This is a genomic window from Nocardia paucivorans NBRC 100373 (assembly GCF_000308675.1).
Lineage (GTDB): Bacteria > Actinomycetota > Actinomycetes > Mycobacteriales > Mycobacteriaceae > Nocardia > Nocardia paucivorans.
In genome coordinates, this window is sequence record NZ_BAGE01000041.1 from 402,932 (window position 1) to 518,274 (window position 115,343).

Annotated in this window: 109 protein-coding genes and 1 pseudogene (2 of these 110 running past the window's edge); 42 read left to right on the top strand and 68 right to left on the bottom strand. The window is 67.3% G+C overall.

The window, feature by feature from the left end:
- Window positions 1-1,153: the 3' portion of a ribonuclease D gene (locus ON32_RS13375; RefSeq protein WP_083874440.1), read on the top strand. The gene continues 173 nt to the left of window position 1, outside the view; only the last 1,153 of its 1,326 coding nucleotides appear in the window; the start codon falls outside the window, past its left edge; the stop codon is at window positions 1,151-1,153.
- Window positions 1,154-1,193: 40 nt separating this feature from the next.
- Here ON32_RS13375 and dxs read toward each other — a convergent pair whose 3' ends face one another.
- A complete protein-coding gene (gene dxs, locus ON32_RS13380) occupies window positions 1,194-3,092 on the bottom strand; it encodes a 1-deoxy-D-xylulose-5-phosphate synthase (protein ID WP_040791129.1) in 1,899 nt (632 codons plus the stop codon).
- A gap of 336 nt (window positions 3,093-3,428) precedes the next feature.
- Here dxs and ON32_RS13385 point away from each other — a divergent pair, with 336 nt between their 5' ends.
- Entirely contained in the window at window positions 3,429-4,115 is a 687-nt protein-coding gene (locus ON32_RS13385) for an SIMPL domain-containing protein (RefSeq protein WP_040791130.1), read from the top strand.
- A gap of 20 nt (window positions 4,116-4,135) precedes the next feature.
- Here ON32_RS13385 and ON32_RS13390 read toward each other — a convergent pair whose 3' ends face one another.
- Together ON32_RS13390 and ON32_RS13395 are read right to left on the bottom strand one after the other, a co-directional pair.
- Window positions 4,136-5,578 carry a class I SAM-dependent RNA methyltransferase gene (locus ON32_RS13390; protein WP_040791131.1) on the bottom strand — a complete coding sequence of 481 codons (1,443 nt, stop codon included), beginning with the start codon at window positions 5,576-5,578 and terminating at the stop codon, window positions 4,136-4,138.
- A gap of 25 nt (window positions 5,579-5,603) precedes the next feature.
- Window positions 5,604-7,601: an APC family permease gene (locus ON32_RS13395; protein ID WP_040791132.1), complete on the bottom strand. Its 1,998-nt coding sequence runs from the start codon at window positions 7,599-7,601 to the stop codon at window positions 5,604-5,606.
- A gap of 170 nt (window positions 7,602-7,771) precedes the next feature.
- Here ON32_RS13395 and ON32_RS13400 point away from each other — a divergent pair, with 170 nt between their 5' ends.
- Both ON32_RS13400 and ON32_RS13405 read left to right on the top strand, forming a co-directional pair.
- Window positions 7,772-8,437, top strand: coding sequence for a potassium channel family protein (locus ON32_RS13400; protein ID WP_040791322.1), 666 nt, complete (start codon window positions 7,772-7,774; stop codon window positions 8,435-8,437).
- Window positions 8,438-8,439: 2 nt separating this feature from the next.
- Window positions 8,440-9,114 (top strand): potassium channel family protein, encoded by a 675-nt coding sequence (locus tag ON32_RS13405; RefSeq protein WP_040791133.1) that lies wholly within the window; start codon window positions 8,440-8,442, stop codon window positions 9,112-9,114.
- 32 nt (window positions 9,115-9,146) lie between these two features.
- On the opposite strand, the gene shbA is transcribed toward ON32_RS13405, so the two are convergent.
- The 3 genes from shbA to ON32_RS13420 all read right to left on the bottom strand — a co-directional run bounded on the left by shbA (window position 9,147) and on the right by ON32_RS13420 (window position 11,060).
- Entirely contained in the window at window positions 9,147-9,797 is a 651-nt protein-coding gene (gene shbA / locus ON32_RS13410) for an RNA polymerase sigma factor ShbA (protein ID WP_083874484.1), read from the bottom strand.
- A gap of 120 nt (window positions 9,798-9,917) precedes the next feature.
- Entirely contained in the window at window positions 9,918-10,577 is a 660-nt protein-coding gene (locus ON32_RS13415; RefSeq protein ID WP_245551012.1) for a DUF3159 domain-containing protein, read from the bottom strand.
- A 78-nt stretch (window positions 10,578-10,655) separates the two neighbouring features.
- Window positions 10,656-11,060, bottom strand: a complete 405-nt coding sequence (locus ON32_RS13420; RefSeq protein WP_051133192.1) for an OB-fold nucleic acid binding domain-containing protein — start codon at window positions 11,058-11,060, stop codon at window positions 10,656-10,658.
- Between the two features lie 120 nt (window positions 11,061-11,180).
- Here ON32_RS13420 and ON32_RS13425 point away from each other — a divergent pair, with 120 nt between their 5' ends.
- A complete protein-coding gene (locus tag ON32_RS13425) occupies window positions 11,181-11,903 on the top strand; it encodes an alpha/beta hydrolase (protein ID WP_245551013.1) in 723 nt (240 codons plus the stop codon).
- Window positions 11,904-11,928: 25 nt separating this feature from the next.
- On the opposite strand, the gene ON32_RS13430 is transcribed toward ON32_RS13425, so the two are convergent.
- Both ON32_RS13430 and dut read right to left on the bottom strand, forming a co-directional pair.
- Entirely contained in the window at window positions 11,929-12,915 is a 987-nt protein-coding gene (locus ON32_RS13430) for a DUF3710 domain-containing protein (protein WP_040791135.1), read from the bottom strand.
- 5 nt (window positions 12,916-12,920) lie between these two features.
- Window positions 12,921-13,415: a dUTP diphosphatase gene (gene dut, locus ON32_RS13435; protein WP_040791136.1), complete on the bottom strand. Its 495-nt coding sequence runs from the start codon at window positions 13,413-13,415 to the stop codon at window positions 12,921-12,923.
- Window positions 13,416-13,467: 52 nt separating this feature from the next.
- Here dut and ON32_RS13440 point away from each other — a divergent pair, with 52 nt between their 5' ends.
- Entirely contained in the window at window positions 13,468-13,983 is a 516-nt protein-coding gene (locus ON32_RS13440) for a DUF3093 domain-containing protein (protein ID WP_051133194.1), read from the top strand.
- Between the two features lie 12 nt (window positions 13,984-13,995).
- Here ON32_RS13440 and ON32_RS13445 read toward each other — a convergent pair whose 3' ends face one another.
- Window positions 13,996-14,298, bottom strand: coding sequence for a DUF4193 domain-containing protein (locus ON32_RS13445; protein WP_040791137.1), 303 nt, complete (start codon window positions 14,296-14,298; stop codon window positions 13,996-13,998).
- A gap of 370 nt (window positions 14,299-14,668) precedes the next feature.
- Between ON32_RS13445 and cei the strand changes: the two genes are divergently transcribed.
- Complete coding sequence (cei, locus tag ON32_RS13450; protein ID WP_040791138.1) at window positions 14,669-15,349, top strand: envelope integrity protein Cei; 681 nt, start codon at window positions 14,669-14,671, stop codon at window positions 15,347-15,349.
- 58 nt (window positions 15,350-15,407) lie between these two features.
- On the opposite strand, the gene ON32_RS13455 is transcribed toward cei, so the two are convergent.
- Window positions 15,408-16,307, bottom strand: a complete 900-nt coding sequence (locus ON32_RS13455; RefSeq protein ID WP_083874486.1) for an inositol monophosphatase family protein — start codon at window positions 16,305-16,307, stop codon at window positions 15,408-15,410.
- Between the two features lie 266 nt (window positions 16,308-16,573).
- On the opposite strand from ON32_RS13455, the gene ppgK reads away from it, so the two are divergent.
- Together ppgK and ON32_RS13465 are read left to right on the top strand one after the other, a co-directional pair.
- Window positions 16,574-17,332, top strand: coding sequence for a polyphosphate--glucose phosphotransferase (ppgK, locus tag ON32_RS13460; protein ID WP_040791139.1), 759 nt, complete (start codon window positions 16,574-16,576; stop codon window positions 17,330-17,332).
- Between the two features lie 170 nt (window positions 17,333-17,502).
- The gene (locus ON32_RS13465; RefSeq protein ID WP_040791140.1) at window positions 17,503-18,867 is read left to right on the top strand and encodes an RNA polymerase sigma factor; all 1,365 of its coding nucleotides are present in this window, start codon (window positions 17,503-17,505) and stop codon (window positions 18,865-18,867) included.
- Between the two features lie 78 nt (window positions 18,868-18,945).
- On the opposite strand, the gene eutC is transcribed toward ON32_RS13465, so the two are convergent.
- From eutC to ON32_RS13490, 5 genes are all read right to left on the bottom strand, one after another.
- Window positions 18,946-19,821, bottom strand: coding sequence for an ethanolamine ammonia-lyase subunit EutC (gene eutC / locus ON32_RS13470; protein ID WP_051133195.1), 876 nt, complete (start codon window positions 19,819-19,821; stop codon window positions 18,946-18,948).
- Window positions 19,818-21,239, bottom strand: coding sequence for an ethanolamine ammonia-lyase subunit EutB (locus ON32_RS13475; RefSeq protein ID WP_040791141.1), 1,422 nt, complete (start codon window positions 21,237-21,239; stop codon window positions 19,818-19,820). The genes eutC and ON32_RS13475 overlap by 4 nt, the downstream gene beginning before the upstream one ends.
- Window positions 21,236-22,636 carry an ethanolamine permease gene (gene eat / locus ON32_RS13480; protein WP_040791142.1) on the bottom strand — a complete coding sequence of 467 codons (1,401 nt, stop codon included), beginning with the start codon at window positions 22,634-22,636 and terminating at the stop codon, window positions 21,236-21,238. Before eat ends, ON32_RS13475 begins: the two co-directional genes overlap by 4 nt.
- Window positions 22,637-22,825: 189 nt before the next feature.
- On the bottom strand, window positions 22,826-23,308 hold the full coding sequence (locus ON32_RS13485; protein WP_040791143.1) for a cation:proton antiporter regulatory subunit: 483 nt from the start codon (window positions 23,306-23,308) through the stop codon (window positions 22,826-22,828).
- 149 nt (window positions 23,309-23,457) lie between these two features.
- The gene (locus tag ON32_RS13490; RefSeq protein WP_040791144.1) at window positions 23,458-23,817 is read right to left on the bottom strand and encodes a DUF952 domain-containing protein; all 360 of its coding nucleotides are present in this window, start codon (window positions 23,815-23,817) and stop codon (window positions 23,458-23,460) included.
- Window positions 23,818-24,092: 275 nt separating this feature from the next.
- Here ON32_RS13490 and ON32_RS30065 point away from each other — a divergent pair, with 275 nt between their 5' ends.
- Window positions 24,093-24,287 carry a DUF7455 domain-containing protein gene (locus ON32_RS30065; protein WP_040791145.1) on the top strand — a complete coding sequence of 65 codons (195 nt, stop codon included), beginning with the start codon at window positions 24,093-24,095 and terminating at the stop codon, window positions 24,285-24,287.
- Window positions 24,288-24,400: 113 nt separating this feature from the next.
- Here the strand turns inward: ON32_RS30065 and ON32_RS13500 are convergent, their stop codons facing one another.
- Complete coding sequence (locus tag ON32_RS13500) at window positions 24,401-25,141, bottom strand: TetR/AcrR family transcriptional regulator (RefSeq protein ID WP_083874442.1); 741 nt, start codon at window positions 25,139-25,141, stop codon at window positions 24,401-24,403.
- A 159-nt stretch (window positions 25,142-25,300) separates the two neighbouring features.
- On the opposite strand from ON32_RS13500, the gene ON32_RS13505 reads away from it, so the two are divergent.
- Entirely contained in the window at window positions 25,301-27,043 is a 1,743-nt protein-coding gene (locus tag ON32_RS13505) for a DEAD/DEAH box helicase (protein WP_040791146.1), read from the top strand.
- Window positions 27,040-27,603: an SWIM zinc finger-containing protein gene (locus ON32_RS13510; protein ID WP_040791147.1), complete on the top strand. Its 564-nt coding sequence runs from the start codon at window positions 27,040-27,042 to the stop codon at window positions 27,601-27,603. The genes ON32_RS13505 and ON32_RS13510 overlap by 4 nt, the downstream gene beginning before the upstream one ends.
- A gap of 85 nt (window positions 27,604-27,688) precedes the next feature.
- Here ON32_RS13510 and ON32_RS13515 read toward each other — a convergent pair whose 3' ends face one another.
- Window positions 27,689-29,389, bottom strand: coding sequence for a DEAD/DEAH box helicase (locus tag ON32_RS13515; protein WP_051133196.1), 1,701 nt, complete (start codon window positions 29,387-29,389; stop codon window positions 27,689-27,691).
- 225 nt (window positions 29,390-29,614) lie between these two features.
- Between ON32_RS13515 and ON32_RS13520 the strand changes: the two genes are divergently transcribed.
- Window positions 29,615-30,799, top strand: coding sequence for a YihY/virulence factor BrkB family protein (locus tag ON32_RS13520; protein WP_083874444.1), 1,185 nt, complete (start codon window positions 29,615-29,617; stop codon window positions 30,797-30,799).
- Window positions 30,800-30,825: 26 nt separating this feature from the next.
- Here the strand turns inward: ON32_RS13520 and ON32_RS13525 are convergent, their stop codons facing one another.
- On the bottom strand, window positions 30,826-31,059 hold the full coding sequence (locus ON32_RS13525; protein WP_040791148.1) for a DUF3039 domain-containing protein: 234 nt from the start codon (window positions 31,057-31,059) through the stop codon (window positions 30,826-30,828).
- 79 nt (window positions 31,060-31,138) lie between these two features.
- Here ON32_RS13525 and ON32_RS13530 point away from each other — a divergent pair, with 79 nt between their 5' ends.
- The 3 genes from ON32_RS13530 to ON32_RS13540 all read left to right on the top strand — a co-directional run bounded on the left by ON32_RS13530 (window position 31,139) and on the right by ON32_RS13540 (window position 34,411).
- A complete protein-coding gene (locus ON32_RS13530) occupies window positions 31,139-31,579 on the top strand; it encodes a DUF3099 domain-containing protein (protein WP_083874488.1) in 441 nt (146 codons plus the stop codon).
- A gap of 135 nt (window positions 31,580-31,714) precedes the next feature.
- On the top strand, window positions 31,715-33,232 hold the full coding sequence (locus ON32_RS13535) for a DUF7782 domain-containing protein (protein WP_051133197.1): 1,518 nt from the start codon (window positions 31,715-31,717) through the stop codon (window positions 33,230-33,232).
- Between the two features lie 210 nt (window positions 33,233-33,442).
- Window positions 33,443-34,411: a sigma-70 family RNA polymerase sigma factor gene (locus ON32_RS13540; protein WP_040791149.1), complete on the top strand. Its 969-nt coding sequence runs from the start codon at window positions 33,443-33,445 to the stop codon at window positions 34,409-34,411.
- Between the two features lie 115 nt (window positions 34,412-34,526).
- Here ON32_RS13540 and ON32_RS13545 read toward each other — a convergent pair whose 3' ends face one another.
- Complete coding sequence (locus ON32_RS13545) at window positions 34,527-37,199, bottom strand: bifunctional acetate--CoA ligase family protein/GNAT family N-acetyltransferase (RefSeq protein ID WP_040791150.1); 2,673 nt, start codon at window positions 37,197-37,199, stop codon at window positions 34,527-34,529.
- Window positions 37,192-38,454 (bottom strand): acetoin utilization protein AcuC, encoded by a 1,263-nt coding sequence (locus tag ON32_RS13550; protein WP_051133198.1) that lies wholly within the window; start codon window positions 38,452-38,454, stop codon window positions 37,192-37,194. Before ON32_RS13550 ends, ON32_RS13545 begins: the two co-directional genes overlap by 8 nt.
- A gap of 182 nt (window positions 38,455-38,636) precedes the next feature.
- On the opposite strand from ON32_RS13550, the gene ON32_RS13555 reads away from it, so the two are divergent.
- Both ON32_RS13555 and galE read left to right on the top strand, forming a co-directional pair.
- Window positions 38,637-39,323, top strand: coding sequence for an iron-dependent transcriptional repressor DtxR (locus ON32_RS13555; protein ID WP_040791151.1), 687 nt, complete (start codon window positions 38,637-38,639; stop codon window positions 39,321-39,323).
- A gap of 3 nt (window positions 39,324-39,326) precedes the next feature.
- Window positions 39,327-40,307: a UDP-glucose 4-epimerase GalE gene (gene galE / locus ON32_RS13560; protein WP_040791152.1), complete on the top strand. Its 981-nt coding sequence runs from the start codon at window positions 39,327-39,329 to the stop codon at window positions 40,305-40,307.
- A 32-nt stretch (window positions 40,308-40,339) separates the two neighbouring features.
- On the opposite strand, the gene ON32_RS13565 is transcribed toward galE, so the two are convergent.
- Window positions 40,340-41,566 (bottom strand): DUF4192 domain-containing protein, encoded by a 1,227-nt coding sequence (locus tag ON32_RS13565; protein WP_157224183.1) that lies wholly within the window; start codon window positions 41,564-41,566, stop codon window positions 40,340-40,342.
- A 558-nt stretch (window positions 41,567-42,124) separates the two neighbouring features.
- Here ON32_RS13565 and ON32_RS13575 point away from each other — a divergent pair.
- The 4 genes from ON32_RS13575 (at window position 42,125) to speD (ending at window position 48,180) form a co-directional block, all read left to right on the top strand.
- Window positions 42,125-43,090: a PAC2 family protein gene (locus tag ON32_RS13575; protein ID WP_040791154.1), complete on the top strand. Its 966-nt coding sequence runs from the start codon at window positions 42,125-42,127 to the stop codon at window positions 43,088-43,090.
- A gap of 128 nt (window positions 43,091-43,218) precedes the next feature.
- Complete coding sequence (locus ON32_RS13580; protein ID WP_444543716.1) at window positions 43,219-45,738, top strand: DEAD/DEAH box helicase; 2,520 nt, start codon at window positions 43,219-43,221, stop codon at window positions 45,736-45,738.
- Window positions 45,739-45,836: 98 nt separating this feature from the next.
- Complete coding sequence (locus tag ON32_RS13585; protein ID WP_040791155.1) at window positions 45,837-46,940, top strand: type III PLP-dependent enzyme; 1,104 nt, start codon at window positions 45,837-45,839, stop codon at window positions 46,938-46,940.
- Window positions 46,941-46,959: 19 nt separating this feature from the next.
- Entirely contained in the window at window positions 46,960-48,180 is a 1,221-nt protein-coding gene (gene speD / locus ON32_RS13590) for an adenosylmethionine decarboxylase (RefSeq protein WP_040791336.1), read from the top strand.
- Here speD and ON32_RS13595 read toward each other — a convergent pair.
- Entirely contained in the window at window positions 48,177-49,085 is a 909-nt protein-coding gene (locus ON32_RS13595) for a hydrogen peroxide-inducible genes activator (protein WP_040791156.1), read from the bottom strand. The genes speD and ON32_RS13595 overlap by 4 nt on opposite strands.
- A 127-nt stretch (window positions 49,086-49,212) precedes the next feature.
- Between ON32_RS13595 and ON32_RS13600 the strand changes: the two genes are divergently transcribed.
- Complete coding sequence (locus ON32_RS13600) at window positions 49,213-49,887, top strand: PhzF family phenazine biosynthesis protein (RefSeq protein WP_040791157.1); 675 nt, start codon at window positions 49,213-49,215, stop codon at window positions 49,885-49,887.
- Window positions 49,888-49,925: 38 nt separating this feature from the next.
- On the opposite strand, the gene ON32_RS13605 is transcribed toward ON32_RS13600, so the two are convergent.
- On the bottom strand, window positions 49,926-50,558 hold the full coding sequence (locus tag ON32_RS13605) for a DUF5134 domain-containing protein (protein ID WP_040791158.1): 633 nt from the start codon (window positions 50,556-50,558) through the stop codon (window positions 49,926-49,928).
- Between the two features lie 200 nt (window positions 50,559-50,758).
- On the opposite strand from ON32_RS13605, the gene hrpA reads away from it, so the two are divergent.
- On the top strand, window positions 50,759-54,994 hold the full coding sequence (hrpA, locus tag ON32_RS13610) for an ATP-dependent RNA helicase HrpA (protein WP_040791159.1): 4,236 nt from the start codon (window positions 50,759-50,761) through the stop codon (window positions 54,992-54,994).
- A gap of 57 nt (window positions 54,995-55,051) precedes the next feature.
- On the opposite strand, the gene nrdR is transcribed toward hrpA, so the two are convergent.
- Both nrdR and ON32_RS13620 read right to left on the bottom strand, forming a co-directional pair.
- The gene (gene nrdR / locus ON32_RS13615; protein ID WP_040791337.1) at window positions 55,052-55,519 is read right to left on the bottom strand and encodes a transcriptional regulator NrdR; all 468 of its coding nucleotides are present in this window, start codon (window positions 55,517-55,519) and stop codon (window positions 55,052-55,054) included.
- 243 nt (window positions 55,520-55,762) lie between these two features.
- On the bottom strand, window positions 55,763-56,338 hold the full coding sequence (locus ON32_RS13620; protein WP_040791160.1) for a hypothetical protein: 576 nt from the start codon (window positions 56,336-56,338) through the stop codon (window positions 55,763-55,765).
- A 320-nt stretch (window positions 56,339-56,658) separates the two neighbouring features.
- On the opposite strand from ON32_RS13620, the gene lexA reads away from it, so the two are divergent.
- Window positions 56,659-57,405 carry a transcriptional repressor LexA gene (gene lexA, locus ON32_RS13625; RefSeq protein ID WP_083874450.1) on the top strand — a complete coding sequence of 249 codons (747 nt, stop codon included), beginning with the start codon at window positions 56,659-56,661 and terminating at the stop codon, window positions 57,403-57,405.
- A gap of 14 nt (window positions 57,406-57,419) precedes the next feature.
- Window positions 57,420-58,091, top strand: coding sequence for a hypothetical protein (locus tag ON32_RS13630; protein WP_040791161.1), 672 nt, complete (start codon window positions 57,420-57,422; stop codon window positions 58,089-58,091).
- On the opposite strand, the gene ON32_RS13635 is transcribed toward ON32_RS13630, so the two are convergent.
- Complete coding sequence (locus ON32_RS13635) at window positions 58,066-58,956, bottom strand: helix-turn-helix domain-containing protein (protein WP_051133199.1); 891 nt, start codon at window positions 58,954-58,956, stop codon at window positions 58,066-58,068. The two genes, ON32_RS13630 and ON32_RS13635, sit on opposite strands and share 26 nt — an antisense overlap.
- 142 nt (window positions 58,957-59,098) lie before the next feature.
- On the opposite strand from ON32_RS13635, the gene ON32_RS13640 reads away from it, so the two are divergent.
- The gene (locus ON32_RS13640; protein ID WP_040791162.1) at window positions 59,099-59,890 is read left to right on the top strand and encodes an SDR family oxidoreductase; all 792 of its coding nucleotides are present in this window, start codon (window positions 59,099-59,101) and stop codon (window positions 59,888-59,890) included.
- Between the two features lie 111 nt (window positions 59,891-60,001).
- On the top strand, window positions 60,002-60,424 hold the full coding sequence (locus tag ON32_RS13645) for a hypothetical protein (protein WP_040791163.1): 423 nt from the start codon (window positions 60,002-60,004) through the stop codon (window positions 60,422-60,424).
- 38 nt (window positions 60,425-60,462) lie between these two features.
- On the opposite strand, the gene ON32_RS13650 is transcribed toward ON32_RS13645, so the two are convergent.
- Window positions 60,463-60,702, bottom strand: coding sequence for a hypothetical protein (locus ON32_RS13650; RefSeq protein ID WP_040791164.1), 240 nt, complete (start codon window positions 60,700-60,702; stop codon window positions 60,463-60,465).
- Between the two features lie 774 nt (window positions 60,703-61,476).
- Between ON32_RS13650 and ON32_RS13660 the strand changes: the two genes are divergently transcribed.
- Window positions 61,477-62,790, top strand: a complete 1,314-nt coding sequence (locus tag ON32_RS13660) for a cytochrome P450 (RefSeq protein WP_157224184.1) — start codon at window positions 61,477-61,479, stop codon at window positions 62,788-62,790.
- Here the strand turns inward: ON32_RS13660 and ON32_RS13665 are convergent, their stop codons facing one another.
- The 11 genes from ON32_RS13665 to ON32_RS13725 form a co-directional block, all read right to left on the bottom strand.
- The gene (locus ON32_RS13665) at window positions 62,791-63,645 is read right to left on the bottom strand and encodes an ABC transporter permease (protein WP_174361628.1); all 855 of its coding nucleotides are present in this window, start codon (window positions 63,643-63,645) and stop codon (window positions 62,791-62,793) included.
- Window positions 63,642-64,379, bottom strand: a complete 738-nt coding sequence (locus tag ON32_RS13670; RefSeq protein ID WP_040791167.1) for an ABC transporter ATP-binding protein — start codon at window positions 64,377-64,379, stop codon at window positions 63,642-63,644. Before ON32_RS13670 ends, ON32_RS13665 begins: the two co-directional genes overlap by 4 nt.
- A gap of 15 nt (window positions 64,380-64,394) precedes the next feature.
- The gene (locus ON32_RS13675; RefSeq protein ID WP_085995190.1) at window positions 64,395-64,877 is read right to left on the bottom strand and encodes an MTB12 C-terminal domain-containing protein; all 483 of its coding nucleotides are present in this window, start codon (window positions 64,875-64,877) and stop codon (window positions 64,395-64,397) included.
- Between the two features lie 105 nt (window positions 64,878-64,982).
- Window positions 64,983-65,795, bottom strand: coding sequence for an SAM-dependent methyltransferase (locus ON32_RS13680; protein WP_040791169.1), 813 nt, complete (start codon window positions 65,793-65,795; stop codon window positions 64,983-64,985).
- Window positions 65,796-65,974: 179 nt separating this feature from the next.
- The gene (locus ON32_RS13685) at window positions 65,975-67,069 is read right to left on the bottom strand and encodes a hypothetical protein (RefSeq protein WP_157224185.1); all 1,095 of its coding nucleotides are present in this window, start codon (window positions 67,067-67,069) and stop codon (window positions 65,975-65,977) included.
- Between the two features lie 450 nt (window positions 67,070-67,519).
- The gene (locus ON32_RS13695; RefSeq protein ID WP_040791171.1) at window positions 67,520-68,665 is read right to left on the bottom strand and encodes an acyl-CoA dehydrogenase family protein; all 1,146 of its coding nucleotides are present in this window, start codon (window positions 68,663-68,665) and stop codon (window positions 67,520-67,522) included.
- 169 nt (window positions 68,666-68,834) lie between these two features.
- Window positions 68,835-69,767 carry a lysophospholipid acyltransferase family protein gene (locus ON32_RS13700; RefSeq protein WP_083874453.1) on the bottom strand — a complete coding sequence of 311 codons (933 nt, stop codon included), beginning with the start codon at window positions 69,765-69,767 and terminating at the stop codon, window positions 68,835-68,837.
- Window positions 69,768-69,891: 124 nt separating this feature from the next.
- Window positions 69,892-71,433, bottom strand: a complete 1,542-nt coding sequence (hflX, locus tag ON32_RS13705) for a GTPase HflX (RefSeq protein WP_217998054.1) — start codon at window positions 71,431-71,433, stop codon at window positions 69,892-69,894.
- A 59-nt stretch (window positions 71,434-71,492) separates the two neighbouring features.
- Complete coding sequence (gene dapF / locus ON32_RS13710; RefSeq protein ID WP_040791344.1) at window positions 71,493-72,374, bottom strand: diaminopimelate epimerase; 882 nt, start codon at window positions 72,372-72,374, stop codon at window positions 71,493-71,495.
- A gap of 530 nt (window positions 72,375-72,904) precedes the next feature.
- Window positions 72,905-73,849: a tRNA (adenosine(37)-N6)-dimethylallyltransferase MiaA gene (miaA, locus tag ON32_RS13720; protein ID WP_040791345.1), complete on the bottom strand. Its 945-nt coding sequence runs from the start codon at window positions 73,847-73,849 to the stop codon at window positions 72,905-72,907.
- Complete coding sequence (locus ON32_RS13725; RefSeq protein WP_040791173.1) at window positions 73,846-74,667, bottom strand: class III extradiol ring-cleavage dioxygenase family protein; 822 nt, start codon at window positions 74,665-74,667, stop codon at window positions 73,846-73,848. Before ON32_RS13725 ends, miaA begins: the two co-directional genes overlap by 4 nt.
- 256 nt (window positions 74,668-74,923) lie before the next feature.
- On the opposite strand from ON32_RS13725, the gene ON32_RS13730 reads away from it, so the two are divergent.
- Complete coding sequence (locus tag ON32_RS13730; protein ID WP_040791174.1) at window positions 74,924-76,351, top strand: DUF349 domain-containing protein; 1,428 nt, start codon at window positions 74,924-74,926, stop codon at window positions 76,349-76,351.
- Window positions 76,352-76,361: 10 nt separating this feature from the next.
- On the opposite strand, the gene ON32_RS13735 is transcribed toward ON32_RS13730, so the two are convergent.
- Window positions 76,362-77,135: an Rv2732c family membrane protein gene (locus tag ON32_RS13735; protein ID WP_373284299.1), complete on the bottom strand. Its 774-nt coding sequence runs from the start codon at window positions 77,133-77,135 to the stop codon at window positions 76,362-76,364.
- A complete protein-coding gene (miaB, locus tag ON32_RS13740) occupies window positions 77,132-78,685 on the bottom strand; it encodes a tRNA (N6-isopentenyl adenosine(37)-C2)-methylthiotransferase MiaB (protein ID WP_051133201.1) in 1,554 nt (517 codons plus the stop codon). Before miaB ends, ON32_RS13735 begins: the two co-directional genes overlap by 4 nt.
- Before the next feature lie 310 nt (window positions 78,686-78,995).
- Between miaB and ON32_RS13745 the strand changes: the two genes are divergently transcribed.
- The 4 genes from ON32_RS13745 (at window position 78,996) to ON32_RS13760 (ending at window position 82,283) form a co-directional block, all read left to right on the top strand.
- Window positions 78,996-79,724, top strand: coding sequence for an amino acid ABC transporter ATP-binding protein (locus tag ON32_RS13745; RefSeq protein ID WP_169331619.1), 729 nt, complete (start codon window positions 78,996-78,998; stop codon window positions 79,722-79,724).
- A 48-nt stretch (window positions 79,725-79,772) separates the two neighbouring features.
- Entirely contained in the window at window positions 79,773-80,609 is an 837-nt protein-coding gene (locus tag ON32_RS13750; RefSeq protein WP_040791176.1) for a glutamate ABC transporter substrate-binding protein, read from the top strand.
- Window positions 80,610-80,697: 88 nt separating this feature from the next.
- Window positions 80,698-81,378 carry an amino acid ABC transporter permease gene (locus tag ON32_RS13755; protein WP_040791348.1) on the top strand — a complete coding sequence of 227 codons (681 nt, stop codon included), beginning with the start codon at window positions 80,698-80,700 and terminating at the stop codon, window positions 81,376-81,378.
- Complete coding sequence (locus tag ON32_RS13760) at window positions 81,375-82,283, top strand: amino acid ABC transporter permease (RefSeq protein WP_040791177.1); 909 nt, start codon at window positions 81,375-81,377, stop codon at window positions 82,281-82,283. Before ON32_RS13755 ends, ON32_RS13760 begins: the two co-directional genes overlap by 4 nt.
- A 3-nt stretch (window positions 82,284-82,286) precedes the next feature.
- On the opposite strand, the gene recX is transcribed toward ON32_RS13760, so the two are convergent.
- Both recX and recA read right to left on the bottom strand, forming a co-directional pair.
- Window positions 82,287-82,937 carry a recombination regulator RecX gene (recX, locus tag ON32_RS13765; protein ID WP_245551014.1) on the bottom strand — a complete coding sequence of 217 codons (651 nt, stop codon included), beginning with the start codon at window positions 82,935-82,937 and terminating at the stop codon, window positions 82,287-82,289.
- Window positions 82,938-82,983: 46 nt separating this feature from the next.
- Entirely contained in the window at window positions 82,984-84,021 is a 1,038-nt protein-coding gene (recA, locus tag ON32_RS13770) for a recombinase RecA (RefSeq protein WP_040791178.1), read from the bottom strand.
- A 279-nt stretch (window positions 84,022-84,300) separates the two neighbouring features.
- On the opposite strand from recA, the pseudogene ON32_RS27755 reads away from it, so the two are divergent.
- Window positions 84,301-84,812, top strand: a pseudogene (locus ON32_RS27755) (CGNR zinc finger domain-containing protein).
- Window positions 84,813-84,840: 28 nt separating this feature from the next.
- Here the strand turns inward: ON32_RS27755 and ON32_RS13775 are convergent.
- The 8 genes from ON32_RS13775 to pgsA form a co-directional block, all read right to left on the bottom strand.
- The gene (locus ON32_RS13775; protein ID WP_040791179.1) at window positions 84,841-85,035 is read right to left on the bottom strand and encodes a DUF3046 domain-containing protein; all 195 of its coding nucleotides are present in this window, start codon (window positions 85,033-85,035) and stop codon (window positions 84,841-84,843) included.
- Window positions 85,036-85,125: 90 nt separating this feature from the next.
- A complete protein-coding gene (locus ON32_RS13780) occupies window positions 85,126-86,289 on the bottom strand; it encodes a glycosyltransferase (RefSeq protein ID WP_040791180.1) in 1,164 nt (387 codons plus the stop codon).
- 112 nt (window positions 86,290-86,401) lie between these two features.
- Entirely contained in the window at window positions 86,402-86,578 is a 177-nt protein-coding gene (locus ON32_RS29315) for a hypothetical protein (RefSeq protein WP_040791181.1), read from the bottom strand.
- A gap of 113 nt (window positions 86,579-86,691) precedes the next feature.
- On the bottom strand, window positions 86,692-87,618 hold the full coding sequence (pspM, locus tag ON32_RS13790) for a phage shock envelope stress response protein PspM (RefSeq protein WP_051133202.1): 927 nt from the start codon (window positions 87,616-87,618) through the stop codon (window positions 86,692-86,694).
- Between the two features lie 30 nt (window positions 87,619-87,648).
- Window positions 87,649-88,488, bottom strand: a complete 840-nt coding sequence (locus tag ON32_RS13795) for a PspA/IM30 family protein (protein ID WP_040791182.1) — start codon at window positions 88,486-88,488, stop codon at window positions 87,649-87,651.
- Window positions 88,489-88,721: 233 nt separating this feature from the next.
- Window positions 88,722-89,204 carry a helix-turn-helix domain-containing protein gene (locus ON32_RS13800; RefSeq protein WP_040791350.1) on the bottom strand — a complete coding sequence of 161 codons (483 nt, stop codon included), beginning with the start codon at window positions 89,202-89,204 and terminating at the stop codon, window positions 88,722-88,724.
- A 141-nt stretch (window positions 89,205-89,345) separates the two neighbouring features.
- Complete coding sequence (locus ON32_RS13805) at window positions 89,346-89,876, bottom strand: CinA family protein (RefSeq protein WP_040791351.1); 531 nt, start codon at window positions 89,874-89,876, stop codon at window positions 89,346-89,348.
- Window positions 89,873-90,517 (bottom strand): CDP-diacylglycerol--glycerol-3-phosphate 3-phosphatidyltransferase, encoded by a 645-nt coding sequence (pgsA, locus tag ON32_RS13810; protein WP_040791183.1) that lies wholly within the window; start codon window positions 90,515-90,517, stop codon window positions 89,873-89,875. Before pgsA ends, ON32_RS13805 begins: the two co-directional genes overlap by 4 nt.
- A 113-nt stretch (window positions 90,518-90,630) precedes the next feature.
- Here pgsA and ON32_RS13815 point away from each other — a divergent pair, with 113 nt between their 5' ends.
- Together ON32_RS13815 and ON32_RS13820 are read left to right on the top strand one after the other, a co-directional pair.
- Complete coding sequence (locus tag ON32_RS13815; RefSeq protein ID WP_040791184.1) at window positions 90,631-91,182, top strand: amino-acid N-acetyltransferase; 552 nt, start codon at window positions 90,631-90,633, stop codon at window positions 91,180-91,182.
- 41 nt (window positions 91,183-91,223) lie between these two features.
- Window positions 91,224-91,514 carry a YciI family protein gene (locus ON32_RS13820; RefSeq protein WP_040791185.1) on the top strand — a complete coding sequence of 97 codons (291 nt, stop codon included), beginning with the start codon at window positions 91,224-91,226 and terminating at the stop codon, window positions 91,512-91,514.
- Between the two features lie 39 nt (window positions 91,515-91,553).
- Here the strand turns inward: ON32_RS13820 and ON32_RS13825 are convergent, their stop codons facing one another.
- From ON32_RS13825 to ON32_RS13835, 3 genes are all read right to left on the bottom strand, one after another.
- Window positions 91,554-92,573 (bottom strand): TerC family protein, encoded by a 1,020-nt coding sequence (locus ON32_RS13825; RefSeq protein WP_040791186.1) that lies wholly within the window; start codon window positions 92,571-92,573, stop codon window positions 91,554-91,556.
- 144 nt (window positions 92,574-92,717) lie between these two features.
- Window positions 92,718-95,369, bottom strand: coding sequence for a DNA translocase FtsK (locus tag ON32_RS13830; RefSeq protein ID WP_040791187.1), 2,652 nt, complete (start codon window positions 95,367-95,369; stop codon window positions 92,718-92,720).
- A 153-nt stretch (window positions 95,370-95,522) separates the two neighbouring features.
- Window positions 95,523-96,146 (bottom strand): TIGR03085 family metal-binding protein, encoded by a 624-nt coding sequence (locus ON32_RS13835; protein WP_085995191.1) that lies wholly within the window; start codon window positions 96,144-96,146, stop codon window positions 95,523-95,525.
- Between the two features lie 135 nt (window positions 96,147-96,281).
- Between ON32_RS13835 and ON32_RS13840 the strand changes: the two genes are divergently transcribed.
- Together ON32_RS13840 and ON32_RS13845 are read left to right on the top strand one after the other, a co-directional pair.
- Entirely contained in the window at window positions 96,282-96,680 is a 399-nt protein-coding gene (locus tag ON32_RS13840) for a DUF4189 domain-containing protein (RefSeq protein ID WP_040791188.1), read from the top strand.
- A gap of 63 nt (window positions 96,681-96,743) precedes the next feature.
- Entirely contained in the window at window positions 96,744-97,301 is a 558-nt protein-coding gene (locus tag ON32_RS13845) for a WKL family lipoprotein (RefSeq protein WP_040791189.1), read from the top strand.
- A gap of 131 nt (window positions 97,302-97,432) precedes the next feature.
- Here the strand turns inward: ON32_RS13845 and ON32_RS13850 are convergent, their stop codons facing one another.
- On the bottom strand, window positions 97,433-99,433 hold the full coding sequence (locus ON32_RS13850; RefSeq protein ID WP_040791190.1) for a ribonuclease J: 2,001 nt from the start codon (window positions 99,431-99,433) through the stop codon (window positions 97,433-97,435).
- On the bottom strand, window positions 99,430-100,338 hold the full coding sequence (dapA, locus tag ON32_RS13855; RefSeq protein ID WP_040791191.1) for a 4-hydroxy-tetrahydrodipicolinate synthase: 909 nt from the start codon (window positions 100,336-100,338) through the stop codon (window positions 99,430-99,432). Before dapA ends, ON32_RS13850 begins: the two co-directional genes overlap by 4 nt.
- A gap of 190 nt (window positions 100,339-100,528) precedes the next feature.
- Here dapA and ON32_RS13860 point away from each other — a divergent pair, with 190 nt between their 5' ends.
- A complete protein-coding gene (locus tag ON32_RS13860) occupies window positions 100,529-101,017 on the top strand; it encodes a hypothetical protein (RefSeq protein WP_040791192.1) in 489 nt (162 codons plus the stop codon).
- Window positions 101,018-101,035: 18 nt separating this feature from the next.
- On the opposite strand, the gene ON32_RS13865 is transcribed toward ON32_RS13860, so the two are convergent.
- The 9 genes from ON32_RS13865 to ON32_RS13905 all read right to left on the bottom strand — a co-directional run bounded on the left by ON32_RS13865 (window position 101,036) and on the right by ON32_RS13905 (window position 108,759).
- A complete protein-coding gene (locus ON32_RS13865) occupies window positions 101,036-102,079 on the bottom strand; it encodes a DUF8320 family protein (RefSeq protein WP_040791193.1) in 1,044 nt (347 codons plus the stop codon).
- Window positions 102,072-103,361 carry a sensor histidine kinase gene (locus tag ON32_RS13870; protein ID WP_040791194.1) on the bottom strand — a complete coding sequence of 430 codons (1,290 nt, stop codon included), beginning with the start codon at window positions 103,359-103,361 and terminating at the stop codon, window positions 102,072-102,074. The genes ON32_RS13865 and ON32_RS13870 overlap by 8 nt, the downstream gene beginning before the upstream one ends.
- Window positions 103,358-104,056: a DNA-binding response regulator gene (locus ON32_RS13875; protein ID WP_083874455.1), complete on the bottom strand. Its 699-nt coding sequence runs from the start codon at window positions 104,054-104,056 to the stop codon at window positions 103,358-103,360. The genes ON32_RS13870 and ON32_RS13875 overlap by 4 nt, the downstream gene beginning before the upstream one ends.
- 91 nt (window positions 104,057-104,147) lie before the next feature.
- The gene (locus ON32_RS13880; protein WP_040791354.1) at window positions 104,148-104,600 is read right to left on the bottom strand and encodes a flavodoxin family protein; all 453 of its coding nucleotides are present in this window, start codon (window positions 104,598-104,600) and stop codon (window positions 104,148-104,150) included.
- A gap of 74 nt (window positions 104,601-104,674) precedes the next feature.
- Window positions 104,675-104,974: a DUF4168 domain-containing protein gene (locus ON32_RS13885; RefSeq protein ID WP_040791195.1), complete on the bottom strand. Its 300-nt coding sequence runs from the start codon at window positions 104,972-104,974 to the stop codon at window positions 104,675-104,677.
- Window positions 104,975-105,062: 88 nt separating this feature from the next.
- A complete protein-coding gene (locus ON32_RS13890; protein WP_051133203.1) occupies window positions 105,063-105,560 on the bottom strand; it encodes a hypothetical protein in 498 nt (165 codons plus the stop codon).
- Window positions 105,557-106,309 carry a 4-hydroxy-tetrahydrodipicolinate reductase gene (gene dapB / locus ON32_RS13895; RefSeq protein ID WP_040791356.1) on the bottom strand — a complete coding sequence of 251 codons (753 nt, stop codon included), beginning with the start codon at window positions 106,307-106,309 and terminating at the stop codon, window positions 105,557-105,559. The genes ON32_RS13890 and dapB overlap by 4 nt, the downstream gene beginning before the upstream one ends.
- A gap of 124 nt (window positions 106,310-106,433) precedes the next feature.
- Entirely contained in the window at window positions 106,434-107,534 is a 1,101-nt protein-coding gene (locus ON32_RS13900; protein ID WP_040791357.1) for an alcohol dehydrogenase catalytic domain-containing protein, read from the bottom strand.
- A 37-nt stretch (window positions 107,535-107,571) separates the two neighbouring features.
- Window positions 107,572-108,759 carry an MFS transporter gene (locus ON32_RS13905; protein ID WP_040791358.1) on the bottom strand — a complete coding sequence of 396 codons (1,188 nt, stop codon included), beginning with the start codon at window positions 108,757-108,759 and terminating at the stop codon, window positions 107,572-107,574.
- A gap of 91 nt (window positions 108,760-108,850) precedes the next feature.
- On the opposite strand from ON32_RS13905, the gene ON32_RS13910 reads away from it, so the two are divergent.
- Window positions 108,851-109,207 carry an ArsR/SmtB family transcription factor gene (locus ON32_RS13910; RefSeq protein ID WP_051133235.1) on the top strand — a complete coding sequence of 119 codons (357 nt, stop codon included), beginning with the start codon at window positions 108,851-108,853 and terminating at the stop codon, window positions 109,205-109,207.
- A gap of 123 nt (window positions 109,208-109,330) precedes the next feature.
- Here the strand turns inward: ON32_RS13910 and ON32_RS13915 are convergent, their stop codons facing one another.
- Window positions 109,331-109,870 (bottom strand): PadR family transcriptional regulator, encoded by a 540-nt coding sequence (locus ON32_RS13915; protein WP_040791360.1) that lies wholly within the window; start codon window positions 109,868-109,870, stop codon window positions 109,331-109,333.
- Between the two features lie 77 nt (window positions 109,871-109,947).
- On the opposite strand from ON32_RS13915, the gene ON32_RS13920 reads away from it, so the two are divergent.
- Window positions 109,948-110,937: a hypothetical protein gene (locus ON32_RS13920; protein WP_051133237.1), complete on the top strand. Its 990-nt coding sequence runs from the start codon at window positions 109,948-109,950 to the stop codon at window positions 110,935-110,937.
- On the opposite strand, the gene ON32_RS13925 is transcribed toward ON32_RS13920, so the two are convergent.
- The 3 genes from ON32_RS13925 to rpsO all read right to left on the bottom strand — a co-directional run.
- Complete coding sequence (locus ON32_RS13925; RefSeq protein ID WP_040791362.1) at window positions 110,886-112,193, bottom strand: M16 family metallopeptidase; 1,308 nt, start codon at window positions 112,191-112,193, stop codon at window positions 110,886-110,888. The genes ON32_RS13920 and ON32_RS13925 overlap by 52 nt on opposite strands.
- Window positions 112,194-112,273: 80 nt before the next feature.
- Window positions 112,274-114,565, bottom strand: coding sequence for a polyribonucleotide nucleotidyltransferase (locus ON32_RS13930; RefSeq protein ID WP_040791196.1), 2,292 nt, complete (start codon window positions 114,563-114,565; stop codon window positions 112,274-112,276).
- A gap of 634 nt (window positions 114,566-115,199) precedes the next feature.
- Window positions 115,200-115,343, bottom strand: partial view of a 30S ribosomal protein S15 gene (gene rpsO / locus ON32_RS13935; RefSeq protein ID WP_040791197.1) — the 3' portion only. It continues 126 nt past the right edge of the window; 144 of the gene's 270 nt are visible here — the last part of the coding sequence; its start codon lies off the right edge, out of view — the gene reads right to left on this strand; its stop codon occupies window positions 115,200-115,202.

Genomic DNA, 115,343 nt, shown 5'->3' on the forward strand with positions numbered 1-115,343 from the left:
TCGATTGGCGGCCGGTACCGGCCCCTTGGCGGTGGACGCCGAACGCGCGTCCGGGTTCCGGTATTCGGCGCGGGCGTATTTGATCCAGTTGCGGCGGGCCGGAGCGGGCACGGTGCTGATCGATCCGATTCCGGTCGCCGATGCGTTCGGGCCCTTGGCCGCCGCGATCAACGACCTGGAATGGGTACTACATTCGGCCGACCAGGATCTGCCCGGTCTGGCCGAGCTGGGCCTGCGGCCGGCCCGGCTCTTCGATACCGAGCTCGGCGGCCGACTGGCCGGCTTCGAACGGGTGGGGCTGGCGGCCATGGTGGAACGGCTGCTCGGGCGGGCGCTGCGCAAGGGGCACGGCGCGGCCGACTGGTCCAGCCGCCCGCTGCCGGCGGAATGGCTCAACTATGCCGCGCTGGATGTCGAACTGCTGCTGGAGTTGCGCGACGCGGTCGCCGCGGTACTGGCCGAGCAGGGCAAAACGGTATGGGCCGAACAGGAATTCGAGCATATTCGGCTGGCCGAACCACCGGCTCCGAAACCGGACCGCTGGCGCCGCACCTCCGGCATCCACGCCCTGCGCCGGGCACGACAACTGGCCATCGTCCGGGAACTGTGGATCACCCGGGACACCCTGGCGCGCACTCGCGATGTGGCGCCTTCCCGCGTCCTGCCCGACGCGGCCATCATCGCCGCGGCGAGTGCCGATCCGAAAACCATCACCCAGTTGCGGGCGCTACCGGTATTCGGCGGCCCCCGCCAACGCCGGTACTCCCGGGAATGGCTGGCCGCGGTGGAACGGGCCCGCGCCCTACCGGACGCCGAGCTGCCGCCCATGAGCCAGCCCTATGACGGCCCACCCCCGGTGAATCGCTGGGAACGACGCGACCCGGCTGCCGCGGCCCGACTGGCGCGCGCCCGCGCGGCCATGGCCACCCTCTCGGAGGAGGTGTCGGTGCCGGTGGAGAATCTGCTCGCCCCGGATCTGCTCCGCCGCCTGTGCTGGAACGGGTTGCCCGACTACGACCGCGGTCCGGATTCGCTGCCCGACCTGGTGGCCGGTATCGAGGGCTTCCTGAAGGCCCACGGCGCCCGCCCGTGGCAGCGCGAACTCACAGTCGACCGGCTCGCCGCCGCCCTGATCGGCCAACCTTCCCGATAGCTCTTCGTACCGCGTCCCGGCGCACCGTCCGGACCGGTGGTCAGCGCGCGTCCAGCCAGCCGCTGATCCGGCGAGCGATATCCGGGGCGGTGAGCCCCAGTTCCTGCCGCACCTGCGAGACGCTGCCGTGGTCCAGGAAACGCTGGGGAATACCGAGATCGCGAGTAGGCACGTCGAGCCCGGCCGCACGCAGCCGCGCGGAGATACCGGAACCGATACCGCCGTGCAGACCGCCGTCCTCGAGAGTCACCACCAAACGGTGGTTCTCGGCGAGTTTGACAATGGTGTCGGAAACCGGCAGCACCCAACGCGGGTCGACCACGGTGACGGTGACCCCCTCCGGCTCCAACAGTTCGGCGGCCTGCAGGGCAGCAGGTACCAGCGAGCCGATGGCGACGAGCAGCACATCACCGCGCTGGGCCCGCGCGGAGGTGCCCTCCCGATCCGGCGCCCACAACACATCGACCCCGTCGAGCCGTTCCACGGCCGGGATATCGGTGACCACGCTGCCCTTGGGAAAACGCAATGCCGTGGGGCCGTCGCTCACCGCCAGTGCCTCCGCCAGCTCTTCTCGCAGGGTCGCGGCGTCACGCGGAGCCGCGACCCGCATACCGGGCACGATGCCGAGCAGCGACAGATCCCACATACCGTTGTGGCTGGCGCCGTCCTCACCGGTGATACCGGCCCGATCGAGTACGAGAGTAACCGGCTGTTTCAGCAGTGCCACATCCATCAGCAGCTGGTCGAAGGCGCGGTTGAGGAAGGTCGAATAGACGGCCACCACCGGATGCATCCCGCCGAGCGCGAGTCCGGCCGCCGACGCCACCGCGTGCTGTTCGGCGATACCGACGTCGAAAAGACGGTCCGGGAACCGTTCCCCGAACGCCGCCAGACCGGTGGGCCCGGGCATGGCGGCGGTGATGGCGACGATATCGTCGCGCCGCCGCGCGTGCTCGATCAGCTCCGCGGAGAACACCGAGGTCCAGCTCTCCGATTTGCCCTTGTTCACCGGGCTCCCGGTGAGCGGGTCGATCGGACCGCAGGCGTGCATCTGGTCGGCCTCGTGGTTCACGGCCGGTTCGTACCCATGGCCCTTCTGGGTGACCGCGTGCACCACCACCGGACCGCCGAAATCCTTGGCATGCCGCAACGCGGCCTCCAGGGCCACCACATCGTGGCCGTCCACCGGCCCGATGTACTTGATCCCGAGATCGCTGAACAGCTCCTGCGGGCTCACCGCGTCCTTGATACCGGCCTTCACCGCATGCACCATCGAATACGCCGAATCCCCGACCCGCGGGATGCTCTTGAGCAGGCGTTTGCCGGTGTCGAGCATATGTTCGTAGACGGGCTGGGTACGCAGTGCGGTCAACCGTTCGGCCAATCCGCCGATGGTCGGGGCATAGGAGCGTCCGTTGTCGTTGACCACCACGACCACCGGCCGGTCCCGGGCCGCGGCGATATTGTTGAGCGCCTCCCAGCACATGCCGCCGGTGAGGGCGCCGTCCCCGACCACCGCCACCACATGCCGCCGCCGGCCGCTCAGCGCGAATGCCTTGGCCAACCCGTCGGCGTACGACAGCGACGCGGAGGCGTGCGAGGACTCCACCCAGTCGTGTTCACTCTCCGCGCGGGACGGATAACCGGACAGCCCGCCGCTGCGCCGAAGGGTGTCGAACCCGCCCTTACGGCCGGTGAGGATCTTGTGCACGTACGCCTGATGGCCGGTGTCGAAGATCAGCGGATCGGCGGGAGAGTCGAATACCCGATGCAACGCTATGGTGAGTTCGACCACACCGAGATTGGGACCGAGATGTCCACCGGTGACGGCGACCTTCTGCACGAGAAACTCACGGATCTCGGTCGCGAGCTCCTCGAGTTGCGATACGGTCAGCCGACGCACGTCTTCGGGCGTGTCGACCCGGGAAAGCACTCCCACCTGAACTCGCTCCCTCCGGATAGCGCATCTGATCCGACCAGTCTAGAAGCCACGCTCACCGGCCCGATCTCGACAACGGCCCGTCGCGGCCGGCGATATCGGGCCGCGACATATTCGCCCAGCCTAATGGACGCCCCCGGCCCCGAGCCCGTCCACGGGCTCCGGAGGCCAGTGGAACGCGGATGCCCACCCCACCTTTCCGATCCCCGTACCGGGCCCCGGGACGCCTAGAGTGACCGACAGCACCTGCCCCGGGCCCGAGGGGATACCGAGAGCGAATAGACCGACACCGCAGGCGGGCGCCCCCGCCTGGGCGGCCGACAACGAGGAGACACCGTGAGCGAATACCACCCGGATACAACTGCCGCCCGGGTCGGCACCGTCACCGTCGTCGGGCACGGCCACGCCCGACAGACCCCCGATCTGCTGCGGTTCGTCGTCACGGTGGAGACCCGGGCGAGCAAGGTCGCACTCGCCTACGAGCGGGCCGGGCAGCGCATGGCGGCGGTGCTCGCGGCCCTGCGCTCCGACGGCGTCTCCGATGCCGATATCGGCACCACCGGACTGTCGGTGCGTACGGAGACGGTGTGGTCGCAGGACGGTGGGACGAGAATCACCGGATATGTGGCGAGTTCGGCGCTCACCGTCACCCTGCGCGAGTCGAGCGGGGGCGCCGCCCGACCCGATCCGGCCGCGATCATCGCCCACTGCGTCGAGGCGGGTGGCGACGACGTCCGGCTCGGCGGCCTCACCTTCACCTTCGCCGACGAGGAGGCGCTGTTGGCCCGCGCCCGCGACGCGGCCTGGGACAGCGCCCGGGCCAAGGCCGAGCAGTACGCCCACCGCGCGGGTCGCCGACTCGGTCCCGTCCTGGAGATCACCGAGAACACCGCTTCCGCCCCACCGACCGTGACCCCGGTCGCCCGGACCCTCGCGGCGCCGGCCGGACCGGAAGCGGTTCCGGTGGAGTCCGGGGAGGGAGAGCTGTCCGCCACGATTCGTGTCACCTGGCAACTGGACTGACGTTCACCCGGTCCGCGGCGTCACCGCTCCAGCAGCGCCAGGCATTCCACGTGATGGGTGGCCGGGAAGGCGTCGAAAGCACGCAGCTCGCTCAAGTGATATCCCGCGGCGCGATAGAGGCCCAGATCCCGAGCGAAGGCGGCGGGATCGCATCCGATGTGGACGATGCGATCGGGTCCGACGCCGGTGAGCGGGCCGACAACCGTTTTACCGGCGCCTGCCCGGGGCGGGTCCAGGACGACCACCCGAGGTGCCGGGCCGCCGGCGTGCTCGGCCACCCAACGTTCGACGCGCTGGGCGCGCAGGTCCAGCCAGGGCAGATCGCGCAGTGCCGCGACGCCGTCGGCGACGGCCGAACGCGCCGATTCGACCGCCAGCACCGACCCGGTCGGTCCCGTCCGTTCGGCCAGGCGGGCGGCGAACACACCGGCGCCGCTGTAGAGATCCCAGGCCGTATCCCCGGGGGCGAGATCGGACCACTGGGCCACCACATCCGAATAGCATTGCGCCGCACCGCGATGCGCCTGCCAGAAACCGGTGGCCGAGATCTCCCACCGGCGCCCCGCCACGTATTCGACGGCCCGCCCGCTACCGCCGAGCACCCATTCCTCCCGATGACCATGGGCGGCGGCGCGCCGGGCCGCGGCCCGGCGGCGCTGCGCACCGCGCCGATCGGATTCCGGGTCGTCCGCGAACCGGGGCTCGACACCGGGCCCGGTCGGGCGCTCATCGGCCGTCCGGACCCGGGAAGTATCGGCTCGGGAGCTCGACAGGGCCCGGCCGCCCGGGCGGCGACCGGCGGCCGGGTCGTCCCCACGACGACCGCGTCGGCCCCCTCGGATGTCGATCTCCTGGTGTGGTGGGGCGAGTTCGACGATATGGCGGATGCCGTCGGCGTCCACCGCCACCACCAGATCGGCACCGGGGGTCCACCGCCGCTCGGCGATGCCGTCCAGCGCACCGGGCACCGGTTGCGGGCAGCGTAGATCGGCTATCACCTCGGTGCTGCGATAACGATGTATCCCGGCGCGACCGGCGGCATCCACCGGTAGTCGGATACGTGTGCGCCAGCCGCCGGTCCGGTCGCCGAAGCCGGTGATCGGCTCCACCTCGACCTCTCGGTCGATACCGGCGATCCGGCGCAACTGCTCGGTCACCACCGATGCCTTCAGCGCGCGCTGGGCCGTGGCGGTGGCATGGGAGAAATCACAACAACCGGCGCCACCCGGCCCCGAGACGGGGCAGGTGGCGGGCACCCGGTCGGGGGACGGGTCGAGGATGTCGACGGCGTCGGCGCGGCAGAACGCGCCCCCGGTGTCCTCGGTGACCCGCGCCACTACCCGTTCGCCGGGTAACCCGTGTCGCACGAACACCACTCGGCCCTCGTGTCGAGCGACGCAGAACCCCCCGTGTCCGGGTGATCCGAGTCGCACGGGCAGGAGCCGGCCACGCCAATCGCTCATCGCTCGTATCCGTTCCGGTGCGGTGTCATGCCCCACCCCCGTATCCGCGACGCACAGCGCCGGGCGCGCTGTGTTCGCCTTCGCCGGAGGACCGGGCCCGAAGCGAGGAGCTCAGCTGCCAGGGCACACTGGTCACCATGACCCCGGGCTCGAACAGCAACCTGCCCTTGAGCCGCAGAGCACTCTGGTTGTGCAGCAACTGCTCCCACCAATGGCCGACCACATATTCGGGAATGAAGACGGTCACCACATCGCGTGGGGCGTTCTTGCGCACCCGTTTCACATAGTCCAGTACCGGTTTGGTGATCTCCCGGTATGGTGATTCGACAACTTTCAGCGGCACGGTGATATCGCTGCGTTCCCATTCGCGTACCAGCTTCCTGGTGTCGTCCTCGTCGACATTCACCGTAATCGCCTCGAGCGTATCCGGACGGGTGGCCCGGGCGTAGGCGAGAGCGCGCCGGGTGGGTAGATGCAACCGCGATACCAGCACTATCGAATGGGTACGACTGGGTAGCACCCCGTCCCATTCGTATTCATCCAGTTCTCGGGTCACCGAATCGTAGTGGTGGTGGATCATTTTCATCATCACGAAAATCACCGCCATGGTGAGAATCGCGATCCAGGCACCTGCGAAGAATTTCGTCGCGAGCACTATCACCAATACGGTTCCGGTGGCCAAAAGACCGATCGCGTTGATGATCCGTGACCGCAGCATGCGTATGCGCTGCGCGGGATCGCTCTCGGTGCGCAACAACCGGGACCAGTGCCGCAGCATGCCGGTCTGGCTGAGGGTGAACGAGACGAATACGCCGATGATGTAGAGCTGGATCAGCCGGGTGACCTCGGCGTCGAAGGCCACCACGAACCCCATCGCGGCGGCCGCCAGAAGGAGGATGCCATTGCTGAAGGCGAGCCGATCGCCGCGGGTGTGCAGCTGCCGCGGCAGGAACCGGCTCTGCGCCAGCACCGAACCGAGCACCGGAAAACCGTTGAACGCGGTGTTCGCGGCCAATGCCAGGATCAACACGGTCACCGCGGCCACGAAATAGAAGCCGATCGAGAAATCACTGAACACCGCGTGCGCGATCTGCGCGATCAGGGTTTTCTGCTGATACCCCTCCGGGGCGCCCACCAGTTGGGTGCGCGGATGTTCGGCGATCACGACGTGAATTTCCCGCGCCAGCACGATCATGCCGAGAAACAGCGTGATGGCGATGAGGCCGAGCATCAGCAGGGTGGTCGCGGCATTACGCGATTTGGGTTTGCGGAACGCCGGTACACCATTGCTGATCGCCTCCACGCCGGTGAGCGCCGCACATCCCGAGGAGAACGCCCGCGCCAGCAGGAAGAGCAGGGCCAGACCGGCCAGATGCTCTTCCTCGGCCCGGAGTTCGAATTCCGCGGATTCGGCACGGACCTCGTGATCCAGCACGAAGATCCGGATCAAACCCCAGATCAGCATACCGAACATGCCGATGAGGAACGCATAGGCCAGCAGGGCGAATGTCCGGCCCGATTCTCGGACGCCGCGCAGGTTCACGGCGGTGAGCACCCCGATGGCGAGCACGGCGAACAACGCTTTGTGCTCGGCGACGAAGGGTATCGCCGAGCCGGCGGTGGAGGCCGCCGAGGAAAGGGACACCGCGACGGTCAGCGCGTAGTCCACCAGGAGAGCGCTGCCCACCACCAGTCCGGCGTTCGCGCCGAGATTGGTGGTGACCACCTCGAAGTCACCGCCGCCGGACGGGTAGGCGTGCACATTCTGTCGGTAGCTGGCCACCACGACGGCGAGCACCACGGCCACCATCAGACCGATCCACGGCGAGTAGGAGTATCCGGCCAGACCCGCCACCGACAGGACGAGAAAGATCTGCTCCGGGGCGTACGCGACCGACGACATGGGATCGGAGGCGAAAACCGGCAGCGCGATCCGCTTGGGCAAGAGGGTGTGGCCCAGGGAATCGCTGCGGAATGGCCGTCCCAAGAGCAGGCGCTTGGTGGCGGTCGTCAACTTCGACACTGGAGGGAGCATAGGCGGGATCGGTTTCGTTCGTTCGGCGACATCTCCGGTTTTTGGGTTTGCCCCTATACCACAGGGGGAACGCCGGGGTGGGCGAGTTTGCGAGTACGGTTCGATCCCGGATGGACGAACCGGGCGGTCGCCCGGAGTTCGAAGGAGCGAGGTTCGCGGTGCACGTAGTGATCATGGGGTGCGGGCGGGTGGGGGCGTCGCTGGCCCGCACACTGATCCGACTGGACCACGATGTGGCCGTGATCGACCGGGACGAGGAGGCCTTCCGCCGCCTGGGCGCGAATTTCTCCGGTGCCCGGGTGCTGGGTGTGGGCTTCGACCGGGACGTGTTGATCCGGGCCGGTATCGAACGAGCGGACGCGTTCGCGGCGGTGTCGTCCGGGGACAACTCCAACATCATCTCCGCCCGGGTCGCGCGGGAAATGTTCGGGGTGCAGCGGGTGGTGGCGCGGATCTACGACCCCAAACGCGCTGCGGTCTACGAACGTCTCGGTATCCCCACCATCGCCACCGTGCCCTGGACCACCGACCGTTTCCTGCACACCCTGCTCGGCGACGCGGGCATCACCACCTGGCGCGATCCCACCGGGACCGTCGCGGTCGCCCAACTGGTGCTGCACGAGGAGTGGTATGGGCGCACCGTGCAGGACCTCGAACGCGGCATCGGTGCCCGGGTGGCGTTCATCATCCGATTCGGCCAAGGCGTGCTGCCCGACGCCAAGACCATCGTCCAGGCCGACGACACCGTCTACGTGGCCGCGGCCTCCGGCACGGTCGGTGAAGCGGTGGCATTGGCCGGGAATCCCCCTGCGGACAAGGACTGAACATGAAGGTGGCCATTGCCGGCGCCGGAGCGGTCGGCCGCTCCATCGCCCGGGAACTACTGCGCTCGGGGCACAGCGTGATGTTGCTGGAGCGACGACTCGACCACATCGACACCGGGGCCGCCCCGGAAGCGGTTTGGGTACACGCCGACGCCTGCGAACTGGAGCTGCTCGAGGCCGCGGGCCTCCAGGACTATGAGGTGGTCATCGCGGCGACCGGTGACGACAAGGCCAATCTGGTGCACAGCCTGCTGGCGAAGACCGAATTCGGGGTGCGGCGGGTGGTGGCTCGGGTCAACGATCCGCGCAACGAGTGGCTGTTCGACTCCGCCTGGGGGGTGGATGTCGCCGTGTCCACACCGCGGCTGTTGGCCTCGCTGGTCGAGGAAGCGGTCTCGGTGGGCGATCTGGTCCGGTTGATGACCCTGCGCCAAGGGCAGGCGAATCTGGTGGAGCTCACGCTCCCACCGGACACCATGCTGGCGGGTAAACCGGTACGCAGCCTGCGGTTGCCCCGCGATACCGCGCTGGTGACCATTCTGCGCGGCGGACGGGTGATCGTGCCGCAGCCCGATGATCCGTTCGAGGGCGACGACGAACTGCTGTTCGTGGCCTCGGCCGAGGCCGAGGAGGAGTTGCGGTCGATACTCGCGCCGCACGGCCTCACTACTCCTTGAGCGACGCGGCGGCCGAACGATATGGGACTCCGTCAGGAGATCTCCCGCATCCGGGCGCGCAGTTTGTTCAGGGCCCGGTGTTGCATCACCCGCACCACCCCCGGGGTGGTGCCGATCGCCTCGGCGGTCTGCGCCGCCGTCCAGCCCAGGATGAGCCGCATCACCAGCACTTCGCGGTGCACCGGAGCCAGTGTGCGCAGTAGCTCCGCGGCGGTACTACTGCGTTCGGCGGCCAGGGCCCATTCCTCCGGCCCCGCGGCCGGAGACGGTATATCGGGCACGTTCGCGGTGGGGTACACCCGATTCTGCTGGGAGTGGCGGAAAGCGTCGGCGACCTTGTTGGCCGAGATCCCGTAGACGAAGGCCAGAAATGATTTGCCCTGGTCCCGGTAGCGCGGAATGGCCTGCACGGTGGCCAGCAGAATCTCCTGCACCACATCGTCGACGGTTACCTGCAGATGGGCGGTATTACCCATCCGGGCTCGGCAGTACCGCTGCACCAGCGGATTGATCAGGCGCAGAATCTCCCCGGTCACGGTCATATCGCCCGCAGCGGCCGCATCGATCCGGGATTCCAGTTCGACCGCGATGCGCCGACTCTCCGATCGGGTCGTGTCCTCGTATCCTCGACGGGCACCCGGGGCCGCGAGCTGGTACCGGGCGGGTCGGCGTTCGGTAATCACAGGGCCCTCGTCCTCTCGGCGGATCGTCGTCACCAACGATCGTCCGATGGACACGGGGCGGGTGATAGACACCTCAGGGGTGGGTTCGTCCACACCCTGCCGCGGCAGCAGCGGAGGCGGTCAGGAGATCTCGGCCTTCGTACGCCCGGAACGAACGGGGTGATGGCCCACGCGACGCACCGCCCATACCGTCACCAGCAGCGCGATCGCGGTGAGCGGCCAACCCATGGCGATTCGGGCCACGGCCAACAGACCGGTGTTGTCGGCATCGTAGAGATGGTTCTGCACCAGATAACGCGCACCGAAGACGAGCACCCAGGTCAGGGTCGCGACATCGTAGAGCCGCACCGCGCGCCGCTCGACCCGCCATTCGGTGCCGTGGCCGTTGAGCACACCCCATATCACCCCCACCAGCGGCCACCGCACCAGAATCGAGATCGCGAAGACGGCAGCGTAGACGAGACTGGTGTAGATGCCGAAGAGGAAGAAACCCTTGGCCTCTCCCACCCGCCAGGCGATGAACGCGCAGATACCGACTCCGAAGAAACCGGATATCGCCGGCTGTACCGGTTCCCTACGCACCAATCGCCACACCAGGATCGCGGCGGCCACCCCCAAGGCGGCCCAGAGCGCCACGGTGAGACCGACCAGGGCGTTCACCGGGACGAACACCACCACCGGGAGCGTCGAATAGATCAGGCCGGCGAAACCACCCAGCTGTTCCAGCAGGGTGGGTGCCCCGCCCGGGGCGGTCCCGTCGTCGGCGCCGCGCACAGGCACCGGGACGGAATAGGGTGTGTTAGCGGCCCTGCGGTGGCGGGGGCGGGTAGGGGCGTTCTCATCGGTCGCCGGCATATGTCAGATGTTCCCGCGCAGTTCGTAGTAGGGGTTGTAGATCACCTTGTGGCCGTCCCGGTCGCCCACGCGTCCACGCACCAGAATGCGTCGCCCCGATTCGATACCGGGGATACGTTTGCGACCGATCCACACCAGGGTGATGGCATCGGTGCCGTCGAAGAACTCGGCCTGCACACTCGCGCCGGTGGACCGGGAACAGGCCTCGACGCTGCGCAACCTGCCCAGCATCGTCGCCTCCTCACCCCGTCGGCACTCCGAGGCCCGGCATGCTCCCGAGGCCTCGGCCTTCTCCGCCAGCTCCTCGGCGTCGAGCTGATCGATATCCTCGGTCAGTCGGCGACCGAGCCTGCGAAAATATCCGGAGGCGGTACCGCCGCCCGCTTTTCTTCCTGCCGAGGAAGACATAGCTAGCTCTCCTGTGAGCGATGGCGTGGAGCGCACGTCATCTGGTTTCCTGCCACGGCCCGGCTGTGACCGCACCCGCCACTGTAGATGGGCACGACCCACACCGCTACGCTCACTCCGGTGTTCGATTCCCCACTCCCGGCGGTTCTCGTCGCCCTGCCCGGCAGCGGCTCCGACGCGTATTTCGTCCGACAGTCCTTCGCCGCGGCCTGTATCGCGCGCGGAATCGAATTCATCGCCGTCGAGCCCGATCCGACCGCCGTCGTCGCCGGTTATCGGGCAGCTCTCGACGATGCCGCCTCCCGGGGACCGGTCCTGGTGGCGGGTATTTCCCTGGGCGCCGCGGTGGCCTTGGACTGGGCGCATCGGCGACCCGACGCCGCCGTGGGGGTCGTCGCCGCCCTACCGGCGTGGACGGGAGCGAATACCGCCGACTGTCCCGCCGCGCTCAGCGCCGCGACCACCGCGGCCCAACTGCGCGCCGAGGGGCTGGAACCGGTGCTCGAGCGGATGCGGGTCGGCAGCCCGCCCTGGTTGGCCGAGGCGCTCACCCGGTCGTGGCGCGCGCACGGGCCACTGCTGCCCGACGCGTTGGAGGAGGCGGCGCAGTACAAGTGGCCGGACGCCGGACAACTGGAGACATTGCCCGTTCCCATGGCGGTGATCACCGCCGTCGACGATCCGGTGCACCCGGTCGCGGTGGCCCGGGAATGGGCCCACCGCGCGCCGCGCGCGACCCTGATCGAGATCACGCTCGACGAGCTGGGCGCCGATCCGGCCGTATTGGGCCACACCGGACTGCGAGTTTTCGATCGGCGGGACCGCGAGCCCGGCGGCGCCTGATCGCCGGTGCCTCGCGGCCGCCGGCTCAGCTCCGACGCAGCTGCTGCATCGCCGAGCCCTCGGCACCGCGACGTGGTTGCCGGGGCTGCGGGGGTGTGAGCACCGATCCGGGGGACGCGGTGCGGGCCGCCGCGGCCTGTTGTACCGCGGCCTGCGCCGCCGCGGCCTGTTGCGCCGCCAGTATCTGCTGCTGATGGGCAGCGGCCAACTGGTCGGCGAGCTCCTGTGGCAACACCACCGGTAGCGGTTCGCGGACCGGGAGCGCCTCGGTGCCGCGCCGGACGACGGTTTCGTTCAGGACCGCACGCGCCGCCACGACCAACGGGCTGTCCGCGTCGACGGCGCCGGCCGGCCCGGCGGCCACCAGGCGCAGCATCCACCGCGGACCGTCGACGCCGATGAACCGCAGATCGGCGTCAGCGGTGTTCGCGAACAGTTCCCGACCCCACGGCCCCTTCTCGACGGATACCCGCGCCCCCTCCTTGCGCAGGGATTCCGCCAGGTCGGCGGCCACCGTCCGCCATTGCCCGCCGGATTTCGGCGCGGCATACGCGGCCACGGTGATCCGGCCGTGTTCGGTGGCGAGATGCACCGCCTGCGGGGTGCCCTGGGGGGTCATCTCGACCTGCAACTGGCCGCCCGGCGGCACCGGAATGATCACCGAACCCAGATCCAGGCGCTGATCGACGATCTTCTCGAGGACATCGGCCACATCGTCGTAGTCGTAGGGCCCACGCCGCTGCGGTTCGGTGTCGGGATCGTAGACATCGGCCTCGTCGATATCGATATCGTCGTAGTCGTACAGCGGCTCGTCGGGGTCGCCGTAGTCGCCCTCGGCGTACCCGGTGTCGTCGTACTCCTCGGCGCACTCCCCCGTGTCGTAGTCCTGTCGGTGATAGCCGCCGGTGTCGTACTCGTCGTAGTCCGCCTCGTATTCGGCGTACTCGTCCGCCCCGTACCGGGAGTCGGCCTCGGGTCCGCGTCTACCGCGGGATTTGCGTCGCCCGAACATCCCCGTCATACCTCCTTGCCGCGCGGGCCTGCCGCGCCGCCGCGAGTCAGACTCGCGTGACCTCCGCTGGAGCCGTATCCGCCGGTGCCGCGGTCGGACTCGTCGAGCCGGTCGACCTCCACGAAGTCCACCAACTCCACCCGCTGCACCAGCAGTTGCGCGATACGGTCGCCGCGCCGCAACTCGATCGGCGTGCGCGGATCGTGATTGATCAGGCACACCTTGATCTCACCGCGATACCCCGCATCGATGGTTCCCGGCGTGTTCACCACCGACAGACCGGTCTTGGCCGCCAGACCCGAACGCGGGTGCACCAGTCCGACGGTGCCCACCGGCAGGGCTACGGCGATACCGGTGCCGACCAGCACCCGCTCCCCCGGTTCCAGGATGACGTCTTCGGTGGTGCACAGATCCACACCCGCGTCGCCGTCATGGGCACGCGTCGGCATCGGTATGCCGGGATCCAACCGCAACAGGGGAATGGGTGAAAGTGCGCTCACGTCCGATCAGCCTACGCGCAGCGACCGGGCGTTCGTCGCCTAGTGTTGAGTCGTGTCCGACCAGCCTCGACCCACCGATGCCGAACACCGCACCCAGCCGGAAAAGCCCTACTACAGCGAACGGCTGTGGGTGCCGTGGTGGTGGTGGCCACCGGCCTTCGCGGTCACCGCTCTGCTCGCTGCCGAGATCCATATGGGGGCGCCGGGTCTACGGGCCTGGTTGCCGTATGTCCTGTTGTTCCCGATCCCGGTCTGGGTGCTGTTGTGGTTGAGCCGACACCGGATCGAAGTCGCGCCGGATGCGTCCGGTACGCCGGAATTGCGGGTGGACCGGGCCCATCTGCCGGTTACCTTCGTATCCCGCGCGACCACGGTGGCGCCGACGGCCAAGAGTGCGGCATTGGGTCGCCAGCTCGATCCCGCCGCGTATGTGCAGCATCGGCCGTGGGTCGGCGCCATGGTGCTGCTGGTCCTGGACGACCCGGACGACCCGACGCCGTACTGGTTGATCAGTACGCGTCGACCCGAACGAGTCCTGGCCGCGCTCGGTCTGCCGAGCGCGGAATGATCTGTGGGCCGCTCAGGCCGCACAGTCCATGCAGATCATCTGCCCGCCCTTGTCGCTGGCCAGCCTGCTGCGGTGGTGCACGAGGAAGCAGCTGGAACAGGTGAACTCGTCCGCCTGCTTCGGGATCACTCGAACCGTCAGCACCTCTTCGGACAGGTCCGCGCCGGGGAGCTCGAACGACTCCGCGGTATCGGATTCGTCGATGTCCACGACGGCGGACTGGGCCTCGTTGCGTCGGGCCTTCAGCTCCTCGAGCGAATCCTCCGAGACATCGTCGGTGTCGGTCCGCCGTGGTGCGTCATAGTCGGTTGCCATGTCGTATTCCCCTCGTTCTTACTCCGTATATCCCGGATCGGCCGCGCCGTCGACATCGACTGCGCGTACCACCCCGCCGGTGGTGCACATCACACGAGTACCGGTCGTCTATCAGCACGGATCCACCTTTCCCGTACCCGATAGCGTTCGGTCAACGCACGACATGCCCTGCTTGTTCCCGCGACCGAGCACCGCATTACTCGCCGATGTTTCGATCTGGGCGGCCAGACAATAGCGGACGAAAGGACAAAAAGGGCAACCGAAACTCAGATGTGTCGTAACCGACGGTCAATCGACACCGATATCGACACGCTTCGATACAGCGGGTGTCCATCGCATCGCAATGGACACATTTACGTAGAGTGAGCGAGTGGTTTCACTGATCACCGAAGGCAGTGCGACGGACGAGCAGGGCCGTCCCTTCATCCGCCGACGAATGCGGCCGTGGTTGATCTTGATCGCGGTGCTCGCCCTGGTCTGCGCCCTCGTCTGGATCAAGGCGCTCACCACCGCGGACGACGGTTATGCTCCGATGAGTTGCAATTCACCCAGCCCGGCGACCGATCCGGACGCTCAACCCCAGCCCGAGCTCGGTCAGCGCGTGGGCACAAACCGGCTCCAGGACGTGGAACCCGCACCGTTGGCCGAAACGAAAGTGCGTGTCCTCAACGCCAACAATCAGCGCGGTCAGGCCGCCCATGTCGCGGCCCAGCTCGGCGACCTCGGTTTCGGCAGTGTGCCCGGAGACCCGTACGGCAACGATCCGATATACGCCAACGGCGATCTGGAATGCACCGGTCAGATCCGGTACGGAGTGAACGGCCGGCCGGCCGCCGCAGCCGTTCAGCTGGCCGTTCCGTGCGCGGAACTGATCGAGGACAAGCGCGAGGACACCTCGGTGGATCTCGTGCTCGGGTCCCTGTTCGGCGGTGATGTCCGGCCCAACAACGATGCCGCGGAGGTGCTGCGGTCGTTGAAGAACCCGGTCACCGGCAATAGCCCGGCCATCGATCCCGACCTGCTCGCCGCAGCGCGACACGCGCGCTGCTGACCGCACCGAGCGAAGCGACCGGTCCCGGCGGGCCCCGAAACGCCCGCCGGGACCGGTCTCAGGACTGCGGGATCGGCTCGCTCACCCCCAGACGGTCGAACAGCTCGAGCAGTTCGGCGCCGATCCCCGGCGCCGCGGCCACCACCAACGCCCCGGTCGAACCGGAAGTATCGGCCGCCGGCAGGTGTACTATCGCCCCTGCCTCCGTGGCGATCAATGCCCCCGCCGCCCAGTCCCACGGGTTCAGACCGTGCTCGTAGTGGGCGTCGACCCGGCCCTCGGCGACCATGCACAGATCCAGCGCCGCCGCCCCGATCCGGCGGATATCGCGGATATGCGGCATCAGTTCCGCGACCAGCGCCGCCTGCCGGGTCCGACGTGCGGCGTCATAGCCGAAACCGGTGGCGATCAAGGCCATTCGCACCGATCGCACCGAGGTACAGCGCAGTGGGACGACGGTCCCGTCCGGTTCGATTCGTTGCGCACCCATCCCGAGCGCCGCGCGATAGGTCACGGCCGCGGCGACATCGACGACCGCGCCCGCCACGGACCGTCCCCCACGCAGCGCGGCAACCGATACCGCGTAGGCGGGAATGCCGTAGAGGAAGTTCACCGTCCCGTCGATCGGGTCCACCACCCAGACCACCGTGTCGTCGCCGGCCGCGTCCGGATCCCCGCCGCCTTCCTCGCCGAGGATGTGGTCGTCCGGACGCAGACGGGCCAGTTCGTCGCGGATGAGCTGCTCGGTCTCGGTGTCCACGACGGTCACCGGATCGGTCGGGGTGCTCTTGACGCGGACCGCCCCGTCGGCGGAACCCGACGCGCCGAACACCTCGGGACGGCGGGCCCGCACATGGGCGGCGGCGGTTTCGGCCAAATACACCGCGAGCCGACGGAGTTCGGCCGCGTCGGCGGGGGTGGGGTCCGCGATGGAGGCATGGGCACTGGAGCGGGTCATCGATTCCGACACAGGGCCCATCGCAGCACAGATCCTGCGAGCCGGGCCACAGCCGACGCGCATTAGTCTTGTCGTGCACGACACACAGCGGCCGACCGCTCGCCACTCGAAGGCGGCGTCACGGCAGGTCGATGCAGGGCAGCGAGGCCACGGTTCGGGTACGGCCGTGACGGGGTATTTCTCTCGCGCCCGGCGGCCGTCGTGAAGCCCGGTACGCCGTGTGGATACCAGCCAGATCAGCCTGCACAGGGAACGAGGGAATCGTCATGTCCGGTCGGGGGCACGCATTCGGGATCGACATCGGAGGCAGCGGCGTCAAGGGCGCCGCGGTGGACCTGGCCACCGGCGAACTCTTACACGAACGCATCAAGATCGCCACCCCGCAACCCGCGACCCCCGATGCCGTGGCCGATACGGTGGCGCAGCTGGTGGCCCGGGCGGGGTGGGACGGACCGGTCGGAATCACCCTGCCGTGTGTCGTACTCGACGGAATCGCGCAGACCGCGGCCAATGTGGACCCGGCCTGGGTCGGCACCGATGCCCGCACCCTGTTCTCCAAGGCCCTCGACGGCCGTCGGGTGACCGTGCTCAACGACGCCGACGCCGCAGGGTTGGCCGAAGACCACTACGGCGCGGCCCGAGAGTTCGAGGGTCTGGTGCTGTTGTTGACCTTCGGGACCGGGATCGGTTCGGCGCTGCTGCACAACGGCGCGCTGGTCCCCAACAGCGAACTCGGCCACCTGGAAGTGGGTGGGATGGAGGCCGAGCACCAGGCCGCGGCCTCGATCAAGGATCGTGACGGCCTGTCCTACCCGGAATGGGCGCAACGGGTGAGTACCGTGCTGATCAGCCTGGAAAACCTGTTCTGGCCGGCGGTCTTCGTCGCGGGCGGTGGGATCAGCCGGGAAGCGGATCGGTGGATACCTCTGCTGACCAACCGAACACCGGTTATCCCGGCCGTTCTACGGAACACCGCGGGTATCGTGGGCGCGGCCATGGCCATCGATGCCGGAATCGCACCCTGAAGTTGCACGCCACGCGGACAAGGGCACACTGATTGGATCGTTACAATGGAACTGCCCGGCGGTGAGCCGGAGACCCCCGACCGGCGCAGGGCCGGTGTAACCCGACAGACCGCTCCGCCGGAAACCTACTCTGGCGTGACGCCGCACGAGACCGTCACGAAAGGGCGTACGTGGTAGCCACGAATACCCGTCAGACAGCCGATTCGGCCGACGCCGACACCCCCGAAGTCCCCGCGCGTCCGGCCCGCAAGACCGCCGCCAAGAAGGCCCCGGCCAAGAAGGCCACGGCGAAGAAGGCGACGGCCAAGAAGGCTGCCGCCAAGAAGGCCCCGGCCAAGAAGACCGCGGCCAAGAAGGCGACCACCAAGAAGGCGGCGGGCAGCGAACCCACCGACGAGCCGCTCGACGACGAATCGCTGGATCTCGAGGATCTCGGCGATCTGGAGGTGTCCGAGGACGACCTCACCGCAGAGGGCGATGACCTCGTCGAGGATGTCGCCGAGGAGGAAGCCGACGAGGAACCCAGCGCGGCGGACAAGGCCTCCGGTGATTTCGTCTGGGACGAGGAGGAGTCCGAGGCGCTGCGTCAGGCGCGTAAGGACGCCGAACTCACCGCCTCGGCCGACTCGGTACGCGCCTACCTCAAGCAGATCGGCAAGGTCGCGCTGCTCAATGCCGAGGAGGAGGTCGAACTCGCCAAGCGGATCGAGGCCGGTCTCTACGCGGCGGAGAAGATGCGCGAGTTCGCCGAATCCGGTGAGAAGCTGCCGGTGTCGGTACGCCGCGACTACAACTGGATCATCCGCGACGGCAACCGTGCCAAGAACCACCTCCTCGAGGCGAACCTCCGTCTGGTGGTCTCCCTCGCCAAGCGTTATACCGGCCGCGGAATGGCATTCCTGGATCTCATCCAAGAGGGCAATCTGGGTCTGATCCGCGCTGTGGAGAAGTTCGACTACACCAAGGGCTACAAGTTCTCCACCTACGCCACCTGGTGGATCCGGCAGGCCATCACCCGCGCCATGGCCGACCAGGCCCGCACCATCCGTATTCCGGTGCACATGGTCGAGGTGATCAACAAGCTCGGTCGTATCCAGCGTGAGCTGCTCCAGGATCTGGGCCGCGAGCCCACCCCGGAGGAACTGGCCAAGGAAATGGACATCACGCCGGAGAAGGTCCTCGAGATCCAGCAGTACGCGCGTGAGCCGATCTCCCTCGATCAGACCATCGGCGACGAGGGCGACAGCCAGCTCGGTGATTTCATCGAGGACTCGGAGGCCGTGGTCGCGGTCGACGCGGTGAGCTTCACCCTGCTGCAGGATCAACTGCAATCGGTGTTGGAGACCCTGTCCGAGCGTGAGGCGGGTGTGGTGCGGCTGCGGTTCGGTCTCACCGACGGCCAGCCGCGCACCCTCGACGAGATCGGTCAGGTCTACGGCGTCACCCGCGAACGTATCCGGCAGATCGAGTCCAAGACCATGAGCAAGCTGCGCCACCCCAGCCGCTCGCAGGTGCTCCGCGACTACCTGGACTGACGGTCACCCGACCTGTCGACACCATCTCGGCCCCCGGACACGGTCCGGGGGCCGAGATGTTCGAGACGGCGGTTTCGCCTATATCCGGTTCGATTCGACCGCCCGCCGGACCGCTTCCCGTTCCGTATCACCGGATACGGGCTTCGACCGAGCCTCGGCTTCCAGGGCCGCGTCACGGGAGGTGTCCTTCAGGTCCACTCCGGAACGCCCGAGCCGGCGGGCACCGTCGACCAGGCCCGCCACCACCGCCGCGGCATGCGCATAGCCGAGTCCGTCGGGCGGATGGATATTGGACACGCAGTTGCGTTCGGCGTCGGTACGTCCCGGCCGGGGATGATGGGTGAGATAGATCCCCAGACTGTCGGCGACCGACAGACCCGGACGTTCCCCGATCAATACCAGCGCTGTCGAAACTCCCAGCGCGGCGCCGACATGATCGCCCAGCGCCACCCGCGCCTGGGTGGCGATCACCGGCGGTGCCATGGTGTACCGCGGGCGCAGAACATCTATCAACGCGGCCAGCATCCCCGGCGCGTGCTCGGCCACCGCCCGGGCCGACAGGCCGTCGGCGAGAACGAAACCGATATCCGCACCGATATGCGACAGGCCCGGTATCGCCTCCGACCGCCCGGGTTCGCTCGACCACGCCGATTCGGGTATCCGTCCCAGGTCCGGGCGCCGCAGATATTCGGCGCGGTCCCGCGCCCGACTGCGGACCACGATCGGCACCCCGATCCCCAGCGCGGCGACCCGTTCGGACAGCGCGTCGACCTCCAAGGGAGCGTGTACCGCGTCGCGGGCCGCGGCATGCGCGGCCCGGAACTCCAGCACCCGCGCGGTGGGCAGCGCGTCCCCGGCCCGTCCCAGACCGATCCGGGCCCGGGTGGCGGTCCGCAGTCGAGCCCAGAACTGTTCGGTATCGGTGGTTTCGGGCGGACGCGCATCGCCGCTCATACCGCCCCCGTCAGGGCGCGCAGCGGGGAGCTCACCGGCGGTACCGGCAGTACCCGGCCGGTGGTGTCGAGCATGCCGAGCCGTTCCAACCAGGCCGCGAATTCGGGCGCCGGACGCAGCCCCAACACCCGACGCGCGTACAACGCGTCGTGGAAACTCAGACTCTGGTAGCCGAGCATCACATCGTCGGCTCCCGGCACGGTGATGACGAACGCGCAACCGGCCGCACCGAGCAGCGTCAGCAATGTGTCCATATCGTCCTGGTCGGCCTCGGCGTGATTGGTGTAGCAGACGTCCACCCCCATGGGCAGGCCGAGCAGTTTGCCGCAGAAGTGGTCCTCCAGCCCGGCCCGGATGATCTGTTTGCCGTCGTACAGGTATTCCGGGCCGATGAATCCGACCACCGTATTCACCAGCAGCGGTTCCAGTTCCCGGGCCACCGCGTAGGCACGGGCCTCCAGGGTCTGCTGATCCACCGGTGCGCCGCCGGTGCCCAGGTGGGCGTGCGCCGACAGCGCCGACCCCTGCCCGGTCTCCAGGTACATCACATTGTCGCCCACCGTGCCGCGCCGCAGCGACCGGCCCGCGTCGTTCGCTTCCCGCAGCAGCGCCAGATTCACCCCGAACGCCGCGTTCGCACCCTCGGTCCCCGCGACGGACTGGAAGACCAGATCCACCGGAGCGCCCGCCTCGATGAGACCGAGGGTGGTGGTCACATGGGACAGCACACATGACTGCGCGGGGATGTCGAAGCGGGTACGTACCTCGTCGAGCAGCTCGAGTAGGTCGGCTCCGGCCCGCGGGGAATCGGTCGCCGGGTTGATACCGATCACCGCGTCACCACAGCCCAACAGCAACCCGTCCAGGACCGCCGCGGCGATTCCCCGCGGATCGTCGGTCGGATGGTTGGGTTGCAGTCGAGTGGCGAGTGTTCCCGGGGTGCCGATGGTGGTGCGAAACGCGGCATGTACCCGCGCGGCCCGGGCGACGGCGACGAGATCCTGATTACGCATGATCTTGCTGACGGCGGCGACCATTTCCGGGGTGAGCCCGCCGGCCACGGCACCGAGCGTATCGGCGGGATCGATGCCGCCCTCACCCGCGGCGACCGAGAGCAGCCAGTCCCGCAACCCGCCCACCGTGAGATGGGCGATCGGCGCGAAAGCGGTTCGGTCGTGGGTGTCGATGATCAGGCGGGTGACCTCGTCGGTTTCGTACGGCACCACGGGGTCGTCCAGGAACTCCGTCAGCGGCACATCGGCCAACGCCCATTGCGCGACGGCCCGCTGCGCGTCGGTGGCCGCCGCGCAGCCGGCGAGTTCGTCACCGCTACGCCGTGGGCTCGCCTTGGCCAGGAGATCGACCAGTCCGTCGAATCGATAGGAGGTACCGCCCAGCCGCTGGGTGTAACTCCTCATTCCAGCTCCTTTTCCGCTCGGGCGAGGATCGCGGACTCCTCGTCCGGCGACCCGGCCACCAGACGGGTCCGGCTGTAGAGACCGAAGTAAGCCATGAAGGCGCAGAACACCGCCAGGGTCCATCCCGCGGCCACCGGGTCGACCAGGAAGGTGGCGATGACCGCGGCACAGGCCACCAGCAGGGCGAACCCGGTGGTCGCAATACCGCCGGGGGTTCGATACGGCCGCGGCATCTCCGGTTCCCGCACCCGCAGCACGATATGGCCGATCATCATCAGCACGTAGCTCAGCGCGGCGCCGAATACCGCCATGTTCAACAGCATGGCACCCTCACCGGTCAGGGAGAGGACGAATCCGATGATTCCCGGCACCACCAGGGCCAGAACGGGCGCTTTACGCGTATTGGTCACCGACAGGCGGGTGGGCAGGTATCCGGCCCGGGACAGGGCGAAGGTCTGCCGCGAGTAGGCGTACACGATGGAGAAGAACGACGCCACCAGACCGGCCAGGCCGATGTAATTGACCACGGTGGCCGCGCTACCGGACCCCAAGGCCTCGACCAGCGGGTTCGCCGATTCCGACAAGGCCTCGGCGCCGAGTGCGCCGGTGGACAGCAGCAGGACCGACAGGCCGGTGACGACCAGCACCATCATGCTGACGACAATGCCCCGCGGCACGTTCTTCTCCGGTTCGCGAGCTTCTTCCGCGGCCAGCGGCACTCCCTCCACGGCGAGGAAGAACCAGATGGCGAACGGGACGGCCGACCAGATGCCGAGCACCCCGAACGGTAGCCACGACGAGGAACCGGCCGCGTCGGGATCGACCGCGATATCGGTCAGGTTGGCCACCTCGAACCGGCCCCAGGCCACGCTCGCGAACACCACCAGACCCACCAGCGCGATGGCGGTGATCACGAACATCGCCTTGAGCGCTTCTCCCACACCGGCCAGGTGGATCCCGATGAACACCGCGTACACCACCAGATACACCCACCAACCGTCGGCGATGCCGAACAGGTTCAGCGACTCCACATAGCCGCCGATGAAGGTGGCGATCGCCGCGGGCGCGATGGAATATTCCAAGAGAATGGCGGTGCCGGTGGCGAATCCGCCCCACGGCCCCAGCGCCCGCCGCGCGAAGGCGTACCCGCCGCCGGCGGTGGGCAACGCCGCCGAGAGCTCGGCCATACCCAACACCATCGCGAAGTACATCCCGGCGATCAGTACCGTTGCGATGAGCAGGCCGCCGAATCCCCCTTCCGCGAGCCCGAAATTCCATCCCGAGTAGTCCCCGGAGATCACATAGCTGACGCCGAGCCCGGCCAGCAGCACCCATCCGGCGGTTCCCGATCGCAGAGTTCGTTTGGCCAGATAGTCGTCGGCCACCTCGATTGCCATGCCATTTACTCCCTCATCCTCGGCGTCTCCGCCGATGCCCCATTTTGAAGAGGGAATATTTCCTATTTGTGACCGCAGATGTCATCCATGAGGCGGCCGCCGACTCACCGGAGCGAGTGTGCGCGAGAACCGATACGAACGAGATCGCGTCCGATCCCCCGAGTGAAGAGCGCGATCGCCGCCACCGGATCAGCCGTGCGTGAGAATCTTCTCCGCGGCGTCCAGGCCGTCGGGTGTGCCGATCGCCACGAGCAGATCACCGGCCTCGAGGGTGAAATCGGGACCCGGCGACGGATACACCTGATCGGCCCGCAGGACTGCGACGATGGAGGTCGAGGTTCGTGTCCGCATGGCGGTCTCGCCCAGCGTGCGGCCACGGTAGGGCGAGGTCTCGGTGAGCGGTAGTTGGCGGGTGACGATACCGGGCAACTCGTTCCGGTCGCCCTCGGGATCGATAACCGGCCGTGGCGTGCCCAACAGGCTCGCCAGCACCGAGGCCTCGTCATCGTCCAGAGGGATTTGCGCGACACAGGCATCCTGGTCGTCGGTTTTGGATACGATCAGGTCGATATCGCCGTCCCGGTGGGCGACGACCCCGATTCGGCGACCCGATCGGATCTCGAAATCTTTCCGCACCCCGATGCCGGGTAGCGCTGTGACGTCGATGTGCACACTCCCAGCGTAACCGTCGGCAATTACCTTCGCCGCCCCGCCTACCGGCAATTTTCCCGTGGTGGACAGGGGGTTTCACCGAGCGCGAGCACACGGTCCGGGTTCGGCCGCGCCGGAGCCGTCGACGGTGACGCCGGCCCGCCCTCCGCTCAACCGGACAGGGGCGCGAATGTGCCGTCCGGGCCGGGACGGTAGTCCTCGACCGCGATCACGGCGGCAGCCGGCAGCGGTCCGTACAGATGGGGGAAACGCATGTGCGGATCGTCACCCGGAACGCCCGGCTCCCAACGCACCACGGCGTCCAGGCGGGTGGGATCCAGCCGCAGCAGCACCAGATCACGACGACCACGGAACAACCGGTTGGCGGGCAGATGAACCTGCCGAGGCGCGGACAGGTGGACGAAGCCCTCGGTGGTCAGCGACGGGGGCCGGTGTGCGCCGGTCTCCTGTGCGATTCGCCATTCCGCGGCCGAACACAGATGAACCAGGGTGTGAGTGTCGGTGGACACGGGTAATCTCCCGATAGACAACTTGGATCGGTCTGTTCGAAAGGGTGTTGCAAGCCGTTTTCCAGAGCCGACGAGAAGTTTTCGCCGAGAGCGAAAACCGCTGGTCGTGTTAGGGAAAACACATTGTTTCCCAAAGGGGAACAAAGCCCCCGTCCCGAACGTCTGACAGAGTAGTCATACCCCTGCTGGGAAGCAGCGGAAGCGAGCCCGCGGAGTGACCACGGGCCCCACACCAGGTGAACGGTTTGTGTGCCGGGAGCCAGGACGGAGGAGTCATGCCAGGAACCCTGACCAGCACCCCACTGACCGCGGTTGATCGTTGTGATCGTTGCGGCGCGGCTGCTCGTGTGCGTGCCGTTCTGCCCGCAGGTGGCGAGTTGCTCTTCTGCCAGCACCACGCGAACGAACATATGGATCGGCTCCGTGAGCTCGATGCCGTGATCGACACGGAATCCGCTCCCGCGATCTGACCCGTCCTCGCGTCCGACACAACAACATCGAACAACAGAAACATCGAACAACAGAACAGACAGTTGAATACGCCTCCCGCGGCGGACGACCCCCAGGTCGTCCGCCGCGGGCCTCATTCGGCCAGGATGCCGTCCAACAGGCGTTCCAGGCCGTACTCGAAATCACCATCCGGATCGCCGGGAGCCCGATACAACTCGCCGACCGCGGCACCGACGCGGGCCGCCAGGGGGAACTCCTCGGCGGGCATGAGCCGACTCAGCAGCGGCCCGTGCGCCGCCCACCAGTGGGCATCCGATACCTGGCGGGTCTCGCGCCTCGCCGCGAGCGCCATCCGGGCATTACCGGTGGCAAATTCCGACAGCACCGCAATCACCCGGTCCATGTGCACATCGTCGAGCCCCAGCCCGTCCACGGCCGCCAGATGACGTTCGTAGCGCCGCATACGCCCCGGCCCGAGCACCAGTCGCCACGGCGATATGTCGAGCAGCCAGGGGTGGGTGAGCAGTTCGTTCCTGATCTGTCGCGCGATCGCGGCCAGTCGGTCCCGGGCGGGCAGTTCGGGCGGGATCGGTTCGTCCTCGTCGGTAACGGCATCGACCATGAGCACGGCGAGGGCGTCCTTGCTCGGCACATAGGTGTACAGGCTCATCGGCCGCAGGCCGAGCTCCGCTGCGACGGCACGCACCGAGACCTTGTCGTAGCCGTCCCGATCGGCCAACCGGATCGCGGCAGCCACCACCTCGTCCACGCTGACCGTCTGTTTGGGTCCGCGTCCACCGACGCGGGGCGGTAGTTCGTGTCGCCACAGTAGGTGCAACAGGATGCGCGCCCGTTCGGCGGTCGGATCGGTCATCGGACTCCTTCGGCTGCACGAGGACCCGTCCGGCGTATACCGGCACCGGGGGAACAAAGTCGGTACGGTGTACGTTGTTCCGATACTCCGTACGCCATACGACGATTCTAGGGGTGCACACTGCCCACCACTCAGGCCACCTACCTCCCGGACCGGCACATGTTCGCGATATGGACATGGACCGGTCACGCACCCGGGCGTCCACCACGCACGGTCGGGCTCGGCACCACCATCGAACTGGCAATTCCACGCCACGTCATCGGGAAGGGCTCCACCGTCGCCGTCGCCGATATCGAATGCGCCCTGCTGGAACCCGCCGACTTCGCCGGCGCCCCCCTCGACGACCCCGGCCCCTCGGTCCACGCCTGGCGCCGCGCACTCGACGGCGAGCGGATATCGCTACCACCGGCCGCCCACGCCGTGCCCGACGCCACCGGAACCTCGATACTCGCGGGTCCGCACGCGCTGGCGGTCCTGCACGACACCGCGGCCGTCGCCGCTGAACTCCGCGCTGGTCTGATCGCCGAACTGCGCCCCTATCAGGCACGCGGTATCGGCTGGCTGCGCGAGACCACCGCCCGCCACGGCGGCGCGATCCTCGCCGACGAGATGGGCCTGGGGAAAACCGTCCAGACCATCGGATTCCTGCTGGGCCGCGCGCAGACCGGACCACAGCTGGTGGTGTGTCCCACTTCATTGGTCGGTAACTGGGTGTACGAAATCGAACGATTCGCTCCGGGGTTGCGGCCGCACGCCTGGCGCGGCGGCGATCTCGCCGCGGAGCGGACAACCGTGATCGTCACCGGCTATCCGACGCTGCGGCTGCACGGTGCGGACCTCGCCGCGGTCGACTGGGCCACGGCCGTCTTCGACGAGGCACAGGCCCTGAAGAATCCGCGCACCCAGGTGTCCAAGGCGGCCCGAGCGCTCCGGGCCACGGCGACCGTGGCCCTCACCGGAACCCCCGTGGAGAACCATCTCGAAGAACTTTGGGCGCTGCTGAACCTGGTCGCCCCGCGCCTGTTCGGCCACCGCGCCCAGTTCCGTCGCCGCTACGCCCGACCCATCCAGGAGGGATCCGCCGCCGCGGCCGCGCGGCTGCGCGATGCCATCGAACCGGTGGTGTTGGCGCGGCGCAAGGCACAGGTGGCCGCCTCGCTGCCACCGAAGATTCACACCGACCTGCTCTGCGATCTGACTCCGGAACAGGAGCGGCTCTACGACGAATTGCTCGAACGGGCCGCCGACGAGGGCTTCGGCGCGGGGGTGCAACGACAGTCCCGGGTGCTGGCGGCGCTCACCGCACTCAAACAGGTGTGCAACCATCCCGGGCTGGTCACCGGCGACCTGACGGATCTGGCCGGCCGATCGGGCAAATTCGATCTGTGCGCCGATATCCTCGCGAACAATCTGGAAACCGGCGCGCCGACACTCGTGTTCACCCAATATCGTGGCACCGGCGAGCTGCTGACCCGCCTCCTGGCCGAACGGTTCGGCATTACCGCGCCGTTCTTCCACGGTGGACTCTCCTCGGCCGAACGCGCCGAGATCGTCCGGGAATTCCAGGCACCCGACGGGCCGCCGGTGCTGATCCTGAGCCTGCGAGCCGGCGGCACCGGGCTCACCCTCACCCGCGCGGCCGATGTCGTCCACTTCGACCGCTGGTGGAACCCCGCCGTGGAAGCACAGGCCACCGACCGGGCACACCGGATCGGGCAGACCCGCACGGTCACCGTCACCACGCTCACCTCCGCCACCACGGTCGAAGAGCACATCGCGACCATGCAGCGGCGCAAATCGGCGCTCACCGATCTCGGCGATACCGGCGGTATCGCCGAACTGGCCCGGCTCGACGACGACCAACTCCTCGCAATCCTGCGCCGTAAACGGGAAGACCGATGACCGACAACGAATTCGGCTATACGCCGTGGGGTATGGACTGGGTGCGGCTGGCCGAACCGCTACGACAGACCCGACCCGACCCGCTGCTGCCGCGGGCGCGCAGCATCGCCCGCCACAACGGTGTCCGGACGGATATCGAGGGCCGTATCGTACGCGCGCACATCCATCGCGGCGGACAGGCCTCGATCGCCCATCTCGAGTTCGCCCCACTGTCGCATACGGCACTCACCGCGCTGGCCACGATCATCCCACCCACGCCTATCGTGCTCACCGACGATATGCACCGCGCGGCCGTCACCGCGGGAGCGCATCCGGCACCGGTCCTCGTGGCCACCGACTGCTCCTGTTCGGCGCGCACCCCACGCTGTGTGCACGTCCTGGCCACCTGCTACGCGATGGCACGACACGTCGACGAGAACCCGCGCCTCTCCCTGGAGATCCAGGGCTATGGGACCACCCCGGCCGAGGTGGTCGACGAGACCGGCGCCGGTGACATCGTCCGCCGGTTGCCCATCAACACCCTCGACCCGGCGAGTTTCTTCGATCCGCCGCCATCGTGAGCATGCCGCATCACCACGTCTGGTGAACACTTGTCGGCACCGGGCGCAGCGGCTTCCGCAGGGCTGTCCCCGCCGCTGTCCACCGCTACATCCGCCGCAATGCGGCGATCCGCTCCCCCAACTGCTCGGCCGTGGCCAGAGCGGTCGGTGGACCACCACACTGGCGCCGCAGTTCGCCGTGGATCACACCGTGCGGTTTCCCGGTGCGATGGTGATGCATGGCGACGAGGCTGTTGAGTTCACGCCGCAGCTCTCCCAGTCGGTCCGCCGCGGCGACGCGTTCGGCCGATGACGCCACCCGCGAGCCGGGGTCGGGCGAGGGCGCGCTCTCGGCGCCGGCCTTGGATCGTTCGGCGAGCTGACGGGCCTGGCGTTCACGCAGCAGCGCGCGCATCTGTTCGGCGTCGAGCAGACCCGGGATACCGAGGTAGTCGGCTTCTTCCTCACTGCCCGCGAAGGTCGCGGTGCCGAAAGAGGAGCCGTCGTAGATCACCCGATCGAGCTCGGCGTCGGCAGCCAACGCCACGAACGGCTTCTCGTCCTGGCCCGGTTCGTCCTGCTGTTTGTTCGCCTGGGTGATCAGCTCGTCGTCGAGGCCGTTCTTCTCCCGGTGCGGTTTGCCGATCACATGGTCGCGCTGCACCTCGAGCTGGGCGGCCAGATCGAGGAGCACCGGCACCGACGGCAGGAAGACGCTCGCGGTCTCCCCCGGTCGGCGGGCGCGAACGAAACGCCCGATGGCCTGGGCGAAATACAGCGGGGTGGCGGCGCTGGTGGCATAGACCCCGACCGCCAGGCGCGGCACGTCGACACCCTCGGACACCATACGCACCGCGACCATCCACGGCTGGGTCCCGGCACTGAACTCGGCGATCCGGTTCGACGAGGTCGGATCGTCGGACAGCACCAGCACGGGCGGGGTGCCGGTGAGGTGTTCCAGCAGTTCGGCATAGGCACGGGCGCGTTCCTGATCGGTGGCGATCACCAGACCACCCGCATCGGGCATACCGCCGGCGCGTAACTGCCCCAGCCGGGTATCGGCGGCCCGCAGCACCGCCGACATCCAGTCGCCGTTCGGGTCGAGTGCCGTTCGCCAGGCCCGCGCGGTCTGTTCCGCATTCAAGGGCTCGCCCAGCCGGGCCGAATATTCCTCACCCGCGCTGTCGCGCCAATGCGCCTCACCGGAGTAGGCGAGGAACACCACCGGCCGCACCACGCCGTCGGCGAGGGCCTCGGCGTAACCGTATGTGTGATCGGCGCGGGATCGGGGCAGACCCGCCTCGTCCGGCTCGTAGGTGACGAACGGGATCTGGCTGTCGTCGCTGCGGAACGGGGTACCGGTCAACGCCAGCCGGCGGGTGGCGTCGCCGAAGGCCTCGGCCACGGCGTCACCCCAGCTCTTGGCGTCGCCGGCATGGTGGATCTCGTCCAGGATCACCAGGGTGCGTCGGTTCTCGGTGCGCACCCGGTGTCGGAACGGGTGAGCGGCGACCTGCGCGTAGGTGACCGCGACCCCGTGATAGTCGCCCGAGGTACCACCGGTGCTGTTGGAGAACCGGGAGTCGAGAGCGATCCCCAGCCGGGCCGCGGACTGCGCCCACTGGTGTTTGAGGTGTTCGGTGGGGGCGACCACGGTGATCTGGTCCACCGTGCGGTCGGCGAGCAATTCCGCGGCGACCCGCAACGCGAAGGTGGTCTTACCCGCTCCCGGGGTGGCCACGGCCAGGAAATCGCGCGGTTTGGTGGCCAGATATTTGGTGAGCGCTCGTCGCTGCCAGGCGCGCAATGGTGCGCCCGACGCTCCCGCTGCCGCTCCCCCCGGAACTCCCTCTCTCGCAGTGGCACCGTCCGACACAGTCACGGAAGAGAACACTAGCCGCCGACTTCGGTGTGGTGCCACATCGACGCGTGGCGCGCGATCTGCGTCACAACCGGCAACGACCTGTGATTCCGACGCCGATGCCGAGGCCGTCTCACATAGGCCACCCGAGTGCGCAATGCTTGAGGCACCATGTGCAGCAAACGGCCCGATATCGATACGGCCCCGCCGGGTCTCTCGCGGGGTGCGCGTATCTATACCCAAAGCACTCGACTCATCGCTCGTGTTGCCGTCAAATGCTGGGACGATTCGATTTTCGCCCAGTCCGCAGCGGCCGCGTTCTGGCAGACGATGTCGCTGGCGCCGCTGCTGCTCGGTGTCCTCGGCAGCCTCGGTTACGTGGGTGGATTGTTCGGACCGGACACGGTGGAGATCGTGGAGTCGAAGATCATCACCTTCAGCCGTGGTCTGTTCAGTCGGAGCGTGGTCACCGATCTCATCGAACCGACCGTGCGCGATGTGCTGGGTCAGGGGCGGGCCGCCTTCGTCTCGGTCGGTTTCGTCATGTCGCTGTGGGCCGGATCGTCGGCCATGGCCACCTTCGTCGACGCCATCGTGGCGGCGCACGGCCAGCAGGATGCCCGGCACCCGGTCTGGCAGCGCATCTTCGCGCTGCTGCTGTACGTGCAATTCGTAGTGGCCGCGGTGTTCCTCCTGCCGATCATCGCGCTGGGACCGGTGCTCGTGGGCCACGTACTACCGGACAGCTGGCGGGAACCGGGGTTGCGGCTGATCGACGCGTTCTACTACCCGGGGGTGGGGCTGCTGCTGATCGTGGGCCTGACCGCGTTGTACAAACTGGCGCTGCACCGGTCACTGCCCTATCACCGCCTGTTCGGTGGCGCATTGCTGGCGGCGGTGTTCTTCCTGGCGGCCAGTGAGGGGCTGCGGCGCTATCTCGGCTGGGTCACCCGCACCGGTATCAGCTACGGCGCGCTCGCGACCCCGATAGCCTTCCTGCTGTTCACGTTCTTCCTGGGGTTCGCCGTGATTCTCGGCGCGGAGTTCAATGCCGCCGTCCAGGAGTTCTGGCCTGCCCGGGCCACCAGGATGGAACAGCTCAAGGCCTGGTGGGCCGAGCGGCAGGCCCGGAAGCACGGTACGACCGCCGGTACCGATACAGGCGACGACGAGAGCCGGACGCCACCGGCCCCTCGAGCCACCGACGAGACCGACAGGCGAGATGAGAGTGGACAGTCGTCCCGAGCGGTCGGTTCGGGGCGAATCCGGTCCGAGGCAGGACCGGACGCTCCCGAAGACCACGGAACCGCAGTGATGGGCACCCATCCCATCCTCCGCGAAAGCGGACGTGGGTGAGGCAGTGGCTCGACGGGTGGACGACCTCAGTCCCTACGGAGCTGGTCGTAAACCTTCTTACACTCGGGGCAGACCGGCGAACCCGGCTTCGGTGAACGTGTCACCGGGAACACCTCACCGCACAGCGCCACCACGTGGGTACCCATGACGGCACTCTCGGCGATCTTGTCCTTCTTCACATAGTGGAAGAACTTCGGGGTGTCATCGCCTGTCGTCTCGTCGGTGGTCGTATCCGGGCGAACAAGGGTATCAGTGCTCACCCTTCCATGATGCCGTATCGACGCTCGGCCGCCGACCCCCTATATGGCACGCGCACGCCGGGAGTGGAAGACTCGGGGTATGCAACAGCACGGCGACGCTCCGGACGCCGACAACAGGGCCGACCAGGTACGCCCGGATGTGACAGAGACCTCCCGACCGCACCGATCCCGTGGTTACTTCCCCGGTAACGACGCCAAACACCCGGTGTTGATCACCGAGGCGGCACCGTCGCTGGACGACCAACGCCGCGCCCGGGTACGCCGCTACACCATCATCATGGCCTTCCGCATCCCGTGCCTGGTCCTGGCCGCGATCGCCTACAGCACCTTCGGCAGCGGCCTGCTGGCCATCCTGATCATCCTCGCCTCCGTTCCCCTGCCCTGGATCGCGGTCCTGATCGCCAACGACCGCCCACCACGGCGCAAGGACGAACCCAGCCGCTGGGATCGACCGCATCGAGCCGTCGAAGCGACCCCGCGCAATATCGTCGAGGGGAGCGCGAAGGACGGGTCCGAATAGGCGTTCCAGCGCGCACGGACATCAAGTGAACGGGGCGAAGCCGAGAATTCGACCGCGCCGAAACCCGCCCGACCGGCGGGAATCGCCGCGGGAGCCGAATCCCGACCATCTCGGTCACGGTGGCAGAGTAACCGTGTGCCCACGAACCGAACCACGACCGGCTCCCTGCTCACCGCCCTGTGCCCGGATCTGCGGGCCGCGCTCATCCGAGTGGGATACGAGGCCGATACCCTGCTGGAGGCATTGGGACCGGAGATCCACGCCGCCCTGGGACGATCGGAACCCGTACCGGTTCGCCGGGCCGCACGGGCCGCGGGTGAACTGGGCACCCTGATCCGATTGTTCCTGCTCGGCGACGCGCTGCCCGACCATCAGGTCGCGCCGGCTCTGGCCCCGGTCGACCTCGAATCGGCGATCGCGGCGGGTCTGTTGGAGCGGGACGGATCGGATATTCGCGCGGCACTGGATCTGCGGCCGCTCGACGTCGGGGCGGGCACCCGCTGGATCCTGTCCGATCTCGACGACTCGATGCGCCCGCGCACCCTGGCCACCGAGCACGTCCTCGGTGTCGGGCACGCCTCGCTGTCGCTGTTGCGCGCAACCCCGACGCGGCCGGTGGGCTCGGTTCTCGATCTGGGCACCGGCTGCGGTGTCCAGGCGGTGCACGCCGCCTCCTATGCCGATCGGATCACGGCAACCGATATCAATCCCCGCGCGCTGTGGCTGGCGGAGGCGACCGCCGCCCTCAACGAGATCGATGTGGAGCCGGCGCAGGGCCCCTGGTTCGAGCCGGTCGCCGGACGGCGTTTCGACCAGGTGGTGGCCAATCCGCCGTTCGTCGTCGGTCCGGCCCGGGTGGAGCACACCTATCGGGATTCGGGTCTGGCGCTCGACGGAGCGAGTGAACTGGTGATCTCTCGGGCGCCCGAGTTTCTCGCGCCCGGCGGGACCGCGGCCCTATTGGCGTCCTGGGTGCATCGGGACGGCGAGGACTGGCGCGCGCGGGTGTCCCGCTGGCTGCCCGCTCACGGTATCGACGCATGGGTGGTGCAGCGCGATATCGCCGATCCGGCACTCTATGTGGGCACCTGGCTGCGCGATGCCGGCATGGACCCGCGCACCGAGGACGCCGGCCGACGGGCCGACGAGTGGCTGACGGCCTTCGAACAGGCCGGGGTCGACGGGGTGGGGTTCGGGTTCGTCTATCTACGCGCCATCGAGGGACCCACCGAGCTGTTGGCCGAGGACCTCACCCACGGGTTCGACGATCCGCTCGGCGACGAGGCGATCGCCTATTTCGAACGGTCCGCCTGGTTGCGGACCGTCGCCGCCGACCCCGGTCTGGCCTGGTCGTCCCGGTATCGCGTCGAACCGGCGACCGCTCTGGAGCGGGTGTACCTGCCCGGATCCGACGGGTGGGCGCGGCAGGTCACGCGGCTCCATCGTGGGGATGGTCCACGCTGGCAGCACGAGGTGGATGAGACAACGGTCTCACTGTTGGCCGGAATGCGTCCGGACGGGCTGACGTTGTACGAACTACTCGAATTGCTGACGCTCGCCCACGGATCGGACGGTGTGCCGCAGGATCTCGCGACCGATGTGCTCGCGGTGGTCACAGGATTGGTACGACACGGGTTGATCCGGCCCGTATGACCTCCTCTCCACCCGATTCGGGGCCGGGTCACCGACCCTCGGGTGTCACGTTCGGGTAACGCCGGCTCCGTCCAGCGTCGTTCTCAGGAACTTCTCAGAACCGGTCGGAGAAAACCGCAGTTCAGAGCGGTTTACTCCCACCCGCCGAGGGAACTTTCCCTATGTCGGGTCCGTTGTTCGGAGTGAGACACCACCGACAGGAGGCAAGTCATGACAAGCCCCGCCACAACTCGTGTGCGCCCCAGCGATTCGGACCTCGACGCCCAGAGCCCCGCAGCCGACCTGGTACGCGTGTACCTCAATGGTATCGGCCGTACCGCGCTGCTCACGGCCGCCGACGAGGTGGAGCTGGCCAAGCGCATCGAGGCGGGCCTCTACGCGCAACACCTGTTGGAGACCGGCAAGCGCCTGTCGGCAGCACGTAAGCGCGATCTCGCCGCCGTCGTCCGCGATGGGCAGATCGCCCGCTCGCATCTCCTGGAGGCCAATCTGCGTCTGGTCGTCTCGCTGGCCAAGCGTTACACCGGACGCGGTATGCCGCTGCTGGACCTGATCCAGGAGGGCAATCTCGGCCTCATCCGCGCGATGGAGAAGTTCGACTACACCAAGGGCTTCAAGTTCTCCACCTATGCCACCTGGTGGATCCGCCAGGCCATTACCCGCGGTATGGCCGATCAGAGCCGCACCATCCGGCTCCCGGTACACCTGGTGGAGCAGGTCAACAAGCTGGCGCGGATCAAGCGTGAACTGCATCAGCAGCTCGGCCGCGAGGCCACCGACGAGGAACTGGCCGCCGAATCGGGGATTCCGGTGGAGAAGATCGCCGATCTGCTCGACCACAGTCGCGATCCGGTGAGCCTGGATATGCCGGTCGGTAACGACGAAGAGGCACCGCTGGGCGATTTCATCGAGGACTCCGAGGCCACCTCGGCCGAGAGCGCCGTGATCGCCGGTCTGCTGCACCGCGATGTGCGCAATGTGCTCAATACCCTCGACGAGCGGGAACAGCAGGTCATCCGATTGCGCTATGGCCTCGACGACGGTCAGCCGCGCACCCTCGACCAGATCGGCAAACTCTTCGGTCTATCCCGGGAGCGGGTGCGTCAGATCGAGCGCGAGGTCATGGCCAAGCTCCGCAAGGGCGAGCGCGCCGATCGTCTGCGCGCCTACGCCAGCTGATCGGCACACACTGCCACGGTGGCCATCGGGTCACCGCACTCCGACCGGAACCGTGCGGTTCCCTCATCGCGCACGGTTCCGGTCGACGTTTTCCCGACCCGACGACCGAGCACCGCTAGCCGAGACGACGCGGACCATTGTCGAACCGGCTCGGCTGTGGGCCGATGCGAGCCCGGGCATACAGAATCGCCGCGGTGTCCGGGGCGGCCAGAACCGGTTCGCAGGCCAGCTCCCGTAATTCCGGCAAATCGTCGAACATGGCCGATATCCGCTGCGCCAACTCGATGAGAGCGTTCTTGTCCACCCGCGGACTGGCCGGTGTTCCGTTGAGCAACGGCGCGGCACGGGGCGCATCGATCAGGGCGGCGGCCTCGTCCGGGGACAGCGGAAGCGCGCGGTAGGCGCGGTCGCCCAGTAGCTCGATGATCAATCCGGACAGACCGAATTCGATCACCGAACCGAAGGCCGGGTCGTCTTGCACCTTCACCACACAGCCGACCCCCCTGGGCGCCATCCGCTGGATGTGCAGCAGCGGATCCCCGCAGAGTTCGGTCAGATCGTGATAGGCCTGCCGGACCGCCTCCGGTCGCCACAGATCCAGCCGCACCCAGCTCAGGTCCGGCCGGCGTCGCCAGTTGTCGCTGGCCGCTTTGGCCGCGACCGGGTATCCGAGCTCCTCGGCGGCCTGCACCGCCTCCTCGGCATCGCGCACCGCCCGGAATTCCACCACCGATATGCCATAGCAGTCGAGCAGGATCACGGTCTCCGTATCCGTCAACCGCCGGCCTTCCGGCGTGCCGGCCATCCACCGCGACACCAGTTCTCGGGCGTGCTCGGCATCGATACCGTCCGGGCGGGCCGTGGCCACGGGCGACATCGGTTTCTTCCGCCATTCGGCGTAGCGGTACACCCGGCCCAGAGCCCGCGCCGCCCGTTCCGGATCGGGATAGGAGGGGATCGACCCGCGGCCCGCGGAATCCCGCTCCTTCCGCATGGTCAGCAGGTCGGGGATACCTTCCTCGGCGACGAACGTCGTCAATATCGGTTTCTCCGCGGCGAGATCCAACGCCTCCGCGGCCTGGATGGCCTCGGCGAATTCGGTCGACGGAACCGGCACCGGCGGCGCGAACACCACGATCAGCGCATCCACCTCGTCGGCGCGCAGGGCCGTGGCCACCGCCTCACGATAGGCCGATGGGGTGGCCTCCGGCCCCAGATCCACCGGCTCCCGAGCGACCAGCCCCTCGCTCCGGGCGGCGTCGACCGCCAACCAGTTCAATGCCGCACTATTGCCCACCACCGCCACCCGAGGCCCGCGCGGTAACGGTTGGTAACCCAGAAGAGCGGCGCAGTCGAACATCTCGGAGATCGTGTCCACCTGCACGATTCCCGCCTGGGCGAACAGATCCCGCACAACCGAGCGGTTCAGGTCGCCGTCCGGGCGACCACGTGTGGTGAGTCGCCCGGTGCTCACCGCCACAATGGGTTTGGACCGGGCCACCCGGCGCGCTATCCGGGAGAACTTGCGGGGATTACCGAAACTTTCCAGATACAGCAGGATCACATCCGTATCGGGGTCGGTATCCCAGTACTGCAACAGATCGTTACCGGAGACATCGGCACGGTTTCCGGCGGAGACGAAGGTCGACAGCCCCAGGTTCCGCGCGGCCGCCTCGGCGAGAATCGCCACTCCCAGTGGTCCGGACTGGCAGAAGAATCCGATCCGACCCCGTCCCGGTAGGACGGGCGCCAATGTCGCGTTCAATCCCACCGTCGGATCGGTATTCGCTATCCCCAGCGCGCTGGGCCCCACCACCCGCATTCCGTGGCCTCGGGCGGCGGCCACCAGCTCGGTCTCGGCCGCTCGGCCCGTCACCCCGGATTCGGCGAATCCGGCCGTCAACACGACCAGCCCCTTGACCCCTTTGGCCATGCAATCGTCGAGGACCGAACCGATGGCCTCGGCGGGAACCGCGACCACGGCCAGATCCACCTCGTCCGGTATCTCGCGAACCGTTGCGTAGGCACGCACACCGCGCACCGAGCGGCGATTCGGATTCACCGGGAACACCGGCCCCTGGTATGTCCCGGACAGCAGATTGGCCAATACCGCTCCACCCACTCGACTCGTATCGGGTGTCGCCCCGATCACCGCCACCGAACCGGGCGCGAGCAGATTCCCGACGCTGCGCGCCTCCGAGGCGCGTTCCCGCGCGTCCCGCACCGACAGCAGGGCCTCGGTGGGGTCGATGGCGAACTCCAGATGCAGGACCGACCCGTCCCGGCTGCGTTCGACCTGGTAGCCGGCATCCCGGAAGACGGTGACCATAACGGTGTTCTCCGCCAACACCTCGGCGACGAATTTCTCGATCCGGTTCTCTGCGGCGGCGCCGGCCAGATGTTCGAGCAGAATCGATCCCAGTCCCCGTCCCTGATGCTCGTCGGCCACCACGAACGCCACCTCGGCGGCCCGGGGTCCGGGACGATCGAGCAATTCGTACCGGCCGACGGCGATGATCGACCCGCCCAATACGATCACCAACCCCACCCGGTCGCGATGATCGACATGGGTGGAGCGATACAGCTCCTTGGGCGAGATCCGCGGATACGGCCCGAAGTAGCGCAGGTAGCGGGAACGTTCGGAGAGCGAGGTGTGGAATCGTTGCAGTTCCTCGGCGTCGTCCGGGGTTATCGGCCGCAACCGCACCACACCACCATCGGAGGCCAGCACATCGGCGAACCAGTGCTGCGGCGGCGGGACGGCGTCCGAATCCTCGAGATCAGTCACGGGGATCCTCCGGGTCCAGGCCGAGCGCGCCGAAACACGCCCGGCGGGTGGCCAGCACCGCTCGGTCCATGGCGTGCTGGGCTCGATCGAAATGTGGGTTGCCGGTGTCGACGGCGCCCCCGGGACCGTCCCACCGACGAAACGAGATATCGGCACCGTCTCCCATCGTCTCCGGCGGACGCACCCGAGGGACCTCCGCGGTCACCAGATCGATCCAGTCCTGCGGTATCGGTGTCGCCGGGTCCACCGTACGGTCCAGAGCGGTGGCCAGCAGATGGGTCCAGGCCCGGGGCACCACCCGGACCAGGCCGTAACCACCGCCCCCGACCGCCAGCCACCGTCCTTCGGCATAGCGGTCGGCGAGATCCCGCATGGCCGCGAACGCCGCCCGCTGACAATCGACACTGAGTTCCAGGTCCGCCAGCGGGTCCTCCCGATGAGTGTCCACACCGCACTGGCTGATCACGATCTGGGGCCGGAAGGCCGCGACCGCACTCGGCACAACCGCGTGAAAACCTCGGAGCCACTGGGCATCTCGGGTACCGGGCAGCACCGGTAGATTGATCGCCGTCCCCTCCCCCGCACCGCTGCCGGTCTCCTCCGGCCAACCGGTGTTGGGCCACAGGGTCGCCGGATGCTGGTGAATCGAGAGCGTCAACACCCGTGGATCACCGTAGAAGGCGTGCTGTACACCGTCACCGTGGTGCACGTCGATATCGATATAGGCGATCCGGTCGAACCCCTGCTCGAGCAACCACGATATGGCCACCGCCACATCGTTGTACACGCAGAACCCCGCCGCGGCGGCCGGCATGGCGTGATGCATACCGCCGCCGATGCTCACCGCTCGTCGGCTGCGTCCGGTGGCGATCGCCTCGGCCGCTGCGAGCGTGCCGCCGACGATCACCGAGGCCGCCTCGTGCATACCGGGGAAGACCGGGTTGTCCACCGAGCCGAGCCCGTATCGCGAGACCTCGGCGAGCTCCGTATCGGGTGTATCGGTCACCTGCCGGACCGCATCGATGTAGTCGGCGCTGTGGATGCGCAACAGGTCGGCGGCGCCGGCCGGGTCGGGCGACAGCAGCTCGACACCGTCGAGCACACCCAAGGTGCGGGCCAGCTCCATGGTGTACCGCAGCCGGGCCGGTTTCATCGGATGCTCCAGCGTCCACGTATAGGACAGGAAGCGATCGGTCCATACGACGGTGCTCCCGGATTCGGAGGCATCGATCGCCTCGGATGCTGCGGTGGCCATGCTCGCAACGCTAGCGGGAAGGTAGAGGACCCGTCCCACGTTGTCATGCAGTAGAAATACTGGTATGTGCTAACGCGGCGGCAGGCCGCGCGCCGACAAGATTTCCCACGGGCAACGCGACACGCTCCGAGAATCGGAGAGGGTGCCGCGTGGGTAGAATTCGGGCCGACGAAGGGGTAACAGTGAAGGACCTGGTCGATACCACGGAGATGTATCTCCGAACCATCTACGACCTCGAAGAAGAGGGCGTGGTGCCCCTGCGCGCCCGAATCGCGGAGCGCCTCGAGCAGAGCGGGCCGACCGTGAGCCAGACAGTGGCACGGATGGAACGGGACGGATTGCTGCTGGTCGCCGGTGACCGGCATCTCGAACTGACCGAGAAAGGGCGCAGCATGGCGGTGGCCGTGATGCGCAAGCATCGGCTCGCCGAGCGCCTGCTCGTCGACATCATCGGGCTGGACTGGCAGAACGTCCATGCCGAGGCGTGTCGCTGGGAGCATGTGATGAGCGAGGAGGTCGAGCGCCGGCTCGTCGAGGTGCTCAACCATCCCACCACCTCCCCCTATGGCAACCCCATCCCCGGCCTGGACGAATTGGGCATCATGCCGCCCGAGTCGCAGGAGGAGAAGCTGGTCCGCCTGTCCGAGCTGCCGCAGGGACAACCGAACGCGGTGGTGGTGCGCCGATTGGCGGAGCACATCCAGACCGATCCGGCGGTTATCGGCCGGTTGCGCGAGGCAGGTGTGGTTCCCGATGCCCGGGTCACGGTGGAGAGCAAACCGGGGACGGTGGTGATCACGGTCCCCGGCCACGAGGGCTTCGAACTGCCCGTGGAGATGGCCCACGCCGTCCAGGTGAAGATGGCCTGACGAATGAAGCTTCTGGTTACCGGCGGAGCCGGGTATGTCGGCGGGGTCTGCGCGTATGTGCTGTTGGAACAGGGACACGAGGTGGTGGTCGTCGACGACCTGTCGACGGGCAATGCCGATGGTGTGCCGCAGGGGGCGCGATTCGTCGAGGGAGATGTAGCGCGGGAGGGGGCCGCGCTGCTGCGCGCCGAGCGTTTCGACGGAGTACTGCATTTCGCGGCGCAGTCGCTGGTCGGCGAATCGGTGCAGCAGCCGGAGAAGTACTGGCACGGCAATGTGGTGAAAACTCTCGCGCTGCTGGACGCCATGCGAGAAACGGATACCCGCCGCCTGGTGTTCTCCTCGACCGCGGCGGTATACGGCGAACCCGAACAGGTTCCCATCACCGAGGATGCGCCGACCCGACCGACCAATCCGTACGGCGCCTCGAAGTTGGCGATCGACCATGCGATCACCTCGTATGCGATCGCCCACGGTGTGGCGGGAACCAGTCTGCGCTATTTCAATGTGGCCGGCGCCTACGCGGGCCTCGGCGAGAACCGGGTGGTGGAAACCCATCTCATACCGCTGGTATTGCAGGTGGCCGCCGGACATCGGGACTCCATCTCGGTTTTCGGCACCGATTGGCCGACCCCGGACGGCACGGCGATCCGCGACTACATCCACATCCTGGATCTGGCCCAGGCGCATCTGTTGGCCCTGGACAGTGCCGAACCGGGTGTCCATCGCATATTCAATCTCGGTAGCGGTACGGGTTTCTCGGTGCGCGAGGTGATCTCGGCCTGCGCTCGAGTGACCGGCCGTCCCATCAATGCCGTGGACGCTCCGCGGCGAGCCGGCGATCCGGCGGTACTCATCGCGTCGAGCGACCGCGCCATCGCCGAGCTCGGCTGGCAACCGAAACACAACGATCTCGACGAGATCGTCGCCGACGCCTGGAAATACCTGACGGGTCTCGGCGCGCGCGCCCACAGCGCCCGCTAGTATCGCCGCCTCACACCGCCGGGCCCGAACGATCATTGTTCGGGCCCCAGGTCGATTCCCAGGTCCGCTGCGGTCTCCCGGCCGCAGCGGACCAATTCTCGTAGTCGTTCCGGGCGCATACCCGATATCAGCGCGGTATGCAGGAGTACCGCCATCGAATGGTCCGGGTCCGCCTCCAGGGCGATGTCCAAGGCGATACCCGCGAACGGACCGTCACCACGGACATAGGCGAAATAGCCGAGCAAGGCCGCCGATTCGGCTCGATCACCCGCGGATGCGGCCCGGGTCAGCCGGATCCACAGCTGTTCCGCGGCATCGGCGTGCACGGTGGCGGCCACTGCGAACATGGTGTCGCGTACCCGCCGGTCCCGTAGCGCCACCGCGATATCCGCCAGTTCCCGAGGCGGCAACCGCGCTCCCGAGTCCACATTCGAGATCTGCCAGAGCACCTGTTCCAGGGCGCGCCGACTGTACCCGAGGGGGTTGCCCGCGCGGGCCGCGGCGGCATAGTGCTCGTGTGCCCGGTCCGTGGCTCCGGGGATTTCCACGGCCATCCGCTCCCGCAGTTCGGTGTCCACGGCCACCAGGGCGGTCAATTCGGTACGGCCCCGGCGGATCGGCCGACCATCGAGCACATGGCTCAGCGCCACCGGTGAGGCCGCCGGATCCTGGACCGGTCCGCACCGTCGGGGGCCGCACATACTGCGCCAGGTCCGACCGGGTTCGATGGCCGGGACCGCCCAGGCGCCACGTATCGGCACACCGTGGGTCGCCAGTAACCGGGCCAACTCGGCGAGCTCCGGATATGACGCCCCACCCGACGGTTCGGCGGGAGGCGGGCGGTCGTCGACGACCACCACCAGCACACCCACCACACCGGGATGGGCGCATACCCGGGCTGCCGCCGCGGCGGTGGGCGCCGTATCGGTGGACGGTACGGCCGGTTGCTCCGCCAGATCGAACCGGACCACGAGATCGATCACCGCGCCGCCGGGATTCCCCGCCTCCGCACCGAGCACCGCGAGCACCATGGACCGTTCCGGCCGGAATCCCAGCATGGCCGGGATCGCGGCGATGAGTTCTCCCGGTTCCCCGAGCCGCGTCGACCCCTCCCGAATGGCCCACAGGTCGGGAAGGCCGCCCCCGCCTTCCGCGCACCGGATGATCCCGGTCGATCGACGGGTGGGCGGGACGGTCCCGCAAACCCCGGGACGAATGTGCGGCTCGGGGAAGCGAGCTCGATGCGTCGAAGAAGTCATGCTCCCAGCGTGGAGGCGAAGGATGCGAATCGAACCGACGCGACCTGGGAGAAAAGAAAACCTGTGGAGAACTTCCGCCTGTGAATACCTGCCGATGGACCACGGTGATTCCGGGCACGTCGAGCGGACCCGGGTATCCCGACAACAACCGAATCGCTCCGAGACCACCGGGATCGCCGACCCGAATCGCGCCCGCGGCGATATCCGCCGGAAACCCATCGCTCTCGTCCCGCCGGCGCACCGAAGTCTCGGAACACGTTCCGTCGCCGCGCCGGACGCCGACCTCCACCTGCCCGGTGGCGGCGCAGAACACGCACCGACCGCCGGCATCGGGAAACCGCGCAACCATCTCGGCAACCATCCGGTTACGCTTGGGGAATTCGGGAACCCCGACGGCTGTTGCCAATACACAAGGCCGATGTCCGTACCATACCCCGGCCGTTCATCGGCATAGGGGACAATGGACTCTGGTTCGTCGTGCTCCGGCGCGGCCGCGGGCGACCCACACCACCCGACCGCTACCGACGGACCGACGAACCGCGTAGGAAGGAGTACGCGATGGACTACGAGTCGCGAATGTACGAACTGGAGTTCCCCGCTCCGAAGCTGTCGTCCGCCGATGGCTCGGGTCCGGTCCTGGTGCACGGGCTCGAGGGCTATACCGATGCCGGTCACGCCGTCCGGCTGGCGACCACTCACCTGCGCGAGAGCCTGGAAAGCGAGCTGGTCGCCTCGTTCGACGTCGACGAGCTGCTCGACTACCGCTCACGGCGTCCGCTGATGACGTTCAAAACCGATCATTTCTCCGATTACGCCGACCCCGAGCTGAACCTGTGGGCCCTGCGCGATACCGCGGGTACTCCCTTCCTGCTGCTGGCCGGTATCGAACCGGATCTGCGCTGGGAGAAGTTCACCACCGCGGTGCGCTTGCTGGCCGAGCAGCTGGGGGTGCGGCGCAGTATCGGCCTCAGTGCCATCCCGATGGCGATCCCGCATACCCGTCCACTGGGGGTGACCGCCCACTCCTCCAACCGGGAGCTGATCCCGTCCGGCCAGACCTGGCCGGGCGAGTTGCAGGTGCCGGGCAGCGCGTCCATGCTGCTGGAATTCCGGATGGCCCAACACGGACACGAATCCGTCGGGTTCTCCGTGCACGTTCCGCACTATCTGGCCCAGACCTCGTATCCGGAGGCGGCGCAGACACTGCTCGAGCACGTCGGCGAGAACGCCGGGTTGGAGCTGCCGCTCGCCGCGCTCGGTGAGGCCGCGGCCCGGGTACGCGAACAGGTCAACGAACATATCGCGGGCAACCCCGAGGTGGAGATGGTGGTGCAGGCGTTGGAACGCCAGTACGACACATTCGTCTCGGCGCAGGAACGTCGGGTCGGCCTGCTGGTCGGCGAATCCGAGCTGCCCACGGGCGAGGAACTGGGGGCGGAATTCGAACGCTTCCTGGCCGAGCAGAGCGGTTACCGGGACGACGACCGTTCCGGCGGATTCCGGGGTGACGACGACCCGCGCTGATCGACGCGGACTTCGGCCCCGGGCGTTCTCACCGACCGGGGCCGCGTCATGGACGGGCCGACGACGCGATCTCGGACAGGTGCCGAGGTGCCCGCGAGCCGCCGAGGCCAGGACGTAGGGTGAGTCGAGTGGATCTGACCGAGCTGCTCGAAATACCGGGAACCGACGCCGAGGCCCTGTACGAGTCGTTCGGGGTATGGGCTGCCGATCAGGGCACGCCGCTGTACCCCGCGCAGGACGAGGCGCTCTTGGAGCTGGCGTCCGATTCCAATGTCATCCTCGCCACCCCGACCGGGTCCGGAAAATCGTTGGTCGCCGTGGGCGCACACCTGTTCGCACTGACCCGAGGGCTGCGCAGTTACTACACCGCGCCGATCAAGGCCCTGGTGAGCGAGAAGTTCTTCGCCCTGTGCGAACTGTTCGGCGCCGAACGTGTGGGGATGGTGACCGGCGATGCGGCCGTCAACCCGGAGGCCCCCATCATCTGTGCCACCGCCGAGATTCTGGCCAATGTGGCGCTGCGCGAGGGCGCGAACGCCGATGTGGGCCAGGTGGTGATGGACGAATTCCACTTCTACGCCGACCCGGACCGGGGGTGGGCCTGGCAGGTGCCGCTGTTGGAGTTGCCGCGCGCCCAGTTCCTGCTCATGTCGGCCACCCTCGGTGAGGTCGATTTCTTCGCCGAGGATCTACGCCGCCGCACCGGCCGCGCCACCGCGGTGGTCTCGGGCGCCCAGCGTCCGGTGCCGCTGAGTTTCTCCTACGCCCGCACCCCGATCACCGAAACCATCGAAGAACTGGTGACCACCCATCAGGCTCCGGTCTATGTCGTGCATTTCACCCAGGCCGCGGCTCTGGAACGAGCGCAGGCGTTGACCAGTCTCAATTTCGCCGGCCGCACCGAGAAAGCGGCCATTGCCGAGGCCCTGGGCGAGTTCCGTTTCTCCTCCGGGTTCGGCAAAACCCTGTCCCGGCTGATCCGGCACGGTATCGGGGTGCACCACGCGGGCATGCTGCCGAAGTATCGGCGACTGGTGGAACGGCTCGCCCAGGAAGGTCTGCTGAAGGTGGTCTGCGGAACCGACACCCTCGGCGTCGGGATCAACGTCCCCATCCGCACGGTGTTGCTGACCGGTCTGACCAAGTTCGACGGGGTACGCACCCGCCGGCTCAAGGCGCGGGAATTCCACCAGATCGCCGGCCGGGCCGGACGGGCCGGTTTCGACACCATGGGCACGGTGGTGGTCCAGGCCCCCGAACACGAGGTGGAGAACACTCGACTGTTGGCCAAGGCCGGCGACGACCCGAAGAAACGCAAGAAGGTCCAGCGACGCAAACCACCCGAGGGCTTCGTGTCCTGGAGCGAGGAGACCTTTCAACGACTGGTGGCGGCGCCACCGGAGCCGATGGTGTCCCGGTTCCGGGTGACCAATTCGATGCTGCTCAATGTGATCGCCCGCCCCGGCAACTGTTTCGATGCCATGCGGCATCTGCTCGAGGACAATCACGAACCGCGCCCCGCGCAGCGCCGGCACATCCTCCGCGCCATCCGGCTCTACCGCGCGTTACGCGATTCCGGGGTGGTACAGCAGCTGCCGGAACCGGACGCCCAGGGCCGCTGGGCCCGGCTCACCGTGGACCTGCAGCGGGATTTCGCGCTGGACCAGCCCTTGTCGCCGTTCGCCCTGGCCGCCTTGGAGCTGCTCGACCGCGAATCCCCCACCTATGCCCTGGACGTGGTGTCGCTCATCGAATCGACACTGGAGGACCCCCGACAGCTGCTGCTGGCCCAACAGCACAAGGCACGCGGCGAGGCCGTGGCGGAGATGAAGGCCGAGGGCATCGAGTACGACGAACGCATGGAGTTGCTGGAGGAGATCACCTGGCCGAAACCGCTGGCGGAACTCATCGATAGCGCCTACGAGACCTACCGTGCCGGTCATCCGTGGCTGTCGGAGTTCACCCCGTCCCCGAAAGCGGTGGTCCGCGACATGATCGAGCGTTCGATGACGTTCACGGAGCTCATCTCCCATTACGAGCTGGCCCGCTCGGAAGGTATCGTGCTGCGCTACCTGGCCGACGCCTATCGCGCCTTGAAACGCACCGTGCCGGAGTCGGCGCGCACCGAAGAACTCGACGACATCACCGAATGGCTGGGGGAACTGGTCCGTCAGGTGGATTCGAGTCTGTTGGACGAATGGGAGCAGTTGACCGGGGCCGGCGCGGAAACCGATGCCGAGCAGGTCGCCTTCGGAGCGGAGACCGTCCGTCCGATCACGGCCAATGAACGTGCCTTCCGAGTGTTGGTGCGCAACGCCATGTTCCGCCGGGTCGAACTGGCCGCGCGACGGCAGTGGGACGCGCTCGCCGAGCTGGGGCCGGGACCGGATTGGGAGCGTGAACTGGCCCCCTACTTCGCCGAGTACGGCAGTATCGGCACCGGTCCGGATGCCCGGGGCCCCACCTGTTCCAGGTGCGAACCCGACCCGGTTTCTGGGAAGTGCGGCAAACACTGGAGGATCCCGCGGGCGATCGCGGCTGGGCATTACTGGCGACCGTCGACCTCGCGGCCTCCGATGCGGCCGGTGAGGTCGTATTCGACGAGGTCACGATTGTGGCCGGGTGAAGCACCGGTGATGGTGCGGTGAATGGAGCGCGAGGTGGTCCCGCGTGTCCGGCACGGATTCGGTTTCGGGTTCGAGCCGCTGATACTCTCTCCCCCGCTGCCCGACGGAAAGACCTGCCCATGCTCGATTCACCCCACCTGGTCATCGACCCGGAGCGCGTCCGCGCGAACTACCGCGACCTCGCGTCCGGCCTGATGTCGACGCCTCGTCCGGCAATCATCCGATACGCGGTCAAGGCGTGCCCGCTGCCCCAGGTCGTCACCGTCCTGGACGCCGAAGGCGCGGAGTTCGATATCGCCTCCGTCGGAGAGATCGAGCTGTGCCTGGCAGCGGGGGTATCCGCCCATCGGCTCTGCTATGGCAACCCGATCAAGAAGGCCGGCGATATCGCCCGCGCCGCCGCCCTGGGGGTACGCCGTTTCGCGTTCGACACCGAAGCCGATCTGCTGCGGATTGCCGAGCACGCCCCCGGCGCCCGGGTGGAGTGCCGGTTCCTGGCCGACGCACCGCAGTCGCAGACACCGTTCGGCAGCAAGTTCGGCTGTGCCCCCGAGGAGGCGCTTCGACTGCTGGCCCGGGCCGCGGATCTGGGTCTGGCCGTGGTGGGACCGTATTTCCACGTCGGTTCGCAACAGCTGGATCCGCAGGCCTGGCGAGCCGGGATCGAACAGGCCGGTCGGATCGTCGCGGCCTTGAGTGACAAGGGAATCGGCGTCGAATACGTCAATATCGGCGGTGGCCTGCCGATCGGTTACGCCGACCCGGCGCCGGAGTTGGAACGGATCACCGCGGTGATCTCCGCCGCGGCGGCCGAATTCCTACCCGCGACAACCGGTCTGGTGGTGGAACCGGGGCGGGCGTTGGTCGCCACCGCGGGCACCATCCACGCCGAGGTCGTCGGGGTGCGGACGGCGCCGGACGGCCGCCGCTGGGTGTACCTCGATATCGGCCGCTACAACGGGCTGGCCGAAACCGAGAACGAATACATCGCCTACCGTTTCGCCACCGACCGCGACGGCGACCCGGTCGGCGAGGTGGTGCTGGCCGGTCCGACCTGCGACGGCGACGATGTGCTCTACCAGCGCACCCGCATTCTGCTGCCCACCACTCTGCGGGCCGGTGACCGGATCCGCATTCTCGACACCGGCGCGTATACGGCGAGTTATTCGTCGGTGTCCTTCAACGGTTTCCCGCCCCTGGCCGTCCATGTCCTGGGGCACTGAGCGAGAGGAGGTATGCGAAGTGACGGCGGAATTCACCGGCCGGCATGTACTGGCCGAATTCGGTGGTGTCGACGCAGATCTCTGCAATGATGTCACCCGTCTCGAGACCGCGTTGCGTGAGTCACTGGACGCAGCCGGGGTCACGATCTGCGATATGGTGCACAAACAATTCGAGCCCCAGGGCGTGACCATTCTCGCGCTGCTGTCGGAATCACATGCCTCGATCCACACCTACCCCGAGAGCGGGGACATCTTCGTCGACGTGTTCACCTGCGGTACCAAGGGTGAAAGCGCCGAGAAGGCGGCGGAATACCTGCGCGCGGCCCTGGCGCCGCAGCGGGTCCGTATCTCCACCGTGCGCCGCGGCAAGGCCGGGCATCGGGTAGTGGAGCCGGTCGGGCCGGGTCTGACCCGTACCTGGGAGCTCTCCGAGGTACTGGTCGACACCCACACCGACTACCAACATCTGCTGATAGGTCGCACCGAACAGGGCATTTCCCTGTTCTCCGACGACGATCGCCAGTCCACCGAGTTCTCCCAGCTCACCTATCACGAGGCCTTGATGGTTCCGGCGTTCCTTCTGACCGAGAAGCTGGACAATGTGCTCATCATCGGCTCCGGTGAGGGAGTGGCGAGCCAGATGTCGGTCGCCGCGGGCGCCAACCGGGTCGACCACGTCGATATCGACCGCACCGCGGTCGAGCTGTGCGCCGAGCACCTGCCCTACGGTTACACCCCCGCCGAACTCGCCGAGGCGAGCGCCGGTAAAGGGCAGATCCGGGTGCATTTCGCCGATGGGTGGGATTTCCTGGCCCGGGCCGCGGCCAATGGCGACCGCTACGACGTCATCGTGATCGACCTGCCCGACGAACGCCCCGAGCAGGCCCAACACAATCGCCTCTACGAAACCGAGTTCCTGCAGCGGTGTCGAGATCTGCTGGCCCCGGGCGGCGTACTGGCCGCACAGGCCGGTTGTGCCACCATGTGGCGCAACGAGACGCTGCGGCGATCCTGGCGGCGTTTCCACGAACAGTTCGAGACCGTGGTCCACTACGGCAGCGACGAGCACGAATGGTCGTTCCTGTTCGGCCTCACCGAGCGGATCGATGATCCGGTGACCGGTATGGTCGATCGGCTCGCCACCCTTCCCTATCGACCGGAGACCATCGACGGGCCCGCGCTGCGTCGGGGCGCGATCGAACCCCACGCATTGCGCGCCGAAGCCCAGGTGTCGGCTTAGCGCGGCTGCTGGGCGCGGATGAGCTCCGCCAGGTGGCGATAGTCGTCACCCCGCGCGGTGGAGGCACGAAAGATCAGACCGATGGTGCGACCCGGTGCCGGGTCGGCGAATCGCGCGGTGGCCAGACCGGCCCGCTCGGTCTCCACCGCGACGGCCATTTGCGGCAGCAGTGTGACCCCCAGGCCGCCGGCCACACACTGCACAACCGTGGTCAGGGTGGCGGCTCGGGTATCACCGACCGGCGCGGGGTGTATCTCGGCTGCGCGGCACATGTCCAGGGTCTGATCACGCAGGCAGTGCCCCTCGTCCAGGAGCAGCAACGGTATCGAATCCAGATCGGCGGGTTTGATGTCGCCGCGTCCGGCCAGCTCGTGGTCGACAGGGGTGACCAGGACGAATTCCTCGGTATAGAGCGGAATTTCGATCAGTCCGGTGGTTTCGATGGGCAGTGCCGCCACCGCGACGTCCAGAAGGCCGGTGCGTAGGGCATCGACCAGGCGAGCGGTGCGGTCCTCGACGATCTGAGGAATCAGTGTGGGCGCCTGCCGGCGCAGGACGGGCAGCAGCGTCGGCAATACATAGGGTGCCACGGTCGGGATGATGCCCATCCGCAGGGCGCCCCCGAGCCCGTCCCCGCCGGCCGAGGCCAGAAATCGATCGGCCGCCTCGAGGGTGGCAACCGCCTGGGGTAGCAATCGCCGGCCGGTGACGGTGACCAGAACCCGGCGGGTACTGCGCTCGATCAGCTGGAGTCCCAGACCGTTCTCCAGTGCCGCGAGCGCCTGCGAGAGAGTGGGCTGGCTCACACCCAGCCGAGCCGCGGCCGTACCGAAATGACGGTATTCGGCGATGGCGACGAAAGCCCGTAACTGCGAGAGAGTGGGCTGGTAGTTCGGATCGGGCACGCCTATTACTATAGTGATATATATCACTTTTGCTTTTGAGATGGGCCCAACCCGTACCCGGATGGGACCAACGCGACAGGCCCTGAGCGCCCTGGCCCGACACCACCGCCCGGTACTCTCGGCAGGTATGGGCACACAGGCCGAAGTGTTGCGTGTTTTCACCGATGCCACGGGCCGGTTCGGCAATGAGTTGGGAGTCGTTCGAGCCGAGGAGGTGGCCACGCCCGACCGACAGGCCGTGGCGACCCGGCTCGGTTTCAGCGAAACGATTTTCGTGGACGATCCCGTCGACGGAGTCGCCCGGGTACGGATCTACACTCCCGCGGTCGAACTACCGTTCGCCGGTCATCCCGCCGTGGGGACGGCATGGTGGCTGGCCCAACGCGGAACACCGGCCCAGATCCTGGATCTGCCCGCCGGACTCGTCCGGGTGCAGAGCACCCACGGACTCGTCAGCATCAATGTCCAGGCGTCCTGGACCACCGACTTCACCTTTCACCAGGTCGCGAATACCGAGGAGTTGGCCGCGTTCACCCCAACCGATTTCGACGGGGGCGAACACTACGTGTGGACCTGGACCGACGAACACCGCGGTGCGTTGCGCTCTCGCATGTTCGCTCCCGCCGTGGGGGTCGCCGAGGACGAGGCAACCGGCGCGGCCGCCGTGGCGCTCACCGCCCGACTGCGCCAAGGGCTGGTGATCACCCAGGGAAAGGGATCGCAGATCTTCACCGAATGGAACTCCGACGGCTGGGTCTGCCTCGCCGGGCGCGTGGTGGCCGAACCACCTGTCACCGTGTGAACACCGGACACCGACCGGGGTCGATCCGGTCGCGGCATTCACCCGTATGCGGCCTCGACCAGCATGTACGCCATGCCCAGGCCCATCACCGCATGAGGTAGCCGAGCCGCGTGCGCCCCGTGCGCGCACAACTGCCACCGGGCGGCGCCACGGGGAAGCGGCACCGCAACCACGACGGCATCGACCAGGAACAGCACTGCGAGCCCGAGCAGCACACCGGCAGGTGATCCCCCGGTATGTCCCGTCGCGGAATGTCCGGACATCGTGTAACACATGACCACCGCACCTACGAAGTGACGACCGAATACCGCGGGCCGGCCCACGGACCGCGCGCGGCCCTCGCCGTACCACCGCAGTGTCCGGTCCACGAACAGCAGCCCGAACACCACAGCCATGGCGAGCAGGACACCGTGCAGCGCATGCGGGCTCAGTCGGGACGGGAACAGCAGCATGGCGAGCATGACGGCACACATGAGCAGGTGGGCGGCATCGGATTCGTGATCCGCCACGGCGGACCCGATCGCCCCGGTCGCGAGTCCGTCCCGCCCACCGGCGTCGACCGGCGCCGGACGCGAGCTCGACAGCCCGACCAGCACGACCCCCACCGCGCCCACGAAGGCCCCCACGACCAGCCACCGCAACACCGCATGTCCCATCGCGAATTCCACCATGCCCCAATGCCTCTCGCCACCACACCGCGATCCGCTCTTCATGTTCGCATTCGGCCGGGACCGATATCCTCGATTCCGAAACTCCACGGGTGGCACTCCCCACCGGTCCGTGTCGGATGTGGAAACCGGAGGTATTCCGGTGTGACCTCGCCTACCGCCACGCCGGCCGAGCGGGTGCTTTCGCTAGGCTGGTCGACGCAATGACCAGGACAGCAGCCGGCTCGCGCGAGCTCCGCACCCGACTGGCCTCGCTCACCCTCCGCGACGAACACCGGCTGCGCCGGCAACTGGACCGGGTCCGCGACGGCGACCACGAACGCCTCGACCGTGAGATCGCGGCCGCCGAACAGCGGATCGCCGATCGGCGCGCGGCCGTACCGAAGATCGACTATCCCGAACAGCTGCCGGTCACCGCCCGCCGCGCCGATATCGCCGAGGCCATCGCCGCCCATCAGGTGGTGATCGTGGCCGGCGAGACCGGATCGGGCAAAACCACCCAGATCCCGAAGATCTGTCTGGAACTGGGCCGTGGCATTCGCGGCATGATCGGCCATACCCAGCCACGCCGGCTCGCGGCCCGGACCGTGGCCGAGCGGATCGCCGAGGAACTCGGCACCGAACTGGGTGACGCCGTCGGCTACACCGTACGGTTCACCGACCGGGCGGCCGATCACACCCTGATCAAACTGATGACCGACGGCATCCTGCTCGCCGAGATCCAGCGCGACCGGATGCTGCGCGCCTACGACACGATCATCATCGACGAGGCCCACGAGCGCAGCCTCAATATCGATTTCCTGCTCGGCTATCTGAAACAGCTGCTGCCGCGCCGCCCGGATCTGAAGGTGATCATCACCTCGGCCACCATCGACCCGGAGCTGTTCGCCCGCCATTTCGCCGATGCCTCCGGCACACCGGCCCCGATCGTCGAAGTGTCCGGCCGGTCGTATCCGGTGGAGATCCGTTACCGCCCGTTGGCGCTACCGCCGCCGGCCGCCGACTCCGACGACGAAACGGACGACGAGGATCGGGTGATCGACCGGGATCCGGTGGACGCCATCTGCGACGCCGTGGTCGAACTGTTCGCCGAGGGCGATGGGGATGTGCTGGTGTTCCTGTCCGGGGAACGTGAGATCCGGGACACCGCCGACGCGCTCGCCGATCTGAAATTGCCGCGCACCGAGATCCTGCCGCTGTACGCGCGATTGTCGGCGGCCGAACAGCACCGGGTGTTCACCCCGCACACCGGCCGCCGGGTGGTGCTGGCCACCAATGTGGCCGAGACCTCGCTCACCGTGCCGGGTATCCGCTATGTGATCGACCCCGGCACCGCCCGGATCTCCCGCTACTCGATGCGCACCAAGGTGCAGCGGTTGCCCATCGAACCGATTTCCCAGGCCTCGGCCCGGCAACGGGCCGGACGCTGCGGGCGTGTCGCGGACGGTATCTGTATCCGGCTGTATTCGGAGGACGATTTCGAATCACGGCCGCTGTTCACCGACCCGGAGATCCTGCGCACCAATCTGGCCGCGGTCATCCTGCAGATGACCGCGCTCGGCCTGGGCGATATCGAGAGTTTCCCCTTCGTCGAGGCTCCCGACCGACGCGCGATTCGCGACGGTATCGCCCTGCTGGAGGAACTCGGGGCGCTGGCCCGACGAACAGCCGAACGACCCGCCGCATCCCCTCGCGACACGCGCGCATCCGCCACCGCGGAAAGTGCGTCCGACCCCGGCACCGACACACCGGCCGACGCATCCCCCACCGGCTCGGCGCCCGGCTCCCGGCGTCGGCGCCACGACACCGATCGCGGACTCGTACTCACCCCCACCGGCCGCGAGATGGCCCGACTGCCGGTCGACCCACGGATGGCCCGGATGCTGGTGGAGGCGCACCGCAACGGATGCCTGGCCGATGTGCTGGTCATCGTGGCCGCGCTCTCGATCCAGGATGTGCGCGAACGCCCCGCCGACCGACAGCAGGCCGCCGACGCCGCCCACGCCCGGTTCGCGGTCGAGAACTCCGATTTCCTGGCCTATCTGCGGCTGTGGGAATACCTGAACGGGCAGCGCCGCACCCTGTCGGCCAATCGATTCCGACGGATGTGCCGCGAGGAATTCCTGCACTACCTGAGAATCCGGGAGTGGCAGGATCTGCACGGCCAATTGCGCACCATAGCCAAGGGGATGGGCTGGTCGGTCCACGATGAGCCCGATCGTGACGAACCGACCCGCGGACAGGTCACCGATACCGCGGATTCCGGGAAGAAATCCCGCCGCAACCGCAACGGCCGACCCGAACGAGTGGGTGCGACCGACGGACGGGCCCGACCCCGGCGCGCGGTACCACGCCCGCTCGAGGAGATGAGTACCGAGACCGATCCGTGGGACGCCACCGCCATCCACCGCTCGCTACTGGCCGGGATGCTGTCGCATATCGGTGTGCGGGAAGCGGAATCCCGGGAATTCCTGGGGGCCCGCAATGCCAAGTTCATGATCTTCCCCGGATCGGCATTGGCGAAGAAACCGCCCCGGTGGGTGATGGCGGCCGAACTGGTCGAAACCTCCCGGCTGTGGGGTCGGATCGCGGCCCGGGTGGAACCGGAATGGGCCGAACGGCTCGCCGGTGATCTGGTGAAGCGCACCTACTCCGAACCCCGCTGGTCGGCCAAACGCGGCGCCGCGCAGGCCTATGAGCGGGTCACCCTCTACGGCATTCCGCTGGTGACCGGACGGCTCGTCGACTACGGGCGCATCGACCCGCAGACCGCACGAGAGCTGTTCCTGCGGCATGCCCTGGTCCAGGGCGAATGGCGCACCCGCCACGAGTTCTTCCACCGCAATCGAGCGCTGCTCGACGATATCGCCGACCTGGAACACCGGGCCCGGCGACGGGACATCCTGGTCGATGACGAAGCCCTGTTCGAGTTCTACGACCGCCGTATCCCCGCCGATATCGTTTCCGTCCGGCATTTCGACAGCTGGTGGCGGACCGCGAAACAAGCCGATCCCACCCTGCTCGACTTCACCACCGAGACGGTGGTGAACGCGGGCGCCGATCGACTGAACCCGGCGGATTTCCCGGACACCTGGCGGCAGGGGGAACTGTCCTTCCCGTTGACCTACCAGTTCGAACCGGGACAGGCCGACGACGGTGTGACGGTGCATATCCCGGTGGCACAGCTTCCGCATGTTCGGGCGGTCGGATTCGACTGGCTGGTGCCCGGTATGCGCAACGAGTTGGTGACCGCGCTCATCAAAACACTGCCCAAACAGTTGCGTCGCACCGTGGTCCCGGCCCCGGATTTTGCGGCCGCGGCATTGGCCGCGCTCACTCCCCGCGCCGAACCGCTACGGATCGGGCTGGCCCGGGAGCTGACCCGATTGGGCGCCGCGCCGATCTCCCCCGGTGATCTCGATCCCGCCGCTCTCCCCGACCATCTGCGGATGACCTTCGCCGCCACCGATGCCGACGGGCGAGTCCTGGCCACCGACAAGGATCTGACCCGATTGCGGACCCGACTGTCCGACGAGGTCGCGCGGTCGGTATCGCGGGCGACGGCGAGTGCCGAACGTCCACCCGCAACGGTGTGGACCAGCGAATCGCTGGGCACCCTGGAACCGACCGTACGCAGTCGGGTCGGCAACCAGACCGTCACCGGGTATCCGGCACTGGTACCGGAGGCCGGCGGGGTGGCGGTGCGGGTGCTCAGCTCCCCGGCCGAACAGGCGCGCGCCATGCGCGCCGGGACCCGAGCCTTGGTATTGCGGGCGATTCCCACCTCGGTGCGGGCGGCGACGGCCGGGTTGTCACCGGCGGATCGACTGGTCCTGAGCCAGAACCCGTATGGGTCCCTCGAGGCATTGGTGGAGGATTGCCGAGCCGGTGCCGTCGACGAACTCGTCGCCGCGGCGGGCGGACCGGTGCGCAGCCCGCAACGGTTCGCGGCACTGATCGAATCGCTGCGCCCGAAACTCACCCCCGCGGTTGCCCGGCTGGTGCGCACGGTGGTCCCGGTCCTTGCCGAAGCGCATCGGGTCACTTCCGCATTGGCGAATACCCGGGAACGGGATATCGCCGAGGATGTCCGCGCGCAACTGGCCGAGCTGGTGTTCCCGGGTTTCATCTCGGAATGGGGCGCCGTGCGACTACGGGAACTGCCCCGCTATCTGCGAGCCGCCGTGGTTCGACTGGAGTCGTTGCCGGGATCGGCGGACCGGGACCGTCGGGGTATGGCCGACGTGGATGCCGCCTTCGCCGCCTACGAACAGTTGTTGTCCCGGCTGCCCGAGCAGCGGCGCGAGGCCCCCGAGGTGGCCGAGATCTGGTGGATGATCGAAGAGTTGCGCGTCAGCCTGTTCGCCCAACAACTCGGCACCCCGTATCCGGTATCGCTCAAGCGGATCCAGAAGGCGATCGGCGCCATCCGCCGCTAGGGCGCGGACCGGGTCCGAACCCGAACGGTTGGACGCACCGTCGGCTCGATATCGGTATCAGTCGCCGGCGCTCACGGCGGCGCGGGCCCGTCGCATATCCCGGATCTCGCGTTCGAAATCCTCGGCCGAGGTGAACGAGCGGTACACCGAGGCGAAACGCAGGTAGGCGACCTCGTCGAGGGCGCGCAGGGGGCCGAGAATGGCCAGCCCGACCTCGTGGCTGGGCACCTCCGGCGACCCTTTCGCCCGCACCGTGTCCTCGACCTGCTGGGCGAGCAGGTTCAGGGCATCGTCGTCGACCTCCCGCCCTTGGCAGGCGCGGCGCACCCCCCGGATGACCTTTTCCCGGCTGAACGGCTCGGTGACCCCGCTGCGTTTGACCACCGAGAGGATCGCGGTCTCCACCGTGGTGAAACGACGACCGCATTCCGGGCAAGCGCGTCTGCGACGGATGGCCGCTCCCTCATCGGCCTCACGCGAGTCGACGACCCGGGAGTCGGGGTGTCGGCAGTACGGGCAGTGCATCCGGGGTCCTTCGTCGATGCGAACGCTCGCGGCCGGACCGATGCCGGTCGTGCGGGTCCGGCGAGCGCGGGTACCGGTTGCTACCCCGGTACCGGGTCGGCCGGTGGGATCACCGGCCACTGTGGTCAGTACTTCGAGGATACCGGTGCGTCCCTATCGAGGGGGACACTCACCCCGACTCCGCCGACCGCGTCGGGGCTCGACGGCCGCCGACCGCACGAATCCGATACGCCGGGAGACCGGCTACCTGGACCAGTGCTGCGCGCCGCCCGGCGGTTCCGAATACGACTCGCTCACCGTGGGCACGGTTTCCGGGGCCGACGGGACAACGGATCCCGCGCGCAGATGCGCGAGGACCAGCAATGCGATCACCACCAGCGCGGTGGACACCGCCGCCAGTGTCAGCGCCGCGAACCCGAGTTGCGCCCGCTCGACGTACTCGACCGGATGCGGTGGCCGGGAAACCGCGCCCCGCACCCGCAATGCCCCGGTGCCGCACCGGGTGAAGGCCCACCCCGCCGCGGAGGCGGGTGCCGAGCCGCGACGCCTGCCCGCCGTGCGCGGTGGTATACCGCCGTGCCGGCATTCGGTGCGCCGCACCGCCCCCGCGCCGAGAAGCCTCGGACCGGTATCCGTTCGGTCCGCCGGGCCCGAGCGGTGGAGGCCGTGGTAGACCCCACGTCCGGGGACCGCATCGCACGCCGGGGACGACAACCGACAACCGATACCCACATCCGCCGGCGGCACCACGGCGAGTCGCCCGGATCCGGATGCGACTTCCCATGTACCGGTGTTGTCGTTGTTGATCGCCGTGCTCATTCGGATAGACCTCCGTGGTTGTCCCGCACCGACCGTCCACTACCGTCCCCGCCCGCCGACATGCGCCTCCCGCGGCCGCCCATCCACCGCCTCCTCCTGCCGACGAGCCCCCTTCACCGAGATTCGACCGACCGGGATTCGACCGACCGGGATTCGATCACATGTTCGACGAACTGGTGTTCGATTTCTACCACGCACGCGCGACAATGTCAGGAGAAACGCCGAGCAAACCTCGAACAGGTGTTTGATAGTTGGACATCGGGCGGCTAGATTCGGTGCACGATATCCACTGCGGCACGGCGTTATCGAGCCGAAGACCGATGAGAAAGGCGGTTGTGGTGAGCCGAACGGGCGACACGGGCGACGAGAGCGGATCGGGTTCCGAAACCGATCTCACCGTGCGTCAGCGCAAGGTACTCGAGGTGATCCGCACCTCCGTGAACGTGCGGGGCTATCCACCGAGTATCCGGGAAATCGGCGACGCCGTGGGTCTGACATCCACCTCCTCGGTCGCCCACCAGCTGCGCACCCTCGAACGCAAGGGCTATCTACGCCGTGACCCCAATCGGCCCCGAGCGGTCGACGTCCGCGGCCTGGACGAGGCGGTTCGCTCCGTGACCACCCTGACGGCGGCAACCGCCGAGGAGCGGAACGGCAAGGCGCGGACCGCCGAAACCGACGGCTCCCATCCCGCCCCCACCTTCGTCCCGGTTCTGGGACGAATTGCCGCCGGTGGTCCCATCCTGGCCGAACAGGCCGTGGAAGACGTGTTCCCGCTACCTCGGGCACTGGTCGGCGACGGGTCGCTGTTCCTGCTCAAGGTCGTCGGTGAATCCATGGTGGATGCCGCCATCTGCGATGGTGACTGGGTTGTGGTCCGACAGCAGAACGTCGCCGACAACGGCGATATCGTCGCCGCCATGCTCGACGGCGAGGCCACCGTGAAGACGTTCAAACGCAGCGGGAAGAACATCTGGCTGATGCCGCACAATCCGCTGTTCGAACCGATTCCCGGCAACGATGCGCGAATCCTCGGCAAGGTTGTCACGGTTATTCGCAAGATCTGAGCGGTGGGTGGTCGATGGCGATTTCGTCCCGACCGGTGGCCGCCACCGAGTACGTCTGGTACGCCGCCTACGGCTCGAATATGAACCCGGACCGGCTGCGCTGCTATCTGCTCGGCGGCGCGCCGGCCGGCGGGACGAATCCCACCGTCGATCGAAGACCGGAACCGCCGTCCGGATGCCGAGACGGCACCGCCCCACCGCGATCGATTCCCCTCACCCTGCCCGGGCTGCTGTATTTCGCCACCGAATCCGCGGTGTGGACCGGCGGGCGGGCCTTCTACGATCCCGATGTCCCCGCCACCATCTGGGTTCGGGCCTATCTGCTGACCCTGTCCCAGTTCAGCGATATCGCAGCCCAGGAAATGTACCGGCCACCCGGCGTCGACCTCGATCCCGCCGAAGCGATCCGCACCGGCCGATCCCGAATCGGCCCCGGACGCTACGAAACTCTGGTCTGTCCCACCATTCACAACGGACTGCCGGTACTCACCTTCACCGCCCCCTGGCGCCGGCGCGACCTCCCGGGCAACCCACCGGCGCCCGCCTATCTGCGTCATATCGCGACCGGTCTGCTCGATACCCATCACTGGTCGATTCCCGAGATCACCGGTTATCTGGCCACCCGACCCGGCGCCGACCGGCGCTGGACCCCGGACACGGTCACCCGGCTCCTTCGCGACCGTTGATCGAGGTCCGTAAGGCCACCGAAAGCGCCCGCGCCCCCGCGCGTACCGTCTCGATGTACCGCGCACGTTCCGCGGGTCCGACTGCCGAACGCAGCAGCCCGAGCTGTACCTCATAGGGCGCATTGCCCTCGACGAGGACCGGGGCGGAGATATAGCTGATGGGCAGCGAGGACTCCGTGTCCAACTCGGCCTCGGTGTACGGCCGCGCGGTGAGCCGGGCCAACTGCCGCAGCGCTCTTGCCCGGAGTTCGGGCCGTAGCAGGTCGGCGCCCACCGCGCCGAGCAGGTCGGTCAGCAACTCGACGAGTCCGGCGTCGTCGGTGTCCGGACGGAATATGGCGAACCCGTGGTCGGTGACGAATCGCAGCAGTTCCTCGGCGCCGCGGTCCCCATCCGCCGAGGCCGGCCATCGTGTTCGTTCCTCGGGCCCACGCCACGGCATAACGGCGGCACCCGCCGGATAGGCCAGGGGAATCGTCTGTCCTACCGCCAGCCCGGGCACCACCCGTTCACCCGCATAGTGTTTGGCGACGACGGTCAATCGGCCCCGGTCGATTCGACTCAGCGTGGCCCCGCAGCCGGCGGCCTCCGCCAGGGCGGCCAGTTCGGCGCGCACCGCGGCCCCGAGACCGGCCGCCTCCGGACCGGAAAGCCGGAGCAATGCGGGGCCTGGGCGGTAGCACAAACGCTCGTCACGGGTCACCCACTGCGCCGCACGAAGTTCGTTGAGCACGGCCGTTACCGTCGCGCGGGCCAAGGAGAGCCGTTCGGATATTGCCGAAACGCTCAGGGGGCGCTCCGATTCCGCGATCAGCTCGACCACCGCCACCACTCTTCGGGTGGGCGGTGACCAGGTAGACGTCATCTGCCCTCATCCCTTGAAGACGGACCGGGACGGTCCTACACTGCATCGACTATTCGTCGCAGAGTAGTCGAATAATCGACACCGATGGCAGGGTCGACGGGACATTCGCGCCGACCGTGTCGTCCCAACGGCAGGAGTGCGCATGATTCTGGACCGATTCCGGCTCGATGGCCGGGTCGCGATCGTGACGGGCGCCGGCCGCGGTCTCGGCGCGGCCATCGCCACGGGCTTCGCCGAAGCGGGAGCCGATGTGGTCATCGCGGCCCGGACGGAGGCGGATCTACAAAAGGTGGCCGACCGGGTCCAGGAAGTAGGCCGCCGCGCCCATATCGTCGTCGCGGACCTCGCCGATACCGAGGCCACCGCCGCTCTGGCCGCGGCGGCGGCCGAACGATTCGGCCGATTGGACATCGTGGTCAACAATGTCGGCGGCGCTCTACCCAAACCCCTACCGGACACCACCCCGGATGATTTGGCGCAGGCCTTCGCATTCAATGTCGCCAATGCGCATGCCCTGGTCCGAGCGGCCGTCCCCACGATCCTGGAAACCGCGGGCGGCGGCTCGGTCATCAATGTGACCTCGGCAATGGGCCGCCTGCCCGGACGCGCTTTCGCCGCCTACGGAACGGCCAAGGCCGCACTTGCCCACTACACCCGGTTGGCCGCCATGGATCTGTGCCCGCGGATCCGGGTGAACGCCATCGCACCGGGTTCCATCCGCACCTCCGCACTGGAAGCGGTGGCCGCCGACGACACCATGCGCCACGCCCTGGAACGCGCCACACCGCTACGCCGGCTCGGCGACCCGGAGGATATCGCCGCGACCGCGCTGTTCCTCGCCGCACCGGCGGGCGGCTACCTCACCGGCAAGGTGATCGAAACCGACGGTGGTCTCATCGCCCCGAACCTCGACATCCCCATCCCCGATCTGTGATCGCCCACGCGGCTGGTCGAAGGAGACGGCGATACGGCCACCCAGCCGGTATTCGACTTGTTTGGACCGGTTCGTCCTGGGAAAACGCCCCCTGCGAAGGGAGGCAGCACCATGACCGAGCCCCAGGACACATGGGATCCGCCGCAGGATACCGGCGCACCGGATGCCGTCGAAACCGATGCGGCGGCCCTCGACAGCGCCGAGGACCTGGACGAGGACCGGTTGCGCGCCGATCCACTCGAGGAAGGTATGGATCCGCCGGAGCACTGGTCCGGTGTGGACAAGTACGGTATGACCCCACGCGAGGAACGCAACCCTCGCCCGCTGAGCGAACGCCTCGAAGAAGAGCAACCCGATATCCCGGACCCCGCGGTGGAGCACCGGGCCGCCGAGTCCGACGCCGTATCGGTCACCGGTGGTCCGGGGGAGATCCCGCCCGCGCCCGACGAGTACGAAGAGGAGTTGGGAATCGAGGCGGATATCGCCGGCGGGTCCATATCGGACGAGATCCGGGAGCCGGAATCACCGGAATGAGCGAATGGCCGACCCACATAAACCAACCCGAGTCCGATTCACACCGTGGTGAGGAATGGGCCCGGCCGCGCGGCGCGGTGACCGCCTGACAGCACGACCCGACCGGCCGGGTCACCCCCATGCACACCGGCGATCCTCGTATCGACTTCGGGCACGACCGAATCGACCGGTTCTCCGGTTGGCGGATCGGTGATGTCGTCATCGCCCGTGCCCATTCCGCTGCGGGCCACGTGATTCGGCAGGTCGTCGGCACCACCGGAGTCGAGCCGGGCACCCACGTGCGAATCCTCCGCAACGGCTATACCCGACGCCCGGCTGGACTGGTCATCGTGCGCCCGATCGAGTACGGAGTGCCGGACGAGACCATATTCGCTCCCGACTCGTTCGGTAATCGGATTTCGCCATGCCGATGCCGGGCCGTTCGATTCCGGTTCACGAGAACAGGGATCTCGGCTTCCGGGCAATCCTGGAGACGCACGGCGAACCAGCGGGGAACTACGAGTGCTGACCCGCGAATACGCGATGTCGGCGGTCTACTATCCGTTCACCTTCACCAGTTTCGCGATCGTCAACGACACGATGGGGACGATTCGGCGGATCCAGGGACACCCTCGGGATCGGTACGCACCGTTCCGTGACCGTGTCCACGAATAACCGAGACCGGGTCGTTCTTTTCGTAAAGAAAGGTCGGGGCCGGCTCGAGATCGACTAATGTAACGTGCTGATGGACAGCAAACTTCGGCCATTCGGCTCGATCATCACCCATTCACGCGGACATTCCCGCGCAACGAATCGAAAAAGCCCGGGATCGAGGCAGATCCGTCGAGATCTGCGAGTAAATCGTTGCCCGACAAGCCGATCCGGAAGTCGGCCGTACCCGGCCGCCCGCATCGGCCGGGCAATCGCCGGCCTCGCGTCGCTCGACGACGCGAACCCACGGTTCGTCGCCCTCACCGAGGAGCATCGGGAAGAGCGGATCGATACCGTCCGAGTTGCGCACCGATTCGCCGAGGTCGCCGATCTCGAACTTGCCGAAGGAAAAGCAACATACAGTGGATCTTCGTAATGTCCCGTGTGGTCCCGGCCGCTTGCCGGTGGTCGGGCACGGTTGGAAATTGTGGCGTGATCCGGTCCGGTTCATGGCGGATCTGGCCGATGTGGGGAAGATAGTACGTGTCGACATCGGCAATCTCGTCGTCTATGTCATCACCGATTTCGAACTACTCCACAAGGTATTGGTGGAGAGCTCCGATGCCTACGAGCGGGGGCGTCTCTTCGAACGCATCCGTCTCATATTCGAAGAATCGCTGATCGTCGCGGACGGTGAGCAACACCTGGATCTTCGTCGCCTGATGCAGCCGGCGTTCCATCGGACGGAGCTGGAAAGCTACGCGCACATCATGAAGCGCCATGCGGACGCGTTGGCGGATTCGTGGCGACAGGGCCAGGTCGTCGAGATCGTTTCCACGGTCATGGAATTGGCCATCACCGATCTCCTCGGGTCTCTGTTCTCGCACGAACCCGACACCGAGGAGGTGCGACTCATCTCGGGTCTGATCGCGGATATCGGCGGCGGTGCACTGGTGGGCAGTGTGCTACCGCCACGGCTGGCGAACCTGCCGTTGCCGGTGAACCGCAGATTCCTGTCGGCCGGCACACAACTGCGAGACTATTGCCGACAGCTGATCGTCGCGCGTCGAGGCAGCGGTGACCGCCGAAACGACCTGATCGATATCCTGCTGGATTCGGCGGGTGAGAAACGCCGGGGTGACACATTCCTGGCGGAACAGGCCGTTACCGTTCTCTTCGGCGGAATCGACACCTTGACCGCCACGCTGACCTGGGCTCTGTACGAGTTGGCACACCATCCCGAGGTGGCTTCGAAACTGAAGCACGAGATCTCCGACGCGGGAGATATCGACCCCCGCGATCTCGATCGACTCGACTATCTGAATCGGTTCCTGAACGAGCTCACGCGGATCCACTCGCCACTACTACAGACCAGACGCAGCGTCACCACGGTCGAACTCGACGGCTTCACATTTCCCGCTGGGACCGATATCGGCTGCAGCATCGCGGCCATTCACCGCAACCCGCACATTTTCCCCGATCCGGACACTTTCGACCCCGATCGATGGACACCGTCGGACTCCGGGTCGAAACGCCGGAACTTCGTTCCGTTCAGTATGGGCAACCAGATGTGTATGGGTAACAACTTCGCGTGGGTGGCCCTACAGACGACTCTCCACGGTCTACTGTCGAAGTGGGAGTTCCGGCCGGCCACGACCAAGAGGCCTCCCCGGGCCCTCGGCCCGATCCCCGGACTGAAAAAGCTTCCGCTCGAGGTTCATCCGGTCTCGGTGTGATCACGCGCTCGAAAGCCGTGACGACTCCGATTCGGTGGTCTTCGTTCTCCGGTATTCGGATATCCGGCGAACGAAGACCGGTAGGACCGCGGTGACGACGAACAAGGTGACGGCCACGAGGACGAAGTAGAGCAGCGATCCGTTGCGGCCGAAACGAGGCAGGAATGCGACTTCCTGGCCGGTCGCGGCGACGGCGTTGAGGAAAGGAGCGTAGGCCTGCAGGGTATATCCGTTGGGCAGCAGATTGATGGCGTTCTCGGCCACATGGACCCAGAACAGAAGAACGGCCACAGCGGCGGACGGAGTGCGAATCAGCGATCCGACCGCCACGCCCACCCCGCATGCGGCGAACGCGTAGATCGGAATGGTCCAGAGGAACCGGATACCGGCGGAATCGCTGATGTCCACCGCCCCGTAGATCCGGGGAAACCAGTGTGGCAGCGTGACCATGACGACGACGAGCAGAGCAACCGTCGAGATCGCCGTGATGGCGCCGTAGTAGATCCACCGGGCCAGTGCGACCGTCCAGGGCCGGGGAAACAGAAAGGCATGGAGATCTCTTGTCGGACCGCGCCATTGGGTGGCGTGGGCGTAGGCGGTGGTGACCATCATGACCGATACGGACAAAGTGATCACCCAGTACACGGAGTTGGTGGTGGTGACCGTGGCCACATAACTCTGTCCGGGCAGATCGGCGAGTCGCTCCGCGACGGCGGCGATACCGAAGGTGATGCCCAGCGGTAGCACGAAGGTGAGAGGGACGGCCACTGTCCACAGGAAACTGCGTCCGGTGGTGCGGGTCCATTCGGCGGCGATACCGCGACGGATCCAGGTGAGCGGACCGGGGTTGTTCATGACGCCATATCCGACGAGAGCTGGGTGGGCAGACCGGCGATTCGCAGGTAGATGTCCTCGAGTCCGGTCTCACCGGGGGCCAGGGTGCTCATGAGATCGGTGTACGGCCGGTCGACCAGAACACGCCGGTTCCCGAGGATGACGATGTGGTCGGCGTTGCGTTCGACTTCGTCGAGCAGATGCGAGGCGACCAGGACACAGGTCCCGGCATCGGCGAGGCGCCGCAGCAGTTCACGTATCCAGCGGATACCCGCGATATCGAGGCCGTTGAGCGGCTCGTCGAGCAATAGGGTGCGCGGCTCGGAGAGCAATGCGGCGGCGATACCGACCCGCTGGAGCATACCGAGCGAATAGTGCCCCAACCGGCGATCGGCCACCCGGGCGAGGTCGACGAGTTCGAGAACGTCGTCGACCCGTCCGGTGGGTAGTCCGCGGGCCCGCGCGATCCAGCGGAGATGCCGACGTGCGGTATGGCGTGGGTCGAAGGCCCGATGGTCCAAATGCATTCCGAGTGTTGCCGGTGTGGTGTGGTGGGCCCGGATGCGGGTGCCGTCGACCCGAACGGTGCCCGCGGAAGGAGCGATGATGCCGCAAATACACCGCAGCAACGTGGTTTTTCCGGTGCCGTTGAGACCGAGCAGATAGGTGAGCGTCCCATCCGCCACGGTCAACTCGGGGACTTCGAGCACGGTCGCGCCCGAGTAGCTCAGGGCGAGATCACGAATATCGATCACGAAGCTCGGAGCCGATCAGAAATCACAGCTCATCGCCAGTCCCACGGCCTTGACGCCCTCGCACACGGAGCTGTTGGACAGCTTCCAGACACCATCGATGCGCTTCCAGACCACGCGGGCGACCAGATCAGGCCGTCCGACCGTCTTGCTGCGCAGCATGGCGGTGTGCACATTGCCTTCGTGGGTCTCGGGACCGGTGATCTCGTTCGACCCCAACGGTGCCCGGAACAGACCGAGGTTGTAGAGGGTGCGCGCAACCACGACCGCTTTGTGACCGCCTTCCAGATTGGCGGCCTTGGCATCGTCGGAGGCGGGTGTTTCGATCAGGAACGCGACCTGGGCGTCGAGATCTTCCAGGGTGGGAACCTCGCGGGTGATGAGGAACTCATCGGGGGCGGCGGAGGCGGCGGGGGCGGTGACGAGCGGGGCGCCGATCGTGACCACGGCAGCCGTCATGATCGTCGACACGATACCGGCGACAATTTTGCGGGTCTTCATCATTTCATCCTCCGATCGAGCGGGACGGTATTCGACGCACGCTCGAATGTGCAGGCGACCAAAACAATTCGGCGTGACAGAGACTACTCCTGTCCCGGCCGATCCTCAGGGTTTGCGACCGATGGCACCGAGCATGACCATTCGGGTCTCCGGCAGATCGGAGGCGAGCCACCGCTGTACCGGCACCACACCGGGTTCGAGCACCTCGAGACCGTCGAGGAATGCCCGCGTCTGTGCCGTGGACCGAAAAGCGACCTGGGCCGACGTGCCCTCGGTGGCGGTGAGTACCTGGAGCACTTCCGGGGCGGAATCAGTGGAGCCGTGAGCGATCGCCAGATAACTGCCCGGCGCCAACCGATCACGGAAGGCGGCGACGATCTCGGCGGGGTTTTCGTCGTCCAGCACGTAGTGCAACACACTGACGAGCATGACGGCCACCGGCTCGTCGAAATCGATCAGGGCGCGGTCCTTCAACTGATCGAAGATCTCGTTCGGACGACGGATATCACCCAGCAATGCCGTGACATCCGGTGGATCGACCAGTAGCGCGTTGCAATGGGCGTACACGACCGGGTCGTAGTCGACATACACCACCCGCGCGGACGGATCGACCTTCCGGGCCACCTCGTGCACATTGGGCGAGGTCGGGATACCGGAGCCGAGATCGATGAACTGGCGAACCCCGGCCTCCGCGGCCATCTCCACCGCTTTGAACAGGAAACCCCGGGTGAACCCGGCCAGAGCTTTTATTTCGGGGGCATGGGACAGCATTCGATCGGCGAGGTCACGGTCGGCCTCGCGATTGTCCTTTCCGCCCAATAGGTAGTCGTACACCCGGGCAGAGTTCATCAGGTCCAGGTCGAACGGTTGCGGTGTTCGATTGTTTTCCGGCCCAGGCCCTTCAGTTCCTTCGACCACAGATACAACCGTAGCCGATCGTCACCGCGGACGCGCGCTCCTCCGCGGATCCGTCGCTCGGATGTGGTGGGTGGATACGTTGCCCGAACGATGCTCCGCTCCGACGACCGAACCGGATAGTTGGATCATCGACGAACCATTTTCCGACGCAACAAGATCCACGGTATGACCACCAGCGCTCATCCTCGACTACCGTCTCCGACCGGAACCGCCTCCGTTTCGGCCAGGGCGACCGCGTGCGTCACCGCGGACCGCGCGGCCTCCACGGTTGTATAGCGCCCCAGACCGCACGGGGATGCGACGTCCAATACACCGCCGTAGGCCGCCTCCGCCGCCGCCAGCCCCTGTCGTGCCTGTTCGAGCGGCTGCGTCGGAAGCGCCAGTCCGGCAACGAGACGCGTATCGGCGGGCAGTTCGAGGCGTGCCAGGGGCGCGTAGTACCGCGGCCGCACCGGCGCCTGTTCACCGTCGCCGATGGGGAAGTGGACGAAATCGAGATGCCGACCCGCAGGCCAGTATCGCGCTATCGCATTGGCCAACGCGACGATCGGGGCCGTCGAGCTCGGCGCCACGGCCGGTTTGCCGTCCAGGCTCCCATAGCACAGGTGCACACCGAAACGGGAATCATGGGGCGCCCGCGCGACGAGACGTGCGATCGCTCGCCCCGCCAGGGCGGCCGGGATCCGTCGCAGACCCGCGGGTAACCGCGCACACAGGAGCGTCTCCGCCGGCAGTTCGAGTTGGAATACCACATCGTCCCCCCAGGCCTCACGGATACGGACGATCTCGCGGACCGTGGCATCGACGAGCGGACGGTAGTAGGGACGGCCTCGGTCACCGCGACCGACCGAGCCCCGACGCCACAGCAGCATCCGCGCCTCGAAGGCGATGAACGCGATGACGAAGGGCGTCGGTATACCCACCTGCAGACGAAGTCCGGGGTTGGTTCGGCGTATATCGGCCAGCGCGTCCCTGACCCGCTCGGCCTCCGCCGCATAACCGAGCGCGGCGTCGATATCGACCTCGCCCAGCGATCGACCCGGGCGAAGCCGAAAGACGTCGCGGGAACGCAGGGTGGACCAATCACCGCTTCGCACGGACTCCAGCACCGGGAGTTCACCGAGCCGATCGATAATGGGCCTTACATACCACTGGGCGCGATAGGGATCCGCTTCACCGCCCGGAACCAGACCGTCCAGGAATTCACCGGCCGTATCGACGGCGAAGGCCATTGCCTTCTCCGGACTGTCCAACTGTGCGGGCAAACTGCCCACGAAGTGAATCCTACGCTTGGGCTGCACAGCGCCAGTGTCGCATATCGGCCGTCCCGAGACATGTTTGTTCCCTTATCATTCCGACCGTACGGCATGCCTCGATCCCGGACCGCTGTTCGTCCGAGGCGATGTACCGACCCACTGACGGCGATACATCGAGGTCACCCCCACGAACGGTGCGATGACCGTCGTATCGACAGCCGCGGGCACCCTTCCCGGACACCGTGAACTCGATTATCGGACAGTCGAATTCCGAATGCCGGATATCCGTGTCGAACGAACGCTCGACTTCCATCGAGACAGCGATCGAGCTCCGAGCCGTGCCACATCACCGTCGGCGGAAAATGAAATACCCGCGCCCCTGAAGACACGGGTATTTCCGACTCACCGGCCGCCCCCCGAAACGGACCCGAACGGGCGAGGCCCGTACGTCGGGCCCCACCCCGATGATCAGGACAGTTTCAGGCTGCGCCCTATGATCTCCTTCATGATCTCGGTGGTGCCACCGTAGATGGTCTGCACTCGGGCATCCAGGTAGGCCTGGGCGATCGGGTACTCGCGCATGTAGCCGTAGCCGCCGTGCAGCTGCAGGCAGCGGTTGATCAGCTCGAGCTGTTCCTCGGTGCTCCACCACTTGGCCATGGCGGCGTCCTCGGCGGAGAGGGTGCCGGCGTTCAGTTCGCCGATGCAGCGGTCGACGAAAACCCGCACCGCGGTGGCCTTGGTGGCCAGTTCGGCCAGCACGAACCGAGTGTTCTGCTGGGCACCGATCGGCTTGCCGAAGGCCTTGCGATCCCGCACGTACTGGATGGTCATATCCAGGCAGCTCTCCATGGCCGCGGCGGCCATGACCGCGATGGACAGACGTTCCTGCGGCAGGTTCTGCATCAGGTGAATGAAGCCCTTGCCCTCCTCGCCCAGAAGGTTGGCAGCGGGAACCCGCACATCGGTGAAGCTGAGTTCGGCGGTGTCCTGCGCCTTGAGACCGATCTTGTCCAGGTTGCGGCCACGCTCGAAACCGGGCATCCCACGTTCCACGACGAGCAGGCTGAAGCCCAACGCACCGGCGTCGGGATCGGTCTGGGCGACCACGATGACGATATCGGAGTTGATGCCGTTGGTGATGAAGGTCTTGGCACCGTTGAGCACCCACTCGTCACCGTCGCGGACCGCGCGGGTCTTGATGCCCTGCAGGTCCGAACCGGTTCCGGGTTCGGTCATGGCGATGGCGGTGATGAGCTCACCGGAACAGAACTTGGGCAGCCAGCGCTGTTTCTGCTCCTCGTTCGCCAGTTCCAGCAGGTAGGGAGCGATGACATCGTTGTGCAGGGAGAACCCGAGACCGGAGTACTGGCCGCGCACGCATTCCTCGGTGATGATCGCGTTGTAGCGGAAGTCCTTCACCCCGCCGCCGCCGTACTGTTCGGGTACGGCCATGCCGAGGAAGCCCTGTTTACCGGCCTCGATCCAGGCCGACCGATCGACAATGCCCTGCTCGGCCCACTGGTCGTGGTTCGGCGCCACGTGCGTATCGAGAAATTTGCGGAACGACTCCCGGAACAGCTCGTGCTCGGGCTCGAACAGTGTGCGCTCCACACCAACCTCCTAGTGACCACACGAACCGGCCCACACCGGCCCGTCGTTGTGATCCACCGTACCCGGAAGGAGAATCGGTGTTTACTTCACTCCTGGAATCCGCAGGCTCTCCGGGAATAACCGCATTACGAAGTGCACCCGTTCCAATTCACCGATCGATCGGATGGGCTCATCGGAAAGACAGCAGTTCCCGCAGCCGTCCCGATAGGGTCCGACCGCGGTCGCGATCCCGCTCGGCGAACAGGAACCGCAACTCCTCCTCCACCGATTTACGCACCACCGCGGCGAGCTGGACCGCCCCCTCCGCGATATCACCGTCCCGCCATGGCTCGGGGTCGATCGGCCGTCCCACGGAGAAGTAGAACCGCTCCGGGCGTGGAATGGGTGTCGGCCCGAGACCGCGCACGAGTGGGGGCGTGAGTTCGCGATGGATTCCCAGCGCCTCCACCAGCAGCCGCAACGGACGCCAGGCCATATCGTCCTTGTCCAGCACGATGTCGTAGGCGTCGTCGACGCCGATCATGGCCACCGGCAGGATGGGGGCGCCGGTCTCCAACGCCATCTGCGCGAAACCGGTGCGCCCCTCCCAGCGCAGCAGATACTTCTCCCCTTTACGGCGCACCGCCTCGCGACCGCCGCCGGGAAAGACGATCACGGCCTCACCGCGCCGCAACAGCGCGCGGCAGTTGTCGCGGGTGCCGCGCACCGCGCCGTAATGGTGCAGTGCGTGCCGCACCCCCGGCACGGCGATGAGCACGTGTTCGGCCAACCCGCGGATCACCCTGCCGCGGCGCCGGTACACCTCCGGCAACAACAGTGGAGCGTCAATACCGCCCAACAGGTTGTGGTTCGCCACCAGCAGCACCGGGCCGCTGTCGGGAATATTGTCCAACCCGTAGAAACGTGGGCTGGTCCAGGCGCGGATCGGCGCCAGCACCGTCTCCAGAATCCGCAGATCCGCCTCATCGAGCCGCACGTCCAGCGGCGCACCATCGCTGAGCACTGCATCGATTTCCTCGGTGCGGATCCCGACGCCGATTGTCGGTACATCCTCGAGTTGTCGCACCTCTGCATCGGCCGTATCGCGACGGTCGTGCGGCATGTACTGATCCCTCCTGCTGTCGATTCATGTCCATAATGAATGAAAAAATGAATGAAAATCGACAGTGATACACAGGACGAATCAATGTGATAGGAGCTACAACGCGCAGCGCATTGTGTTGACGCTACAATGTCGCCGCGCCCGCGCCCGCGCCCGCGTACTCCGCCAGAACCGCTGCCAGCGCACGCGGCACCCGAGCCCGTACCCGCGTTCCGTTCTCCTCGTGTTCGGAACCCAGAATCCGCCCCTCGGCATGTATCCGGGCCAACAGATCGCCCCGAGTGTAGGGCAGCAGCACACCGACCTCGACATCCAGTTTGCCGAGAGTCTCGTTCAACCTCCGGCGCAGCTCATCGATACCGAGGGACTTGCGTGCGGAGACGAAGGCCGCGTCGGGCAGCAGGGCCCGCAACCGGGTCAGCTCCATCGGGTCGACCTCATCGATCTTGTTGACCACCAGCAGTTCCGGCGGTGCGGGCACCCCCGCTTCCCGGATCACCTCGGTGATCACCTCGCGCACCGCCTTGATCTGCTCGGTGGGCAACGCATCGGAACCGTCGACCACATGCAGCAGCAGATCGGCGTCGGTGACCTCCTCGAGGGTGGACCGGAACGCCTCGACCAGCTGGGTGGGCAGATGCCGGACGAAACCGACCGTATCGGTGAACACGACCTCACGGCCGGCCTCGAGCCGGGCCCGCCGGGTGGTGGGGTCCAGGGTGGCGAACAAGGCGTCCTGCACCAGCACACCGGAACCGGTGAGCGCGTTCATGAGACTCGATTTGCCCGCATTGGTGTACCCCACGATCGCGACCGAGGGCATACCGCTCGAGGTTCGGCGCGACCGCATGGTGTCACGGGCGGTTTTCATCTCCCGGATCTCGCGGCGCAGTTTGGCCATGCGCTCACGAATACGACGACGGTCGGTCTCGATCTTCGTCTCACCGGGGCCACGCAGACCCACGCCACCATTACTGCCGGCCCGACCACCGGCCTGCCGGGACATGGACTCACCCCAACCGCGCAATCGCGGCAGCATGTATTCCATCTGCGCCAACGCGACCTGTGCCTTGCCCTCTCGCGAGGTGGCGTGCTGGGCGAAGATGTCCAAGATCAACGCGGTCCGGTCGATCACCTTCACCTTGACAACCTTCTCCAGCGCGGTGAGCTGGGCGGGCGTGAGTTCACCGTCACAGATCACGGTGTCCGCACCGGTGGCCAGTACCACCGCCCGCAGTTCGTCGGCCTTACCGGAACCGATATAGGTGGCCGGGTCCGGACGGTCCCGACGCTGGATCAGCGCCTCGAGCACCTCCGAGCCCGCGGTTTCGGCCAGCCGCGCGAGCTCGGCCATACTGGCCTCCGCACGGGCGGCGTTGCCCTCGGTCCACACCCCCACCAGGACCACACGTTCCAGGCGGAGCTGTCGGTATTCGACCTCGGTGATGTCGGTGAGTTCGGTGGAGAGGCCGGCCACGCGGCGCAATGCGCTCCGGTCCTCCAATTGCAGTTCACCCGTGGTGGGCGAACGATCGTCGCGGATACCGGGATGGTCCTGGGACTCGGCCCCGGTATCGTCGAATTCGGTCGTCTCGTCGACGCCGTATGTCCTCTCGACCGGTTCGGCGGACCAACCGGCGGAGGTAAAGGTCTGGGATCTACTCATACCCCATCCATGCTGCCACGCGGCCACCCCCACCGCACCCGAGTTTTCCGCGGGCCCCATCAGTGCGAATACCACCAGTCGTCGGCGATCCGACCGGTCGCCACCAACTCGGACGGCCCGCGCAACCAGGCGGCGCCGCAGACCAACCCAACCCGCACCCGCCCACCGGGCACCCGCACCGTGACCTCGCCGGAGTCCGCCGCGGGATCGAGACCGGCGGCGGACAGCACCGCCGTCGCGGCGGCGACGGTCCCGGTGCCGCAGGACCGGGTTTCCCCGACGCCGCGCTCGAATACCCGCATATCGACCGCGCCGGTGTCGTCGAGCGCGGTGACGATCTCCACGTTCACCCCCCGCGGAAACAGGGCGGGGTCATAACCCGGAGGCCGCGTGAGGTCGAGTTTCCCCAGCGACTCGGCGGTGAGACCGGCATCGACGCAGGCCAGATGGGGATTGCCGACATCGACACCGAGACCGGGATAGCTGCCGCCGGCGATCGTGGCCGTCGACTCGCCGAGTACCCGCACCCGGCCCATATCCACGGTCACCTCCCCGTGTACCGGACCACCCGCGTGCACGGTGACCGGGCGGGCACCGGCCCGGCTCCCCACCCGGTAGTGGTCCCGGGTCTCCATTCCGCTCACCGCCAGATAGTGCGCGAATACCCGCACACCGTTACCGCACATTTCGGCGATCGAACCGTCGGCATTGCGGTAGTCCATGAACCAGTCGTCGGCTTCCACCCCGTCGGGGTACTCGGTGAGCACCCCCGCCCGATGCAGCGCACCGGCACGCGCGACCCGCAACACCCCGTCGGCGCCGAGCCCGCGACGTCGGTCGCAGAGGGCGGCGATCCGCGCCGGGGTCAACTCCAACCGCACCTCGGGGTCGGGAAGCACCACGAAGTCGTTCTGGGTGCCATGGCCCTTGGTGAATTCGATGGTCGTCTCGGGGTGGGACACGTCCCTCGCTCTCTCTGAGTCCGTCAACGGGTGAACATCCGGCGCCGTCGGGAAATTTCCCACCGGGCGACAGCACACCCGGCGAGCCGGCCGAACCGCCCATCGGGATGCGGACGATATCGTCGCACGTCGCCGACCGAGCGAGATTCCTCCCGCCCGCCCGGCACCGGGTACGGCGGCCGGATCGTGATCGACGCTCGCCCGGACATCGCGCTCATCGGTGCCGACAATGCGGGTCGGCCACCATGTCGCACCCGCCGATCGCGGAATTCGCCGACCCGCGGCGGTCCCATCGTTCCTGTCACCGGCGGCCCGGTCGACCGGCGACAGGCCGGGGCCATCCACCGGGCGCAGCGGTCGGCGCCGGATCCACTGCGACCGTTCCCGAAAGCATCCCCGGTCCGGATTCCGGTGTCGAGGCGCCCGGCGAATAGGAACGATCGAACACCACCACCGACAGGAACATATCCGTCGGGTCACCGGGAGTTCGGTCGTCCCTCGGAATGCACCTATCCGGTGGTGGACCCCGTCCGGTCACGGTCGGGGTCGTCGAGGACGGCGAGCGCCGATTCGACGAGCGCAGGGTCGGCGCCGTCGAGCCAATGCACTCGACGATCCCGGCGGAACCACGAACGCTGCCGCCGAACATAGCGGCGGGTGCCGATCAGGGTGCGCTCCCGGGCCTCGGCCAGATCGTATGCACCGTCGAGGTAGGCGAGGACATGGGCGTAGCCGATGGCGCGTCGCGCGGTCTGCCCCTCCCGCAGACCCCGGTCGACCAGGCCGCGCACCTCCTCCACCAGACCTCCGTCGAACATGGCCGCGGTCCGCCGCTCGATGCGGGCGTCCAATTCGGTGGTCTCCCGGTCCACACCGAGGATGACGGTTCCCCAGCGCGGTTCACCGATCACCGGCGCCGAGGCCGCGAACGGACGCCCGGTGAGTTCCACCACTTCCAGCGCGCGCACCATCCGCCGGCCGTCGGTGGGCAGGATGGTCGCCGCGGCAGCAGGATCGACCCGACGCAGCGCCTCGTGCACCGCCGCGACACCCTGTTCGGCCAGAACCGCCTCCCAACGGGCCCGCACCCGGGGATCGGTGGCGGGGAATTCCCACTGGTCGAGCAATGCCTGGATATACATCATCGAGCCGCCGACGATCACCGGAATACGACCGCGGGCCATGATCGCCTCCACATCCACCGCTGCGGCGGCCTGGTAGGCGGCCACCGTGGCCGTATCGGTGACCTCCAGCACATCCAACTGATGATGGGGGATACCGCGCCGCTGCGCCGGACTCAGCTTGGCGGTGCCGATGTCCATACCGCGGTACAGCTGCATGGCGTCGATGTTCACGATCTCCGCGCCGAGCCGTTCGGCGAGGTCCAACGCCAGCTCCGACTTCCCGGTGGCGGTGGGACCGATAACGGCGACCGGACGCACCGGGGCGTTCACCGAACCACCTCGCCGGCGATCGCGGGCCGCCACACACCCACGTGGTAACCGACCCCGAACGGCGCCCCTCGATAGCGGCCCTCCACCGCCGGTGGTGTCGGGTCGGCGGCAACCAGTCCGGCCAACACTTGGTAGGCGGCACGACCGGACAGGACGAGGCGAGCACACAACCGCGGGTCCAGTGCCATCAGCGCGGCACGGTCCCCGGTGGCCAGGGCGGTGTCGAGACGATCCTGCAGCGGACCCGCGTCGGGATCGAAGTAGCCGGGGGCCGCGGTCGACAGGGTCGCGGCACCGTCGGCGACCACCAGCACGACGTCCGGCTCGGCGGCGGAGTCCAGTTCGGCCCGGAGATCGGCGCCGAGTTCGGCACATCGGTCCGCGGGGGTGTCCGCCGCGACCAGGTGGACCCGCGCGACGGCCTCCGGAGCCACCGCACCGCGCAGCCAACCGGCTATCAACGCGGGCAATGGCAGGCAGGGATCCGGTGGGGTCGCGCCGGCGGCACTCGACGCACCGGGCACGGGTGGCGGACCCGATAGCGCCACGGGGACATCCACACCGAATCCGCGGAATGTGCCCACCGCGTCGCTACCGATGATCCGGGTCGTATCCCCGACCCCGACAACCGTCCAGCGCGACGACGCGGCCGCCAGTATCCGCCCGACCTCCAGGACCGCGGTCCGCAACTCCGCCAGATGGGTGTCGCGTGGGTCCGGCTCCGATCGGGGATCTGCACCACGGGCACGTGCGGAGCCGCCACACAGCTGGGAGACCAGGATCGGCGGCGAGGGGACCAGGGCCGCTAGACAGAACACGAGGTCAACGGTAACCGCTGTATCGGCCCGCTCGGTATCACGCCGGTACCTGGGCCTTCGAGTGTCTCTGCCGGAATCCGCGCCCCAATTGCTAGTGTTCGAAGTATCCGGACCAGGTCATCGGAGGTCCGGGTCCGCGGGCAACGGTCCCGCGGCAGCAGGGCGCACAATGTGGTTTCCAGGGCCCGGACCAGGTTGAATGGAATGGGCTACAGCGCAGCCAGGCAGCCGTGACGCGCGGCAGGGACGAGGAGCAATGAGCGACAGAAACGGAACCGCGAAACCCGGCCCCGGCATCACCCCGCGATCGTCCGGAACCGAACCGGTCGGTGAAACCCCCCGCGTCGAACCCGGGAGGTCCACGAAACGCGGTAGCGCGAAGAAGGGGGCCGCCGCGCACCCCAAACCCCATGCGGTGAACCCCGGTCAGGCCGACCGACACCCCCACGCCGTGGTCGTACCCAATGTCACCGATCCCAGTAAATGGGGCCGGGTCGACGAGGACGGCACGGTGTGGTTGAAGACGTCCGAGGGAGAGCGGATCGTCGGCTCCTGGCAGGCCGGGGACGCTGCCGAGGGCCTGGCCCATTTCGGCCGGCGCTTCGACGACCTGGCCACCGAGGTCGCTCTGCTCGAGGCGCGGCTGGCCGCGGGCACCGATGCGCGCAAGACCAAGACGGCCGCGCTCGCGCTCGCCGAATCACTACCCACCGCCGCCGTGGTCGGCGATGTGGAGAGCCTGGCCGCCCGCCTGCGCGCCATCGCCGAACACTCCGACGAGGCCGCCGCCCAAGCGCGTGAGGAAAAGGAGCGCGCCCGCCACGAGAACACCGAGCGTAAGGAAGCACTCGCGGCCGAGGCCGAGCGGATTGCCGCCGAATCCACCCAGTGGAAGGCCGCGGGCGACCGACTGCGGGAGATCCTCGAGGAGTGGAAGACCATCCGCGGGGTGGACCGCAAGGTCGACGATGCTCTGTGGCGGCGCTACTCGAAGGCGCGGGAGGCGTTCAACCGACGTCGCGGCGCCCATTTCGCCGAACTCGACCGGGAACGCGCCGCGGCCAAGGCCCGCAAGGAAGAGCTGTGCCGGCGCGCCGAAGAACTGTCCGATTCCACCGACTGGGTGGGCACCGCCGCGACCTTCCGCGAGCTGCTCACCGAATGGAAGAACGCCGGACGCGCCCCCCGCGAGGCCGATGAGGCGCTGTGGCGGCGGTTCAAGAGCGCCCAGGACGTGTTCTTCGCCGCCCGTAATGCCGCGGCATCGGAACGCGAGGCCGAGTTCGAGGAGAACGCGGCCGCCAAGGAGGAGTTGCTGGACCGGTACGCACCGCATATCAACCCCGATACCGATCTGGACGGCGCCCGCACCCTGCTACGGGAACTCCAGGAACAGTGGGAGTCCATCGGCAAGGTCCCACGGGAGCGGATGCACGAGCTGGAGGGCAGGCTGCGCGCCATCGAGAAGCGGGTGCGGGAGGCGGTGGACGCGCAGTGGCGGCGCACCGACCCGGAGGCACTGGCCCGCGCAGCGCAGTTCCGCGAACGTGTCACCCAGTTCGAGGAACAGGCCGCCAAGGCAGAGGCCGCCGGCCGGACTCGCGACGCGGAGAAGGCATGGGAACAGGCCCGGCAGTGGCGGGAATGGGCCGAGGCCGCCGAGGGCGCGGTCAGTAACCGCTAGCGGTCGGGGTTCAGTCCTCGCCCAGCCGGCGCCGCCGTTGCCGTTCCTCTTCCTCGGCAGCGGCGATCCGCCGCTGCTCTTCGGCGGCGAGCTGGAGAGCGGTGCGACTCCAGACGACCCGCACCCAATGGAACGTCAACAGCATCACTGCGAGGGTGCCGAGCACCAGCCCGATACCGGGCCCCGAACCCACATAGTTGTTCAGGCCCGGTGTCTGGCGGTGCCAGATCGAGAAAACCCCGAACGCGGCGGCGATCGCCGATCCGGCGACCGCCAACCAGGCCAGTACCCACCGCCGGGTCATCAGGGCCAGCAGCGAGAAACCGATACCGAACACCACCACGAACCAGACGAAGATCCGGGACGGCAAACCGATGTGTTCGTCCGCGGCGACGGGGGAACCGAGCAGCACATCGAATCCGCGGGCACCACCCGAATGCGGTAGCACCAGCGACACCAGCAGGACGAAGACCGCCACCGCCACGACCAGCGCGCGGGCTCCCGGGTCGATCTCCCCCGCGATCCGGCGTTCGACGGCCTCGATATCGTCGCGGAACTGCTCGAATTCGTCGGTGGCCTCGACGGGGTTCACGGTGTCGTCGTTCCCTTCCGCTGAGTCGTTGTCGGGTGCGGGCGGCTCCGGATCGGCACCGGTTTCGCGGCTCTCGGCCGACTCGTCTTCCGGTCCGATCCGTCGGGAGCCGTCATCACCGGTCCCACGTCCCCCATCGGCGGCCCCGGGACCGCGGTCGACGGGCTCCGATCCATCGTTCGGGTCGCTCATACGCCACATCCGGAAGCACATCCCGAAGCGGTGGGTTCGGGAGTCGGGGGGCCGATTCGAGGCAGTCCGAGGCCGACGCCGATCGGCGCGGTTTTGGGGGTGACGCCCTGTTCGTGCGCGTCACCCGCCCGGGTCCGGCGATGAGTACGGATCGGCGCGTCGGCGATGAGGTGATGCGGGGCGGCCCCGGTGACATCGACGGTCACCACATCACCGGGACGGATCGGCCGCTCGGTTCCCTCGGGACGGAAATGCACCAGTCGGCCGTCCCGGGCCCGACCGCTCATCCGCGCGGTGGCGGTGTTCTTACGGCCACCGCCCTCGGTGACCAACAACTCCACCTCGGTGCCCACCAGAGCGCGATTGGCCTCGAGGGAGATCTCCTCCTGCAGCGCGATGAGCCGGTCGAAACGCTCCTGCACCACTTCTTTGGGCAGCTGATCGGGCATCTCGGCGGCCGGGGTGCCCGGACGCTTGGAGTACTGGAAGGTGAACGCGCTGGTGAACCGGGCCTGCCGCACCACCTCCAGGGTCTGCTGGAAATCCTCTTCGGTCTCCCCCGGGAAGCCGACGATGATATCGGTGGTGATGGCCGCATGCGGCATCGCCGCCCGCACCTTCTCGATGATTCCCAGGTAGCGGGCCTGGCGGTACGAGCGGCGCATGGCCTTGAGCACCCGGTCGGAGCCGGACTGCAACGGCATGTGCAGCTGCGGGCAGACATTCGGGGTCTGGGCCATCGCCTCGATCACATCGTCGGTGAACTCCGCCGGATGCGGGGAGGTGAACCGCACCCGTTCCAGTCCTTCGATTTTTCCGCACGCGCACAGCAGTTTGGCGAAGGCGCCGCGGTCACGTGGCTGATCCGGATCGGCGAACGAGGCGCCATAGGAGTTGACGTTCTGCCCGAGCAGGGTCACCTCCAGTACGCCCTGATCGACCAGGGCCTGCACCTCGGCGAGCACATCGCCGGGGCGGCGGTCCACCTCTTTGCCGCGCAGCGACGGCACGATGCAGAAGGTGCAGGTGTTGTTGCAGCCGACGGAGATGGACACCCAGCCCGCGTAGGCCGACTCCCGTTTGGCGGGCAGCGTCGACGGGAAGGCTTCCAGCGATTCCAGGATCTCGACCTGCGCCTCGTTGTTGTGACGAGCGCGTTCCAGCAATACCGGCAGCGACCCGATGTTGTGCGTGCCGAACACCACATCGACCCACGGCGCCTTGCGGACCACCACATCCCGGTCCTTCTGGGCCAGGCACCCGCCCACCGCGATCTGCATACCGGGTTTCGCCGCCTTGATCGGCGCGAGATGCCCGAGGGTGCCGTAGAGCTTGTTGTCGGCGTTCTCCCGCACCGCGCAGGTGTTGAACACCACAAGATCGGCCGTCGTGCCCGGCGCGGCCTTCACATAGCCCGCGTCCTCGAGCAGGCCGGACAAGCGTTCGGAATCGTGCACGTTCATCTGGCAGCCGAAGGTGCGGACCTCGTAACTACGCGCTCCGGCACCTGCGGTGACAGTGGGGGGAGTTACCTGTCCGATCGAATCCACTCATCCAGGGTACGGGCCGCCCTCGAACCGTTTTCCGGCGCGTTCTCCTCCGCGTGATCGGGGCAACGTTCGATCCGCTCCCACGAGCGCGGCGGCGACGTCGGACACCCACCCACCCGATGGGGACACCCCCGAGAAAACAGCGCTCGCGTAACACGAAAACTATCGTCGAGTAACACGCATATATCGTTTCGGCGTGGCGCCTCGGCATGTATCGGAATAACGGGAAAATCCGCGATTTCCGCTTAAGGTCTCATTTATGACCGAGGCCATCGAAGCAGGCACCGCACCCGGCGCCGCCCCACCGCCCATGATCGAAATGCGCGGTGTGAACAAACACTTCGGACGGCTGCACGTTCTACGCGATATCGACCTCACGGTGCCGCGTGGTCAGGTGGTGATCGTACTCGGCCCATCCGGTTCCGGTAAGTCGACACTGTGCCGGACCATCAATCGACTGGAACCGATCGATTCCGGGCGGATCAGCGTCGACGGGGTACCGCTACCGGCCGAGGGCCGGGCGCTGGCCGCGCTGCGCGCCGATGTGGGCATGGTTTTCCAATCGTTCAATCTCTTCGCGCACAAAACGATCATCGACAATGTCACCTTGGCCCCCATCAAGGTGCGTAGGACGAAAAAGGACATCGCCCGCCGGCGGGGGATGGAATTACTGGAACGCGTCGGCATCGCCGATCAGGCGGACAAATATCCGGCGCAGTTGTCCGGCGGTCAGCAGCAACGCGTCGCCATCGCGCGGGCGCTGGCGATGAATCCGAAGGTGATGCTGTTCGACGAGCCGACTTCGGCGCTGGACCCGGAGATGGTCAACGAAGTGCTCGACGTCATGGTCTCACTGGCCAAGGAGGGGATGACGATGCTGGTGGTCACCCACGAGATGGGTTTCGCCCGGCGCGCGGGGGATCGGGTGCTGTTCATGGCCGACGGCCGAGTGGTCGAGGACACCGACCCGGAGACGTTCTTCACCGCGCCGACATCGGAACGGGCCAAGGACTTCCTCGGCAAGATACTCGCCCACTGACGGCACCGCCGATGACGTAGGACCATCACGGATGAGGGAAGGAACACGATGAGGATCGACCGCGCGCTCCGTCTCGCTGTCGGGGTGCTCGCTCTGGGTATCGTCGCCACCACCACGGCCTGTGGTGGTGGGGACGACCGGTCCGCCCTCGAGCACGCCCAGGATGGCCGACTCACCATCGGCATCAAATTCGATCAACCCGGCCTCGGGCAACGCAACACCGATGGCTCCTACAGCGGCTTCGACGTCGAGGTGGCCAAGTACGTGGCGGCCGAGCTCGGCGTCCGGCCGGACGACATCACCTTCAAGGAGGCGCCGTCGGCCCAACGCGAGTCGCTGATCCAGAACGGTCAGGTGGATTTCATCGTCGCCACCTATTCGATCACCGATCAGCGCAAGGAGAAGGTCGACTTCGCCGGCCCCTACTATGTGGCGGGCCAGAAGCTGCTGGTGCGGGCGGACAACACCGATATCACCGGACCGAACACCCTCGCCGGTAAAACGGTCTGCTCGGTAAAGGGATCCACTCCGGCGCAGCGGATCGAAAAGGAGTTCCCCGACACCCAACTTCAGGCCTACGACACTTACTCGCTGTGCCTGGAAGGGCTCAACAGCGGCGCGATCGACGCGGTGACCACCGACGACATCATCCTCGCCGGTTATGCATCCCAATCACCGGGCAGGTACAAGGTGGTCGGCGACGGTTTCTCCACCGAGAACTACGGGATCGGCCTGATGAAGGGCGATCGGGAAACCCGCGACCGCATCAACGACGCGATCGAGGCGATGATCGCCGAAGGCGCCTGGGACAAGGCGTTCCAGGACTCGGTCGGACGAGCCGCGAACTACCCCACCCCACCGGCCCCGACAGTGGATCGGTACTGATTCCGCGCTCCGGGTGGCGGCCGTGCCGTGCGGTCACCGCCCGAAGCGCAGCACCGGCCACCGTCCCGAACGGAAGGGCGTATCCACCGTGTTCGATCTGATCTCCGAGTACGACACCCGACTGCTCGAGGCATTCTGGGTGACCATTCAACTGACCGTGCTGTCGGCGATCGGCGCCCTGGTGATCGGAACCGTGGTCGCCGGTATGCGAGTGTCTCCGGTTCCGGTGGCACGCTGGGTGGGCGCCGCCTATGTCATGGTGTTCCGCAATACCCCGCTCACGCTCATCCTGGTGTTCTGTTCCCTGGGCCTGTATTCCATCCTGCGCCTGAACCTGGCGGCGGAAGGTCCGGACTCGCTGGCGGCCAACAACTTCCGCTGGGCCACGGTGGGACTGAGCGTGTACACGGCGGCGTTCGTGTGCGAGTCGCTGCGGGCGGGCATCAATACCGTGCCGCTGGGGCAATCCGAGGCCGGCCGTTCCCTGGGGTTGAATTTCTTCCAGAATCTGCGGTTGATCGTGCTGCCCCAGGCCTTCCGATCGGTGATCGCGCCATTGGGCAGCGTACTCATCGCCTTGACGAAGAACTCCACCGTTGCCTCGGCGATCGGGGTCGTCGAGGCCTCGTTGTTGATGAACGAGATGCTGGAGAACCAAGCCGCGCTCCTGCTCATCGGCGCTGTCTTCGCGCTCGGCTTCGTGGTGTTGACACTACCGACCGGCCTGTTGTTCGGATATCTCGCCAAACGATTCGAGGTGGCCCGATGAGCGGTGGGGCGCCGGTTCTCTACGATGCGCCGGGTCCGAGGGCCCGAATACGCAATATCGGCTACTCGCTGATCGTCGTCGTGGTGGTCGTGGCCGCGGCCTGGTACGTCGTGCGGGGGTTCGCCGACCAGAGGCAGTTCGTCCGCGCCAAATGGGAACCCTTCCTCGACGGTGGGGTGTGGACGACCTTTCTGCTGCCGGGTCTGCGCGGCACCGTTGTGGCGGCGGCATTGTCCATCGTGCTGGCCATGGCGCTGGGCATGATCTTCGGTATCGCGCGATTGTCGGATCATCGGTGGGTGCGGCTGCTCGCCGGGGCGATCGTGGAGACGGCCCGCGCCATCCCCGTGCTGATCCTGATGTTCTTCCTCTTCGCGCTGTACTCCCGATACAACGTGTTCCGATCGGAGTATCTGGCGTTGAGCGCGGTGGTGACCGCACTGACGATCTACAACGGCTCGGTGATCGCGGAGATCGTCCGGGCCGGGATCCTGTCCCTGCCCAAGGGACAGACCGAGGCCGCGGCCGCGCTGGGGATGCGTAAAGGCCGGATCATGCAGCTGATCCTGCTGCCGCAGGCAATCACCGCCATGCTCCCGGCCCTCATCTCACAGATGGTCGTCGCCCTCAAGGACTCGGCACTCGGCTACGTGATCACCTATGAGGAGGTGGTCCGCAACGCCCTACAACTGGGTGGCCTCGGCGTGGGCGGTGAACCCAATATCATTCCCGCGCTGCTGGTCGCCGCAGCCCTCGTGATCACCCTTAACGTCACCCTGTCCGGAGTGGCCACCCGGGTGGAGCGCCGGCTGCGGGCCGGACGCCGCAAGGGCACCGGGGTGGTGGCCGCGGACTCGGTGATCACCGACGCCGCTCCCGGAGTGGATATCACCATCAAATCCTGAGGCCTAATCCACGGCACGAGACGGTCGGTCGAGTGGGTCGGTGTCCTCCGGGACGGGGTCGGCAGAATCAGCGGCGAGTTCGGCGGTGACAACCGCATAGGCCACCGACTGTCCGTAACCGCGACGAGCGAGCATACCGACCAGACGACGTATCTTCTTGTCCCGATCCAGCTTCGGCGCCATGGTGCGCAGTTTGCGGCGGACCAGTTCGGTGGCTCGGGCCCGTTCGTCCTCGGTGGTGACGGTATCGAGGGCGGGGGCCGCGTCGTCCGCGGATATCCCCTTGCGCCGCAGCTCGTGGGCGAGCGCCTGACGCCCTCGGCCGGAGTGGGCGTGTCGGGAACGCACCCACTGCCGGGCGAACGCGGCATCGTCGACGAGTCCGACCTCACCGAGCCGATCGAGGGCCCGTTCACTCACCTCGGCCGCGAACCCTTTGTCCGCCAGCCGGCGGGCCAGCTCGGCGCGGCTGCGGGCGCGAACGGCGAGCAATCGCAGACAGACCTCCTTGGCCTGTTCCACGGTCCCACCCCCGGGCCCGAACGAGGAAGAAACCCCGGCCGGACGGGTCCGCTGCGGATCGAACTCGTCCGACCGGGAGTCGGTGGGGGTACTCGCCAGGATTTCCGCCGTTCGACGCCGCAGCTCGGCCACGGCCTCGGACCGGTCTGGCCGAGATACGGAACGCTCGTGCACCGGATCAGAAATCGGCGGGAACCTCGTCCGTCGCGGTCACATCGGCGCCGATACCCAACTTCTCCTTGATCTTCTTCTCGATTTCGTCGCGGATATCGACGTTCTCCAGCAGGAACTTGCGCGCGTTCTCCTTACCCTGCCCCAGCTGGTCGCCCTCGTAGGTGTACCAGGAACCGGATTTCCGGATGAAACCGTGTTCGACACCCATATCGATGAGCGAGCCCTCCTTGGAGATTCCGTGGCCGTAGAGAATGTCGAACTCGGCCTGCTTGAACGGCGGGCTGACCTTGTTCTTCACCACCTTGACGCGGGTACGGTTACCCACCGCGTCGCTACCGTCCTTCAGTGTCTCGATCCGCCGCACATCCAGCCGGACGGAGGCGTAGAACTTCAGCGCCTTACCGCCGGTGGTGGTCTCGGGCGAGCCGAACATGACACCGATCTTCTCGCGCAGCTGGTTGATGAAGATGGCGGTGGTGCCGGAGTTGTTCAATGCGCTGGTCATCTTGCGCAGGGCCTGGCTCATCAGGCGGGCCTGCAGACCGACATGGCTGTCACCCATCTCGCCCTCGATCTCGGCACGGGGCACCAGGGCGGCGACGGAGTCGATGACGATGATGTCGATGGCACCGGAGCGGACCAGCATATCCGCGATCTCCAGTGCCTGTTCGCCGGTGTCGGGCTGGGAGACCAGCAGGGAGTCGGTGTCGACACCGAGCTTGCGGGCGTAATCCGGATCGAGCGCGTGTTCGGCGTCGATGAAGGCGGCCACCCCGCCGGCGGCCTGGGCATTGGCCACCGCGTGCAGGGCGACCGTCGTCTTACCGGAGGATTCCGGACCGTAGATCTCCACGATCCGCCCACGCGGCAGACCGCCGATACCCAACGCCACGTCGAGCGCGATGGAACCGGTCGGAATGACCGAGACGGGCTGGCGGGCCTCCTCGCCCAGACGCATTACCGCGCCCTTGCCGAAACTCTTTTCGACCTGGGCAAGTGCGAGTTCGAGCGCCTTGTCGCGGTCGTAGGCCTGTGGTGCCATGTTTGCTCCCTTTTCGCCGGGTGGTCCATCTCTGCGGTGGTTGGCGCCCACACTAGAGGGCGGCACCGACAAGTTCCGGCCCAAGCCTAAACGAACAGGTGTTCGAGTCAAGTGACGCGCCGGGCCTCGCTACCACTACGGCAGCACCGTCGTATCGGCGGCGCCGCGCGCCCCGAGAATACGGCGTTGCGAGGCCTCGATCCGGACATCACCCGGACATCACCCGGACATCACCCGGACATCACCCGGACATAGTTGATACCGGCCTCGCGCCGCGCCATGCGGCCGTCGGGCGCGAACTCCCACCTCGGCAAACCGCCCCTCGACCTGCTCAACACGCGCTGGAACGCCGACGGCCCTCGCGACCTGCTCACCGATGTGGCCGGTCTACGTATCCGGCCGAACACCGTGGAACTCGCCGACCGAGCGCCGGCGAACGAAGCAACCCTCGCGGCCGTGCGCACCACCCGCGACATCATCTACGACACCGTCGTCCACGGATCGCACGATGCGCTCGACACCGTCCTGGGCCACGGCCGAATCCGCCGCAGCCGCGCCGACTCCGGCACCACCGACACCCCGGAGGTACCGGCTCCGGCCCGACTACCCGGCCGGCCGCCGCACTCCTGGATATGCTCGCGACGGGCCCGCACCGCATCCACCAATGCGCCCACCCGGACCGTGTGCTGTTCTTCCACGACACATCAAAGAACGGCGCCCGCCGCCGGCACTCGATGGCGACCTGCGGTAACCGCACCAAGGTCGCGCGCCACTACACGAAAAGAGAATGAGAGACCGACCACGACGGCCGGCCGATACTCACCACCGCGAACGCGGAACGTCGAATTCGGCGCACAACGCACGCCAGACCTCGCGGGGATCCACTCCCGCCTCGATCGCCGCGGCACCGGTTCTACCACCGAGCGATTGGATGACATGGTCGGTGAGCAGGGAATCGCCGCGAGCGACTCCGAACTCAGTGTGCAACAACTCCTGGAACTCGGTCAAGCGCACCGTGCCACGATACTCGCCACCCCGCCCGCCCGGACGTCCCGCACGCCGGAATGCCCGAACCGCGCGGCCGAAGCGGTCCCTGGCCCTGCCTCAGCGCGCACGCACCGCCGCACGGACCCGATGGCAGATCTCGACGGGATCGGCGACCTCTCCCGCGCCCGCCGCCGCTCGCCGCGCCGCCTCGGTGAAGCCCGGTTCCGTCAGCACCCGTAATACCGCGGCGCGCAACGCCTCGGCCTCGAGCGGTCGTACCAGCAGCGAACTCCCCTGACGCATCGCACGGTTGGCCAGTTCCCATTGGTCGCCGCCCCCGGGCACGGTCACCACCGGCACCCCCGCCGACAGCGCCTTCGCCAACAGCCCATGCCCACCCCCACCGACCACCACACGGGCCCGGGTGAGCAGCTCGTCCTGCCGGCCCAGCCCGGCCGTCGCCCACGGCGGCAGATCGGCGGGCGGCTCGTCCAGTATGGATATCACCACTCGCACCCCGGCCCCGTCGAGGGCTTGCAGCACCGTGTCCACCATGCCGTGCACCCCTGTATGCGCGGTGGACGGAGCGACCATGATCAGTGGCTCATCACCGGGCGGCGGCTCCAGGATTCGGTCGGTGGGCTCCCAGAACAGCGGTCCCACCACATGCGCCTCCCGCGGCCAGTCCGGACGCGGAACCTCCAGGGCGGGCAGGGTGGCGACCAACCGCGCGGCCGGTCCGGGATCCACGGGTGGCAGGCCCACGCTCTGCCGGGCCTGTTCGCGCTGTCGGGCGCCCCGACGGATATCGCGAGCGGTCAGAGCGCGCAGCACCCCGTCACGCAACCGGCCGTACGGCCCGTCCCCCGGTGCGAGACCGCTTCCGATGGGCGGCAGCCCCTTCGACGGCAGATACAGCGGATGGGGGGACAATTCCACCCAGGGCACGCCCAACCGTTCGGCCGCCATCCCCCCACCCGCGGTGAGCACATCCGAGACCACCAGTTCCGGGAGCATGGCGCTCAACTCGGGCAGGATCTCGGTCGAGATATGGGCGGCGCGCTCGTGAATGCGCTGCCCGGCATCGGTGTCGTCATCAATGGCCCGAGGCGCCAGCCCCTTGAGGCGACGCACCCCGATACCGGCCGCGCGGGCGGCGTCGAACCAGCGGGGTCCGGTGAACAGTACGGGCTCGTCACCCGCCGCCAGCAGTCGCAGGCACAACGCGATAGCGGGAAACGCATGGCCCGGATCCGGACCGGCGACAACGGCTACTCGCATTCGCCCAGCCTGCCACATCCGCCCCGACGCCCGATCGCGGAACCGGAATCACCATTCGCCCCCGTACCTGCGAACGACTCCGTTTCGATGCCCATATCGGGACGTGGGACGGTCAGAGTTTGCTCACGGGGCTGCCACTGCCCGAACCGGACAATGCCTTGTACAGCAGGTACAGGCCGAACACCACCGCCCCGATCACCAGGATCGGGACCAGTGCCTTGATCAATGCGCCGATAACGGCCAGCGCGATCCACACGACGACGACCACGCCGATGATCTTCCACAGCATTTCGTACCTCCCAGAAGTGGCGCTACCCCTCGTAGCATCGCAGTCCCGACCCGAGAAATCACCGGATGGCCGTCGATATCGGGGTGAATATCAGGGTTGTCCCCGAACGACCACTACGCTCGGCCGTGCCATCCGTACCGTGCGGAATTCTCCGACAGCGGCACGGACCGGGGAACAGTCGGCGCATACGACGGTTGGTCGGCGAGCTCGGTCAGCGCCTGGGCCCAACCGTCCATGCGGTCGGCGGCATGACGCAGATCGGCGACCACGACCTCGAACTCGTGGGCCACCGCCGTCGTCTCCGGAACCGCGAGTATTCGCCCGGCCGCGGCCACGATCTGCTCGTATTCGGCGACCCCGGTCTCCAACCGGGACAGAACGTGGCGCAACTGCTCGGCGAACATTCCGACCGTTTCCGTGTCCACCGCACCCAGGGTGGTTCCCGCCCGTTCCATGGCCGCGATATCGGCGGCCAGCGCGTGGAGCGCGGCAGCGCCGGAGTCCGCGGTGGCCAACATATCGTCGAGTTCGTCCGGTGGCAGCCGCCGAGAGTGCGCGATACGGCCGCCCAGCTCGTGGAGCGCGCGTTCGGCGCGCGCGAGACGCTCCATCGGCGCGCGGGCGGCCGACCGGGGCGGAGGCAGTTTACGCGGCAGATATCTGGCGGGAGGCAGGGGAACACTGCGCGTCCGCAGATAGCGCCGGGTGCTCAATGCCGCCCCGGTGACCAGCGCGACGGCCCCACCACCGAGGACAACGACCACCCAGGCGGGAGCGGAGGCCACGGTCAACCCCACCACCCCGAGCGTGGTGATACCCGAGGCGGTGCCGAGCCGCACACTGCGCCGCCGCAGCCGGCGCCGCCGCCGCATCTCTCGTTCCCGCGGATCGGCCCACCGACGGACCGCGACCAGCGCGTGCTCACCCACTTCACGCAAGGTGTCCGGTAGGGCGGCGGTCTGTCGGGGCGGCGCCGCGTGCCACGATCGAATCGGATAGCGGGGCCCGGACCCGGAGAGGCGGGATCGTGAACCGCTCATGACTGCACTCCCTGCCGAAACCCCGAACCGCTACTGCTGAGCGGTCTGCCCCTTGTTCAGTTGCGTGTTCAGTTGCGGTTGCGCCGGCTCGGCCTGAGGCTTGGCGGCGTCGAGGGCGGAACCGCTGCTTCCGGTGGGCAACGACTCACCCCGCATCGACGCCCGAATCTGCTCCAACCGGTTGTGCCCGGCCATCTGGACGCTGGCCTGCTGCACCTCCAGCATCCGCCCCTGCACCGAGTTCTGCGCCAGTTCGGCGGCGCCGAGCGCATTGGCGTAGCGACGCTCGATCTTGTCGCGCACCGCGTCCAGGCTCGGCACGTTGCCCGGGGCCGACAGGGTGCTGTCCATCTGCTGCAACGAGGCGCTGACCTGCTCCTGCATCTTGGCCTGCTCCAGCTGGCTGAGCAGTTTGGTGCGTTCGGCGACCTTCTGCTGCAGCAGCATGGCGTTCTGCTCGACCGCCTTCTTGGCCTGCGCCGCCGCCTGCAGCGACTGATCGTGGAGCACCTTCAGGTCTTCGACGGCCTGCTCGGCCGTGACCAGCTGGGCGGCGAACGCCTCGGCGGCGTTGGTGTACTGGATAGCCTTCTCGGTATCGCCCGCGGCATTGGCCTGATCGGCCAGCAACACCGCCTGCCGGGCATTGGCGTTGAGCTTCTCGACCTCGTCGAGCTGGCGATTCAGCTTCATCTCCAGCTGCCGCTGATTGCCGATCACCGAGGCCGCCTGTTGCGACAGAGCCTGGTGCTGGCGTTGGGCCTCCTCGATCGCCTGCTGAATCTGCACCTTCGGATCCGCGTGTTCCTCGACCTTGGCGTCGAAAAGGGCCATCAGGTACTTCCAGGCCTTGACGAACGGATTAGCCATCGGTTGATCCCGCCTCCATCTGCTGTGCCGCCTGCGCGACGTGCGGTGCGCGACCGTCACGCACCCGGTATATGCCTATCCTCCACCATTTCGACGCCCGATACCGGTGACCGAGCGTTACCGCGTCCGGATCGTGAACCCGTAACCGACGCCCCCTACGAATCTATCCGGTCCCCCACCCGGCGCGCATCGGCATGGACCCCGGTCTTTCCCCCATATCCCGGCGGGCACGACTAGGCGACCTTGACCAGCACCAGGGTTTCGTTCTTCGGCGCCGGGATGACGATTCGGGTGTCCTCATCGATCTGCGGCCGAGCCACGGCCGTATCGGTTCCGACGGATGCGGTCTCGACCTCGGCCGGTGCGGGACGATCGGCATCGACCACGGTGGCGGGTTCCGCAGCCGGGACCGAAACGGTCTCGGGTTCGACCGTGGCGGTATCGCCGGCCGACGCGGCCTGCTCGGCGCCCACCGCGTTCATATCGCTGTCGGCGATGATCGTGCTCACATCCCACAGCACCCGGGACAGCGGGACGTCCAATGCCTCGCAGATCGCCGCCAGCAGTTCACTGGAGGCCTCTTTACGGCCCCGTTCCACTTCCGACAGGTATCCCAGACTCACTCGGGCCGAGGTGGACACTTCCCGCAGGGTCCGGCTCTGGGCGAGGCGAGCACGCCGCAGACTGTCCCCGATGGCCTCTCGCAGCAGCGTCATCGCGTTCTCCTTCTCCCGGTAGGCGCTCGGCCCGTACGGCGGAGCGTGCCGTGGCACGCGCCGTCCTTTCTGGCACAACGTGGAATCGGGCGAATTGGTTCCCGCACGCGGTGGAAGCACGGCCGAGTGGTCACCGGAAATTCATCCGGTGGCCGCGCCACCGCGTATACACCGCAACAGTTCCCGTATCGCCGTCCGTGTCGCGTCGAACCTGATATTCCACCGGTCGCCCGACAGTTTCAACCGCATAACCTCGGTATGCCCCGGACCGGCCAGTCCGAGGAACACCGTGCCGGCGCCGATACCGTTCTGCGGATCCGGTCCGGCCACTCCGGTCAGCCCGATCCCCCAGTCCGCGGCGCAGCGGGTTCGAGCCCCGACCGCCAGTTGTTCGGCGGTGGTGACCGCGACCGGCCCCTCGGTGGCGAGTATCTCCTCGCTCACCCCGGCCAGTTCGTGCTTCATATCCGTGGCGTACACCACCAGTCCACCGCGGAGCACGGCGCTGGCGCCCGGCACACCCGCGATGGTCGCGGCCACCAGACCGGCGGTCAGCGATTCCGCGGTGGCGACGGTTCGGTTGGTCGCGCGCAACGCCCGCACCAATGCGGCGGCGTCGGTATCCGCCACCAACGGATCGGTCGTGGCCACCCGAGCACCGGTCCCGCTCATGCGCCGCGCGACCGTCGGGAGCCGGCGAACCACAGCCGCACCGCCTGTCCCAGATAGTCCAGCCCGGTGACCACCGTGAGCACCAACGCGACCCACATCAATGTCATCCCCGCCGTCGCGAACCCGCCCGACAGCGGAAGCAGCAACACCCCGATGGCCAATGACTGCACCAGGGTTTTCAGTTTTCCGCCATGTCCGGCCGGGATCACACCGTAGCGGGCCACCGCCAACCGCAGCAGCGTCACCGCGATCTCACGGAAACAGATCACCACGGTCATCCACCAGGCGAGCTCCCCCAGCAGTGACAGCCCGATCAGCGCCGACCCGATCAATGCCTTGTCCGCGATCGGGTCGGCGAGTTTGCCGAAATCGGTGATCAACCCGTATTTGCGAGCCAGTTGCCCATCGAAACGGTCGGTGATGGCGGCGAGCCCGAACAGCGCGGTGGCGGTGATCCGCCAACCGGTCTGGTGTCCCCCGCCGGCGAACAGGGCGACAACGAACAGTGGAACCAGGCCGATCCGCACCATGGTGAGCACATTCGCGATATTCCACAGCGGAACGGCGGTCTCGGTCCGCGCCGGACGCGGTGATACGGGAAGGGTCGGCCGGCGGTCCATCTCCTCGGGGTACACGCTCATGGCCGCCTCTCGAAGGGCCAGTCGCGCTGCCCGGCGCGGAAGAGGGGGCGGTACGACTGGGGGTGCGGCACACCCCAAGCCTATCGGTAGGGGAGCCGACTACTGTGCACCCCATGACCTCACTGGGACCACGGGGTGGTTCGACCGGCGATGCGCCCGAAATATCGGCCGACGAAGTGACGGTGCGGCGCGCGCGCACCTCCGACGTTCCCTCCATCAAGGCGCTGGTCGATATCTACGCGGGCCGGATTCTGTTGGAGAAGAACCTGGTCAACCTGTATGAGGCGGTTCAGGAGTTCTGGGTCGCCGAACAGGGTGGTCGAGTGGTCGGCTGCGGCGCCCTCCATGTGTTGTGGGCCGATCTGGGGGAGGTCCGCACCGTGGCGGTCCATCCGGATGTCAAGGGGCACGGTGTGGGAAAACTCATTGTGCGGCGATTGATCGAGGTGGCTCGAGAGCTGGAACTGCAACGGCTGTTCGTGCTCACCTTCGAGGTGGAGTTCTTCGGCCGACACGGTTTCGTGGAGATCGATGGCACCCCGGTGACCGCCGAGGTCTATGCCGAGATGTGTCGCTCCTACGACACCGGTGTCGCCGAATTCCTGGACCTGAGTTATGTGAAACCGAACACTCTCGGCAATACCCGCATGCTGCTGACCCTGTAGGGGAATGGCAGGGCAGCGGCGGCATCGTTAAGCTTCGGCGCGTGCCGATCTTCGCAGTCCACTACACCTATTCCGCCGCCACCCTCGCCGATCGCGACACCCATCGTCCCGACCACCGCGGCTGGTTGGCCGATCTGCTGGCCGACGGCACCCTGCTCAGCAGCGGCCCGTACCCGGATGGTTCCGGCGCGTTGCTGCTGATGCGCGCGGACGACGAGGCCGCGATGAAGGAGCTGTTGACCCGGGACCCGTTCGCACGTCGGGAACTGATCGACGAGGTCCGCGTGGTCGAATGGCAGCCGGTGCTCGGCACCTTCGCCGACGCCGGATAGGAATATCCGCCGCGACGGCCCACCGACCGGAACGGACGGTCACCGCTCGCGCGATACGATCCCCGAGTCCGAGGGCTCGGGCGGCCGAGCTCCGCCACCGGTCCGCCACAGACTGGCCCCCGTGGCGAGCACCAGGATTCCGATGATCACCGACAGCGAGGCGACCGTGGAGATCTCCGGCACCGGCACCTGCTCGCCGCCGTTGACGAACGGCAGGCTGTTCTCGTGGAGCGCGTGCAGCACCAGTTTCACCCCGATGAACGCCAGGATCGCGGCCAAACCGTAGGACAGGTAGACCAGCCGGTCCAGTAGGCCTCCGATGAGGAAATACAGCTGCCGCAGACCCATGAGCGCGAAAGCGTTGGCGGTGAACACCAGGTAGGGCTGTTCGGTGAGGCCGTAGATGGCCGGTATGGAGTCCAACGCGAACAACAGATCGGCGAATCCGATCGCCAGCAGGGCCAACAGCATGGGGGTGACCACGCGCTTGCCGTCGACCCGGGCGGTGAGAGAGTCGCCGTGGAAGCGGTCGGTGGTCGGTACCAGGCGTCGGACCAGCGCGACGATTCGGCTGTCGCGTTTACGCTCCTGTTCGATCTCGTGCCCGCTCTCTTTCAGGAGTTTGGCGGCGGTATAGATCAAGAAGATGCCGAACAGATAGAAAACCCAGCTGAAGGCGCCGATCGCGGCAGCGCCGACGGCGATGAACACCCCACGCATCATCAGCGCGACCACGATGCCGATCAGCAGAACCTTCTGCTGGTATGCCCGCGGCACCGCGAAGGTGGACATGATGATGAGGAATACGAACAGGTTGTCCACCGAGAGCGCCTTCTCGGTGATGAAACCCGCGTAGTACTCCCCCGCATGGCCGGCGCCCCATTTCGCGACGACCAGACCGCCGAAGGCGAGGGCGAGGCCGATATAGAACGCCGACCAGAACGCGGATTCCCGGAAGGTCGGTTCGTGCGGTGTGCGCACATGGGCGAAGAAATCGAAGACGAACAGACCGAGAATCACCAGGATGGTGATCCCCCATACCAATGTCGTTACCTGCATGCGGCGATCCGTTCGACGGTGCGACCCATGCCGCCATTATGCCTGATTTGTCCGATTTTCTCGGATTGCGGGGTGCCCCGGTCGCATTTCATACCCGCCGAGAGGCCGATGTGATCCGGTCCTCCCGGCGGCATGGGAAACCGTTCAGTCCTCGGACGACTCCGGGGCATCGTCCCCGCCGCCGCGAATCGACCAGAGCAGTCCGTCGAGTTCGTCCGGTTTGACCAGGACCTCCCGCGCCTTCGACCCCTCGCTGGGACCCACCACCCCGCGGGTCTCCATCAGATCCATCAACCGACCGGCCTTGGCGAAACCGACCCGCAATTTGCGTTGCAGCATCGAGGTCGACCCGAACTGGGAGGTGACCACCAGCTCCACCGCCTGCAAGAACAGGTCCAGATCGTCGCCGATATCGGGGTCGACATCCTTCTTCTCCCCCGCCTTGGCGCTGGTGACCCCTTCGGTGTATTCGGGCTCGGCCTGTTTCTTGGTGAACTCGACGACGGCCTGGATCTCCTCGTCGCTGATGAACGCGCCCTGCAATCGGATCGGTTTTCCCGCTCCCATGGGCAGGAAGAGCCCGTCACCCATACCGATGAGTTTCTCGGCCCCGGGTTGGTCCAGGATCACCCGGGAATCGGTGAGCGAGGAGGTGGCGAACGCCAACCGGGACGGCACGTTCGTCTTGATCAGACCGGTGACCACATCCACCGACGGACGCTGGGTGGCCAGCACCAGATGGATACCCGCGGCCCGCGCCTTCTGGGTGATTCGCACGATGGCGTCCTCGACATCGCGCGGCGCGGTCATCATCAAATCGGCCAGCTCGTCGACGATGGCGAGAATGTACGGATAGGGGCGGTACACCCGTTCGCTGCCCAACGGGGTGGTGATGGCCCCCGATTTGACCTTCCGATTGAAGTCGTCGATATGCCGGACCCGGCTGGCCTGCATGTCCTGATAACGCTGCTCCATCTCCTCCACCAGCCAGGCCAGCGCGGCCGCGGCCTTCTTCGGCTGGGTGATGATGGGAGTGATCAGATGCGGAATGCCCTCGTAGGGGGTCAGTTCCACCATCTTCGGATCGATCAGGATCATCCGGACCTCGTCCGGGGTGGCCCGCTGCAGCAGCGAGACCAGCATCGAGTTCACGAAACTCGACTTACCGGACCCGGTGGAACCGGCCACCAGAAGATGCGGCATCTTCGCCAGATTGGCCGCGACGAATTCGCCTTCGATGTTCTTGCCGAGTCCGATCACCAGCGGATGGTGATCGTTACGGGTCGCGGGCGCCTTCAACACATCCGCCAGACGCACCAGTTCTCGATCGGAATTGGGCACCTCGATACCCACCGCGGACTTACCCGGAATGGGGGCCAGCAGTCGCACGTTCTCGGTGGCGACGGCATAGGCGATATTGCGGGCCAGCGCGGTGATCTTCTCCACCTTCACCCCGGGGCCGAGTTCGACCTCGTATCGGGTGACCGTCGGCCCCCGGACGAATCCGGTCACCGCGGCATCGATCCTGAACTGCACCAGCACCTCGGTGATCGCCTCGATCATCGATTCGTTCGCGGCGCTGCGTTTCTTGGGCGGGTCGCCATCGATGAGCAGTTTCATCGGCGGCAGTGTGTACCCGCCCTCGGTGACCCGCTCGGTGACGAACTCCGGTTCCGGCAGGGGCAGCGGGGTCTGGTCGACGGGTTCGGCCGCGCGTTTTCTCCGCTTCGGCCGTTCGGCGGGCGGCTCGGCGATCGACGCGGATTCGGCAGCAATCGGTTTCGCATCGCGCAGCGGCGGCTCACCCGCGGTATCGGCATCCTCGTATTCGTCGGTCGGGTAACTCTCGGCGGAACCGCGTCCGCGCCGACGCGAACGGGGCCGAGGCGCGGGGAAACCATCCGTACCGTACTCGGCAGGCCCGTATTCGGACCGGTAATCGCCATATTCGTCGTCCGCCGGCTCCGCGCCACCGGTGCCGAAGTACTCGCGTAGCCGCTGAGGCACCTCCCGGACCGTTGTCCCGGTGAGCAGCAGCGCGCCGAAAACGAGGGCCATCAACAGGATCGGGGTGGACAACCAGGCGGTGAACCCCTGGGTGATCGGACCACCCATGACGAATCCCACGAAGCCCGCGGCGTGGGCGCGGCCCGCCGCGTCGCTGGGCGCGCCATCGGCGATATGCCACAGCCCGAGCAGCGGCAGCCCCACCAGCGCCCCACCCAACACCAGTCGGGGGCGGATCTCCGGCCGGGGCTCGGTGCGCATGAGCACCACGGCGATCCCGCACAGCACGAACGGCAACATCCCGGAGGCAGAGCCCGTGATAGCGCGGACGGTGGTCTCCACCAGGCCCCCGACCGGCCCACCGGCCGAGAACCAAACCGCGGCCGCGATAACGGTGCCGACCGCGATGAGTGCCAACGCGATACCGTCCCGCCGGTGGCCGTGTTCGATCTCGCCCGCCCGCCCGACGGCGCGAACGGTGGCGCCGAGTCCCCGCGCCGTCATGGTCCAGCCGCTGCCGAGGGCCCGACCGAATACCGCCACCGGCGCCGTATCGGACTGCCGACGGGCCGGTTTTCGCGGGGCGGCGGCCCGTCCGCGCGGGGCGGCGGCCCGGCTCGTGGCGCCCGAACGAGCGGTTTTTGCACGAGAGGTCTTCGCACGGGGAGTATCCGAACGTGCAGTGGTCGAGCGCGCGCTGCCCGAACGAGAACGTGCCGTGGTCGAGCGCCCCCGAGCCGATCCCGCCCGCGCACCCGTCGTGGTCGTGCTGCGGGACTTACCTGCCATGGGCTCAGGCTAGCCGCATTCGCCGCGGCGAGACCATCCGCAACACTGGTATCGCCCGTCGCACCCGACGAAGAACATCCGACGTACCGCACCGCATACCGGCGCCATCCGGCCCCGGAGCTCCGTCGTAGGAAAAGGAACCGCCCGCGGCGATCACACCGATCGGTCCAGGCCCAACACCGTTCGCACGGCCTCCGGATCACCCGCTGTCTCGATCCGGACCTGGTCGCGGCCGAAGGCGTGCAACAGTAGTTCGGCGGGTGTCCCCGTCACGGTCACCGGGTCTCCGACCTTGGCACCGACCCGGGTCCGCGCACCCTCGGGTGTCACCAGATCCACCGGCACCGGGGATCTACGGTAGGTCATCGACGCCACCCGGCGCACCATCGACCACAGCCGTTGCTGATCCTCGGCGGACAGCTCCCGCGGCTCCCACCCCGGCCGGGCGCGACGCACATCCTCATGATGGACGAACATCTCGCTCAGATTCGCGACGGCGTCCACCGGACGCAGCGGCGACCACCAGGGTGGGCCATTGCGCACCCGGTCGAGCAGGTCGGGAAACGGCCGACGCGCGGCCTTGTCCTGCACCCGTCGCAGATATCCGGCGAATGGACGCAACAGGATCCCCGGGGCGGCGTCGGGGCGGCGCTCCCGCACCACCAGATGCGCGGCGAGGTCGCGCACCGTCCACTCACCGCATAGAGTCGGCGCGTCCGGTCCGGCGATCTCCATCGTCTCGACGAGTGCGCGACGTTCCCGCTGGGCCATGTTCACCACTCCAAATGTAGTGGAAGAACCGTTCCACGGGGCGCAGCCCATGGCTTTCGGGGCATTCGCTCGGTTGCCCTCCGATGGCCGGCTCTGTAGTTTGTCAGGCGATCCATAGGGTCGTGGATCGAAAAAGTAGAGATGGGAACACCATTGAAGAAAATTCTCACCGTGGCCGCCGTGTTGGTGGCTACCATCGGTTCGATGCTGGCGGTCTCCGTGACACCGGCGCACGCGCAGCGGAGTAGTTACTACGGCGCCATCGCCGTCTCCCTGTCCACCGGGCGTTACGGTTACTCCTACGACTATCCCAGTTACTCCTCGGCCGAGGATCGCGCGGTGTCGGAATGTGGTGTCGCCGACTGCGTCGCCAAGATCTCCTGGCGCAACGGCTGCGGCGCCCTGGCGGTGTCCTCTCGTTACTACAGCTACGGCGCGGGCCCCACCCGCTCCTCGGCACGGGCCAAGGCACTGGCGAACAACCCGAGCAGCGGCGCCTACATCGAGCACTGGAACTGCACCTCCGGTTACTCGCTGTAAGAAGCTCCGACAACCAGACCGGCCGACGCCGGGTCCGTGACTATTTCCGTAGGGGAACCAATCGTGAAAATTCGTCCTTTCCGGGTCGTGGCCGCCATCACCATGGCCGCCGCCGCCCTCACCTTCACCGCGTGCACGTCCTCGGAGGAGTCGTCCGATGTGGGCTCGTCCGAAACCCAGGCCGCCGGCGACTTCGAGTCGGGCAAGAGCAGTGAGGGCACCGAAGAGGGTGCCGCCCCGGCCACCACCACGCCGCCCAACCTGCCCAAGCCCACCCCGGAAGAGCTCAACGACAAGATCAACCGTGCGCTCGACGGGTCGGTCAGCGAACAGGAGAAGCTGGCCTGGATCGAGGATGCCGAGCGGGATCCGCAGCTGGTCGACAAACTGGTCGACGCAGCCAAGAAGAACAAGGTCACGGTGAAGATCACCAAGGTGGGCGAGCCCGCCGACGGCAAGCTGAAGGCCGACGCCGAGGTCACCATCGACGGTCAGCCGGTGGAGAACGCCTCCGTCGACTTCATCGCCGAGGGCGATCAGTGGAAGATCGCGAACAAGTTCGCGTGCAATATCGTCAAGTCCGCCCAGCTCGACTCGGCCGCCTGCCAGCCCGACGAGTAATACCGCGGGCACCACGACAGCCGATACGAAACCGCCGCGGGGCAGCAGCCCTTCGGCGGTTTCGTCGTTTCACAGGGCCGTCACGAGACCACGGCGAGAGCTCGGGGCCGGTCCACCGACCCCGAGACGATCTACACGCCGATAACGGTCGGAACGATCATCGGGCGGCGCCGGTAGGTTTCTGCGACCCACCGCCCCACCACCCGACGCACTCCCTGGGCGATGCGATGGATCTCGGTGACGCCCTCGCCGGCCAACCGCAACAGTTCGGCCTCCACCAGTTCGGCGGCCTCGGCCAATGCGGTGGGGTCATCGGAGAAACCGCGTCCGCTCACCTCCGGGACGCTCACCGCCTTGCCGGTGGTCTCGTCCACGGCGACGGTGATGGCGATGAAACCTCCCTCTCCCAACACCAGTCGGTCCGACAGCGTCGACTCGCCCACATCACCGACCGACAGTCCGTCGACGTACACATGTCCGACCGGCACCCGGCCCACAATGGTGGCGATCCCATCCACCAGATCGACCACCACGCCGTCCTCGGCGAGCACCACTCGCTCCTCCGGCACCCCGGTGGCCACCGCGAGCGCCGCATTGGCGCGCAGATGACGCCATTCCCCGTGGATGGGCATGGCATTGGTGGGCCGTACCGCGTTGTACAGGTACAACAGTTCACCGGCCGAGGCGTGACCGGAGACATGCACTTTGGCGTTCTGCTGGGTGATCACCGTGGCGCCCAACCGGGCCAGACCGTTGACCACCGTGAACACCGAGTTCTCGTTGCCCGGGATCAGCGAGGAGGCCAGGATCACCAGATCGTCGGAACGAATGTTGATCTGGCGGTGGTCGCCGCGCGACATCCGCGACAGCGCCGACAGCGGTTCCCCCTGGGAGCCGGTGGAGATGAGCACCAACTTGTTCCCGGGCAGGGTGGCGGCCACGTCCAGATCCACGACCAGACCGTCCGGCACGGTCAGATATCCCAGATCCTGCGCGATCTGCATATTCCGCACCATCGACCGGCCGACGAAACACACCCGCCGCCCGTATCGCATGGCCACGTCCACGACCTGCTGGATACGGTGCACATGGCTGGCGAACGACGCGACGATCACCCGGCTGCGGGCCTTGCCGATCACACTGTCGAGCACCCCGCCGATCTCCCGTTCCGGCATGACGAATCCGGGCACCTCGGCATTGGTGGAATCGACCAGGAACAGATCGACACCCTCGTCACCGAGCCGGGAGAAACCGGCCAGGTCGGTGAGCCGGCCATCCAGCGGAAGCTGATCGAGTTTGATGTCTCCGGTGTGCAGCACCAGCCCGGCCGGGGTGCGAATGGCAACCGCGAGGGCGTCGGGAATCGAATGGTTGACGGCGAAGTATTCGCACTCGAACGGCCCGTGCTCGGTGCGTTGTCCCTCGGTCACCTGGATCAGCTTCGGATGCTGGCGGTGTTCCCGGCATTTCGCGGCCACCAGGGCGAGGGTGAACTTGGAGCCGACCACCGGGATATCCGGTCGCAGCCGCAGCAGGAAGGGCACGGCGCCGATATGGTCCTCGTGTCCGTGGGTGAGCACCACCGCGACGACATCGTCCATCCGGTCCTCGATGGGCCGAAAATCGGGCAGGATCAGGTCCACCCCGGGCTGCTGGTCCTCCGGGAAGAGCACCCCGCAGTCGACGATGAGCAGTTTGCCGCCGTACTCGAAAACGGTCATATTACGACCGATTTCCCCGATACCGCCCAGCGCGAAAACCCGCAGACCGCCCCGCGGCGCCTTCGGCGGCACCCCGAGCCGATCCTGCGCGACCACCTCCGGGCTCTCCGCAACCACCGGTTCGGACCGGCCTCGCCCGGAACCTCGGGAACGACCGCGCCGACCCCGATCCGATTGCGTTCGGGCGCTCTCCTGTTTGGTGGTGCGTTCCGGTGCGCGCCGGGGTTCGGCCTGTTCCGGGCCCGCGGACACCGACTGCGCCGCGGGCGACTCCGTCGCACCGGTGGGTGCCGTCGGTTCGGCCTCGACCGCCGTCCGTTCCGCGGTGACAGGTGACTGCGGGGCGGGAGCGGCGGGCCCCGCCGCCCGGCGGGCGGCGCGACGGGAACGACGGCCGGTCGGTTCCGTCATACGAGCACCTCGGCCGCTCTCAGATCCGCGGCCAGTTCCTCGAGCTGGTCGGCGCTCGGCATGAGCTGCGGAAGACGCGGCTCACCGACCTCGACACCGAGCAGACGCAGGGCGCCCTTGGTCATCGCCACACCCCCCAATCGGGCCATGGCGGCATTGAGCCGCAGCAGCCCGGCATTGATCTTGCGGGCGCGTACCACCTCACCGGCGTTGTAGGCGTCGAGCATTTCCCGCAGCCGCTCCGGCACCAGGTGTCCGATCACGCTGATGAACCCGACCGCGCCGACCGAGAGCCAGGGCAGGTTCAACATATCGTCACCCGAATAGAAGGCCAGGCCGGTGCTTTCGATCAGCTCGGCACCGGCATTCAGATCTCCTTTGGCGTCCTTCACCGCGACGATCCGCGGATGTTCGGCGAGTCGACGAATGGTGTCGAAGGCGATCGGCACCACCGAGCGCGGCGGAATGTCGTAGAGGGTCACCGGCAGATCGGTGGCATCGGCGATCGCGGTGAAATGCGCGTACAGACCTTCCTGGGTCGGCCGCGAATAGTAGGGCGTCACCACCAACAGACCGTGCGCGCCGGCGCGCTGGGCATTGCGCGCGAGTTCGATGGAGTGCGCGGTGTCGTATGTACCCGCGCCCGCGATCACGGTCGCCCGAGTACCTACCGAAGAGACCACGGCACGCAGCAGATCGGACTTCTCCGATTCGGTGGTGGTCGGCGATTCACCCGTGGTTCCGGACACCACGAGCAGGTCGACACCACGATCGACCAAACGATTCGCCAAGGCGACGCCGGCATCGATGTCGAGCTTCCCATCGACTCCGAAAGGAGTCACCATCGCGACACCCACCGTGCCGGACGCGCTCAACACCGGAGGCGTCGATTCACCGTTCGTCATGGTCAAAAAGGCTACCCGGTCGGGGACACCCCATCGACACCCTCATCCGGGTTCTGCGCGCCGAGACCGGTGATCCTCGTCCCGAAACCCGCCGAAGGGTCGTGATGACTGCGCATAATCACAGTTTTGACATCACTACGACATCAAATCGATCCTTGTGTGACGTCATTTGTGACATCACAATGAAGTCATGGATTTGACCCCTTACACCGCCCGCCTCCGCGAAGACCTGATCGCGGCGGCCGCACTGGGCGACGAGAAAACCCAGGCGACCGCGGCCGCGCTGGCCACGGCGGTGGAGAGCTCCGCCCGGCTGGTCCTGCTGTCAGCGCTCTCGGACCTGGCCGATACGGTTTCCGAACAGCTCGGCGACCGAACGGTACGGATCTCGCTCACCGGCTCCGAGGCGACCGTCGATGTGCACAAGAACCCACCCGCGGCGGAGGAGCCGATCGGCTTCGAGGAGATGACCGGGGATATCAGCCGGGTGACACTACGACTGGTCGAACAACTGAAATCCCGCGCCGAAGAGGCCGCCGCCCAAAGCGGCCAATCCTTGAACTCCTGGCTCTCCGGGGTGGTCTCGGGTGCCCTGCGCGACCAGATGCGCGGCTACGGCGCCCCCAAGAGCCGTCCGGCCTCTCCCCGGGACAACTCCCGCGGCGACGAAGAGGAGTAGCCCGCACCGGGGCGGCGCTCAGGTGGTGACAACCACGGTCCCTCCGGCATCGATCTCGGTGCGTCGGCTCGTGGCGACGGTATCGGCCAATACCGTCGCCACAATGCGCCGACCCACCGGCAGCACCCGAACGGTCACCGAACCCGACTCGGCCGCGTCCAGCTCCCGAACGGCCACCTCTATCACCTGTCGGCGCACCTGATCCGACACGGCCGCGAAACCCCCGTCGTCGAGCAGTACCACCTCCACACCGCGGGCCCGCGCCTCTCGGGCGGCAGCGGCGAGCTCGTTGGTGGCCAGTTGCGGTGCGCGCAGCCCGTCCCGCAGCTCGGCCTCCAGCAGGCGACACTGCTCGCGGTCGGCGGCGGTCAACTCCGCGCCGCGAGCTATCCGTTCGAGCATCGGTCGAGCGACCTTGTCCAGTCGGGCCAGCTGACGCAGGCGCTCCCCGCTCTCGGCCGCCAGGGCGGCCTCGGCGGCGGCCCGCAGCGCGGCCTCCTCCTGTAACAGGCGCAGCGAACGCTGGGTGGGCCGCAGAATCACCACGCACATCGAGACACCGGCCACCGTGGCCACCGGGACAATGGATGCGACCAGCGATCGAACCGCCACGGTGGAGAACGTCGCAAGCAACCCGAGCACCGTGGCGGCACCACCCACCCCGAGCCAGGCGGCGCCCATCCGGTTGCGCAACACCAGCACCGCGAGCACATACGAGGCCGCGAACACCGTCCAGGTCTGCCCGGACTCGCCGGTCACCTCCTCCGGGGTGGTCAACGCTATCGCCACCGGACCGGCAACGACGATATAACCGGTCGCGGGCCACGGTAGCGGATCGCCCGGTATCAGCAGGACGACAATTCCGGCCGCCATCAGCAACACCAGGCCGATTGCCGACGGAATCGGCTCGCCGACCGAGAAATTGCGGATCATGTACAGCAGGATGGTCAGCTCCAACACCGCCAGGAACAACCATCCGGCCCGCCCCCGCAGCCCCAGCAGATCCCGTAACTCGGTGTGATCGGCGGACCGCGACTCGGCGACCTCTCCCCGATCAACCATCGCTGCCCCAGACCAAGGTGACCGAAGTGCCCTGCCCCGGTGTGGATTCCACGAAACCGGCGCCGCCGGGCAACTGACGCATCCGGCCGAGAATGCTCACCGAGATACCGAGCCGGTCGGGCGGCACCCGGTTCTGGTCGAAACCCGCCCCGTCGTCGCGCAGTACCACTCGGATACCGCCCGCGCCGACGGTGACGATCACCGCCCGACACACCGGGCGCCCCGGCACATCGGCATGCCGCATGCTGTTACGGGCCGCCTCGGCCAGCGCGGCCGCCAGGGTGCTCGCCGCTCGCACCGGCATCCGCAGCTCGTCGCTTCCGGCGGACCGATGGGCGACGAAACCGATATCGTCGTTCACCTCGTGCACCGCCGAGCGCAGAAATCCCACAACCGCATCGGTATCCAGTCGGTCGGGCGCGGATTCGGTATCCCGACAGGCGTTGAGCTGGTCGAGGGTGCGTTGGGCCTGCCGTCGCAGGATCGGCGATTCGGTGCCCGATCGGGAGGCGTCCAACAGTGTCGACAGCACACCGTCATGGATCAGGGCCGCGAATCGGGCCCGCTCGCGATCACGTGCCGCCGCCCCGGCCACCGCGGCCGCGCGGGCACTCGCGGCCTCCGACTCCCGATCCACCCGGACCGCTGCCGCTTTGGCGTAGACCAAACACCACAGAAACAGCGCGCACAGCCCGGCGGCCCGGGCGAACCCTTCGAGGACGAGCGGTATCGACGACCGATCCAGGAGGAGAACATTCGCGATGGCGGCCAGGACCGAGCCGGCGGCGAGGTAGATCGTGGCGGGCACGGTTCGCCAGGCCAGACCCGCGGCCGACACACCGATGGCGAGCAGCCGATACACCCATACCGCCGAGGGATCCGCCAACGGCTGCGCATAGGTCAGCAGGATCAGGCACATGGACGCCAGATAGCCGATCGCCGCGATACCCGAGACCATCCGGATCACCCGGGGACCCGCCAACACCGATACCCCGGCGAGGACGGGAAACAGGCCGAATGCCAAGACCATGACGGCGAGGGACCAGGAGACGGTCGACCGACTGCTCTGCGCCAGGATCTCGGGCAGTTCCAATAACGCGGCGATCGATCCGCCCACCCCGATGGCCAGGCCGAAACGACGTTGAATACGGTCGACGGCGCTTTCGTACTCGGGCGGCCCGGACAATGCGAAAGACCCGAACCACCGGCGCCGCGCACCCGAACGATCCACCGGGCCCGGCACGGATCCCGCCGCGACGGCGGGGGCGGGGAACGCGCTCATTCCGGACGGTGTTCCGGAACCGGAAGCCACCCGTCCTCCACCGCCCGTTTGTACAGATCGGTCTTGGTGGGCGCGGGTCGCCCGGCATCGGCGTATTTCTGCCGAATCCGGCCCAGGTAGTCGTTGACGGTCTGCTCGGACAGGCCCGTCAGCCGGGCCACTCGCGACGCCTTCTCCCCGGAGGCGTACAGGGTGAGGACCTCCTCCTGCCGCGGGCTCAGTCCGACGCTGGACAGTTGCGGATCACCGTCGATGGCGGCCGCCCAGTCGGTGGTGACCACCTGTTCGCCGAAGGCGGCCCGCCGTACCGCGGCCACCACCGTGGGCACGTCCTCGGATTTGCGGACCACCCCGAGCACCCCCGCCCGCGCGGCGGACCGCACCAGGAAGGCGTTCTCCGCCCCGGTGAAGACCAGAACCTCGATACCGTTGTCCCGCAGCGTGCGCACATTGTCCTCGGGCGAGGACCCGTCGGACAGCCGCAGATCGAGCACGACCAGGTCGAGTTCCGGTTTGCCGTCGGCACCGCGGCAGGCGGGATCGGCGAGCAGATCGGCAACGGTCCCCGCAGTCGCCACCAGTTTCAGATCCGAATGCGGCTCCAACATGGTGGCCAATCCGATCGCCACCGATTCGTGGTCCTCGATCAGGCCGATCCTCCGTGGCCTGTCCACGTTCTCGTCGGAATCCGTCACGTCGACACCCTTCCATGCACACCCGCGTCCGCGTAGCAGTATGCCTGGTTGTCGAGATCACGGTCACCCACCAAAAATCGGGGCCCACCGCTCAGATCGTCAATTGCGCCGCGACGGTGGCCCCCAACTCCCAGCAGTGTTCCAGGTCGGTTTTCGCCGGGGCTCCCGAAACGATCACCGGTGCGGCGGCCTTGACCCAGCCCAGTCCGGTGGTCACCGATTCCACACCGCGCTCGGCGCCCTCGGTGCCCTGGTTACCGTGGATGTACAGGCCGTACGGCCGACCGCGGGTGGAATCCAGGCACGGGTAGTAGCAGAGGTCGAACGCGTGCTTGAGGGCACCGGACATATAGCCGAGGTTGGCCGGGGTACCGAGCAGATAGCCGTCGGCGGCGAGCATATCGCTCGGAGTGACGGCCAATGCGGCGCGGCGGATCACCTCGACGCCCTCGATCTCGGGATCGGTGGCGCCGGCGACGACCGCCTCGAACATCTCCTGCATATGCGGAGAGGGCGTGTGATGGACGATCAGCAGTCGCGGCACGTCGACGAGCGTAACCCGCAGAACCACCGCAGTGGCGTCGGCGAATCGCGGCGGCGCCGTATCCGAGCCGCCGGTCAGTCCTCGCCCGGGACGACGGGCTCTTCCGGGGCGGTAACCAGATCGCGCAGACGTTGCCAGAGCGCTTCGTCCCGTTGGGTTTCGGCATCGATCTCGTCGTAGGTTCGCCGGTCGAGGCCGGACGCCCGGATGATCTCCTCGGATCTGGCGGCGAATTCGTCACCGACTCGACGCAGCCGGTCCGAATCGTGCGCTGCCGCCTCGAACTGCGAGTCGTATTCCCGGGCCGTGGCGGTGATCTCGCGGGTGGCCCGGACGAACCGCATGAGCTGCGCTTCGGTGAACGAATCGGTCATAGCGCATCACTGTAGAGCCTGTGCGACAGGCCACGGTGGATGGTCCGGCCGCGGAACGGATTCGGCAACCGGGTGGGACCGAGGTCCGTCAGGACGCGTTGCCTTCTCGCTCGCGTTTCTCCAGTTCCACCGCTCTGCGCATGGTCGCGCGGGCGCGGGTGCGGTCGCCTGCGTAGTCGTAGGCGCGGGCCAGCCGGTAGGAAACCCGCCAATTGTCGGGGTCGGCCTCCCATTCCCGTTTCACCTCGAGGAACAACGCGTCGGCGGCGGCGCGGTCGATACGTCCGGACGGACGGCGCGGCAGCCCCGACACATCCAGTTCCAGCCCTTCGGCGTGGATCCGCCGAGCCAGATGCTGATGGGCCAGAGCGGCGCGGACGGTGGCCACCACCATCCATATCCCGAGCAGCGGCAGGATCAGCACACCGACACCGATGGCGGCCGCGGCCGCGTCGCCGGAGATGAGCAGACCGATCGCGATACGCCCGAGCAGCAGGAAGTAGAAGACCAGCACCAGCACCAGCGTCGCGATCACGGCGACGGTCCGAAGGGCCCGCCGGTCGGCCCCGGAAACGGAATCGCTCACAGGTCCAGGAAAGGATCGAGCCCGACGGTCAGACCGGGCCGCTGCGCGATATTCCGCACCCCCAGCAGCACCCCGGGCGCGAAGGAGGAGCGGTCGAGGGAATCGTGTCGGATGGTGAGGGTCTCCCCCTGGGTGCCGAACAGGATCTCCTGGTGCGCGACCAGACCGGCCAACCGCACGGAATGTACGTGCACCCCGTCCACCTCCGCACCGCGGGCGCCGTCCAGTTCACTGGTGGTGGCATCGGGACTGCGCCCCACACCGGCCTGCTCCCGGGCCCGGGCGATGAGCCCGGCGGTGCGGTAGGCGGTGCCCGAGGGGGCGTCGGCCTTGTTCGGATGGTGCAGCTCGACCACCTCGACCGAATCGAAGAACCGCGCCGCCTGCTCGGCGAACCGCATGGACAGCACTGCACCGATGGCGAAGTTCGGTGCGATGAGCACCCCGACCTCGGGTTTGTCCGCCAGCCACCCGCGTACCTCGTCGAGGCGGGCGTCGTCGAAGCCGGTGGTGCCGACCACGGCGTGAATACCGTGTTCCACCAGGAATTTCAGATTGTCCATCACCACATCGGGATGGGTGAAGTCGACCACGACCCGCGTATCGGTGTCGATGAACCGGCTCAACGGGTCACCCTTGTCCACGGCAGCGGCCAACTCCAGATCGTCGGCCGCGTCGACGGCCGAGCAGATCGCCGTCCCGACCTTCCCCCGCGCCCCCAACACACCAACCCGAATCGGCCCCGTCACCTGGCCCACCACTCCCTACTCGTCGTCGGACAACCGCCCCGAGCCTACTGCCCGCCCCGCGCCGCACGCCCCACCGACTCCCACCCGACCGAACACCCCCATCTCGCCGCACTCACCCCGCCGGTCAGAAGCACAACACTTGACGGAGGGCATGGCCGGCGGCGAGGTCGTCCATTGCCTTGTTGATCCCGTCCAATCCGATCCGTGCCGAGATCAGCCGTTCGACCGGGAGGGTGCCGGCGCGCCACATTCGCACGTATTCGGGGATATCGCGCGACGGGACCGCCGAGCCCAGATAGCTACCGACGATGGAACGTCCCTGGGCCACCAGTCCGAGAGGGGAAATACTCGCCCGCGCATCGGGAGACGGCAGCCCCACGGTGACGGTGGTACCGCCTGGAGCAGTGGCGGCGACCGCCGTCTCGAAGGCGCGCACCGCGCCCGCCGCCTCGACCACGATCTCCGCCTGAACATTCCGTTCGGCGAGTTCGGCGGGGGTGTAGGCGGCGTCGGCGCCGAATTCCCGGGCGAGGGCCGTTTTATCGGCCACTGTGTCCACGGCAATCACCTCTTGCACACCGAGCGCGACCGCGACCAGTACCGCCGCCATCCCGACCCCACCCAGGCCGACCACCATGACGCGGTCGGTTGCGGTGGGCCGTGCCGAGTTCAGCAGGGCTCCGCCGCCGGTGAGCACGGCGCAGCCGAGCACGGCGGCGACCTCCGGAGGCACATCGTCGTCCACCGGCACCACCGAGCGGCGGTCCACCACCGCATGGGTGGCGAAGGCGGATACCCCGAGATGGTGGTGTACGTCGGCACCGTCGCGGCGCAGCCGCCGCCCGCCACCCAACAGCTCACCGGCGTTGTTGGCGGCGCTACCGGGGATACACGGCATGCGTCCGTCGGAGGCGCAGCCCGCGCAGTCGCCGCAGCGCGGGAGGAAGGTCATCACCACTCGCTGTCCGACCGCCAGGTCGACGCCGGGCCCGACCTGTTCCACTCGCCCGGCGGCCTCGTGGCCGAGCAGCATGGGCAGCGGTCGGACGCGGTTGCCATCGACCACCGACAGGTCGGAATGACACACTCCCGCCGCCTCGATTCGGACGAGCAGTTCCCCGGGACCGGGTTCGGCGAGTTCGAGCTCGCCGACGGCGATGGGTTCCGAATCCGCGAACGGCGCGGGCGCCGCGATCCGTTCCAACACTGCTCCACGAATTCTCATGTCCACACGGTAACCGTGTTCGTGCCGGGTGACAGGGTCACCCGCGACGCAGTCCGAGGGCGGCGGCGACAAGGCAGGCAACGGCGACGATACCGACGAACCAGGGGAATACCGTCCCGAGCCCCCAGGTCGTCGCGGCCCAGCCGGCCAGGACGGTGGGCAGCGCCATCGAGCTGTAGGCGAGCAGGTAGTAGGCCGACATGGTCTCACCGCGCTGCCCCTGCGGGACGACATCCGACAGGTGGCGTAGCGAACCACCGAAACCGAGACCGAAGGTGGTGCCGAGCAGCACCCCGACGAACAGGACCGCAGGCCAGTGGTGGGTGGCCAGCGCGGGAACGGTCAACACCAGGGCGAGCGCCATCCCGATATCGCCGCCGACCGCGGCCCGCCGGGCCGGGATCCCGGTCGCGAACAGCTGCGCCAAGGCCGCCGACAATGCGGTTGTCGCGACGACCACCCCGCCGAACACCAGGTTGTGGATACCGGTCTGCCGGGCGGCCAGCGAGGGGTAGAGCGAGAGTAGAACCCCGAGCACCGACCAGGCGGCCATCACACCGATGGCGGAGAACCAGAAATCGGCTCGAATTTCCTGCGGAATCGCCGGTTTGGCAATCCGGATGCGTCCGGCGACGCGGGCCGCGTGGGGTTCGCGCAGCGCCAGCATTCCGGCCGTGACCAGTACGCAGACGAGGCTGATCACTACGTAGGGGGTGCGCAGCGGATGCGGGGCGTACTGGGCCAACAGCGCCGATCCCAGGATGGCCACCGCCATTCCGACATTGAAGGCCACACCACTGAGCTGGCCCGAACGCGCCCCGCCGTCGGGGCGCAGATCGAGCAATGCCGCCGCTCCCGCGACGACGATGGCTCCCACCGCCATACCGTGTAGTGCCCGCGCGGTCAGCAGCATGGGCACGGTATCGGCCAGGACGAATACACCCAGTCCGACGATCATCAGTCCGAAGGCGGCCAACAGCACCGGTTTGCGGCCGATGACATCGGAGATGCGGCCGGATACCAGCACCGCGCCGAGCGCGGCCACGGCGTAGACCGCGAAGACTACCGTGGTGGTCAGTGGCGACAGATGCCATTCCTGTTCGTAGAGGCCGTACAGCGGGGCCGGCACCCCGGAGACTCCGAGCGCAACGCCGGTCGCTCCCAGTACCAGCGCGTATGCCCATGGCTGGGTTTTGGGTTCCGCAATACGCGTCGTGGCTGTCATCGAAGCTCCGATCAGGTAGGTTTGATAGCGATCGAACTGAACCGACCATAACGGAAGTTTGATAACCATCAAACCTCAAGTGAGGCTGATCATGGCGAAGGTCACAACACCCCCGGACGTCGAGCACCCGGTGGCCACCCTCCCGGTCGTACTCGCCGCACTCCAGGATCCGGTGCGCCTGGAAATCGTGCGCCGACTGGGCAATGCGGGCGATGCGGTGCGTTGCAGCGCCCTCTACGATTCGGTCAACAAATCGACGGCCACCCACCACTTCAAGATCCTGCGCGAGGCGGGCGTGATCGAACGGCTCGTCGTCGAAGGCCACACCTGCCAGCGACTGCGCATCGACGATGTCGAACGAGCACTACCCGGCGTTCTGACCGCTGTGATCGCCGCGGCCAACCGGGCCCACAACGGCCGACCGGACCCCTCCGACCCCGACGAGTGATATCGCCGGATACCCGGATACCCGAATACCCGGATACGCAGCCATCGAGAACGTCACGCCCTACCGCACCGGACCACCCACATCCCGTCACCCCGCTTTCGCCGAGGCGATCGAATCACCCGATCATCGGACCCAGACGAGCTCCCCCGCCTCGATCCGACGAACCGCACCCTCGAGCCAACAGACATCGTGCCGGAGACGGGACAGCAGATAATGGGCCTCGATCATCCGAATTTCGGGACCGGCCGCCGCGTCGACGGCGGCCTCGAGTCGACCGATCTCCTCCCGGATACGGGCAATCCGCCGCGTGAGGACCTCGACCGCTTCCACAGGCCGCAGGACACCGAGATACGCGAACGCGGTGACGAATACCGGCCCGCCCGTCGGATCGGCGTCGCACAGCTGTGATCGCACCCGCTCGGCCAATGCAGCCATCCCCGCATCGGTCACCGTGAGCGTGGCCCGCTCGTCATCGCCGTCCGCGACGAGCCACCCTTCACTTCGCAAACGATCGAGGAGTGTGTAAACGGTCGCATTGCGCACTCGCAGGTAGTCGTAACGACGGCGAAGTTCGGCGAATACGGCGTACGCGTGCCGTGGCCGCTCTACCAGCAGGCCGAGGATGGGCAGCACCAAGGGATTGTCGAGCGCGTTCGTGGGCACACCCAACCCTATCCCGACTAGCCGTATACGGCTGATCGAGATAGGGTAGCCGTATACGGCCATTCAGAAAGGTGTTCATGATCTTCGGAATTTGGCCCGGTGTCGCCGGCGCCGACCTCGTCGACCTGCGGCCCCTCGACTGTCCCCCGGAAGACCCCGCCGCCACATCGGCCGCCCTACGAGAACTCCAAGGCGACGCGCCCCGGTTCTACGTGCGGTGCTATCGGCACTTCGGGCCGGGCCTGCGGGAACACTCGGAGCTCACACCCACCCCCGCCCGCCCCGAACTGTATGCGGGACCAGGACGCCTGATCGACCTGGTGGCCTGCTATCAGAGCCCCGAACCCGATCCGCACGGTTTCGCCGATTTCGTTCGACAGGCAGTACGCGACGTCGCCGCCTGGGGTGGTGGCAAGGTCCAGGTGGGCGAGGAACCCGATGTTCCGGCACCGCAGGACGGCGGCAGCCCGGGATGTCTCGAGGCCATTGCCGCAGGCGTCGCCGCCGCGCTGGACGAGCGCGAACGACTCGGTGTGGAGGTCCACATCGGGGTGAATTCGGCCGGAATGGCCGACCCGGCCTTCTGGGAGCGAATGGCCCACACCTTGGGCACCGAACTCCTCTCGGCCCTCGACTACATCGGTATGGACGCCTTCCCCGACGTATTCCACCGCATCCCCCACGAACGGTTGGCCGATTCGGCGACCTTCCTCCTGCAGCGTTTCCGCACGGTCACCGCGACGGCCGGTGTTCCCGAGAGCACGCCCGTACACATCACCGAAACCGGCTGGCCGACCGGCCCCGAGCGGGACGAGGCAACGCAGCGCGCGGTCCTGGAGACGGTGACCCGAGCGGTCCTCGACTCCGACGTCGGCGTGGCGGCCTACGAGTTCTTCGGTCTGCGTGACGAACGCAGCGACGCCGACTGGACCGCCCGCTTCGGACTGCTACGCGACGACTACACGCACAAACCCGCGTTCCACGCCATCCGCGAGCTGATCACCGAACGGTCCGGTCAGCTCACCAACCGCCGCACCGACGCGGGCAGGTCACGGGTGCGGCGGTAGGGCCCGGCCACCGAGGCGGCGAACGGTCGGGACAGCAGGGTGCGGGCGATCGTGGCGACCTCCTCGGTACTCACCGCATCGATACGGGCCAAGGTCTCAGAAACACTGCGATGGTTGCCGTAGCTGAGTTCGCTGCGGCCGATACGGTTCATCCGGGATGCCGAATCCTCCAATCCCAACACCAGACCGCCGCGCAACGAGCCCTTGGCGCGGGCGCACTCGGCGTCGGTGATACCGTCGGCGGCCACTTCTTCCAACACCCCGCGGGCCAGTGCCGCAACCTCTCCCAGATTCTCGGGCTGGCAACCGATGTACACCGAGAACGCCCCGGTATCGGCGAAGGTGTCCACACTGGAATACACCGAATAGGCGAGACCGCGCTCTTCCCGCACCCGCTGGAACAGACGTGAGCTGAGTCCCCCACCGACCACGGTGTTGAGCACCGACAGCGGCCAGCGGCGATCACCCTCGTGCCGGCCGAACGCCCGCACCCCGAACACCAGATGCGCCTGCTCGCTGTCGCGGTGGCTCCACGTCAACTGCGGTGGGGTGCGCGGCCGGAATCGTCCCTCCCTACGCGGGGCGGGAACGGCCGCCGGGTCGAGTCGATCGGCGAAACTGCGGTGCACCAGTTCCACGGTGTGCTCGTGTTCCACATTCCCGGCCACCGCCACCACCATCCGTTCCGGGGTGTACCGGCGCTGGTGGAACGAGCGCAACTGGGCGGCGCGCATCGCCTCGATGGATTCGACGGAGCCGATGATCGGGCGTCCGATCGGGTGGTCGCCGAACAGCGCCGTCAAGAACGAATCGCCGACCAGATCTTCCGGATCGTCGTCGCGCATGGCGATCTCTTCCAGCACCACCTGCCGCTCCACATCCACATCGGAGGGCCGGCACAGACCGTTGAGCACCACATCGCTGACCAGGTCCACCGCCAACGGCAGATCCTCGTCCAGGACATGCGCGTAGTAGCAGGTCTGCTCCTTGGCGGTGAAAGCGTTCAGTTCACCGCCGACAGCGTCCATCGTCTCGGCGATATCCAAGGCCGAACGGGTGGGGGTGGCCTTGAACAGCAGATGTTCCAGGAAATGCGCCGCTCCCGCGACGGTCGGGCCTTCGTCCCGGGAACCGACACCGACCCAGACGCCGATGGAGGCCGATCGCACACCCGGCAGATGCTCGGTCACCACCCGCAGACCGCCGGGTAGGACGGTGCGCCGCACCCCGGTGTCGATACCGACGGTTTCGCTGATCCGCCATTTGGAAGACGAACCCCCCTGACCACTGGGGCGCAGGGGGGTCGCCGTGTTCTGCTCGGTCACACGAACAAGTACTACTCGGTTCCGGCCGTGTCCGCATCGGCGGCCGGCTCATCGGCGCTCTCGTCGATCGGCACCAGCGAGATCTTGCCGCGGTTGTCGATATCGGCGATCTCCACGCGCAGCTTGTCGCCGACGTTCACCACGTCCTCGACCTTGGCCACACGCTTGCCGTTACCCAGCTTGGAGATGTGCACCAGACCGTCACGGCCCGGCAGCAGCGAGACGAACGCACCGAAGGCGGTGGTCTTGACGACCGTGCCGAGGAAACGCTCGCCCACCTTGGGCAGCTGCGGGTTGGCGATGGCGTTGACCTGGTCGATCGCGGCCTGCGCGGACGGACCGTCGGTGGCGCCGATGTAGACGGTGCCGTCGTCCTCGATGGAGATATTGGCACCGGTCTCCTCGGTGATCTGGTTGATCACCTTGCCCTTGGGGCCGATCACCTCACCGATCTTGTCGACCGGGATCTTGATGGCGGTGACCCGCGGGGCGTACGGGCTCATCTCGTCCGGGGAGGCGATGGCCTCGGCCATCACGTCCAGGATGGTGGTCCGGGCGTCGTGCGCCTGGCTCAGCGCACCGGCCAGCACCTTCGAGGGGATACCGTCGAGTTTGGTGTCCAGCTGTAGAGCGGTGACGAAGTCGCGGGTACCGGCCACCTTGAAGTCCATGTCACCGAAGGCGTCCTCGGCGCCGAGGATATCGGTCAGCGCCACATAGCGGACCTCCTCCACACCGTCGGCATTGGTGACGGTGTCCGACACCAGGCCCATGGCGATACCGGCGACCGGCGCCTTCAGCGGCACACCGGCGTTCAGCAGCGCCAGGGTGGAGGCGCAGACCGACCCCATCGAGGTGGAACCGTTGGAGCCGAGCGCTTCCGAGACCTGCCGGATGGCGTACGGGAATTCCTCCTGGCTGGGCAGCACCGGGATCAGGGCCCGCTCGGCCAGCGCACCGTGCCCGATCTCGCGCCGCTTCGGCGAACCGACGCGACCGGTCTCGCCGGTGGAGAACGGCGGGAAGTTGTAGTGGTGCATATAACGCTTGGTGGTCTCCGGGCTCAGCGAGTCGACCTGCTGGGCCATCTTGACCATATCGAGGGTGGTCACACCCAGGATCTGGGTTTCCCCACGTTCGAACAGCGCCGAACCGTGTGCCCGCGGCACCACCGCCACCTCGGCCGACAGCGCGCGGATATCGGCCAGACCACGGCCGTCGATCCGGAACCCGTCGGTGAGAATGCGCTGCCGCACCAGTTTCTTGGTCACCGACCGGAACGCCGCCCCGAGTTCCTTCTCCCGACCCTCGAACTCCTCGGCCAGCTTCTCCAGCACCGCGAGCTTGACCTCGTCGATCTTCTCCTCGCGTTCCTGCTTGCCGGCAATGCTCAGCGCCTCGCTCAGCTCGGCCTTGGCCGCGGCCTCCACCGCCTGGTAGACGTCGTCACCGTAGGGCGGGAAGAGCGGGAACTCCTCGGTCGGCTTGGCGGCCAGTTCGGCCAGATCCTGCTGGGCCTTGCACAACCGGGCGATGAACGGTTTGGCGGCCTCCAGCCCCTCGGCGACCACGGCCTCGGTCGGCGCCTGGGCACCACCGGAGATCAGTTCGATGACGTTCTCGGTGGCCTCGGCCTCGACCATCATGATGGCGACATCGCCGTTGTCGACCACGCGACCGGCCACCACCATGTCGAAGACGGCCCGCTCGAGCTGGTCACTGGTCGGGAAGGCGACCCACTGGTTACCGCTCGCGACATCCGGATCGTGGATCAACGCGACCCGCACACCGCCGACCGGGCCGGAGAACGGCAGGCCCGCGATCTGGGTGGACGCCGAGGCCGCGTTGATCGCGACCACGTCGTACAGGTCCTTCGGGTCCAGGCTCAGCACGGTCACCACGACCTGGACCTCGTTGCGCAGCCCATCGACGAACGACGGCCGCAGCGGGCGGTCGATCAGCCGACAGGTGAGGATGGCGTCGGTGGAGGGACGGCCCTCACGGCGGAAGAACGAGCCGGGGATCCGGCCCGCGGCATACATCCGCTCCTCCACGTCGACCGTCAACGGGAAGAAGTCGAACTGGTCCTTGGGGTGCTTACCGGCGGTGGTCGCCGACAACAGCATGGTCTCGTCGTCCAGATAGGCCACGACCGACCCGGCGGCCTGTCGGGCCAAGCGGCCCGTCTCGAAGCGAACGGTACGGGTTCCGAAGTTGCCGTTGTCGATCAGCGCGACGGATTCGAACACACCGGGCTCGACCTCCACGGCCGATGTCTTCGGGCGTTCAGTGATCTCTGACATGTCTTTTTCTCAACCTCTCGTCTCGCCGGACCCCGCGCCCACAGGCGCGATCCGACTGCGTCGGCCGTACCCGGTACGGACGTATCGCGGCCATGGCAACGGATCCGGGAAAAACGCGCGATCCTGCGAAAACCTTCGAAGATCGCGAGTAGCGCCATCGGAATATCCGTCCGGCCGCGATACGCACACCCGGCCGCATCCCCTTGGATACGGCGACGCGGAGGCGGTCATCGATCGAAGCTCTCCGGCCCATCCCATCTCGCCGAAAAGCCACTACCGAAGACCGACGCCACGAGCGCGGGTGTCTACGGCTGTATCGTCACATCTCACGAATACGGGGTCTCGTCCCCCGCACACGAAAATGTCGACGGCCTCGATTGTAGGCGTCGACCCCTCCCCGACAAACCTGGCACCCCGAACCACCCCGCCGCGACCCTGTGGCCGCCGAAATCGCTACCGGCCCGGACGGAATCACCGCCCGACCGAGCGGTCGACCTTGCGTCCCACGATGCGCGCAGGCATGGCCCGTCGCGCATTTCGGCCCCCGAAGCGCATGCGCCGAAGACGCACGGCTCGAGGGCCGAAATACGAGATATCGGGGCGTGAACACGCCCGCACGAAGCGGGAGCCGAAATTATCGACGCAGCCCGAGACGCTCGATCAGGGAACGGTAGCGCTCGATGTCCTTCTGCTGCAGGTACTTCGACAGCCGCTTGCGACGACCGATCAGCGCCATCAGACCATGGCGGGTGTGGTGGTCGTGCTTGTGCTTCTTGAG

What these genes read in the sequence shown, in the direction of transcription:
- ON32_RS13390 (WP_040791131.1), bottom strand. Translation starts at nt 5,578, where the DNA reads ATGAGCGATTGGCGTGGCCGGCTCCTGCCCGTGCGACTCGGATCACCC.
- ON32_RS13405 (WP_040791133.1), top strand. Translation starts at nt 8,440, where the DNA reads ATGAAGGTGGCCATTGCCGGCGCCGGAGCGGTCGGCCGCTCCATCGCC.
- ON32_RS13420 (WP_051133192.1), bottom strand. Translation starts at nt 11,060, where the DNA reads ATGTCTTCCTCGGCAGGAAGAAAAGCGGGCGGCGGTACCGCCTCCGGA.
- ON32_RS13430 (WP_040791135.1), bottom strand. Translation starts at nt 12,915, where the DNA reads ATGTTCGGGCGACGCAAATCCCGCGGTAGACGCGGACCCGAGGCCGAC.
- ON32_RS13445 (WP_040791137.1), bottom strand. Translation starts at nt 14,298, where the DNA reads ATGGCAACCGACTATGACGCACCACGGCGGACCGACACCGACGATGTC.
- ON32_RS13455 (WP_083874486.1), bottom strand. Translation starts at nt 16,307, where the DNA reads ATGACCCGCTCCAGTGCCCATGCCTCCATCGCGGACCCCACCCCCGCC.
- ppgK (WP_040791139.1), top strand. Translation starts at nt 16,574, where the DNA reads ATGTCCGGTCGGGGGCACGCATTCGGGATCGACATCGGAGGCAGCGGC.
- eutC (WP_051133195.1), bottom strand. Translation starts at nt 19,821, where the DNA reads ATGAGCGGCGATGCGCGTCCGCCCGAAACCACCGATACCGAACAGTTC.
- ON32_RS13475 (WP_040791141.1), bottom strand. Translation starts at nt 21,239, where the DNA reads ATGAGGAGTTACACCCAGCGGCTGGGCGGTACCTCCTATCGATTCGAC.
- eat (WP_040791142.1), bottom strand. Translation starts at nt 22,636, where the DNA reads ATGGCAATCGAGGTGGCCGACGACTATCTGGCCAAACGAACTCTGCGA.
- ON32_RS30065 (WP_040791145.1), top strand. Translation starts at nt 24,093, where the DNA reads ATGCCAGGAACCCTGACCAGCACCCCACTGACCGCGGTTGATCGTTGT.
- ON32_RS13500 (WP_083874442.1), bottom strand. Translation starts at nt 25,141, where the DNA reads ATGACCGATCCGACCGCCGAACGGGCGCGCATCCTGTTGCACCTACTG.
- ON32_RS13505 (WP_040791146.1), top strand. Translation starts at nt 25,301, where the DNA reads ATGTTCGCGATATGGACATGGACCGGTCACGCACCCGGGCGTCCACCA.
- ON32_RS13510 (WP_040791147.1), top strand. Translation starts at nt 27,040, where the DNA reads ATGACCGACAACGAATTCGGCTATACGCCGTGGGGTATGGACTGGGTG.
- ON32_RS13520 (WP_083874444.1), top strand. Translation starts at nt 29,615, where the DNA reads ATGTGCAGCAAACGGCCCGATATCGATACGGCCCCGCCGGGTCTCTCG.
- ON32_RS13530 (WP_083874488.1), top strand. Translation starts at nt 31,139, where the DNA reads ATGCAACAGCACGGCGACGCTCCGGACGCCGACAACAGGGCCGACCAG.
- ON32_RS13540 (WP_040791149.1), top strand. Translation starts at nt 33,443, where the DNA reads ATGACAAGCCCCGCCACAACTCGTGTGCGCCCCAGCGATTCGGACCTC.
- ON32_RS13550 (WP_051133198.1), bottom strand. Translation starts at nt 38,454, where the DNA reads ATGGCCACCGCAGCATCCGAGGCGATCGATGCCTCCGAATCCGGGAGC.
- galE (WP_040791152.1), top strand. Translation starts at nt 39,327, where the DNA reads ATGAAGCTTCTGGTTACCGGCGGAGCCGGGTATGTCGGCGGGGTCTGC.
- ON32_RS13565 (WP_157224183.1), bottom strand. Translation starts at nt 41,566, where the DNA reads ATGACTTCTTCGACGCATCGAGCTCGCTTCCCCGAGCCGCACATTCGT.
- ON32_RS13575 (WP_040791154.1), top strand. Translation starts at nt 42,125, where the DNA reads ATGGACTACGAGTCGCGAATGTACGAACTGGAGTTCCCCGCTCCGAAG.
- ON32_RS13585 (WP_040791155.1), top strand. Translation starts at nt 45,837, where the DNA reads ATGCTCGATTCACCCCACCTGGTCATCGACCCGGAGCGCGTCCGCGCG.
- ON32_RS13600 (WP_040791157.1), top strand. Translation starts at nt 49,213, where the DNA reads ATGGGCACACAGGCCGAAGTGTTGCGTGTTTTCACCGATGCCACGGGC.
- ON32_RS13605 (WP_040791158.1), bottom strand. Translation starts at nt 50,558, where the DNA reads ATGGTGGAATTCGCGATGGGACATGCGGTGTTGCGGTGGCTGGTCGTG.
- hrpA (WP_040791159.1), top strand. Translation starts at nt 50,759, where the DNA reads ATGACCAGGACAGCAGCCGGCTCGCGCGAGCTCCGCACCCGACTGGCC.
- nrdR (WP_040791337.1), bottom strand. Translation starts at nt 55,519, where the DNA reads ATGCACTGCCCGTACTGCCGACACCCCGACTCCCGGGTCGTCGACTCG.
- ON32_RS13620 (WP_040791160.1), bottom strand. Translation starts at nt 56,338, where the DNA reads ATGAGCACGGCGATCAACAACGACAACACCGGTACATGGGAAGTCGCA.
- lexA (WP_083874450.1), top strand. Translation starts at nt 56,659, where the DNA reads ATGAGAAAGGCGGTTGTGGTGAGCCGAACGGGCGACACGGGCGACGAG.
- ON32_RS13630 (WP_040791161.1), top strand. Translation starts at nt 57,420, where the DNA reads ATGGCGATTTCGTCCCGACCGGTGGCCGCCACCGAGTACGTCTGGTAC.
- ON32_RS13635 (WP_051133199.1), bottom strand. Translation starts at nt 58,956, where the DNA reads ATGACGTCTACCTGGTCACCGCCCACCCGAAGAGTGGTGGCGGTGGTC.
- ON32_RS13640 (WP_040791162.1), top strand. Translation starts at nt 59,099, where the DNA reads ATGATTCTGGACCGATTCCGGCTCGATGGCCGGGTCGCGATCGTGACG.
- ON32_RS13645 (WP_040791163.1), top strand. Translation starts at nt 60,002, where the DNA reads ATGACCGAGCCCCAGGACACATGGGATCCGCCGCAGGATACCGGCGCA.
- ON32_RS13665 (WP_174361628.1), bottom strand. Translation starts at nt 63,645, where the DNA reads ATGAACAACCCCGGTCCGCTCACCTGGATCCGTCGCGGTATCGCCGCC.
- ON32_RS13675 (WP_085995190.1), bottom strand. Translation starts at nt 64,877, where the DNA reads ATGAAGACCCGCAAAATTGTCGCCGGTATCGTGTCGACGATCATGACG.
- ON32_RS13700 (WP_083874453.1), bottom strand. Translation starts at nt 69,767, where the DNA reads ATGCCGCACGACCGTCGCGATACGGCCGATGCAGAGGTGCGACAACTC.
- hflX (WP_217998054.1), bottom strand. Translation starts at nt 71,433, where the DNA reads ATGAGTAGATCCCAGACCTTTACCTCCGCCGGTTGGTCCGCCGAACCG.
- ON32_RS13730 (WP_040791174.1), top strand. Translation starts at nt 74,924, where the DNA reads ATGAGCGACAGAAACGGAACCGCGAAACCCGGCCCCGGCATCACCCCG.
- ON32_RS13735 (WP_373284299.1), bottom strand. Translation starts at nt 77,135, where the DNA reads ATGAGCGACCCGAACGATGGATCGGAGCCCGTCGACCGCGGTCCCGGG.
- ON32_RS13745 (WP_169331619.1), top strand. Translation starts at nt 78,996, where the DNA reads ATGATCGAAATGCGCGGTGTGAACAAACACTTCGGACGGCTGCACGTT.
- ON32_RS13750 (WP_040791176.1), top strand. Translation starts at nt 79,773, where the DNA reads ATGAGGATCGACCGCGCGCTCCGTCTCGCTGTCGGGGTGCTCGCTCTG.
- ON32_RS13760 (WP_040791177.1), top strand. Translation starts at nt 81,375, where the DNA reads ATGAGCGGTGGGGCGCCGGTTCTCTACGATGCGCCGGGTCCGAGGGCC.
- recA (WP_040791178.1), bottom strand. Translation starts at nt 84,021, where the DNA reads ATGGCACCACAGGCCTACGACCGCGACAAGGCGCTCGAACTCGCACTT.
- ON32_RS13780 (WP_040791180.1), bottom strand. Translation starts at nt 86,289, where the DNA reads ATGCGAGTAGCCGTTGTCGCCGGTCCGGATCCGGGCCATGCGTTTCCC.
- ON32_RS29315 (WP_040791181.1), bottom strand. Translation starts at nt 86,578, where the DNA reads ATGCTGTGGAAGATCATCGGCGTGGTCGTCGTCGTGTGGATCGCGCTG.
- pspM (WP_051133202.1), bottom strand. Translation starts at nt 87,618, where the DNA reads ATGAGCGGTTCACGATCCCGCCTCTCCGGGTCCGGGCCCCGCTATCCG.
- ON32_RS13795 (WP_040791182.1), bottom strand. Translation starts at nt 88,488, where the DNA reads ATGGCTAATCCGTTCGTCAAGGCCTGGAAGTACCTGATGGCCCTTTTC.
- ON32_RS13800 (WP_040791350.1), bottom strand. Translation starts at nt 89,204, where the DNA reads ATGACGCTGCTGCGAGAGGCCATCGGGGACAGTCTGCGGCGTGCTCGC.
- ON32_RS13805 (WP_040791351.1), bottom strand. Translation starts at nt 89,876, where the DNA reads ATGAGCGGGACCGGTGCTCGGGTGGCCACGACCGATCCGTTGGTGGCG.
- pgsA (WP_040791183.1), bottom strand. Translation starts at nt 90,517, where the DNA reads ATGAGCGTGTACCCCGAGGAGATGGACCGCCGGCCGACCCTTCCCGTA.
- ON32_RS13815 (WP_040791184.1), top strand. Translation starts at nt 90,631, where the DNA reads ATGACCTCACTGGGACCACGGGGTGGTTCGACCGGCGATGCGCCCGAA.
- ON32_RS13825 (WP_040791186.1), bottom strand. Translation starts at nt 92,573, where the DNA reads ATGCAGGTAACGACATTGGTATGGGGGATCACCATCCTGGTGATTCTC.
- ON32_RS13830 (WP_040791187.1), bottom strand. Translation starts at nt 95,369, where the DNA reads ATGGCAGGTAAGTCCCGCAGCACGACCACGACGGGTGCGCGGGCGGGA.
- ON32_RS13840 (WP_040791188.1), top strand. Translation starts at nt 96,282, where the DNA reads ATGGGAACACCATTGAAGAAAATTCTCACCGTGGCCGCCGTGTTGGTG.
- ON32_RS13850 (WP_040791190.1), bottom strand. Translation starts at nt 99,433, where the DNA reads ATGACGGAACCGACCGGCCGTCGTTCCCGTCGCGCCGCCCGCCGGGCG.
- dapA (WP_040791191.1), bottom strand. Translation starts at nt 100,338, where the DNA reads ATGACGAACGGTGAATCGACGCCTCCGGTGTTGAGCGCGTCCGGCACG.
- ON32_RS13860 (WP_040791192.1), top strand. Translation starts at nt 100,529, where the DNA reads ATGGATTTGACCCCTTACACCGCCCGCCTCCGCGAAGACCTGATCGCG.
- ON32_RS13865 (WP_040791193.1), bottom strand. Translation starts at nt 102,079, where the DNA reads ATGGTTGATCGGGGAGAGGTCGCCGAGTCGCGGTCCGCCGATCACACC.
- ON32_RS13870 (WP_040791194.1), bottom strand. Translation starts at nt 103,361, where the DNA reads ATGAGCGCGTTCCCCGCCCCCGCCGTCGCGGCGGGATCCGTGCCGGGC.
- ON32_RS13885 (WP_040791195.1), bottom strand. Translation starts at nt 104,974, where the DNA reads ATGACCGATTCGTTCACCGAAGCGCAGCTCATGCGGTTCGTCCGGGCC.
- ON32_RS13900 (WP_040791357.1), bottom strand. Translation starts at nt 107,534, where the DNA reads ATGAGAATTCGTGGAGCAGTGTTGGAACGGATCGCGGCGCCCGCGCCG.
- ON32_RS13905 (WP_040791358.1), bottom strand. Translation starts at nt 108,759, where the DNA reads ATGACAGCCACGACGCGTATTGCGGAACCCAAAACCCAGCCATGGGCA.
- ON32_RS13910 (WP_051133235.1), top strand. Translation starts at nt 108,851, where the DNA reads ATGGCGAAGGTCACAACACCCCCGGACGTCGAGCACCCGGTGGCCACC.
- ON32_RS13920 (WP_051133237.1), top strand. Translation starts at nt 109,948, where the DNA reads ATGATCTTCGGAATTTGGCCCGGTGTCGCCGGCGCCGACCTCGTCGAC.
- ON32_RS13930 (WP_040791196.1), bottom strand. Translation starts at nt 114,565, where the DNA reads ATGTCAGAGATCACTGAACGCCCGAAGACATCGGCCGTGGAGGTCGAG.